This is a genomic window from Bacillus sp. SKDU12 (genome assembly GCF_010093085.1).
Classification (GTDB): Bacteria; Bacillota; Bacilli; order Bacillales; family Bacillaceae; genus Bacillus; species Bacillus mexicanus.
Genome location: NZ_MSRC01000007.1, coordinates 514,373 through 616,325 on the forward strand (window position 1 = coordinate 514,373; position 101,953 = coordinate 616,325).

General features: G+C 40.1%; 106 protein-coding genes, 1 other RNA gene and 14 pseudogenes (1 of these 121 only partly in view). 82 read left to right on the forward strand and 39 right to left on the reverse strand.

Translation table 11 applies throughout. The features are described 5' to 3' along the window. The 3 genes from BTW01_RS09290 to BTW01_RS09300 all read right to left on the reverse strand — a co-directional run. Positions 1–475 carry the 5' portion of an SDR family NAD(P)-dependent oxidoreductase gene (locus tag BTW01_RS09290; RefSeq protein ID WP_162102705.1) on the reverse strand. The gene continues 551 nt to the left of window position 1, outside the view, so 475 of the gene's 1,026 nt are visible here — the first part of the coding sequence; it begins with the start codon at positions 473–475; its stop codon lies off the left edge, out of view. Positions 476–959: 484 nt separating this feature from the next. Next, entirely contained in the window at positions 960–1,913 is a 954-nt protein-coding gene (locus BTW01_RS09295) for a CgeB family protein (protein ID WP_162102706.1), read from the reverse strand. A gap of 6 nt (positions 1,914–1,919) precedes the next feature. Then, positions 1,920–2,321, reverse strand: coding sequence for a protein CgeA (locus tag BTW01_RS09300; RefSeq protein WP_162102707.1), 402 nt, complete (start codon positions 2,319–2,321; stop codon positions 1,920–1,922). Positions 2,322–2,526: 205 nt separating this feature from the next. On the opposite strand from BTW01_RS09300, the pseudogene BTW01_RS09305 reads away from it, so the two are divergent. From BTW01_RS09305 to BTW01_RS09340, 8 genes and pseudogenes are all read left to right on the forward strand, one after another. Then, positions 2,527–2,791: pseudogene (locus tag BTW01_RS09305) on the forward strand (protein CgeC). Positions 2,792–2,854: 63 nt separating this feature from the next. Further along, positions 2,855–4,135, forward strand: coding sequence for a glycosyltransferase family 2 protein (locus BTW01_RS09310; RefSeq protein ID WP_162102708.1), 1,281 nt, complete (start codon positions 2,855–2,857; stop codon positions 4,133–4,135). A gap of 28 nt (positions 4,136–4,163) precedes the next feature. Continuing rightward, a complete protein-coding gene (locus BTW01_RS09315; RefSeq protein ID WP_162102709.1) occupies positions 4,164–4,943 on the forward strand; it encodes a GNAT family N-acetyltransferase in 780 nt (259 codons plus the stop codon). A gap of 68 nt (positions 4,944–5,011) precedes the next feature. Further along, positions 5,012–5,137 carry a YhzE/YjcZ family sporulation protein YoyG gene (gene yoyG, locus BTW01_RS09320; protein ID WP_419724063.1) on the forward strand — a complete coding sequence of 42 codons (126 nt, stop codon included), beginning with the start codon at positions 5,012–5,014 and terminating at the stop codon, positions 5,135–5,137. A gap of 113 nt (positions 5,138–5,250) precedes the next feature. Next, positions 5,251–5,589: pseudogene (locus BTW01_RS18425) on the forward strand (aminotransferase class III-fold pyridoxal phosphate-dependent enzyme); the annotation flags it as partial. Between the two features lie 350 nt (positions 5,590–5,939). Then, a pseudogene (locus BTW01_RS09330) lies at positions 5,940–6,020 on the forward strand (YokU family protein); the annotation flags it as partial. An 85-nt stretch (positions 6,021–6,105) separates the two neighbouring features. After that, on the forward strand, positions 6,106–6,330 hold the full coding sequence (locus BTW01_RS09335; RefSeq protein WP_162102710.1) for a YozE family protein: 225 nt from the start codon (positions 6,106–6,108) through the stop codon (positions 6,328–6,330). A 155-nt stretch (positions 6,331–6,485) separates the two neighbouring features. Then, positions 6,486–7,166 carry a hypothetical protein gene (locus tag BTW01_RS09340; RefSeq protein ID WP_162102711.1) on the forward strand — a complete coding sequence of 227 codons (681 nt, stop codon included), beginning with the start codon at positions 6,486–6,488 and terminating at the stop codon, positions 7,164–7,166. On the opposite strand, the gene BTW01_RS09345 is transcribed toward BTW01_RS09340, so the two are convergent. Continuing rightward, complete coding sequence (locus tag BTW01_RS09345) at positions 7,163–7,306, reverse strand: hypothetical protein (protein ID WP_162102712.1); 144 nt, start codon at positions 7,304–7,306, stop codon at positions 7,163–7,165. The two genes, BTW01_RS09340 and BTW01_RS09345, sit on opposite strands and share 4 nt — an antisense overlap. Positions 7,307–7,425: 119 nt before the next feature. Here BTW01_RS09345 and BTW01_RS09350 point away from each other — a divergent pair, with 119 nt between their 5' ends. The 3 genes from BTW01_RS09350 (at position 7,426) to yodL (ending at position 8,668) form a co-directional block, all read left to right on the forward strand. Beyond that, positions 7,426–7,602 (forward strand): YozD family protein, encoded by a 177-nt coding sequence (locus tag BTW01_RS09350; protein ID WP_162102713.1) that lies wholly within the window; start codon positions 7,426–7,428, stop codon positions 7,600–7,602. Between the two features lie 79 nt (positions 7,603–7,681). Then, positions 7,682–8,293: a phosphatase PAP2 family protein gene (locus BTW01_RS09355; RefSeq protein ID WP_162102714.1), complete on the forward strand. Its 612-nt coding sequence runs from the start codon at positions 7,682–7,684 to the stop codon at positions 8,291–8,293. 60 nt (positions 8,294–8,353) lie between these two features. Next, positions 8,354–8,668, forward strand: coding sequence for a shape determination protein YodL (gene yodL / locus BTW01_RS09360; protein WP_162102715.1), 315 nt, complete (start codon positions 8,354–8,356; stop codon positions 8,666–8,668). A 38-nt stretch (positions 8,669–8,706) separates the two neighbouring features. On the opposite strand, the gene BTW01_RS09365 is transcribed toward yodL, so the two are convergent. Further along, positions 8,707–8,832, reverse strand: a complete 126-nt coding sequence (locus tag BTW01_RS09365; RefSeq protein ID WP_162102716.1) for a hypothetical protein — start codon at positions 8,830–8,832, stop codon at positions 8,707–8,709. Between the two features lie 196 nt (positions 8,833–9,028). Here BTW01_RS09365 and deoD point away from each other — a divergent pair, with 196 nt between their 5' ends. Both deoD and ldcB read left to right on the forward strand, forming a co-directional pair. Further along, entirely contained in the window at positions 9,029–9,730 is a 702-nt protein-coding gene (gene deoD, locus BTW01_RS09370) for a purine-nucleoside phosphorylase (protein WP_162102717.1), read from the forward strand. A gap of 82 nt (positions 9,731–9,812) precedes the next feature. After that, the gene (ldcB, locus tag BTW01_RS09375) at positions 9,813–10,634 is read left to right on the forward strand and encodes an LD-carboxypeptidase LdcB (protein ID WP_162102718.1); all 822 of its coding nucleotides are present in this window, start codon (positions 9,813–9,815) and stop codon (positions 10,632–10,634) included. A gap of 58 nt (positions 10,635–10,692) precedes the next feature. Here the strand turns inward: ldcB and BTW01_RS09380 are convergent, their stop codons facing one another. Both BTW01_RS09380 and BTW01_RS09385 read right to left on the reverse strand, forming a co-directional pair. After that, complete coding sequence (locus BTW01_RS09380) at positions 10,693–10,944, reverse strand: hypothetical protein (RefSeq protein WP_162102719.1); 252 nt, start codon at positions 10,942–10,944, stop codon at positions 10,693–10,695. A gap of 87 nt (positions 10,945–11,031) precedes the next feature. Further along, entirely contained in the window at positions 11,032–11,733 is a 702-nt protein-coding gene (locus BTW01_RS09385; RefSeq protein ID WP_162102720.1) for a class I SAM-dependent methyltransferase, read from the reverse strand. Between the two features lie 152 nt (positions 11,734–11,885). Between BTW01_RS09385 and ctpA the strand changes: the two genes are divergently transcribed. Beyond that, positions 11,886–13,286 carry a carboxy-terminal processing protease CtpA gene (gene ctpA, locus BTW01_RS09390; protein WP_162102721.1) on the forward strand — a complete coding sequence of 467 codons (1,401 nt, stop codon included), beginning with the start codon at positions 11,886–11,888 and terminating at the stop codon, positions 13,284–13,286. Positions 13,287–13,322: 36 nt separating this feature from the next. On the opposite strand, the gene BTW01_RS09395 is transcribed toward ctpA, so the two are convergent. Both BTW01_RS09395 and BTW01_RS09400 read right to left on the reverse strand, forming a co-directional pair. Then, positions 13,323–14,813, reverse strand: coding sequence for a sodium:solute symporter family protein (locus BTW01_RS09395; protein ID WP_162102722.1), 1,491 nt, complete (start codon positions 14,811–14,813; stop codon positions 13,323–13,325). Next, entirely contained in the window at positions 14,813–15,013 is a 201-nt protein-coding gene (locus BTW01_RS09400; RefSeq protein WP_162102723.1) for a DUF3311 domain-containing protein, read from the reverse strand. The genes BTW01_RS09395 and BTW01_RS09400 overlap by 1 nt, the downstream gene beginning before the upstream one ends. A 183-nt stretch (positions 15,014–15,196) precedes the next feature. Between BTW01_RS09400 and BTW01_RS09405 the strand changes: the two genes are divergently transcribed. Both BTW01_RS09405 and BTW01_RS09410 read left to right on the forward strand, forming a co-directional pair. Further along, entirely contained in the window at positions 15,197–16,108 is a 912-nt protein-coding gene (locus tag BTW01_RS09405) for a ring-cleaving dioxygenase (RefSeq protein WP_162102724.1), read from the forward strand. A 14-nt stretch (positions 16,109–16,122) separates the two neighbouring features. Then, positions 16,123–16,725, forward strand: coding sequence for an alpha/beta hydrolase (locus tag BTW01_RS09410; RefSeq protein ID WP_162102725.1), 603 nt, complete (start codon positions 16,123–16,125; stop codon positions 16,723–16,725). Positions 16,726–16,770: 45 nt separating this feature from the next. On the opposite strand, the gene BTW01_RS09415 is transcribed toward BTW01_RS09410, so the two are convergent. Continuing rightward, positions 16,771–17,379 carry a nitroreductase family protein gene (locus tag BTW01_RS09415; protein ID WP_162102726.1) on the reverse strand — a complete coding sequence of 203 codons (609 nt, stop codon included), beginning with the start codon at positions 17,377–17,379 and terminating at the stop codon, positions 16,771–16,773. Between the two features lie 128 nt (positions 17,380–17,507). Here BTW01_RS09415 and yodB point away from each other — a divergent pair, with 128 nt between their 5' ends. Both yodB and BTW01_RS09425 read left to right on the forward strand, forming a co-directional pair. After that, entirely contained in the window at positions 17,508–17,846 is a 339-nt protein-coding gene (gene yodB, locus BTW01_RS09420; RefSeq protein WP_162102727.1) for a transcriptional regulator YodB, read from the forward strand. 274 nt (positions 17,847–18,120) lie between these two features. After that, a complete protein-coding gene (locus BTW01_RS09425; RefSeq protein ID WP_162102728.1) occupies positions 18,121–18,357 on the forward strand; it encodes a hypothetical protein in 237 nt (78 codons plus the stop codon). Positions 18,358–18,388: 31 nt separating this feature from the next. On the opposite strand, the gene BTW01_RS09430 is transcribed toward BTW01_RS09425, so the two are convergent. Beyond that, positions 18,389–18,856 carry a spore gernimation protein GerT gene (locus BTW01_RS09430; RefSeq protein WP_162102729.1) on the reverse strand — a complete coding sequence of 156 codons (468 nt, stop codon included), beginning with the start codon at positions 18,854–18,856 and terminating at the stop codon, positions 18,389–18,391. Positions 18,857–18,954: 98 nt separating this feature from the next. Here BTW01_RS09430 and rarD point away from each other — a divergent pair, with 98 nt between their 5' ends. The 4 genes from rarD to bshB2 all read left to right on the forward strand — a co-directional run bounded on the left by rarD (position 18,955) and on the right by bshB2 (position 21,236). After that, the gene (gene rarD / locus BTW01_RS09435) at positions 18,955–19,851 is read left to right on the forward strand and encodes an EamA family transporter RarD (RefSeq protein ID WP_162102730.1); all 897 of its coding nucleotides are present in this window, start codon (positions 18,955–18,957) and stop codon (positions 19,849–19,851) included. A gap of 75 nt (positions 19,852–19,926) precedes the next feature. Beyond that, a complete protein-coding gene (locus BTW01_RS09440; RefSeq protein WP_162102731.1) occupies positions 19,927–20,205 on the forward strand; it encodes a hypothetical protein in 279 nt (92 codons plus the stop codon). Continuing rightward, positions 20,202–20,552, forward strand: a complete 351-nt coding sequence (locus tag BTW01_RS09445; protein WP_014114096.1) for a YojF family protein — start codon at positions 20,202–20,204, stop codon at positions 20,550–20,552. Before BTW01_RS09440 ends, BTW01_RS09445 begins: the two co-directional genes overlap by 4 nt. Before the next feature lie 18 nt (positions 20,553–20,570). Next, positions 20,571–21,236, forward strand: coding sequence for a bacillithiol biosynthesis deacetylase BshB2 (gene bshB2 / locus BTW01_RS09450; RefSeq protein ID WP_162102732.1), 666 nt, complete (start codon positions 20,571–20,573; stop codon positions 21,234–21,236). A 25-nt stretch (positions 21,237–21,261) separates the two neighbouring features. Here bshB2 and BTW01_RS09455 read toward each other — a convergent pair whose 3' ends face one another. Continuing rightward, positions 21,262–22,110 (reverse strand): STAS domain-containing protein, encoded by an 849-nt coding sequence (locus BTW01_RS09455; RefSeq protein WP_162102733.1) that lies wholly within the window; start codon positions 22,108–22,110, stop codon positions 21,262–21,264. A gap of 15 nt (positions 22,111–22,125) precedes the next feature. Then, positions 22,126–23,484, reverse strand: coding sequence for an MATE family efflux transporter (locus BTW01_RS09460; protein WP_162102734.1), 1,359 nt, complete (start codon positions 23,482–23,484; stop codon positions 22,126–22,128). A 275-nt stretch (positions 23,485–23,759) separates the two neighbouring features. Here BTW01_RS09460 and cdaS point away from each other — a divergent pair, with 275 nt between their 5' ends. The 8 genes and pseudogenes from cdaS (at position 23,760) to odhB (ending at position 35,348) form a co-directional block, all read left to right on the forward strand. After that, positions 23,760–24,374 carry a sporulation-specific diadenylate cyclase CdaS gene (gene cdaS / locus BTW01_RS09465; protein WP_162102735.1) on the forward strand — a complete coding sequence of 205 codons (615 nt, stop codon included), beginning with the start codon at positions 23,760–23,762 and terminating at the stop codon, positions 24,372–24,374. Between the two features lie 235 nt (positions 24,375–24,609). Continuing rightward, positions 24,610–25,827, forward strand: coding sequence for a macrolide family glycosyltransferase (locus tag BTW01_RS09470; protein WP_162102736.1), 1,218 nt, complete (start codon positions 24,610–24,612; stop codon positions 25,825–25,827). 357 nt (positions 25,828–26,184) lie between these two features. Further along, positions 26,185–27,441, forward strand: a complete 1,257-nt coding sequence (locus tag BTW01_RS09475; protein ID WP_162102737.1) for a LysM peptidoglycan-binding domain-containing protein — start codon at positions 26,185–26,187, stop codon at positions 27,439–27,441. Positions 27,442–27,535: 94 nt separating this feature from the next. Then, positions 27,536–28,123: a superoxide dismutase family protein gene (locus BTW01_RS09480; protein ID WP_162102738.1), complete on the forward strand. Its 588-nt coding sequence runs from the start codon at positions 27,536–27,538 to the stop codon at positions 28,121–28,123. A gap of 64 nt (positions 28,124–28,187) precedes the next feature. Further along, a pseudogene (locus tag BTW01_RS09485) lies at positions 28,188–29,101 on the forward strand (AAA family ATPase); the annotation flags it as partial. A 10-nt stretch (positions 29,102–29,111) separates the two neighbouring features. Further along, positions 29,112–31,028, forward strand: coding sequence for a vWA domain-containing protein (locus BTW01_RS09490; protein WP_162102740.1), 1,917 nt, complete (start codon positions 29,112–29,114; stop codon positions 31,026–31,028). A 228-nt stretch (positions 31,029–31,256) separates the two neighbouring features. Beyond that, on the forward strand, positions 31,257–34,091 hold the full coding sequence (gene sucA, locus BTW01_RS09495; RefSeq protein WP_162102741.1) for a 2-oxoglutarate dehydrogenase E1 component: 2,835 nt from the start codon (positions 31,257–31,259) through the stop codon (positions 34,089–34,091). Between the two features lie 15 nt (positions 34,092–34,106). Further along, positions 34,107–35,348 carry a 2-oxoglutarate dehydrogenase complex dihydrolipoyllysine-residue succinyltransferase gene (gene odhB / locus BTW01_RS09500; protein WP_162102742.1) on the forward strand — a complete coding sequence of 414 codons (1,242 nt, stop codon included), beginning with the start codon at positions 34,107–34,109 and terminating at the stop codon, positions 35,346–35,348. Between the two features lie 50 nt (positions 35,349–35,398). Here odhB and BTW01_RS09505 read toward each other — a convergent pair whose 3' ends face one another. Then, on the reverse strand, positions 35,399–36,364 hold the full coding sequence (locus tag BTW01_RS09505) for a bile acid:sodium symporter family transporter (protein WP_162102743.1): 966 nt from the start codon (positions 36,362–36,364) through the stop codon (positions 35,399–35,401). Positions 36,365–36,592: 228 nt separating this feature from the next. On the opposite strand from BTW01_RS09505, the gene BTW01_RS09510 reads away from it, so the two are divergent. After that, positions 36,593–37,930: a sodium-dependent transporter gene (locus tag BTW01_RS09510; protein WP_162102744.1), complete on the forward strand. Its 1,338-nt coding sequence runs from the start codon at positions 36,593–36,595 to the stop codon at positions 37,928–37,930. Positions 37,931–37,961: 31 nt separating this feature from the next. Here BTW01_RS09510 and BTW01_RS09515 read toward each other — a convergent pair whose 3' ends face one another. The 3 genes from BTW01_RS09515 to dhaS form a co-directional block, all read right to left on the reverse strand. Continuing rightward, positions 37,962–38,807, reverse strand: a complete 846-nt coding sequence (locus BTW01_RS09515) for a superoxide dismutase (RefSeq protein ID WP_162102745.1) — start codon at positions 38,805–38,807, stop codon at positions 37,962–37,964. After that, entirely contained in the window at positions 38,797–40,695 is a 1,899-nt protein-coding gene (locus BTW01_RS09520; protein ID WP_162102746.1) for a prenyltransferase/squalene oxidase repeat-containing protein, read from the reverse strand. The genes BTW01_RS09515 and BTW01_RS09520 overlap by 11 nt, the downstream gene beginning before the upstream one ends. Before the next feature lie 99 nt (positions 40,696–40,794). Then, complete coding sequence (gene dhaS / locus BTW01_RS09525; RefSeq protein ID WP_162102747.1) at positions 40,795–42,282, reverse strand: aldehyde dehydrogenase DhaS; 1,488 nt, start codon at positions 42,280–42,282, stop codon at positions 40,795–40,797. Positions 42,283–42,512: 230 nt separating this feature from the next. Between dhaS and BTW01_RS09530 the strand changes: the two genes are divergently transcribed. Together BTW01_RS09530 and BTW01_RS09535 are read left to right on the forward strand one after the other, a co-directional pair. Continuing rightward, on the forward strand, positions 42,513–42,716 hold the full coding sequence (locus BTW01_RS09530) for a DUF6501 family protein (protein WP_162102748.1): 204 nt from the start codon (positions 42,513–42,515) through the stop codon (positions 42,714–42,716). Positions 42,717–43,033: 317 nt separating this feature from the next. Then, a complete protein-coding gene (locus BTW01_RS09535) occupies positions 43,034–43,378 on the forward strand; it encodes a PH domain-containing protein (protein ID WP_162102749.1) in 345 nt (114 codons plus the stop codon). A gap of 79 nt (positions 43,379–43,457) precedes the next feature. Here the strand turns inward: BTW01_RS09535 and BTW01_RS09540 are convergent, their stop codons facing one another. Together BTW01_RS09540 and BTW01_RS09545 are read right to left on the reverse strand one after the other, a co-directional pair. Next, positions 43,458–43,691, reverse strand: coding sequence for a hypothetical protein (locus BTW01_RS09540; protein ID WP_162102750.1), 234 nt, complete (start codon positions 43,689–43,691; stop codon positions 43,458–43,460). Positions 43,692–43,695: 4 nt separating this feature from the next. Further along, positions 43,696–43,956, reverse strand: a complete 261-nt coding sequence (locus BTW01_RS09545; RefSeq protein ID WP_024715385.1) for a hypothetical protein — start codon at positions 43,954–43,956, stop codon at positions 43,696–43,698. Positions 43,957–44,022: 66 nt separating this feature from the next. Between BTW01_RS09545 and yocM the strand changes: the two genes are divergently transcribed. Next, on the forward strand, positions 44,023–44,499 hold the full coding sequence (yocM, locus tag BTW01_RS09550) for a salt stress-responsive protein YocM (protein ID WP_162102751.1): 477 nt from the start codon (positions 44,023–44,025) through the stop codon (positions 44,497–44,499). Here yocM and BTW01_RS09555 read toward each other — a convergent pair. Continuing rightward, positions 44,486–44,713 carry a hypothetical protein gene (locus BTW01_RS09555; protein ID WP_162102752.1) on the reverse strand — a complete coding sequence of 76 codons (228 nt, stop codon included), beginning with the start codon at positions 44,711–44,713 and terminating at the stop codon, positions 44,486–44,488. The genes yocM and BTW01_RS09555 overlap by 14 nt on opposite strands. A 78-nt stretch (positions 44,714–44,791) precedes the next feature. Between BTW01_RS09555 and BTW01_RS09560 the strand changes: the two genes are divergently transcribed. The 7 genes from BTW01_RS09560 (at position 44,792) to BTW01_RS09590 (ending at position 51,639) form a co-directional block, all read left to right on the forward strand. Next, positions 44,792–45,124, forward strand: a complete 333-nt coding sequence (locus BTW01_RS09560) for a hypothetical protein (RefSeq protein WP_162102753.1) — start codon at positions 44,792–44,794, stop codon at positions 45,122–45,124. A gap of 74 nt (positions 45,125–45,198) precedes the next feature. Beyond that, positions 45,199–45,690, forward strand: coding sequence for a TraR/DksA family transcriptional regulator (locus BTW01_RS09565; protein WP_162102754.1), 492 nt, complete (start codon positions 45,199–45,201; stop codon positions 45,688–45,690). A 154-nt stretch (positions 45,691–45,844) separates the two neighbouring features. After that, positions 45,845–46,471, forward strand: coding sequence for an FMN-dependent NADH-azoreductase AzoJ (gene azoJ, locus BTW01_RS09570; protein WP_162102755.1), 627 nt, complete (start codon positions 45,845–45,847; stop codon positions 46,469–46,471). A gap of 232 nt (positions 46,472–46,703) precedes the next feature. Then, positions 46,704–46,890: non-coding RNA, 6S RNA (gene ssrS / locus BTW01_RS09575), on the forward strand. Between the two features lie 141 nt (positions 46,891–47,031). Continuing rightward, complete coding sequence (recQ, locus tag BTW01_RS09580; RefSeq protein ID WP_162102821.1) at positions 47,032–48,807, forward strand: DNA helicase RecQ; 1,776 nt, start codon at positions 47,032–47,034, stop codon at positions 48,805–48,807. A 247-nt stretch (positions 48,808–49,054) separates the two neighbouring features. Further along, positions 49,055–49,909 (forward strand): LysM peptidoglycan-binding and 3D domain-containing protein, encoded by an 855-nt coding sequence (locus BTW01_RS09585; RefSeq protein WP_162102756.1) that lies wholly within the window; start codon positions 49,055–49,057, stop codon positions 49,907–49,909. A gap of 140 nt (positions 49,910–50,049) precedes the next feature. After that, positions 50,050–51,639 (forward strand): solute:sodium symporter family transporter, encoded by a 1,590-nt coding sequence (locus BTW01_RS09590; protein ID WP_162102757.1) that lies wholly within the window; start codon positions 50,050–50,052, stop codon positions 51,637–51,639. A gap of 32 nt (positions 51,640–51,671) precedes the next feature. Here BTW01_RS09590 and BTW01_RS09595 read toward each other — a convergent pair whose 3' ends face one another. From BTW01_RS09595 to BTW01_RS09615, 5 genes are all read right to left on the reverse strand, one after another. Next, entirely contained in the window at positions 51,672–52,271 is a 600-nt protein-coding gene (locus BTW01_RS09595; RefSeq protein ID WP_162102758.1) for a response regulator transcription factor, read from the reverse strand. Between the two features lie 19 nt (positions 52,272–52,290). After that, a complete protein-coding gene (locus BTW01_RS09600; RefSeq protein ID WP_162102759.1) occupies positions 52,291–53,403 on the reverse strand; it encodes a sensor histidine kinase in 1,113 nt (370 codons plus the stop codon). A gap of 117 nt (positions 53,404–53,520) precedes the next feature. Continuing rightward, the gene (desE, locus tag BTW01_RS09605; RefSeq protein ID WP_162102760.1) at positions 53,521–54,579 is read right to left on the reverse strand and encodes a fatty acid desaturase DesE; all 1,059 of its coding nucleotides are present in this window, start codon (positions 54,577–54,579) and stop codon (positions 53,521–53,523) included. 166 nt (positions 54,580–54,745) lie between these two features. Continuing rightward, on the reverse strand, positions 54,746–55,723 hold the full coding sequence (locus tag BTW01_RS09610) for a S66 family peptidase (protein ID WP_162102761.1): 978 nt from the start codon (positions 55,721–55,723) through the stop codon (positions 54,746–54,748). 63 nt (positions 55,724–55,786) lie between these two features. After that, a complete protein-coding gene (locus BTW01_RS09615; protein ID WP_162102762.1) occupies positions 55,787–56,284 on the reverse strand; it encodes a hypothetical protein in 498 nt (165 codons plus the stop codon). A 169-nt stretch (positions 56,285–56,453) separates the two neighbouring features. On the opposite strand from BTW01_RS09615, the gene BTW01_RS09620 reads away from it, so the two are divergent. Together BTW01_RS09620 and BTW01_RS09625 are read left to right on the forward strand one after the other, a co-directional pair. After that, positions 56,454–57,236 (forward strand): VLRF1 family aeRF1-type release factor, encoded by a 783-nt coding sequence (locus BTW01_RS09620; protein ID WP_162102763.1) that lies wholly within the window; start codon positions 56,454–56,456, stop codon positions 57,234–57,236. 135 nt (positions 57,237–57,371) lie between these two features. After that, complete coding sequence (locus BTW01_RS09625; RefSeq protein WP_019714625.1) at positions 57,372–57,908, forward strand: DUF420 domain-containing protein; 537 nt, start codon at positions 57,372–57,374, stop codon at positions 57,906–57,908. A gap of 90 nt (positions 57,909–57,998) precedes the next feature. Here the strand turns inward: BTW01_RS09625 and BTW01_RS09630 are convergent, their stop codons facing one another. Next, on the reverse strand, positions 57,999–58,676 hold the full coding sequence (locus BTW01_RS09630) for a lysozyme family protein (RefSeq protein WP_162102764.1): 678 nt from the start codon (positions 58,674–58,676) through the stop codon (positions 57,999–58,001). A gap of 192 nt (positions 58,677–58,868) precedes the next feature. On the opposite strand from BTW01_RS09630, the gene czrA reads away from it, so the two are divergent. Continuing rightward, on the forward strand, positions 58,869–59,192 hold the full coding sequence (gene czrA / locus BTW01_RS09635) for a Zn(II)-responsive metalloregulatory transcriptional repressor CzrA (protein WP_162102765.1): 324 nt from the start codon (positions 58,869–58,871) through the stop codon (positions 59,190–59,192). A 25-nt stretch (positions 59,193–59,217) separates the two neighbouring features. On the opposite strand, the gene csk22 is transcribed toward czrA, so the two are convergent. After that, the gene (csk22, locus tag BTW01_RS09640; protein WP_162102766.1) at positions 59,218–59,763 is read right to left on the reverse strand and encodes a mother cell-specific sporulation protein Csk22; all 546 of its coding nucleotides are present in this window, start codon (positions 59,761–59,763) and stop codon (positions 59,218–59,220) included. 196 nt (positions 59,764–59,959) lie between these two features. On the opposite strand from csk22, the gene BTW01_RS09645 reads away from it, so the two are divergent. From BTW01_RS09645 to csaA, 7 genes and pseudogenes are all read left to right on the forward strand, one after another. After that, positions 59,960–60,898 carry a helix-turn-helix transcriptional regulator gene (locus BTW01_RS09645; RefSeq protein ID WP_162102767.1) on the forward strand — a complete coding sequence of 313 codons (939 nt, stop codon included), beginning with the start codon at positions 59,960–59,962 and terminating at the stop codon, positions 60,896–60,898. A 53-nt stretch (positions 60,899–60,951) separates the two neighbouring features. Then, positions 60,952–61,434 carry a GyrI-like domain-containing protein gene (locus BTW01_RS09650; protein ID WP_162102768.1) on the forward strand — a complete coding sequence of 161 codons (483 nt, stop codon included), beginning with the start codon at positions 60,952–60,954 and terminating at the stop codon, positions 61,432–61,434. 74 nt (positions 61,435–61,508) lie between these two features. After that, entirely contained in the window at positions 61,509–62,210 is a 702-nt protein-coding gene (locus BTW01_RS09655) for an MBL fold metallo-hydrolase (protein ID WP_162102769.1), read from the forward strand. 5 nt (positions 62,211–62,215) lie between these two features. Continuing rightward, positions 62,216–62,791 (forward strand): TetR/AcrR family transcriptional regulator, encoded by a 576-nt coding sequence (locus tag BTW01_RS09660; RefSeq protein WP_162102770.1) that lies wholly within the window; start codon positions 62,216–62,218, stop codon positions 62,789–62,791. A 77-nt stretch (positions 62,792–62,868) separates the two neighbouring features. Further along, positions 62,869–63,525 (forward strand): annotated as a pseudogene (locus tag BTW01_RS09665) (GNAT family N-acetyltransferase). A 14-nt stretch (positions 63,526–63,539) separates the two neighbouring features. After that, positions 63,540–64,265 carry an AraC family transcriptional regulator gene (locus BTW01_RS09670; protein ID WP_162102822.1) on the forward strand — a complete coding sequence of 242 codons (726 nt, stop codon included), beginning with the start codon at positions 63,540–63,542 and terminating at the stop codon, positions 64,263–64,265. A 65-nt stretch (positions 64,266–64,330) separates the two neighbouring features. Further along, the gene (gene csaA, locus BTW01_RS09675; protein WP_162102771.1) at positions 64,331–64,663 is read left to right on the forward strand and encodes a chaperone CsaA; all 333 of its coding nucleotides are present in this window, start codon (positions 64,331–64,333) and stop codon (positions 64,661–64,663) included. Positions 64,664–65,544: 881 nt separating this feature from the next. Here the strand turns inward: csaA and BTW01_RS09680 are convergent. Further along, a complete protein-coding gene (locus BTW01_RS09680; protein ID WP_162102772.1) occupies positions 65,545–66,030 on the reverse strand; it encodes a hypothetical protein in 486 nt (161 codons plus the stop codon). Between the two features lie 207 nt (positions 66,031–66,237). Here BTW01_RS09680 and BTW01_RS09685 point away from each other — a divergent pair, with 207 nt between their 5' ends. Further along, positions 66,238–66,498 carry an Arm DNA-binding domain-containing protein gene (locus tag BTW01_RS09685; RefSeq protein ID WP_162102773.1) on the forward strand — a complete coding sequence of 87 codons (261 nt, stop codon included), beginning with the start codon at positions 66,238–66,240 and terminating at the stop codon, positions 66,496–66,498. Between the two features lie 88 nt (positions 66,499–66,586). Beyond that, complete coding sequence (locus BTW01_RS09690; protein WP_162102774.1) at positions 66,587–66,916, forward strand: tyrosine-type recombinase/integrase; 330 nt, start codon at positions 66,587–66,589, stop codon at positions 66,914–66,916. Positions 66,917–67,430: 514 nt separating this feature from the next. Here the strand turns inward: BTW01_RS09690 and BTW01_RS09695 are convergent. Beyond that, positions 67,431–68,321, reverse strand: coding sequence for a thermonuclease family protein (locus BTW01_RS09695; protein ID WP_162102775.1), 891 nt, complete (start codon positions 68,319–68,321; stop codon positions 67,431–67,433). Between the two features lie 304 nt (positions 68,322–68,625). Between BTW01_RS09695 and BTW01_RS09700 the strand changes: the two are divergent. The 5 genes and pseudogenes from BTW01_RS09700 to BTW01_RS09720 all read left to right on the forward strand — a co-directional run bounded on the left by BTW01_RS09700 (position 68,626) and on the right by BTW01_RS09720 (position 72,717). Beyond that, positions 68,626–69,178, forward strand: a pseudogene (locus BTW01_RS09700) (SMI1/KNR4 family protein). 100 nt (positions 69,179–69,278) lie between these two features. Beyond that, a pseudogene (locus tag BTW01_RS18620) lies at positions 69,279–70,998 on the forward strand (T7SS effector LXG polymorphic toxin). 8 nt (positions 70,999–71,006) lie between these two features. Then, positions 71,007–71,504 (forward strand): SMI1/KNR4 family protein, encoded by a 498-nt coding sequence (locus BTW01_RS09710; protein WP_162102776.1) that lies wholly within the window; start codon positions 71,007–71,009, stop codon positions 71,502–71,504. Positions 71,505–71,566: 62 nt separating this feature from the next. Beyond that, positions 71,567–72,145: pseudogene (locus BTW01_RS09715) on the forward strand (SMI1/KNR4 family protein). Between the two features lie 35 nt (positions 72,146–72,180). Then, on the forward strand, positions 72,181–72,717 hold the full coding sequence (locus tag BTW01_RS09720) for a GNAT family N-acetyltransferase (RefSeq protein WP_162102777.1): 537 nt from the start codon (positions 72,181–72,183) through the stop codon (positions 72,715–72,717). Positions 72,718–72,986: 269 nt separating this feature from the next. Here BTW01_RS09720 and BTW01_RS09725 read toward each other — a convergent pair whose 3' ends face one another. After that, on the reverse strand, positions 72,987–73,070 hold the full coding sequence (locus BTW01_RS09725) for a putative holin-like toxin (RefSeq protein WP_162102823.1): 84 nt from the start codon (positions 73,068–73,070) through the stop codon (positions 72,987–72,989). 231 nt (positions 73,071–73,301) lie between these two features. Here BTW01_RS09725 and BTW01_RS09730 point away from each other — a divergent pair, with 231 nt between their 5' ends. Continuing rightward, the gene (locus BTW01_RS09730; protein WP_162102778.1) at positions 73,302–73,769 is read left to right on the forward strand and encodes a DUF4879 domain-containing protein; all 468 of its coding nucleotides are present in this window, start codon (positions 73,302–73,304) and stop codon (positions 73,767–73,769) included. A 5-nt stretch (positions 73,770–73,774) separates the two neighbouring features. Next, complete coding sequence (locus tag BTW01_RS09735; RefSeq protein WP_162102779.1) at positions 73,775–74,131, forward strand: hypothetical protein; 357 nt, start codon at positions 73,775–73,777, stop codon at positions 74,129–74,131. A gap of 42 nt (positions 74,132–74,173) precedes the next feature. Here the strand turns inward: BTW01_RS09735 and BTW01_RS09740 are convergent. Beyond that, a pseudogene (locus BTW01_RS09740) lies at positions 74,174–74,419 on the reverse strand (hypothetical protein); the annotation flags it as partial. A gap of 386 nt (positions 74,420–74,805) precedes the next feature. Between BTW01_RS09740 and BTW01_RS09745 the strand changes: the two are divergent. Next, positions 74,806–76,254, forward strand: coding sequence for a glycoside hydrolase family 32 protein (locus BTW01_RS09745; protein WP_162102780.1), 1,449 nt, complete (start codon positions 74,806–74,808; stop codon positions 76,252–76,254). A 218-nt stretch (positions 76,255–76,472) separates the two neighbouring features. Beyond that, complete coding sequence (locus BTW01_RS09750; RefSeq protein ID WP_162102781.1) at positions 76,473–76,856, forward strand: UPF0715 family protein; 384 nt, start codon at positions 76,473–76,475, stop codon at positions 76,854–76,856. Between the two features lie 374 nt (positions 76,857–77,230). Here BTW01_RS09750 and BTW01_RS09755 read toward each other — a convergent pair whose 3' ends face one another. Beyond that, on the reverse strand, positions 77,231–77,407 hold the full coding sequence (locus tag BTW01_RS09755) for an aspartate phosphatase (RefSeq protein ID WP_162102782.1): 177 nt from the start codon (positions 77,405–77,407) through the stop codon (positions 77,231–77,233). Next, a complete protein-coding gene (locus BTW01_RS09760) occupies positions 77,397–78,533 on the reverse strand; it encodes a Rap family tetratricopeptide repeat protein (RefSeq protein ID WP_162102783.1) in 1,137 nt (378 codons plus the stop codon). The genes BTW01_RS09755 and BTW01_RS09760 overlap by 11 nt, the downstream gene beginning before the upstream one ends. 492 nt (positions 78,534–79,025) lie before the next feature. Between BTW01_RS09760 and BTW01_RS09765 the strand changes: the two genes are divergently transcribed. From BTW01_RS09765 to BTW01_RS09795, 7 genes and pseudogenes are all read left to right on the forward strand, one after another. Then, the gene (locus tag BTW01_RS09765) at positions 79,026–79,667 is read left to right on the forward strand and encodes a glycoside hydrolase family 11 protein (protein ID WP_162102784.1); all 642 of its coding nucleotides are present in this window, start codon (positions 79,026–79,028) and stop codon (positions 79,665–79,667) included. Positions 79,668–80,535: 868 nt separating this feature from the next. Continuing rightward, positions 80,536–81,363, forward strand: coding sequence for a poly-gamma-glutamate hydrolase family protein (locus BTW01_RS09770; RefSeq protein WP_162102785.1), 828 nt, complete (start codon positions 80,536–80,538; stop codon positions 81,361–81,363). A gap of 715 nt (positions 81,364–82,078) precedes the next feature. After that, complete coding sequence (locus BTW01_RS09775) at positions 82,079–82,975, forward strand: CPBP family intramembrane glutamic endopeptidase (protein ID WP_162102786.1); 897 nt, start codon at positions 82,079–82,081, stop codon at positions 82,973–82,975. A gap of 605 nt (positions 82,976–83,580) precedes the next feature. After that, positions 83,581–83,757 carry a permease gene (locus BTW01_RS18445; protein ID WP_238391404.1) on the forward strand — a complete coding sequence of 59 codons (177 nt, stop codon included), beginning with the start codon at positions 83,581–83,583 and terminating at the stop codon, positions 83,755–83,757. Between the two features lie 196 nt (positions 83,758–83,953). Beyond that, on the forward strand, positions 83,954–84,868 hold the full coding sequence (locus BTW01_RS09785; RefSeq protein ID WP_162102787.1) for a VanW family protein: 915 nt from the start codon (positions 83,954–83,956) through the stop codon (positions 84,866–84,868). 50 nt (positions 84,869–84,918) lie between these two features. Continuing rightward, entirely contained in the window at positions 84,919–85,413 is a 495-nt protein-coding gene (locus tag BTW01_RS09790) for a hypothetical protein (protein WP_162102788.1), read from the forward strand. Positions 85,414–85,485: 72 nt separating this feature from the next. After that, positions 85,486–85,681 (forward strand): annotated as a pseudogene (locus BTW01_RS09795) (hypothetical protein); the annotation flags it as partial. Between the two features lie 71 nt (positions 85,682–85,752). Here the strand turns inward: BTW01_RS09795 and BTW01_RS18690 are convergent. Further along, positions 85,753–85,988 (reverse strand): annotated as a pseudogene (locus BTW01_RS18690) (hypothetical protein); the annotation flags it as partial. Between the two features lie 279 nt (positions 85,989–86,267). On the opposite strand from BTW01_RS18690, the gene BTW01_RS09800 reads away from it, so the two are divergent. The 4 genes and pseudogenes from BTW01_RS09800 to BTW01_RS09810 all read left to right on the forward strand — a co-directional run bounded on the left by BTW01_RS09800 (position 86,268) and on the right by BTW01_RS09810 (position 89,832). After that, positions 86,268–86,756 carry a DUF4944 domain-containing protein gene (locus BTW01_RS09800; RefSeq protein ID WP_162102825.1) on the forward strand — a complete coding sequence of 163 codons (489 nt, stop codon included), beginning with the start codon at positions 86,268–86,270 and terminating at the stop codon, positions 86,754–86,756. Between the two features lie 120 nt (positions 86,757–86,876). Then, complete coding sequence (locus BTW01_RS09805; RefSeq protein ID WP_162102789.1) at positions 86,877–88,055, forward strand: oxalate decarboxylase family bicupin; 1,179 nt, start codon at positions 86,877–86,879, stop codon at positions 88,053–88,055. A 314-nt stretch (positions 88,056–88,369) separates the two neighbouring features. After that, positions 88,370–88,595, forward strand: a pseudogene (locus tag BTW01_RS18450) (hypothetical protein). Between the two features lie 463 nt (positions 88,596–89,058). Beyond that, entirely contained in the window at positions 89,059–89,832 is a 774-nt protein-coding gene (locus tag BTW01_RS09810) for an acetoin reductase (protein ID WP_162102790.1), read from the forward strand. 132 nt (positions 89,833–89,964) lie between these two features. Here BTW01_RS09810 and BTW01_RS09815 read toward each other — a convergent pair whose 3' ends face one another. Next, complete coding sequence (locus BTW01_RS09815) at positions 89,965–91,002, reverse strand: polysaccharide lyase family 1 protein (protein WP_162102791.1); 1,038 nt, start codon at positions 91,000–91,002, stop codon at positions 89,965–89,967. A gap of 157 nt (positions 91,003–91,159) precedes the next feature. Between BTW01_RS09815 and BTW01_RS09820 the strand changes: the two genes are divergently transcribed. Both BTW01_RS09820 and BTW01_RS09825 read left to right on the forward strand, forming a co-directional pair. Further along, positions 91,160–91,837 carry a YoaK family protein gene (locus tag BTW01_RS09820; protein WP_162102792.1) on the forward strand — a complete coding sequence of 226 codons (678 nt, stop codon included), beginning with the start codon at positions 91,160–91,162 and terminating at the stop codon, positions 91,835–91,837. 239 nt (positions 91,838–92,076) lie between these two features. Further along, entirely contained in the window at positions 92,077–92,775 is a 699-nt protein-coding gene (locus BTW01_RS09825; protein ID WP_162102793.1) for an expansin EXLX1 family cellulose-binding protein, read from the forward strand. 49 nt (positions 92,776–92,824) lie between these two features. Here BTW01_RS09825 and hpaB read toward each other — a convergent pair whose 3' ends face one another. Further along, positions 92,825–94,276, reverse strand: a complete 1,452-nt coding sequence (gene hpaB, locus BTW01_RS09830) for a 4-hydroxyphenylacetate 3-monooxygenase, oxygenase component (RefSeq protein ID WP_162102794.1) — start codon at positions 94,274–94,276, stop codon at positions 92,825–92,827. A gap of 190 nt (positions 94,277–94,466) precedes the next feature. After that, positions 94,467–94,718 (reverse strand): YozQ family protein, encoded by a 252-nt coding sequence (locus tag BTW01_RS09835; protein ID WP_162102795.1) that lies wholly within the window; start codon positions 94,716–94,718, stop codon positions 94,467–94,469. 342 nt (positions 94,719–95,060) lie between these two features. Here BTW01_RS09835 and BTW01_RS09840 point away from each other — a divergent pair. The 6 genes and pseudogenes from BTW01_RS09840 (at position 95,061) to BTW01_RS09865 (ending at position 100,095) form a co-directional block, all read left to right on the forward strand. Next, a pseudogene (locus BTW01_RS09840) lies at positions 95,061–95,475 on the forward strand (UPF0715 family protein). A 582-nt stretch (positions 95,476–96,057) separates the two neighbouring features. After that, a complete protein-coding gene (locus BTW01_RS09845) occupies positions 96,058–96,609 on the forward strand; it encodes a MarR family winged helix-turn-helix transcriptional regulator (RefSeq protein WP_162102796.1) in 552 nt (183 codons plus the stop codon). A gap of 13 nt (positions 96,610–96,622) precedes the next feature. Continuing rightward, the gene (locus BTW01_RS09850) at positions 96,623–97,561 is read left to right on the forward strand and encodes an ABC transporter ATP-binding protein (RefSeq protein WP_162102797.1); all 939 of its coding nucleotides are present in this window, start codon (positions 96,623–96,625) and stop codon (positions 97,559–97,561) included. 9 nt (positions 97,562–97,570) lie between these two features. Further along, positions 97,571–98,317, forward strand: a complete 747-nt coding sequence (locus BTW01_RS09855) for an ABC transporter permease (RefSeq protein WP_162102798.1) — start codon at positions 97,571–97,573, stop codon at positions 98,315–98,317. After that, the gene (locus BTW01_RS09860) at positions 98,311–99,303 is read left to right on the forward strand and encodes an ABC transporter permease (RefSeq protein ID WP_162102799.1); all 993 of its coding nucleotides are present in this window, start codon (positions 98,311–98,313) and stop codon (positions 99,301–99,303) included. Before BTW01_RS09855 ends, BTW01_RS09860 begins: the two co-directional genes overlap by 7 nt. A gap of 432 nt (positions 99,304–99,735) precedes the next feature. Continuing rightward, positions 99,736–100,095 (forward strand): hypothetical protein, encoded by a 360-nt coding sequence (locus tag BTW01_RS09865; protein ID WP_162102800.1) that lies wholly within the window; start codon positions 99,736–99,738, stop codon positions 100,093–100,095. 254 nt (positions 100,096–100,349) lie between these two features. Here BTW01_RS09865 and BTW01_RS18455 read toward each other — a convergent pair. Beyond that, positions 100,350–100,488: pseudogene (locus BTW01_RS18455) on the reverse strand (hypothetical protein); the annotation flags it as partial. Between the two features lie 72 nt (positions 100,489–100,560). Further along, positions 100,561–100,866, reverse strand: a complete 306-nt coding sequence (locus tag BTW01_RS09870; RefSeq protein WP_162102801.1) for a DUF948 domain-containing protein — start codon at positions 100,864–100,866, stop codon at positions 100,561–100,563. A 151-nt stretch (positions 100,867–101,017) separates the two neighbouring features. Between BTW01_RS09870 and BTW01_RS09875 the strand changes: the two genes are divergently transcribed. Next, the gene (locus BTW01_RS09875; protein WP_162102802.1) at positions 101,018–101,734 is read left to right on the forward strand and encodes a 3-ketoacyl-ACP reductase; all 717 of its coding nucleotides are present in this window, start codon (positions 101,018–101,020) and stop codon (positions 101,732–101,734) included. Positions 101,735–101,953: the final 219 nt, after the last annotated feature.

Below are 101,953 nucleotides of genomic sequence, written 5' to 3' on the forward strand. Positions count from 1 at the left end.
GATGAAACAGCTTTTCAGATAACAGCTTCGTAGCACCCATTGTACTCACAGGAGATACAGCTTTATCTGTACTTATGTTGATAACATGCTGCACTTGATGTAAAAGGGCAGCCTCCACTACATTTTGTCCGCCGATGAGATTGGTCTGGATGGCTTCAAATGGATGGTTTTCACAGGTGGGAACCTGTTTCAGTGCAGCTGCGTGAAAGACGATATCGACTCCTTTCATCACCTGATTCACTCTTCTATGATCACGCACATCTCCGAGTACAAATGAAAGCCGCTTATCTTCCGCATATTTTTGACTCATGACATACTGCTTACTGTCGTCTTTGCTGAATACAATCACCTGTTTTGGAGTAAGCAACAAAAGGCGTTTGACAATGTGACTTCCAATTGAACCCGTTCCGCCAGTGACTAAAACGATTTTGTTATGGAAAAATGGTTTTAGTTCTGCTGTTTGCTGTTTAGACATGGCTTATCCTCCAACTCTCGTTTCTCTACCATGCATCATATGTTCATTTTTGTTTCTGAGTTAATGATAGCAACCAATAAAACAAAATTTAGGGGAATGATTATGTCATAGAGTGTTCTTTTGAATAACAAAGACACAGGCAGAATCAATTAAACTAAATAAACTGTATGCTAAATGTTCAATATAATAATATGACGCGCCTCAAAAACAAATCGACAAAGTCATCCTACGCACCCGGCAAAAGTGAATGATATTAGAAACACTAAATAGGGTAGGTCTCTCTGTCAAACAATGTATATATTTTAAAATGGAAATAACAGTAATAAAGGAACGGGGACCAAGTGACAATGTTGGTAAACGCCGCGGGATTATTGCCTAGCTTGACACCATTTTCTTACAGCTCATCATGTGAATGGGGAGTCTCCTTTTAAAGGCATAGTGTAAACAGAGACAGATAAAAAATCGTCCATAAAATGAACGATTTTCAAGAAAGTTCCAGGTGAATTGCCTTTATCTTTGCAGGAAGCGCATCAAATGTATTTGCGGGTACGGTTTCTTTGTAATTGACTGCCGCTGCTTTATGCCGTTCTTCAGGATGGTTGATATAGAACTCGGCTTTTTCCTTAAAGTCGTTCAGGCTGTGATAAGAAATAAAGGATGAATAAGGATAAGCCGCGGGTAAATCTGTTAATTGAAATGCTTCACATGCAGCGATATCAAACGCTCGGTTATTTAAACTAGCATTTTTGATGCGAATGTGATTTTTGTTGAGAGGGAAATGATAAGGTCGATGTGCATTGATTACGATATCTGCCCCGTTATAATAATGAACAGTCTGTTCGGGTGGAATCCATGTGCTGATGACATCGATATGCGGCTGTTTGAGCACTTTTTTAGGCAGGTATTTTCTCCATTCCGTGCCGATTACTCGCACCGTGTAAGGCAGATGTGCCGTTTCTTTTATAAGCTGAACCCGATTAGAGTAAGGATAGCCGATGATAAGCAGATTTGAATGGAAAGAGTGTTCTGTGTCCATTTTTTTAAATAGCCGATGATGAACTGGAATCGGAATATAATAGACATGCTGGTAGCCACGCTCCCGATAATAGAGAGCGGCATTTTGATCAATCGTTAATATGGCGTCAGCATGCTTTATCACCTGAAGACTGATATCTATATAAAATGGATCTTCGGTCAGCCAAACATACACGGGCACATCCTTACTCTTTAACCAGGTTAGCCAGTCGTAAGGAACGCGGTCTCCAACCATCATGAGTGCGAGGTCTGGCTGAAATGCTTCGATCTTCATTAGAGATTCTGCTTCCGGTGTATCTGCGGACATATACTCTGTATCAGTGGTCCGAAAACTTTCTGCAGCCCAGCGATCAAAATAATTGTAAATCCCTCCGTATCCCGACTGGATATATAAAATTTTCATCAGATGTTAGGAAAAGAATGTAACGCTTTCTACTTTGTCTACATCAATTAATGTTGTAGCTTGACCTGCCGGAGTGACGGAGCTTTCCTGTGTGACGTATACGATACCGTGAACTTGATCGAAATATACGAAGACTACCGGTCCGATCATGTCACCGGAATCAGTTACAAGACTGATTGTAGTGCCTGGCGTGGTTCTGGCAAAAATCCATCTGGGCGGAAGGGAAGGGTCTAAAAGAGATTCTGCCGCAGCAGTTTCTTTTTCATCTATTTTTTGGTCAATGGCAGCTTCAAGCATATCTTTAAGATGATTATCCACGTTTACTCCTCCTTCTGTTGCAGTTGGAAATAAAGGGTTTAAAAGAGTTTTAATCAAATCCTTTTTCAACTGTGCGTTTTCAGAGCTCATTACATACACCTCCTATTCAATAGTGAACTCACGTTAATCATATTCCTCAGCCAGCCATTTCGTATGAGCCGAACGCCGTACCTGATCTATTTTTATATATTTAAGAAAAATGCTGATATTTTAAAAGAGTAGACATAGCCCGTGCCATAAATCGAAGTCAGTTCATATTATGAAATAGAGTATAAGGATAAGGGAGAGGGCATGTTTGGATTTAGAGCAACACGTGAATTAAGAGGAAAACCAAGATAAACTACATTTTTTTTGCTTTTGCTGATTTTGCTCATGCGTCAGTCATCTTCTGAAGGAAATCCATCTGATCTCAGACGCCAGCTCGTACTTACAAAAAAACTTGGCGTACCGGTTTCAGCAGTTCATTTGCCGAATGGAATAGGCTTTAAAACGTCATCGTAAAAGAGATTCTGACAGATGTGGTTGTTTTTCAAAACCCGTTAAATTGGGGTGCTTTTTAAATGATGTCAGGGGCTCTGCTTGCTGCGGAGCCGTTTTTATGTTTGACGATGGGGGCTGTTTAGGTGGGAGAGAAAGTGTCTATTATTTTAACTAGTTACAACAAACCTGATTATTTGCAAAAAGCGATTGAAAGCGTCATAAAGCAAACCTATGCTTTGTGGGAGCTTTTGATCATGGATGATCATTCTAATGAAGAAACAACCGCGGTGATTCACAGGTATCTTCATGACAAACGCATTCGTTATCAAAACAGTTTTATACATCCTGCAGAACGATTAAAAACAACCCGTTATGCCACATTAATTAATGATGCACTCCCATTTACTGATGGCGATTACATTTCCTATCTCACCGATGACACTGTTTATCATCCTGAAAGGCTGAGCCGGATGGTGCAGACGTTTTCAGATAAGCCTGAGGCACAGGCGGTCTACTCAAAACAGAAAGTTGTACATGTAAACGAACGGGGAGAAGAAATCTCACATTTCTATAGAAATGCCGATGCAATACTTGATCAGGCTGCATTTCAAGTCGATCACTGCTCAGTTATGCACCGCCGTTCGTTACTTGATCGTATTCAACATAAATATGGAAGCTATTGGGATGATGATATGAAGCATTGGAATCACGGGGACTCAATTTTTTGGTCCAGAATCAACAACTTTGCCCCATTTCTGCCGATAAATGAAGTATTAGATACAACCTATAAAACCCCTGATTCATTTCAAAATGCCTCTCGGTTTCTGCCCGCCGATTTGATTGACGGCTCTTTTGTAAAAGGTTCAGATCGACAGGTGTATTTTCTTGAGCAGGGTGTAAGGCATCCTGTCGGGGAAAGATGGTGTCCGTTGTATCTAAATCGTACTGTGGCGGTTCCGGACCCATATTTATTCCAATATAGAACCGGGGAAATTTTAAACATTCCGAATTACATTTTAGTAAAGGAAGCTGACCGGCCCGAAATATTTTATATCGAATCCGGAAAAAAAAGGCGGATTGTCGGTCAGTATGCTTTTCAGTTTTATCAATTTAAAAGAAAAGACATACTGACAATTGAAAAAGAAGAACTAGAGATGATGCCGGAAGGGCTGCCGATTATGCGGGAACGCTCTGAATTGATTGAAAACCCGCCTGGGCGAAGGTTGTTTTTCATAGAACGTGAGCCATTTTTGTTTTTAAACGGCGTTTATCATCCGATTAGTAAACAAGTAGCAAGGAAGTTCTTTTTACATCAGAAGCCAATACCCTCTTCTTCCCTAAATATTAGGGAATTTATAATTGGAAAGCCGTACTATCCGGTGTACGATGAGATTATAAAGAAATTGAATATTGCAATTGAATAAAGGCATAGGTCATAAAAAGGAGACGTTCATGACAGGTCATTATGCAAAAACGGAACATCAATATATATTGTTAACGTCTGAATCGGCTTTGTTTGAGCATTACAGCATTTATAGAGATCCGAAGCTTCCGCATATTTTTTCTCATAACTTTGTGCAGCTTCATGATACATTTCCATTGGAGCGGCTACTGAACTTTTTGCCCTCCGTACCAAAGCTGCTTGATGCGAATTATCTTCATTTAAAAGCGTCGCCGCAGCATGTTTTTCCGCTCGGTTTAAAGCAATCGCTTGTCAAAAGCGGGTTTGTCGTCGAGGATGAGCTGTTATATGATATGAAGCTTCGTGACTGGAAAGGGCAGGTTGGGCATCCGTTAACGGCATGGGGAACGGCAAAAAGTCTTAGCGACGGATCATCTATTATGAAAATTTATGATTCCATTTATATAGGAGAAGCGCTCGCTGAACAAAAAATAAAAAGAAAATATCCTTTTTATGAATCAGGGACGATCATCCTTGTTGTTTGTTACAGCGATGAGTCGCAGAAGCTTCCTATCGGGTGCGGTGAGCTGTTCATTCATCCGAAAGAAAAAACGGCTAAAATGGAAGAAGTGGCTATTTTGGACCAGTTTCAAAGGAAGGGCTACGGCGGTATTTTAGTGAAAGAAATGCTGTCAATTGCCAAATCGCTAGGAATGGAAGCTGCCTATTTAGTGACTACAAGCACTGATGGCGCAACCCATTTTTACGAAAAGCTGCTGTTTAAAAAATATGAGCGGATGCATACTGTTTTTCATTATTTTCTTGTATGAAATAGGCGTTTGCACAAACCATTTGGGACTTGGCCCGCATAACATGCCATATATCGTGATAAGAAAGGATGGAAAACAGCATGTATGGATATCCTGGGTACGGTTACGGATTTGGCTGCGGGACAAATACGTTTGTATTGATTGTTGTCTTGTTCATTTTATTAATTATTGTAGGAGCCGCTTTCATTTGCTAAAAGTGTGCAAAAGGGCCTTTCCTCCAGAAGGGCTCTTTTTCGATGGAGAAGTTTTGGCATGGGGCGTCATGACGCCATTTGGACACTCATACAATAGATCAAAAGGTGGGAGTATGAGCAGTTATCTGATAAACCTTCGGCTATCGGCGGTTAATTATCAAAAGATTCATATGTATCAGGCCGGAAAAAGATATTTTGAGGGTTCATCAGGTGCGGTGACATACAATATTGGCCACGGGGGCCGGGATATGACTGAGAAGCTGAAGAGCAGCTTGATCAAGTAACTTTTGTCTGCTGCTCTCAGTTTGCGAGCAAGCCTGCCGAGCAATTGGCTGCTCTCTTGGCGCAGGAGTTGCGGGGAGATGTCAACTGGTCTTTTTGTCAACAGCGAATTAGAAGTGCTAGAAAACGCTATGAAGATCTCCATTCAATATTGGCAGGTAAAAAGAAAATGAAAAATCTATCTTTTGTTTAGCGGAAAAAGTTCAGTGTATTGAGTTAGATTAACCTTATAAATGTGACGCTAATCATAAATGGGGTTTGTCTAATTTTCATTATTGATTTTATTTCTTCGCTAAACTCAATTTTAAAAGGAGCACCTTGATGAGGGATTAACCTATAAATAAGATGCACAAAAAACACCTTCAAGTTTGAAGATGGATGATTGTTATCCGACATTAGAGTAGGGGTGTTTTAGTTATCCGCTTAAAGTGAAACAAAAGGGTGTGGACACTTGGCGGGTGCCTATGAAAGAACAGAAATGAATATGAAGAATAAGACGCAGATGCAGACATGGGCTGGAAAACTGCCTGAAAGCCTGACATATCAGCAGCTCATGGGGATAGAAAGGATTCTGAAACGCAATTATTTTGATTTCTTCTAAAAGGTGTTCGGTATTCTTTTGTTGTAATTTTACACTTGAACTGTATAATAGAACAGCAAAAGACAGACATCAGGAGGGGAAACCCATGAAATCCTTTTACCACTATTTATTAAAATACAGACACCCGAAACCTCAGGACAGCATCAGTGAATTTGCCAATCAGGCGTATGAGGATCACAGCTTTCCGAAAACCTCAACCGATTATCATGAAATCAGTTCATATTTAGAGCTGAATGCTGATTATCTTCATACAATGATGACGTTTGATGAAGCTTGGGATCGATACGAGGCAGAAGTGCACGGCAAATAATTGATTCATCCGCAGATCACTGGATCACTGCGGATTTTTTTATGTCTTTACCCACTCTATAATTGGATATTCCCTTTGGTTTTCATGCCCATGCGAATTTGCGTCACTCGGCATACGATAGCGTATGAGAAATGTTGCGGCGAGGGGGAGACACCATGAAGCAAAATAAACCGAAATTTCAAGTAGGGGATATCGTAGTCGTCATTATGTATGGAACAGTCGGCACTGTCACAAAAGTACACCAAATTGATAAACACTATCTTTATGAAGTCAATCATAATGAAGTCTTATACTTTGAATCGTCTATTCAGCTTTATAAAGATTATGAAGGTGTCATTGTCGACATGGAAAAACTTGATATTGAGTATGAATTCCTTATTGGGGATGTCGTTTATGTAAAAGATTATGGAAAAGAACTCTTTCGCATTATTGGCCATAGAACAGAAATTTGGAGATATTTAGAAGATGGGTGGGAAGATATCATTTATGAGCTGACTCGTTTAAAGGATGGAGAGTGGCTTGAAACGGAGGAAGAGGATCTCACGCTGGTGCTGAGAAAATATGAAATGGACCAGTTTGTCCATCAGCTTTTGTTTGTCCACTATGTCGGAGAAACTGGCCATGAGATCGGCGAAGATATTGCATCGTCTGCTCTTCTTCAGTTTGAAGGCGATGGTGATGATCAAGATACCCTTCATATCCTTGCTGTATCAATTGTAGATGAGCTTCTGGATATTTATAATGACTACAAAATTTTGTACGACATGTTTCAAGATGAAGAATATAAAGATATGATGATTTTTGTTTTGGAAAGTTTAAAAGAGCATTTTAGTTAGTTTGCGAATAAACGGATCAAAACATATAAAAAATAAGGCAGACAGCCCCAAATCATTACATGTGTCATTTTTTTGAGCGTTTTTTCCATGAGAATATCAAATCTGTCTCCGTCCAGTGCTTCCATCATTTTAGCAATCATTTTCGTTAGCCTCCCATGGCTTGTTTTTATTCAATGTATATGACTGAAAGAATTGTTTAGAACCCGGGTATAATTCAGCCTGTTTTTTCATAAAACATAAAAAAGGAGGCGGTACGGAGATGAAAGAAATAGATCTTGTAATTGATACGGAAGAAATCGCTGAATTTTTTTACAGAGAGCTTGCAAGACGGGGCTACATACCGGGTGAGAATGAGCTGTTTGAAATCGCCGATATTACCTTTGATTATTTGATAGAAAAATGTATGATAGATGAAGAGCTGGATGAAGATGATTGAGGCTTAGAACCGGAGCGGTTAGCTCCGGTTTTGTTATTCGTGTTCTATGACTTCTGTGAAAAACGAGGTGATCTAATTGTTGTACAAGCCCGTTAGTCTGTTTCTTTTCTTTCTTTTTCTAGCTGCGGTCATTCATACAAATGCTGTTCAATCTGCAGATGAAGCGATAAGTAAGGCAGCTATTTTGATCCGTCAGCCATGGATTAATGATGTCATGAAAGGGATCTCACATCTTGGTACTTCTTCTTTCCTGCTCCCTCTTATCGTAATCATTGGAGCCGGTCTGTTTTTTTACAGAAAAACATGGCATGGTCTTTTGATTCTCTTGGGATTCGGGGCCGATCGACTGTTAAACACAGTCTTCAAAGAATGGATTGAACGAATGAGGCCTGACTTTGCGCCATTGGTTCATGAATCATCCTTCAGCTTTCCGAGCGGCCACTCTATGAACGCTGCCTATGTCTACCCAGTCGCTGCTTACTTTTTCATAAAACATTTCCCGTTTTTGACCAAACATAAAAAAATAGTATATACCATTGCTGGTGTCATTACAGTTTTGGTCGGCATAAGCAGGGTCTATCTGGGGGTTCATTTTGTGACAGACGTGTTAGGAGGCTTTAGCTTCGGCTTATTTCTGTTTTTCCTAGTAAAAGGTTTTGGCGAAAAGATGAAGTTGTTTCGACAAAAATAGAGAGAGGAGAACGTGGCAAAAACGCTAATATGTTAAAGAAATAAAAGGGAGGGGATCTTGATGATGTTATCCGTGTTTAAAAAGAAGTCTTGTTTCTATGACGTGACAATATTCCAAACACCCCGATTTGGCGAAAAAAAGGGCTATAGAGCCGTCTATCGAACTGAACTCAACGGGAGCGATCATCAAGACGTACTGAAAAGAGCATTTTCTTTGTTTAATGTATTTGACACCGTTCCAAGTGATTATGTTGCGAGATTTATGGCCACAGGGGACGTGATTCTGATTGATGAAGGCAGAAAAGGAAAAACATATTATAAACTGCTTCCCGCTGGATGGAGAAAAATCAATCGTCTGATTGTACAAACGACATAACAAAAAGAAAACTGCGGATTTCCGCAGTTTTCTGCAGTTTAAGGCTTGCGTTTGGCAGGGGAATGCTCTTTCTCGTGTGCCTCTTCAGCTGCAATCACGTCTTTTGCAGGTATATGATTGTTCTTTTTTTGGCCGGTGATCCGGTTGCGCTGTTTTTTACCCATGTCTCATCCCTCCTTCCTGCGGTTAGGTTTTCAAATAACCGGCTCAATTATCCTGTTTTTCTCAGGAAGTGTCCAAACCATTCCGTAACATTTCTTTTTTTATAATATTCCTTTATAATCAATGCTGAAGTTTGTCTCATCATGACATTCGTTGTAAAATGAACGGACTGGATGATAATTTAGAGGAGGATATGAGATGAGTGTACATATAGGTGCTGAAAAAGGCCAAATTGCGGATACAGTGCTTTTGCCGGGAGATCCTCTCAGAGCAAAATTTATCGCTGAAACATATCTAGAAAATGTAGAATGCTATAATAAAGTCAGAGGCATGTATGGATTTACGGGTACATATAAAGGCAAAAAAATCTCCGTACAAGGTACGGGAATGGGCATTCCGTCTATTTCAATTTATGTGAATGAATTAATTCAAAGCTATGATGTGCAAAATTTAATAAGAGTAGGCTCTTGCGGTGCTATCCGTAAAGATGTCAAAGTGCGGGACGTCATTTTGGCTATGACTTCCTCAACTGATTCACAAATGAACAGAGTCGCTTTCGGGAGCATTGATTTCGCGCCTTGCGCAGATTTTGAGCTTCTGAACAATGCCTATGCTGCTGCCAAGGCTAAAGACGTACCGGTGACTGTAGGAAGCGTATTTACAGCTGATCAGTTCTACAACGACGATTCGCAAATTGAAAAGCTTGCAAAATACGGAGTGCTTGGCGTTGAGATGGAAACGACTGCACTATATACATTAGCGGCGAAACACGGAAGAAAAGCGCTGTCAATTCTCACCGTGAGCGATCACGTATTAACAGGAGAAGAAACGACAGCGGAAGAGCGTCAAACGACATTTCATGATATGATAGAAGTGGCTTTACATTCCGTATCACAATAAAATAAATCAAGAGGCGTGCTGGATGCCGGCAGCCTCTTCTTTATGAATGCGGAAACGATTGATAAAAGGAAGGTAATGGAGTATGAAAAAGACCGGTAAGTGGTTCTCGCTGGCAGCCGCTCTGAGTGTGACGGCATTAGTCGGAGCCGGATGCAGCATGTCAAACGGAGATGCTCAAAAGGATACGAAAACCACAGCAGAAACAAAGCAAACAGAACAAAAAACAGCTGACAGCAAAAAAGCAAACACTCAGGACAGTGCGTTTTCATTGGAAAGCAAATATTTCAATGATGTTAAAAAGGTGGACGGTCTGGAAACCATTCAAAATCCAGAAAACATCCTTGCGCTCGTCAATAAACAATACGCATTGCCAGGAAACTATGAGCCTAGTGATCTAGTCATTCCTGATGTAGAGTTTTCTTTTGCGGAAAAGATTCAAAAACGTTATATCAGAAAGGAAGCGGCCGACGCATTAAAAACGTTGTTCGATGCTGCGAAAAAGGAAGGCTATGAACTGGCAGCTGTCTCAGGCTACCGTGCATATGACAGACAGAAAGTCATTTTTGATAACGAAGTCAGCTTAAAAGGGGAAAAGAAGGCAAGGGAAGCGGTCGCTTATCCAGGAGAAAGCGAGCACCAAACAGGACTTGCGATGGATATCTCAAGCCGAAGCAATGGTTTCGAGTTAAATGAAGCATTTGGCGGTACGGCCGATGGAAAATGGGTTCAGGACAATGCTTATAAATATGGCTTTATCATTCGCTATCCGAAAGATAAAGAAGATATTACGAAATATGAGTATGAGCCATGGCATCTGCGCTATGTAGGCAAAAAGGCAGCAAAGGTCATTCATGATCATGATTTAACGCTGGAAGAGTACTTTGAAAAAGTGAAGAAAATTTAAAAGGAAAAGCCCGCTTACGATGAATAAGCGGGCTTCATTGTGTCTGGTTGTTTCATGATTACCAGAAGAATAAACCAGCCAGAGCGACCCCTGTAATTAAACCGAGGGAAATACCGTAAGCCGCTCCATAACCCCAATAACCGCCCCAATACCCGTAACCGAAACCTCTTGGCCCTCCGCCGGTCGGAGCTATAAAAACTCTGTCTCTTGTGACACGGGTAATTTTGCCGACGTGAACTCTTCCGCCTCTCTCTGTAATCCTGACAACTCTACCTTGATGGTTTCTGCAAAGATGATAATATCTTTCCAATATTGTTTCCCTCCTATCCTGACTTTCTATCAGCATATGATAGATGGGAGAAAAAGGTTGGACGAAAACAGGGGGGGATTCGCCGTTTTACTTGTGCGCGATAAAGATACAATGCCCTAAATACTCACTATATATCTGCATGAGTTCATAATGTGTTTGCAGCGTATCATAATAAATAGGAGCAATCGATTGCGATAAATCCATTTCTGTCGTTGGTTCAAATTCCATGTCATCCGGAAGAAGTGTTATCGCCTCAGTCCTTTGAAAGCCACAAGACTTCAAGGTTTTATGCCACTCAGCTTCTTCATGTAAGCAAGTAAAACCGTAGAAATCCATCATTTGCTTTTTTTCTGCTGGGGGCATTGGTTTTTTTAAGGCTGCTTCTATACCAATCAGCATCCCGCCGGGGGTTAATACTCTTGCAATTTCTTGAAGAGAGGATGTCAGATCGGAAAAACTGAGGACCGATTCTGACAGGATGCAGGAAAAGGACTCAGAAGAAAATGGGAGGTGTTCCAGCTCTGCCTGATATGCAGGGATGGCAAGCCCTTCATTTGTAAATCTATTTTTCGCTTTCTGAAGCATAATAGGGTCTTTATCAACGACTGTTACAGGATACAGTAAATGTCCTAAGTAAGCCGCGGTTTGGCCTGTTCCGCATCCGGCATCAAGAATCGGCTGATTCGGGGAAAGTGCAGCCTTTTGCAAGATTGCTTTTGAAAAAGCCAGCCCGCCCGGATGTGCTCCAGCGACACCGAATAAGGACAGCATTTCTAAATATCGGCTCAATATTGAATCCTCCTTTTTCCTTATCATATGTCGTATAAAGGTATAGGTTTATGAAAAGCGAAAGAAGGGCGTTTCTCTTTCATTTCTGCTCCGAGTTGACGAATAAGGATTCGTCCATGATAATATTGTAAGAAGAAAAAGGTGGTGTTTAATTGAAACGGCAATTAAAACTGTTTTTTATTGTGCTGATCACTGCGGTTGTCGCTTCAGCGCTTACTTTGTTTATTACGGGCAATTCAAGCATCCTAGGCCAAAAATCAGCAGGCACAGGAGACAGCAAGTTCGGCAAATTAAATAAAGCGTATGAGCAAATCAAAAGTGATTATTACCAAAAAACAGACGATGACAAATTAGTAGACGGAGCAATTAAAGGAATGATTCAATCTCTGGATGATCCGTATTCCACGTATATGGATCAAGAGGCAGCAAAATCATTCGACGAGACGATTTCTGCATCCTTTGAAGGAATCGGGGCCCAAGTAGAGGAGAAAGACGGAAACATCCTTATTGTGTCGCCCATTAAAGGTTCTCCTGCTGAAAAAGCCGGAATCAAACCAAGGGACCAAATCCTAAAGGTTGACGGCAAAAGCGTCAAAGGTATGAATGTAAATGAAGCTGTTGCTTTAATCCGCGGCAAGAAGGGCTCAAAAGTGAAGCTTGAGCTGAACAGAGCCGGAGTCGGAAATATCGATCTTTCCATTAAGCGCGATACCATTCCTGTAGAAACCGTCTATTCAGAGATGAAAGACAATAACATCGGCGAAATCCAAATCACTTCTTTCTCTGAGACAACTGCTAAAGAGCTGACGGATGCGATTGACGGTTTAGAGAAAAAAGGCGCCAAAGGCTATATTTTAGACTTAAGGGGCAACCCGGGCGGCTTAATGGAGCAGGCGATTGCAATGAGCAACCTGTTTATTGACAAGGGTAAAAACATCATGCAGGTTGAATATAAAAACGGCTCAAAAGAAGTCATGAAGGCTGAAAAAGAACGAAAAGTCACTAAGCCGACCGTCGTTTTAGTTAATGACGGCACAGCAAGCGCTGCGGAAATTATGGCAGCTGCCCTTCATGAATCGTCAGGCATACCGTTAATCGGTGAAACGACGTTTGGCAAAGGCACAGTGCAAACAGCAAAAGAATATGATGATGGCTCCAACGTCAAGCTGACAGTTGCTAAATGGCTGACTGCCGACGGCGAATGGATTCACAAAAAAGGAATTAAACCTCAAGTGAAAGCAGAACTGCCTGATTACGCGAAGCTGCCGTATTTGGACGCGGATAAAACGTATAAATCAGGTGATTCAGGCACAAACGTCAAAGTTGCACAGCAAATGCTCAAAGCACTTGGCTACAAGGTAAAGGTTAACAGTTCGTTTGACCAGGACTTTGTATCTGCCGTTAAACAGTTCCAGAAAAAAGAGAAGCTGAAAGAAACAGGCATACTGACTGGCGATACAACAACAAAGTTAATGACAGAACTTCAAAAAAAGCTGTCTAATAATGATACGCAAATGGAAACAGCAATTAAAAAACTGAAAAAAGAAATGTAAAAAAACCATACGCGGCAGCCGCCGCGTATGGTTTTTTTATGCACCCTTTTGATTCGGATTAGCATCTTGTTTTTTACCAAATAACCCTTCAATAACAGGATTGGATCCTGCCTTTTGAACGAAAAGCGGATTCAAAATAACGACAGCGATCATGTTGGCGGCCAATCCCCAGAATCCTTCATAAATCCCATGTGCGGATTGAGTGGTATACACAATAAACGTAACTGCAAGGCCGACTAATAATCCGATAACCGTCGCTTCTTTCGATTGATGCTTCCAGAATAGGCTGACAACAATTGCCGGGAAGATTTGAACCATTCCGGATACACCTAATAGCTGGAGTGTCACTAAGGCAGTCGGGAAAAGCATTCCGAACAGAAGCGCAAGACCGATGACTACAAACACCATTGAACGTGTGACTAAGGTCAGCCTGCTTTGAGACACATTCGGATGAATTAAATCACGGTACAAGTTATTGGCGAATAAATTGGATGCTCCGATCGCCATGATCGAACAAGGAATCAAAGAAGCGAGAGCAATTGTAGCATATGCAAAACCTTGTGCCACGCCGCCGTAAGATGTTTGAATCAAATGAAGCAGCGCCAGTCTTGGATTTGTATCTTCCGGCAGAACAAGAAAGGCGATAAACCCAAGAAAAATGACCAAAATTAACACAATATTATAAAGCGGTAAAAACATGCTGTTTTTTCTAACTGTCTCGGCGCTTTTTGCTGTGAAAACGCCTGTAGCGGCATGTGCCCACATAAAAAGTGCTAGAGCGGAAACGATAGATGCTGTGATAAACCAAGGAATGCCTTTTGGCCCTTCTGCAGGTATCGTCAGCATTTGCGGCGCTTCCTTTACTAACGTGTCAATCATCGGTGTCCAGCCGTTAAAATGAATGAGGGGGAGGGACACCACCATAAACAGCATAATCACCCACACTAAAATGTCTTTAATAATCGCTGTAAATGTAGGCCCTTTAATCCCGCTGAAAAATGTGTAAAGAGCAACAAGAATAAATGAAATGATGACAACGAATTGTACATTAATATATCCGGTGCCGGCAACTTGAAGCGTATCTTGAATGCCGCTCAGCTGAAGGCAGATATACGGAATAAGCATGAGCACACCGACGATCGCAACAAGGCTTGCTAAAAGCTTACTGTCAAAACGTTCCCGGGCGTAATCCGCCAGTGTTGTTAATTTATGAACTTTCGCAACTTTCCAAAGTTTTGGCAGAAAGAAGTAGGCGATAAAGTAAGCCAACACAGAATAAGGGATGGCGAAAAATGCTACACTTCCGCCTGTATAAGCAGTACTGGTCAGCCCTAAAAAAGTATAGGCGGTATAGAGGTCAGCACCTACTAAAAACCAGACGAGAAGGCCGCCGAAGCGTCTGCCGCCGACAGACCATTCTTCCACCGAAGTGCGTGAGGATTTGTCTCTTCCGGCAAGAAATCCGATACAGACCACGGTTAAAACGATAATAGCTGTAATGAGAAGTGCAGTGAGATTCCCTTGCATTATTTAAGTCCTCCATCTTTTTTTTGCATTTGATAAATGCCAAACGAGCATAACGGCGTAATGATAATCCACAGCAGCAGCCAAAAGTGGAAAAAAGGAAGGCCGAATAGAATCGGTTCAATTCGATTCACAAGCGGTAATAATGCAAGTTGTGCGAATGGCAAAAGAATGAGAATAACAATAAGTGCTTTTTTAACCATTTACTTTCCTCCTGAAACATGATAATGCTCACTATAATAGCAGTTGTAAGAAAAGATCACAAGATAATTATTAGAAAAAAATGATTTTTTCAATTATTTAAACAAAACACATCGTTTGCATCCTTTCTTTTAAGGGTTTAAAATAATGGATATCTTGAAATCGAGATAAATAGGAGTGAGAAAATGAAAACAGAAGGATTACACCATGTCACAGCATTTGCCAGAGATCCGCAAGAAAACTTGCGATTTTATACAGAAGTGCTTGGACTCAGGCTTGTTAAAAAAACGGTAAATTTTGATGATCCGGGAACATATCATTTTTACTTCGGGAATCACAAGGGTGATCCCGGTACAATTATGACCTTTTTTCCGTTCCAAGGAAGCGGACAGGGAACGGTAGGCAAAGGCCAAGCGGGTCGGGTATACTTTTCAGTTCCCAAAGGCTCCCTGGCTTTTTGGAAGGAACGTCTTGAGAGCAATGGGCTGAATCTTGAGGAGAAAACATTATTCGGTGAAAAGAGTCTTATTTTTAATGATACGGAAGACCTTCCGCTAGCCATCATGGAGGATGTGAATAGCGGCAGCAGCGAGTGGACGCCTGACGGTATTTCAACACATGAAGCCATTACAGGAATGAAAGGTGTACTGCTGTATTCCTATGACCCGCAGGCGACGATTCAATTGTTAACTGAAAGCCTTGGATACATCAAAGCGGCGCAAGAAGGCCAGATTGTCAGACTGACATCTTCAGCAGCCATTGGCGGCGTGATTGATGTACATTTACATCCTGAAAAAAGAGGGGTGGGAGGTTATGGCACGGTCCATCATATAGCGTTTCGGACACCGAAAGAGGAACAGCCAAAATGGCTGCCTGTCATTGCAGAAAACCATCTTCCTTCCTCAGAAATTCTTGATAGAGAATATTTTACATCCGTTTATTTTAGGGAAAAAGGCGGTATCTTATTTGAAATCGCCACAGATGAACCGGGCTTTATGACAGATGAAACGTTTGATGAGCTGGGGACTTCATTGAAACTGCCTGAATGGCTGGAGAAACATAGACAACAAATTACAGACGTTTTGCCTAAACTTTAAAAGGAGAATTTATGATGAAGCATATTTATGAAAAAGGAACATCAGATAACGTACTTTTGCTATTGCATGGCACTGGCGGAAATGAACACGATTTGCTTTCATTAGGACGGTTTATAGATCCTCATGCCCATTTGCTGGGTGTCAGGGGATCAGTGCTTGAAAATGGAATGCCGCGGTTTTTCAGACGTCTGAGTGAAGGTGTCTTTGATGAAAAGGATCTTGTGGAACGGACAAGAGAATTGAAAGATTTTATCGACGAGGCTGCAGAAACGCATCAATTTGACCGCGGCCGAGTGATTGCGGTTGGTTATTCAAACGGCGCAAATATTGCGGCAAGCCTTCTTTTCCATTATAAAGATGTGGTAAAAGGGGCTATTCTGCATCATCCGATGGTGCCGATTCGCGGTCACGAGCTGCCTGATATGACGGGGCTCCCTGTTTTTATCGGTGCCGGAAAATACGACCCTCTCTGCACGAAGGAAGAATCAGAAGAGCTCCTTCGCTATTTACATGACAGCGGGGCATCAGCCTCTGTTTTCTGGCAGGATGGGGGCCATCAGCTGACGCAGCATGAAGCTGAACAAGCTCGCGAGTGGTACAAAGATACGATTATATAATGAAAAAACCTTAGCCCGGATGCCGGACTAAGGTTTTTCATATCTTTACAGCCAAGTTGACACTTTTGAAAGCGGCAAGCGGTTGCTTTGGTGAGCGGGTTTTACTGCTTTTCCGATCGAGATAAGCATAACCGGAACAAAGCGCTCGCTGATATCAAATTGTTTTTGGAATTGCTCTTTGTTAAATCCGCCGATTGCGCAAGTGTCATAACCTTTGGCTTTTGCGGCAATCATAAGCTGCATAGCGGCTAAAGAAGCATTTAAGAATGCGGCGTCACGCGCGAATTCTTCGCTTTGGTAAGCACCATTAATTTGGCCGAGCAATGTTTGTTTAATGTCATCTGTAATATAACCTTGGCTTGCTAATTCAGCGTAAACTTCTTCACCATTTTCATTTGCTTTTAAATCACCTAAAATAGCAACAACAGCAGAAGACTCAATAATTTGTTTTTGATTATACGCTACAGGAAGAAGCGCCGCTTTTGATTCATCACTGTGGAATACTGTAAAATGCCAATGTTGAAGGTTCCAAGCTGAAGGCGCTTTAGCAGCAAGATCCAATAGTTCAGTCAGCTCTTCTTTAGAGATCGAGGCGTTTGTATCATATTCCTTCACAGATGCACGTGCCTGTAAAACATCCAGAGTATTCGTCATAATGTTTCCTCCTTCGGATAAACGTGGTATGATAATAGAAAAGTTAGAAGCTTACTAAATGTAACTTGAAGATTATTGTAAAGGTTCATTGAATACATGTCAATCGATAGATGAAGGGATGAAGACTTGTGGGATATACAATGTGTCCTAAAATGGAATCAGCTTTCTCGCTGCTGGGAAAACGATGGAACGGTCTGATCATCCATGTGCTTATGGATGGGCCGAAACGGTTTAAAGAGATAACAGAAACAATACCGATGATCAGCCAAAAAATGCTGGCAGAGCGCCTTAAGGAGCTTGAACAAAACGAGATTGTCGAACGTCAGGTTCTCCCTGAAACGCCGGTCAAAGTGATCTACACGCTGACGAATAAAGGAACAGCGCTTCAAGCTGTATTCCAAGAGATGCAGGTGTGGGCTGATCAATTTTGTGAGCCTGGTGATTCAGTGTGCGAAGAAGAGAAATAAGGAAAGAGGCGTCAGGTACTGAGCCTTGTTTCAATAATAAAGCCATGTAAGGGATTGATGCCTTACATGGCTTTTTATATTTCTGAAATGATTTTTACGATTTATAAGTAGGTATAGGGCAATCTGTAAAAAAAGATCGTAACGTTTCACTTGGCATGAGCATGTATCTCGCCATGCAATGTACAGTCAGATCCCCGTTTACCTTACATTAGCCCAATCGTTTTTCTCCATTGTTGAATACGTTACGAATAGGCAGACAAAAGGAGGAAAAATCATGTACCCTCATCATTTATATTATCGTGAGCACCCAGATCCAGTCGGATATCCGGCGCGCAATCCTTTCTTGTTTGGGGCTCCTTTAGTCGGCGGCTTATTAGGCGGTTTTCTCGGGAGTGCTCTGTTTAATGCTCCTCGTCCCTATGCCTACCCGCCTGGCCCTTATGGATACGGAGGCGGAGCGTACGGTTTTGGTGCCGGCGTGCCATACGGCGGATATCCCGGCTTCTATTAATAAAAACGGCCTGCATAGCGCAGGCCGTTTTTTATCGGATGATTTCTACCTCGGACATATTGTAATCTTGCTGCTTTTGAAACATAACTTCCAGAAGGTCATCCTTATAGACAGCTTTTGTTCCTTTGCGTTTGACTAAACATGGGAGGGGAATTTTTTTTTGCTGACCTGTATGCGGAAAATCGTCTAACCATAATTCGTGAGATGTATGTTTGATTCTCATCTGTTCCAGCTGATCTTCATTGATCGGCACCTTTATAAACACATGGTCTGCTGTTTCGAATATATCAATATCGGGTTTAGGTTCAGGTTCAGGTTTATCGTGCTGTTCTTTTTTGGGGAGTGGATCACGGAAAGGAAATTGAGCTGCATAGTCACTGCCGAATACACTTTCCATCACACGATTTACATAGGTCTCCACTTCTTTTGGATCCGCTTTTTTTAAAGCATCTTTAGAAAATTGGTTTTGGAAAGGAAAGTATTTGTTCCACTCAAACATCGTCGTCACACCCTTTCTTCATGGACAAAATAGTATATGCCCGCCTGATCTTTCACGTGATATAATATAAGATGCTCTAAAGAAAGGCGGGAATTTACATGCAAAATTCAGAAACAAAAAAAGGCGTTGTTTACACAGCTGTTTCCTTTATTATGTGGGGGTTGTTTCCGCTCTATTGGAGGCTTCTCGAACAGCTGCCGGCTCTTGATATTTTGGCTCACCGTATGGTATGGTCTTTTGTTTTTATGTGTATCGTGCTTTTTTTCTTGCGGCAAGGAAAGAGAGGGTGGCAGGAACTGCGCTCTTTGAAAAAGAACGGGGGCATCCTTTCTTTATTTCTTGCGTCTATCCTGATTTCGATTAACTGGTTTGTATACATATGGGCTGTCAATCATGGCTTTTTGCTTGAGGCTAGCCTTGGCTATTATATAAATCCGCTTGTATCAGTGCTCCTTGGCATTTTATTTTTAAGGGAAAAACTGACTCGCCTGCAACTGGTGGCAGTTTCGATTGCGGCGGCGGGCGTCATCATCTCTGCGTTCCAATATGGATCTATTCCTTATGTCGCGCTTCTGCTCGCATTCAGCTTTGGTCTTTATGGGTTAAGTAAAAAAAGAACAAATCTGCCGAGCGCCATCGGTTTAACACTGGAAACGCTTTTGATTATGCCATTTGCTTTGGGATATTTGCTGATAAGCGGCCATGTTCAGCAAACGGCTGCAGAAAGCGGAGGGATGTGGCTGCTTCTCTTTTTTGCTGGTGTATTTACGGCTTTGCCGCTATTATTGTTTGCAGAAGGAGCAAAACGGCTGCCGCTGTATCAAGTCGGTATTTTACAATACATTGCACCGACCATTACCTTGCTGATTGGGCTGTTTGTTTACCATGAACCATTTTCAAGCTCAAAGGCTTTTACATTCAGTTGTATATGGGCTGCGCTCATCTTGTTTACGTTTGCACAGGTAAAGTGGAAACGGGCGTCAAAAAGCCATTGAGGCCTTTGGCTTTTCAGCTGATGCGTATATTATGTATAATCATTTCATGTATGTAAGACATAAAGGAGCACGACGATGGACAATGATAAAGAGATAGTGAAAGCCTACGCTTCACTTTGGAATAACCGATCTCTCGCAAGTGATGACGCCGAAGCGCTAGCAGAGGCGATTGATCTTGAGCTCTTGGATAAACGAACACATCCGAGACTCCGAAAACCGCTGCTGGAAAAATACGTTGCCGCGATCCAGCGCATTGTGAATTCACAGCTCGAACCAGCTGCAAAATATCAACTGGTCAAATTACATACAGAACGTGCAGAGCATGTAAAAGAAGAAAGAGGGGAGCAATTATGAAAGCAATCATAAAAGAAGATGTGCAAGCATCTTTAGAGCGATATGCGGACCGTCCTGTGTATATCCATTTAGAAACCACAACCGGTTCTTATTCAGCGCACTTAAACGAGAAAAACATGACAGTTGTTGCTTATATCCGCAATGCAAAAGTTACCTACCATCAGGCAAAAATCAAAGGCAGCGGACCTTACCGTGTCGGCTTAAAAACAGAAGAAGGCTGGATTTATGCTGAAGGCTTAACTGAATATACAATTGATGAAGATAACCGTTTATTAATGGCGGGACACCTGCCGGGCGGTAAACTGGCTATTTCTCTGCAAATCAGTGAAAAACCGTTCACAGTTTAAAGAAAAGGGTGAAAAATAATGAACGAACACGTACTTGTAATCCTGCCTCACCCTGATGATGAATCATACGGAGTGGCAGGCCTCATTGCCTTAAACAGAAAAAAAGACATTCCGGTTACGTATGCCTGCGCCACTTTAGGTGAAATGGGCAGAAATATGGGCGATCCATTTTTTGCGAATCGGGAAACATTGCCGCTTCTAAGAAAACAAGAGCTCATCAATGCATGCAAAGAGATGGATATCAATGACCTTCGTATGCTTGGACTCCGTGACAAAACGCTTGAATTTGAAGACGATGAATATTTAGCTGATATCATGGAAGAGATCATAGATGATGTAAAACCAAGTTTAATTGTCACATTTTATCCTGAACACGGTGTACATCCTGATCATGATGCATGCGGGGAAGCGGTTATCCGTGCATTGTACCGCAAAAAGAAAGAAGACCGTCCGCGTACAATCTGTATGGCCATTACTCGCAATAGAGAAGAAGTTCTTGGCGAAGCTGATGTCGTACTTGATATCAAAGAAGTAGCTGATATTAAAATGAATGCGTTGAAAGCTCACCGTACACAAACAGAAGGCATGCTCAGAGAGCTTGAAGAAAAGTTGAAAAACAATGAACCTGTTATGGCAACATGGTTTGAAGAAGAAATATATTGGACGTATCAATGGAATGATTAATCAAAAAGGTATAAGGCCTTAAGCCTTATACCTTTTTTAATTTTAAGTCAGAAGCAATCGCTGAAGCGAGGGTAGATCGCAAGGGAATTTCTTCAAAAGACAAACCTAGCTGAACAGCGGTTTGCGCGATTTCCGGGCGGATTCCCGACAACGTGGATGAAACACCGATTAAACGCAATGCTTCAATCAGGCTGAACAGCTGGTGGGCAACCATTGTATCAATAATAGCTACTCCTGATAAATCAATATACAGCTGTGTCACCTTTTTTTTCGCACATTGATTCAAGGTGTTTTCCATAATTAGTTTGGCGCGCACTGTATCAATATCTCCGATTAAAGGCAGCAGTCCGACGCTGTGAAACAGCACAATCACTGGTGCGCTTAATTCAGTAATCATATCTTTTTGCGCTTTAAGCTGAAGGCTCGTGTTTTTATACACTTCTTCTATAAAGATATGAATCACTAGATCGAATGCTTTAATGAGAGAGTGATACAGCTCCTCGGCTTCTTCGCCTTTTACAGTATCCTGATTGAGATGGACAAATTCCTTTACATAGGAAACGTATAAATCTCTTACCCTGACAAACTCCCGGATAATATAGTGGATCGGAGTTTTTAAATGCTCTTGATCCTGTGTCACTTCAATGGCCCAATTTTGCAGGATAGGCAGGTATACCTCCTCATCATCTATAAAAATGCGATTTATTTTATAATTGAAGGCAAGATTTTGGCTCTTTAAATTTTGAATGATAGTAGGATCTGTTGATGCATAAATGGAATTTGGGTCAGTCTCTTCGATTGTTTCGTACCATGTTGAGCTGATCGTTTCTGCATGCTGAGATAGATATTCGAATAATTTCTTGTTTTTTGCCATGATTGTTCACCTCTTTTAGATGTATAGTTTTTGCGAATAACGTTTTTGCAGTTTAGCCAGCCTGAAAAACAGCCCGACTGCCCCGGCGGCGAGACCTGCAATTAACCCGATCCAATAGCCGAAGGCGCCAAGATTCGTGAACGTACCGACCGCATAACCGACGGGAAGGCCAATGATCCAATAAGAGACAAATGCGGCTGCAAGCGTATAATTCACATCTTTGTACCCTCTGAGCGTTCCTTGGATCGGCGCGGCGACAGCATCAGAAAGCTGAAAAAACAGCGCATAAATTAAAAAGTGCTGTGTCAGACGGAGCACATCGGGATCAGAAGTGTACATGCCGGCAATTTGCTCTCTAAATAAAAGGATACAGGCTGCAGTTAACAAAGAAAAGCCAATCGCCATTACGATGCCGATCACGCTATATGAGCGTGCATCCTTAAAACGGGCTGCACCTGCTTCAAAACCGACTACAATTGTTAAAGCCATGGACACGCTGAGCGGCAGCATATATAAAAGTGAAGCAAAGTTCATGGCTGCCTGGTGAGAGGCGATAGTTATTGTATTAAAATGGCTCATCAGAAGCGTGACAGCTGCGAAAATGCTCGTTTCAAAAAATACGGCGAATCCAATAGGAAGCCCGATTTTCAGCATGTTTTTACACGCGCTCCAAGAGAACTTATACATTGTAAGAAAAATCCCGTATTCGGCAAACGGAGCGGATTTATGAATGATGAAACAACTGAAGATGCAGATACACCAATATGTGAGCGCGGACGCTATACCGGCGCCGACACCTCCAAGAGCCGGCATCCCGAATTTCCCGAAGATGAATACGTAATTCAATACAAAATTGATCGGAAGAGAACTAAGTGTAATCATCATGGTAACTTTCGTTTTCCCTAATGAGTCAATGAATGATCTCAAGACGGTGTAGACAAATAAAGGGAAAATACCTAGTGATAAAAAGCCTAAAAAGTGTTTGGCAATCTGATGTACGTGTGTCTCAAGGTGCAATCGTCCAAGAATAAGGTCTACTGTAGCATATCCAATCGCTAAAACGGCGATGCTAAGAAGCGCGGCCACGTATACAGACTGCAAGACAGTAAAGGGTATTTGCCGTTTATTTTCAGCGCCTAATAACTGAGCGACAATGGGTGTGACTGCCATTAAAATACCTGCAAGTCCTGTATAAACGGGAGTCCAAAGGCTTGAGCCTATGGCCACACCGGCTAAATCAGCGGGACTGACTTTCCCTGACATCACCGTATCTAAAAATGTCATAAGAGAAAGCCCCGCCTGAGTAATGAATATCGGAATGAAAATATGCAAAAGCTGTGTAATCTTTTGCCGGGCATTTCGAGTTTCTTTCATACATTGATCTCCGTTTCTTTTTCATAACGAGAGAAATTATAACATTTTATGTATAAAAAGCAATGAGCGCCAGGTCTATTCTTTTTTTGTGGGCTTCGTTTTTCTAAACATTTGGGCATAAATAAAAGCAAGTGATATCACGCCTAAAAAGGTGCAAACATACTGGATGATTCTTTCGATTTCCATTCTTTACATTCCTCCTTTACCTATAGAATGTGCATCAATAAGATTAGCATGCGTGAAAAGTTGGACATTTGAAAAGGAGTTGAAGATCTATGCGATACGTACAGATAACAGAACATGCATTTAAGGAAAAAATCCAACTGTGTTTAGAACAAATACTAGATGATTCATCGCTGATTTTGAAAACACTTCATGAAAAAGACCAGTGCCTTCTTTGTGAATTAGATGAATTGGGGCGCCTTTTTCAGGACATGCAGGGCATCGCATCCTCCTTTTATTTGCAATCATACATTGAGCAATTTACGCCCGCATTTATCGAGCTGGCCAAGGCGATTAAAGCTCTATCAGAACATAAGCATGGCGCTTTAATTGTGATTGAAAGATCGGAACCGGTTGAACATTTTATTCAAAAAGGGACATTTCTCCATGCGGAGATCAGCGCTTCATTAATTGAGAGTATCTTTTTTCCCGGAAATCCTCTTCATGACGGCGCGTTATTGGTGAAGGAAAATAAACTCGTCTCGGCAGCGAATGTCCTCCCGCTGACTACAAAGGAAGTGGATGTCCATTTGGGAACCCGGCATCGCGCAGCTCTCGGTATGTCGGGATATACAGATGCACTTGTGCTCGTTGTGTCGGAGGAGACAGGAAAGATGTCATTTGCAAAAGACGGCGTATTATATCCGGTGATTTCGCCGAGAACGTAAAAATAAATAAAAGGACATAATGAATAAACCTATCATGAGACAGATTGACTAAATGTAGCGTTTTTTTAAGCCTTCACGTTCAGTTGAATGTTTTTGTCTTCCAAGAAAAGAAAATATAAACTAGTAAAAAAGTTATATTGAATAAATATTAATAAGGTGAAACTCTTTACCTTATTTTGTATTTGTAGTACCTTTTAAAATATTACGTACATTTTAAAAGAAAGGGTGCTGCCGCATGGCTAATGTATTAATGATCGGTTTCCCTGGTGAAGGGCATATTAATCCGTCTATCGGTGTAATGAAGGAGCTAAAATCACGCGGGGAACAGATTACTTACTACGCAGTGAAGGAATACAAAGAAAAAATTGCCGCTCTTGGTGTCGAGTTTCGCGAGTATGATGATTTCCGGGGAGATTACTTCGGAAAAAACGCAACCGGAGATGAAGAAAGAGATTTCACTGAAATGATCTGCGTCTTTTTGAAAGGCTGTCAAGATATCGCGGCTCATATTTATGATGAAGTCAAACATGAATCGTATGATTATGTCATATATGATCACCATCTTCTGGCTGGAAAAATGATTGCCAATCTGCTGAAGCTCCCGCGGTTCTCATTGTGTACAACCTTTGCCATGAATGAGAAATTCCTCAAGGAAATGATGGGCGATTACGTGAAAGGATCGATTGAAGATTCGCCTCATTATAAATCTTACCAGCAGCTTACAAAAACGTTACATGCTGATTTTCAAACAGAGATCAAGAAGCCTTTTGACGTCTTTTCTTCAGATGGGGACTTGACGATCGTCTTCACCTCAAGAGAATTTCAGCCAATGGCTGAGCAATTTGGCGATCGGTATGTTTTTGTCGGCCCTTCCATTGCAGAAAGAGTCGAAAACAATGACTTTCCATTTGATCAAATAGACAATGAAAATGTGCTGTTTATTTCGATGGGAACTATTTTTAACAATCAAAAGCGGTTTTTTAATCAATGTCTCGAGGTGTGTAAAGATTTTGACGGTAAGGTTGTGCTTTCCATTGGAAAACATATTAAAACAGATGAGCTGAATGATATTCCAGAGAATTTCATTGTACGCCCATATGTTCCTCAGCTTGAGATCCTGAAAAGAGCCCGTTTATTTGTGACCCATGGAGGAATGAACAGCACAAGTGAAGGCTTGTATTTTGAAACCCCGCTCGTTGTCATTCCGATGGGAGCTGACCAATTTGTCGTAGGACGCCAAGTGGAAAAAATCGGCGCAGGAAAAGTGCTGAAAAAAGAACAATTATCTGAGAGTCTTCTAAAGGAAACAATTCAAGAAGTGTTGAACAATCCTGTGTATACTGAAAAGGCGGAAGACATCGGACAATCCCTGAAAGCAGCGGGCGGCTCTAAAAAAGCTGCTGACAGCATTCTTGAAGTTGTGAAACACAAAACACAATCAGCAGATGCATAATATAGATGCCTGTTCTTATCAAAAGAACAGGTTTTTTGGCTGTTACATCTGAAAACCGAGGAAGGGATTTAACGTACTGATAGAGAATTGATTAGAAAAACAAACAAGAAAGGAGGAATTTTTGCTTCGTTTATCATTAAAAATTATTTTGCTCCCGTTTAAATAGTTCCTTAGACTTTCGAAAAATAGATGCAGTTTATATACAATGTTAAGTATTTGAAAGGTAAAAGTCGAACAATGCTGAAATTGCTGTTACATGTTTGGAAAGTGTGTAACTTGGTGAAAAAGTGACGATAAAATGGAAGTATGTTATTTTTGGGAACTTTAATTTTATAAATAGTTTAGGAGGTTAAATGAATGAAAAAGAAAATTGTGGCCGGCTTGGCTATGTCCGCAGTAGTTGGATCATCGATGGCCGCGGCACCCGCGGAAGCAAAAACGATAAAAATAAAAAGCGGTGACTCTCTTTGGAAACTTTCCCGGCAATATGATACGACAATATCAGCGCTGAAATCTGAAAACAAATTGGAATCAACGGTGCTTTATGTCGGGCAAAGTCTTAAGGTTCCTGAGAGCAGCAAAAAAAACACGCCATCCTCATCAAGCTCAAGCTCAAGTGAAACCTCAACATACACAGTTGCATATGGTGATTCACTTTGGATGATTGCGAAAAATCATAAAATGAGTGTTTCGGAACTTAAAAGCTTAAACAGCTTATCCAGTGACCTCATTCGCGCAGGGCAAAAGCTTAAGATAAAAGGGACAACCAATTCAAGCGGCTCAAGCGAATCGAAGAAAAACAGCGATTCCAATTCTTCAGGCTCTCCGAAAAGTACATACACGGTTAAGCTTGGTGATTCGCTATGGAAAATTGCAAACAGTTTACATATGACTGTAGCTGAATTGAAGACCTTAAATGGCTTAACATCAGATACGCTTTACCCTAAACAGGTACTGAAAATAAAAGGGAACAATCCACCTAAGGGCGGAAACAGTGAAAACAGCGATTCAAAAAAGTCGTCAAACATCAATTCTTCAAAAACAACTACATACAAAGTAAAAGCAGGCGATTCGCTGTGGAAAATCGCGAATCAGCTTGGAATCACTGTGCAAAGCATCCGCGATATAAACAAGCTATCGTCTGATGTCTTGCATATCGGACAAGTTCTAACCATTTCAGGTTCAGGAACAACAAAACCTAACCATTCAAATCTGACAAAGCCAAAAGATAACTCAGGATCAAATGTCCAAATAGGCTCGAAGATTGACAGAATGATAGCGGAAGCAAAAAAATATGTCGGGGTGCCATATCGCTGGGGAGGAAACACGCCAGCAGGTTTTGATTGCAGCGGCTTTATTTATTACCTCATTAATCATGTATCATCGGCATCGAGACTGAGTACGGCGGGCTATTGGAATATCATGCAAGAAGTCAGCCAGCCTTCAGTCGGAGACTTTGTCTTCTTTACCACATATAAATCCGGCCCGTCGCACATGGGGATTTATCTAGGCGGCGGGAACTTTATTCATGCAAGCTCATCGGGCGTCGATATTTCTAATCTCAGCAATTCGTATTGGAAAGAGCGTTACTTGGGTGCAAAAAGTTACTTTTAAATATGAGTGTGACAAAAAGCCTTTTTATAGGCTTTTTTTGTTTATTTCCAAAAATGATTGACCACACTGTAAGAAAAAACAAGGAGGAGACAGTATGTACCGTCTCTTGCTGTTGATGATAGCGGCTGCACTGAGCGTTGCGGGATGCGGGCAAAACCCTTCGGATCCTCCTAAGCGGATACCGAAAAAAAAGGCTGTTGAAACATCAGCGTTTGACCATCACGTTCAGCTGTTCAATCGTGAAGGCAAAGCAGTCGGTTTTATAGAGATTAAAGAATCGGATGATGAAGGCCTCGATATTCACATTTCTGCAAACAGCCTGCGCCCCGGCGCTTCTCTCGGCTTTCATATTTATGAGAAAGGATCATGTGTCAGGCCGGATTTTGAATCAGCGGGAGGCCCCTTTAATCCGCTGAATAAAGAACACGGTTTCAATAATCCGATGGGTCATCATGCCGGAGATCTGCCCAACCTTGAAGTCGGTGCTGATGGAAAGGTGGATGTCATTATGAATGCGCCGGATACCTCAATGGAAAAAGGAAGTAAACGAAATATCCTTGATGAGGATGGGAGTGCGTTTATTATTCATGAACATGAAGACGATTATTTGACAAACCCAAGCGGCAATTCAGGGGCGCGAATCGTCTGCGGAGCTCTTTCCGGCAATAGTGAGAAGCAGTAATGGTCATCCAAGCCCTTTTGTATTGAGCATACAGGGGCTTTTTTAGTATACTCGTTAATGGAATACGAATAGGAAAGGGACCTGTCTATGACAACTCGATTACAGCACTTAACATTGCCGGAAAAGATACAACAAAAGCTTTTATCATATAAAGACCAGCCGATTTCTCCAGAGTTTCAGTCGCTCATCGGGGCGTCAGGCTATGAGGCGGATGATGAGGCGATTTTATTCGACGCCATTATCGCACTAGCCATGGGAAAAAACGTTCTGCTGAAAGGGCCTACGGGCTCAGGAAAAACGAAGCTTGCAGAAACATTGTCCAACTATTTTCATAAACCGATGCACAGTGTCAACTGTTCGGTTGACTTGGACGCTGAAGCACTGGTCGGCTATAAAACGATTGAAAATCAATCAGGCCAGGCAACAATTGAATTTGTGCCAGGACCAGTCACTAAAGCCATGAAAGAAGGCCATTTTCTTTATATAGATGAAATCAATATGGCAAAACCAGAAACACTGCCCATTTTAAATGGTGTATTAGATTACAGAAAAATGATGACGAATCCGTTTACAGGAGAGGTCATTCGAGCTAAAGGCGGATTTGGAGTTATTGCGGCCATCAATGAAGGCTATGTGGGAACCGTTCCGCTGAATGAAGCATTGAAAAACCGTTTTGTCATCATTGATGTGCCATATATCAAAGGTGAACTGCTGAAACAAGTGCTTATGTCTCAGTCCTCCCTGCAAGACGAGACAATGATTGACCGGTTTATCATGCTTTCCTCTGACTTGATCGTTCAAGCCAATAACGGCCAGGTGTCTGAAGAAGCGGCATCCATCAGAGCGTTAATTGATACATGTGATTTAGCCGCTTATATTCCGCCGCGTCGTGCCATTGAGCGGGGGATTGTAGAGAAGCTTGATGATGATCGAGAAAAGGCAGCAGTCCGAAATATCGCAGAAACTCTGTTTGAATGAGGGAGCTGCGATGAAATTTATTAAATTTAACGACAGCACAATTGATTCGTTTCTATTTATGATGCTGACTGATTTAGCCAAAACACTTACCAAGAGTGAAGCGGTAGAAGTGGAGTATGGCGTTCAGTCCTATTACAACCCGTTTGAAAAAAAAATCTATATGAGCCACTTTTGGAAAGACAGGGCAGCTGAGGATATGGAAGCGGGCCTGAAAAGCGACGTCTACCTGCGTTCGGTAGGAACGAGATACAGTTCACTGCATGAGTTTGCGAACTTTTTGGATGATATTCATCGAAGTCTTAAGTTCAAAAGCTTTGCCAAGCAGCTGTTTATGCTGCTAGAGGACATCAGAATTGAAGAATGCATCAAACGCGAACGCCCTGGTACGAAACAAGTCTTTGCCAAAAGAAAAAACATGTACAGAAAGCACTTCTCCACCCAGCTGACTTTAAATTTGGAACGAAGCATTTTTACGGATGCACTCTTTTGCGCGATCTATATGAAGCTTACGACCGAGTCACCGCTTGAATCTCTTCCGTCTATGCGTGAGGACATCAATCTGATGCGCCCATTTATAGAGCAGCAGCTCCTGCGCGTGTATGAAGCAAATTCGACTTCCCAGGTTCTGAGTTTGGTTGAAGATCTCATGGACGGACTTGAAGAGATACTCGATAAAGATATGCTGAACACGTACTTCTTTTTGCCTGAGCTTGATTACGCAAAAGCAGCAGAAAATCCGTTATTTGAAGAAGAGAAAAAAGCGCCGAAACTGAGTGATGATATCACACTTCCGAAAAAGTCAGATGGTAATGAAGATATTCATGAGGAAGAAATGCCGACGTGGCACAGGGAAACAGAAGCACCAGCTAAAAGCTTCCTTCAATTTGATATCGAACACGGCGCGAAATCAGACATAGGAAAAGACGCTTCAAGAGAAGGAGACGATGGTGATCAAGCCCTTGGCTCTGTCCAAGGATCAGCCAGGCAAACAAAACGGAAAGATTATTCCAAGCTGGAAACGCTGGAGTCCCAGAAAGATCAGCCAAACGGGGCGGGTATGGCGGACGGAAAAGAAAATAAATACGCCTTTCCGATTTACAAAGAACCGCAGCCGGCAGCAAGTGAAGAAGAACTTACGTATAAAAAGCAGGCAAAAACGATTGAATCATATCAAAAGCGTTTAAAACAAATGATTCAAAAAACGCTGGAGCATAAAAAAACATCGCCAAGAACAGATTTGCATGCCGGGCGGCTGAACAATAAACTGCTCCGTTATTTCACTGAGCGGAATCCGCGGCTGTTCTACAAAAAGCAGGAGCCGTCTTCCGAAATTGACGCGGTTTTCACTTTGCTGGTCGACTGTTCAGCCAGCATGTTTGACAAAATGGACGAAACAAAGCGGGGAATCGTACTTTTTCACGAAGCGCTGAAATCGGTAGCGGTCCCGCATCAGATTGTCGGCTTTTGGGAAGATACAAACGATGCGACGGAAACAAGCCAGCCTAACTATTTTAATACAGTTATTCCTTTCCAATCATCATTAAGACAGGAATCGGGACCGGCGATTTTGCAGCTTGAGCCTGAGGAAGATAATCGTGATGGCTATGCAATCCGGCAGATGACGAAAAAAATGCTGCAGCGCAGCGAATCACAAAAGTTTTTAATCGTCTTCTCGGATGGCGAGCCGGCGGCGTTTGGCTATGAACAAAACGGAATAATCGATACAAGTGAAGCGGTTATTGAAGCTCGTAAGAGAGGAATAGAAGTAATAAATGTTTTTCTCTCCAACTCAGAAATAGAAGAATCGCAAATGAAGACCATTCAGGACATGTACGGGAAATTCAGTATATTTGTTCCGGATGTTGATCAGCTCCCGGATGTTCTGTATCCGCTGCTCAAAAAACTGCTCCATAAAAGCATAGGGTAACCCTTTATCCTGTGCTTTTTGCTGTTCCTTTTTTCAAATGATTAAATTTTTTGTTTTTTATAAAGATTTTTTACTGTTTTGTGAACAATCAAGGTAGAATCAAATTGTAAACAGTGGTAAAATACCATTGGAAGCGTTTTTATTACATAATTTTGGGCACAGCGTTCGAAAGTTATTTTAAGATAGTGAATCATTCACTTGATTATCTAAGTTGGGGGTAATATTCAAATGTTTCAAAATAGTATGAAACAACGAATGAATTGGGAAAATTTTTACGGTCCGAACCTCGGCTATGCGCTGGAGCTTTACGATCAGTATACCCAGGATCCGACCAGCATTGATCCGGATCTGAAGGAAATATTCGATGAGCTAGGTGCTCCGCCAAGCGATATAAAAGAGGTCTCGGGAACAAAAGAAAAGGGACATGTTACAGCCGATCTGATTCAAAAGATCGCATCCGCAGTCAAACTTGCAGAGGATATCCGAACCTATGGCCATTTAAACGCTTCCGTCAATCCGCTCAGAAAGGACGGGAAAAAGAGCGAACTCTTTCCATTATCCGATTACGGGCTAACAGAAGAAGAAATAAAAGCAATACCTGCGTCAGTGATTTGCAAAGACGCTCCTAAAAACATTACGAACGGTTTAGAAGCCATTCAGTATTTACGGAATACGTATAAAAGAACGATCTCGTTTGAATTTGATCATGTGCATGATTTCAAAGAGCGTGAGTGGCTGACAAAGATGATTGAATCCGGCGAGCTGTTCCAGAAGAACACTGCCGAAAAGCTGTCGGCTGTTTTAGAAAGACTGACAGAAGTAGAGGGGTTCGAGCAGTTTTTGCACCGCACATTCGTCGGACAGAAGCGCTTTTCCATTGAAGGATTGGACGCTCTTGTCCCAGTGCTCGATGATATTATTGCACAATCTGTCAAATCAGGCACAACAAGTGTCAACATCGGAATGGCGCATAGGGGGCGCCTGAATGTTTTGGCACACGTGCTCGGCAAACCGTATGAAATCATTTTTTCTGAATTTCAGCATGCACCGAACAAAGATCTTGTCCCATCTGAAGGTTCAATCGGAATCAGCTACGGATGGACAGGGGATGTTAAATATCATCTAGGGGCGAATCGGGAGCTTCAAGACGCTGAGACAAAATCAGCGCGCATTACGTTGGCAAACAATCCGAGCCACTTGGAATTTATCAATCCGATTGTTGAAGGCAGCACGAGAGCAGCACAGGAAACAAGAACACAAAGCGGATACCCGGTGCAGGATGAAACGAAATCACTTGCCATTTTAATTCATGGAGACGCTGCATTCCCCGGGGAAGGAATTGTTGCTGAAACATTGAATTTAAGCTCTTTAATAGGGTATCAAGTAGGCGGTGCGATTCACATTATCGCCAATAACATGATCGGGTTCACAACAGAAAGCGCTGAATCAAGATCGACAAAATATGCCAGTGATCTGGCAAAAGGCTATGAAATTCCGATTGTTCACGTGAATGCGGATGATCCTGAAGCATGTCTCTCAGCTGTTAAGTTTGCAGTTGAATACCGAAAAACATTCAACAAAGACTTTTTGATTGACTTGATCGGGTACAGACGTTACGGACATAACGAAATGGATGAGCCGTCCACCACTCAGCCGATGCTGTATGATGCTGTCAGAAAGCATCCGACTGCCAAACAAATTTTTGCCGAAAAGCTCGTAAATGATGGCATCATTACCGAGGAAGTTGTCCAAAACATCGAAACAACGGTAACGAAGCGCATTGAAAGTGCTTATCAAAAAGTGCCTGCTAAAAAGGAACATATCGCCAGTGAAATAGAACTTCCGGAGCCTGTTTCAAACGGTTTCCCAGATGTAGACACATCCATTGATTTTGATGTGCTTCGCAAATTGAACGGCGAATTGATTAATTGGCCCGAGTCATTTCATGTTTTCGGAAAACTAAAGCGCATTTTAGAAAGACGCGCCAAGGCGTTTGATGATGACAGAAAAGTGGAATGGTCTTTGGCAGAATCCCTTGCGTTCGCTTCTATTTTGAAAGACGGAACACCGATTCGTTTAACAGGGCAGGATTCTGAACGCGGAACGTTCGCTCACAGAAACCTTGTGCTTCATGACAGTGAGACAGGCGAAGAATTTGTGGCGCTTCATCACTTATCTGAGTGTGACACATCTTTTGCGGTTCATAACAGCCCGCTGTCTGAAGGATCGGTTCTCGGGTTTGAGTACGGCTATAACGTGCATTCACCGGAAACACTTGTCTTGTGGGAAGCGCAGTTCGGAGATTTTGCTAACGCCGCCCAAGTGTACTTTGACCAATTCATTTCAGCCGGACGCGCCAAATGGGGGCAAAAATCCGGATTAGTGATGCTGCTTCCGCACGGATATGAGGGGCAGGGGCCTGAGCACTCAAGCGCAAGAATCGAGCGTTTTCTGCAGCTTGCCGCTGAGAACAACTGGACAGTTGCCAACGTGACAAGCGCCGCGCAATATTTCCATATTTTAAGAAGACAGGCTAAAATGCTGCTTCGTGAAGAAATCAGGCCGCTCATCATTATGACGCCGAAGAGCCTTCTTCGTAATCCGAATACGGTCTCCGAAGTGCAGGAGCTCAGCGAAAGCCGCTTCCAGCCTGTGTACGACCAGTCGGGTCTTTCTCATGACTATGAAAAAGTAACCAGACTTGTACTATCCAGCGGTAAAGTGTCTATAGACATCAGCGACTATTTTAATAAATTAGAAGACGGTAAAGAGTGGCTTCACATTGCGAGAATTGAACAGCTGTATCCATTCCCGGCAAAAGGAGTCAAAGAATTATTTGCAAAACTTCCGAACCTGAAAGAAATCGTATGGGTGCAGGAAGAGCCGCAAAACATGGGGGCCTGGAGTTATATCAGCCCGTATTTGACAGAAATTGCACCACAGGGAGTAAGCGTTCAATATATTGGACGAAGAAGACGATCCAGCCCTGCGGAAGGAGATCCAACGGTCCATAAAAAAGAACAGAAACGTATTGTATCTGATAGCTTGACTCGCAAAAACTAAGGGGGAAATGAAAAAATGGCGGAAATTAAGGTACCTGAATTAGCAGAATCAATCTCAGAAGGAACAATAGCCCAATGGTTGAAGCAGCCTGGTGATTATGTAGAACAGGGTGAATATCTGCTTGAACTGGAAACGGATAAAGTAAATGTCGAGTTGACAGCAGAAGAATCGGGTGTACTTCAAGAGGTATTGAAAGATTCGGGTGATACCGTCCAGGTCGGGGAAATAATCGGTACGATTTCTGAAGGCGCAGGAGAAAGTTCTGCCTCTGCTCCTTCAGAGAAAGCTGAAAGCAAGGAAGAACAGCAAACAGAACCAACGGCACAAGAGGTGAGTGAAGAAGCGCAAACCGATGCGAAATCAAGAACGGTCGCTTCTCCTTCAGCCCGTAAGCTGGCGAGAGAAAAAGGAATTGACCTTTCTCAGATTCCAACGGGAGACCCGTTGGGAAGAGTGCGCAAGCAGGATGTCGAAGCGTACGACAAACCTTCGAAGCCGGCTCCTCAGCCAAAACAACAGCAGCCTCAGGCGCAAAAAGCACAGCAAAGCTTTGACAAACCCGTCGAAGTGAAAAAAATGTCACGCCGCAGACAAACGATTGCAAAACGCCTCGTAGAGGTACAGCAAACATCAGCGATGCTGACTACATTTAACGAAGTAGATATGACGGCTGTCATGAATCTCAGAAAACGCCGTAAAGATCAATTCTTAGAACAAAACGAAGTGAAGCTCGGATTTATGTCTTTCTTTACGAAAGCGGTCGTCGCTGCATTGAAGAAATATCCGCTCTTAAATGCGGAAATTCAAGGAGATGAGCTGATCGTTAAGAAATTCTACGATATCGGGATTGCTGTTGCAGCTGAAGAAGGCCTTGTCGTTCCGGTTGTACGGGATGCGGACCGTCTGACATTTGCCGGAATCGAAAAAGAAATCGGCGAGCTTGCGAAAAAAGCGAGAAACAATAAATTAACCCTTAGCGAACTCCAAGGCGGTTCTTTCACGATTACAAACGGGGGGACTTTCGGGTCACTCATGTCTACCCCGATTTTAAACAGCCCTCAAGTCGGCATACTGGGCATGCATAAGATTCAGCTCCGGCCTGTAGCCATTGATGAAGAGCGTTTTGAAAACCGTCCAATGATGTATATTGCTTTATCTTATGATCACCGGATTGTAGATGGTAAAGAAGCTGTAGGTTTCCTCGTGACAATCAAAAATTTACTTGAAGATCCTGAACAGCTTTTATTAGAAGGATAATAAAAAAGGTACATCACTTCATCGTGATGTACCTTTTTTGATATGGGGATTTAAAGAGACAGATTGCGGTTGTTTGATGTTGCTTGTTTCTTTTTCACTTGTTTTGACCAGTATGTTGCAAGCATGGAACCAGAAAGGTTATGCCACACACTGAATATCGCACTGGGAACAGCAGATAGCGGTGAAAAATGCGCTGTAGCCAGTGCGGCCCCCAGCCCTGAGTTTTGCATACCAACTTCGATTGCAATGGCTTTTTGAGATGGATAATCCATTTTAAAAAGCTTTGCGCAAAAAAATCCAAGTAAATATCCGATACCATTATGCAGGATGACAACAGAAAAAATGAGCGCGCCTGATTGAAGCAGATTTTCCCGGTTGCCGCTGACAACAGCAGAGACAATCGCAACGATGCCAATGACAGAAACGAGCGGGAGGGCATGTACTGCTTTTGCCACTTGTTTTCTGAAGCACATTTGGACGATTACGCCTGCAATGATCGGAATTAAAACAGCCTGTAAGATCGAAATAAACAAAGACCCCGGTGAGACAGGCAGCCATTCCTTAGCAAACAGCATAATCAAAAGGGGTGTTAATACAGGAGCCAACAAGGTCGAAATTGTGGTAACAGCAACAGAAAGGGCTGTATTTCCTTTTGCTAAAAATGTCATGACATTAGAGGCTGTTCCCCCAGGGCAGCAGCCGACAAGAATAACACCTACTGCAATTTCAGCTGGAAGTCCCAATCCAAATGCAAGGCCAAAAGCAACGAGCGGCATGATGGTATATTGAAGAATCACTCCGATTATGACATGCCAAGGTTTTCTGACTAGTTCTTTGAAATCATCGGCTTGCAGTGTAAGACCCATTCCAAACATGATAATGCCAAGAAAAATCGTAATATAAGAACTGATCCACGTAAAAAAAGACGGGAAAGAAAATCCCAGCACGGCAAAAACAATCACCCATATGCCAAAGGTTTGTCCTGCGAAATGACTAATTTTTCTAATGATGCCCATCAAAACACTCCTAACCCATGCAAGAACCGCAGCAGAAATTCTTACAGATAATTTGAAACATTCTCTTATTATAATGATTTTTCTGAACAATTCAATATCTATAAACAAATTGCTTTTAGAGTAAAACAATAAATATATTATGTAAACTAATTAAAATGTTCTTGACTATATAAGAAGATATTCTTACAATGAATCTTTATAATGGTTAGACAAATTAGGAGTGATAGGGTGAAGGAAGCGAATCAATGGTCTTCGAAGCTCGGCTTTATTTTAGCCGCGGCAGGATCAGCTATCGGGCTCGGTGCGATATGGAAATTTCCATATGTAGCGGGAACTAGCGGAGGAGGCGCGTTTTTACTAATTTTTATTTTATTTACGCTTTTAATTGGACTGCCTTTACTGTTAGGTGAATTCATCATAGGCAGAAAAACACAGAAAGACGCCGTACAGTCCTATAAAACACTCGCTCCGAAAACGAAATGGCATTGGATCGGTTATTTAGGCATGGTAACATGCTTTATTCTTTTATCTTTTTACAGTGTCGTCGGCGGGTGGATTTTAATTTATATTACAAAAGGCTTTACTGGCGGTTTATCGCAAACATCTGGTTTTGATGAGATATTTGCAAATACGATTTCAAATCCTTATATGGCTGTAGGGGGCCAGCTGCTCTTTATGGTAGTGACCATTCTTGTTGTTGCAAAAGGAGTTAGCAGCGGAATTGAAAAAGCGAGCCAAGTATTAATGCCGGCGCTTTTCATTTTATTTGTTGTTTTAATGGTTCGTTCAGTTACACTGGATGGCGCGATGGAAGGGCTCAAGTTTTTCTTGATGCCTGATTTTTCAGCGATTGACGCCAATACGATTTTATACGCGATGGGCCAATCCTTTTTCTTATTAAGTGTCGGTGTATCTGTCATGGTAACGTATAGCTCTTATTTAGAGAAACAGGAAAATCTGGTGCAGTCGGCTGTATCAGTAACTGTATTGAACATGCTTGTTGCCGTCATGGCGGGTATTGCGATTTTTCCAGCTGTATTTTCATTCGGCCTTAAACCAGACCAAGGGCCGGTTCTGCTATTTAATGTGCTGCCGACTGTGTTTAATCAAATGCCATTCGGAATTATCTTTTTATTAGCATTTTTAATTCTATTTTTATTTGCGGCACTAACATCCGCTTTTTCAATGCTGGAAATTTTAGTCGCAGTCCTTTCAAAAGGTGATGTTAATAAGAGAAAGCGATTCGCTTGGTTAGGCGGAATTGCTATTTTTATTGTCGGAGTGCCGTCTGCATTATCATATGGTATCTTAAGTGATGTCTCTATCTTTCATTTGTCCATTTTTGATGCGGCAGACTATCTCGTGAGCAATATTTTAATGCCATTAGGCGCGTTGTTAATTTCTATTTTTGTTCCGTTAAAAATTCCGAAACAGGATCTATTCGACGAGCTAAAAAGCGGTTCTAATCTCAAGCGGAAGTGGTTTGCGGTTTGGCTGCTGCTTATTCGTTATCTATCTCCTGTTGCCATCATCATCGTATTTTTGCATGTGATCGGCATTTTTTAAACATGAAGCCCCTGGGAAAAGGGGGCTTTTTTTAGTAAAGTTTCCAAACGACTTCTTTTGCTTGCTCGAAACGTTTTTCTGCCTCGCGCCAATCTACAACATTCCACCAATGATCGACATAGCTTGCCCGGTCATTTTTATATTGCAAATAGTAGGCATGTTCCCAGACATCAAGCGGTAAAAGAGGGATCACATCCCATTGGCTGAAGAGCTGGTGCTTTTCTGCTGCTAAAATCTCCAGCCGTCCCGAACGAGGAGCCCAGACCAGAATGGCCCAGCCGACACCTTCCACTTTTTTAGCGGCCTGTGAAAAATGTTCTTTAAAAGCAGAATAGCTTCCAAATGAAAGGTCAATCATTTGAAATAATGTGCCTGTAGGACGCCTTTTTCCGTTTGGATGCATCGAAAACCAAAAAATACTGTGCAAATAATGGCCTGCCCCATGGAAGGCAAGCTCTCTCTCCCAATGAGTGATCAAGTCATAATTCTTGGCTGCTCTCGCTTTTTTCATCTCTGTCTCAGCTTTGTTAAGACCGTCAACATAGCTCTGGTGGTGCTTCGTATGGTGAAGGAACATGATGTCGCGTGAGATATAGGGCTCTAAGGCGGAATATTTGTAAGGAAGCTTCGGCAGCACATGTTTTCCTATTGGAACATAGGCGCGCCGTTCACTTGTACCTTCTGATTCTGTAATATCCCGGTAAAGAGCAGCAGCCTGCTGATACCAATCTTCTTCTGTTGTTTGGTGATCTTCCAGCGCTTCAATCATTTCGTCAATTTGGTTTTCAAACAGATCAAGCTGTCCCCGTTTTTGGATCTGATCCTTCAAAGCTTCACACCAGTTGAACATCTCCGTTTGATAGGCTTCACGTTTCATTTGCTGTCTCCTTTTCAATAGAATTCAAATACCTCCCGACCGCCAGCAAAGAGAAGACATATGGATAACTGTGATAGCGGATATAAAATTGCTTTGGCAATCCGATTCCTGCCGGATAAGCCAAGCTATCGGCGCTATGAGAACTCTTATTAATAAGGTATCGCATACCCTTCACAACAGTTGGGTGTTCGGATTTTTCGTATGTGAGCAAAGCGTCTAAAGCCCAGGCCGTTTGTACAATGGTCCCTTTATGAAGCGGGACGTACGTCTTGGCTTCCGCACTTTTACAGGATTCCCCCCAGCTGCCGTCATCAAGCTGTATGGATTTGAGCCAGCGTAAGGCCTTTTGTATAGCAGGGTGCTTTCGGCTAACCCCGCAGGCATGCATACCTGTAAGAGCAGCCCATGTGCCGTAAATGTAGCAAACACCCCATCTCCCGTACCATGATCCGTTTTGTTCTTGATGTTCGAAAAGCCAGTTCACAGCGTGCTGAATTTGTTGATGTTTCTCTGAGAAACCGCCACTTTCGCCTAAAAAATGCAGCACACGCCCGGTAAGATCGGGAGTTGAAGGATCAACTGCCGCGTCCTCGGCTGATTCAAGGGGGAGAAGGCGGATGAGAGGGTGGTTCACATTTTTTTCAAAAGCAGAAAATCCGCCATCATGATTTTGCATTGATAAAAGCCAAGACACTCCTCGCTCCCAAGCTAAAGGAGAATAACTGCGGGGAATCGCTTTTAAGACGGCAGCCGTATCGTCACAGTCGGGATTATTTGTATTGATATTTGAAAAGCCCCAGCCGCCGGGAACTGCACTTGGATTTTTGACAGACCAATCTGCGATTTTAGTATGCTGATGTTCCAGCAAAAAGGCTGTTGCTTTTGTAATAGAGCCGTCTTTTTCGTCCATGCCGTTTTTTTGAAGGGCATAACTGATCAGGGCTGTATCCCAAACAGTTGAAGTAGAGTTTTCCAGATAAGGAATCCCGCTGCATGTTGTGACAAGGGATTTGATACCATTAATCGCTCTTCTGATAACAGGGGAGTAGCGTGACACACCTAGTGACAGAAGACTGTAAACCATAAATATGGTTGCGCTCGCATAGCTGTATAATGTTCCGTCTTTTTCGATTCGGTCCAGCATATATGTTTTAGCTGTCTGTAAGCCCAGCTGTTGAAAAGCGAAAGGTGCCTGAAAAATGCGCTTCCAATGTGACCAAACAGACGTGAGCTTTCTTTCTTCAAAAGCATCAGAACGAAGCCAAGTGAAAGGGTTTTTCGTCATGTGCGGATCGAGATGGTGAAGAGATGGAATATTGCGGTTTTTAAGAACAAATCGCTGATTGAGTGTGACAGCCATAGGAGCAAAATGAATCCGGGCATATGCGCTGAACTGATAGAAATGAACCGGTAACGTCGGGGGGAGCGCCATGAGTGATAAGGGTAAATGCAAAATAGGCCAAGGATAAAGACCGTTTGCGGCAAGCATCCATTTTGTCATGAAATGAACATGTCTCAAACCGCCATGTGAAATGATAAATTGTTCAGCTTTTCTCATGTGCGGGTCAGACCTGTGAAAACACCCTGATGCCAGCATCCCGATATACCCTTGGACGGTAGCTGTTATATTTCCGCTCCTTTCATCGGGGTAATTGATGAATGTCCCATCGGGCTGCTGTTTTTCGCGAATGCCGGCCGCAAGCGCTGATATCAATTCTTGTTCATTCTCACCTTCATCCAGCGAGGTGAGGAGCAAAATAAAAAAGGAATTTGTCATCATTGGTCCTTCAAAGCAAAATCTCCACGAACCGTCAGCGTTTTGCCTGTCTTTTAACGCTGTAATGGTTTTCTTTTGATAACGCCTCACTTCCTCCTGAAGTGTGCCCATCACGTTCAACTCCTTCAGAAGCATATATATTCAGCATCTTTTACCGCCATTACAGAAAGAAAAAAACTGCTGGCGGTCAGCAGTTTTTTGACATACATGTTAGTCTTCGAGATTTATCCAAACACTTTTAACTTCTGTGTAGTTATCTAAGGCATATGATCCCATTTCTCGTCCGAGTCCGGACTGTTTATAGCCGCCAAAAGGAGATGCCGCATCAAACACATTATAGCAGTTCACCCAGATGGTTCCTGCTTGAAGGCGGTCAGCGATATAATGGGCGTGCTTGACGTTTTCTGTCCATAGTCCGGCCGCGAGTCCATATTCTGATTGGTTTGCTCGTTCAATGACTTCATCGACTGTATCGTACGGAATGGCAGTCAGCACAGGTCCGAAAATTTCTTCTTTTGCGATCGTCATCTCGTCTTCAACATTCGCAAATACAGTCGGTGCGACGAAATATCCTTCTTCAAAAGGACAGCTTCCGCCTGTCACTGCTTTTGCTCCTTCGTCTTTACCTTTTTGAATATAGGAAAGAACACGTTCATGCTGTTCCTTACTCACGAGTGGGCCGATTTGCGTATCCTTATGAAGGCCTGCTCCTTGACGGAGTGATTCAGCATAAGAGACCATCTCATTGACGACTTCATCATACTGTTCTTTATGAATGAAGACACGTGAGCCTGCACAGCAGACTTGCCCTTGATTAAACATCACGCCATGTAAAGCGCCTGGAATCGCTTTTTTTAAGTTGGCATCAGGCAGAAGAATATTAGGAGATTTTCCGCCCAGCTCCAAGGTAACGCGCTTAATGCTTTTCGCAGCCGTGGACATGATTTTCTTTCCGATTTCAGTTGATCCTGTAAAGGCAATTTTATCAACCGCTTCATGGTTTGTTAGCGCGTCTCCGGCATCTTCACCGAATCCCGGAATGATATTGATGACACCGGCAGGGAATCCGGCTTGGTCAATTAACTCTGCTAAATAAAGCGCCGAAAGCGGTGTTTGTTCAGCCGGCTTGAGCACGATTGTACAGCCTGTTGCAAGAGCCGCGCCCATTTTCCACATCGCCATCAGGAGCGGGAAATTCCATGGAATGATCTGGCCGACGACGCCGACAGGCTCATGGCGGGTGTAATTAAAATAAGCGCCGGAAACTGGAATCGTCTGCCCAGTTATTTTTGTACACCAGCCAGCGTAATAGCGCATATGTTCAATAGCCAGTGGTATATCTCCATTTGTCGTTTCATTTATCGGTTTTCCGTTATCAAGCGTTTCAAGCTGAGCAAGCTCAGTTTTATGCTCTTCCATTAAGTCAGCCAGCTTATACATCAGTCTGCTTCTTGAAGCTGGAGACATTGTTCTCCATTCGCCTTGGTCAAAGGCTTTCCGGGCAGCTTTAACCGCTTTGTCCACATCCTCAGCCTCAGCTTTATACAGGGTCATTAATGTCTCGCCGATCGCTGGGTTGGGCGTATCAAAGGTTGCCCCTGAGGCACTCGGAACAAACTTTCCGTCAATATAAAGCTTCTTTGTTCCTTGTAAAAATGTCTCCAGCCTTTTTGTCACTTGCATCGTTAAAGAACTCATCCGTAACAAACCTCCAGTCAATTTTTATGGTCTGTTTTGAGACTCTTGGTGATAGCACATAGATTCGTTGATTGAATAGCAGAAATAAACTGTGATATTTTCTGGGAAAGTAAGCGCATACAAACATTCTATAATAGGAAACAAGGCAAAATCAATGAATAACTGATATTGCAATTTACAAAAGAAAAAAGCTACAATAAGCTTATAGATATGTAAAGGAGATTTCGTTTATGATTCATAACAATTGGCTTGAAAAAGAAACAATCAAAAAGGTGAAATGTGTGCAGACAAACGCTAAAAAATATATTGTGAACCGCGTTTTAACGCCTGGAAAAGAATATGAAGTGAAAAACGAAACTGAGGAATTTCTCTTTGTCATCGACAATACAAATAAAGTTGGCGGCTATTATAAAGAATACTTCCAAGAGGTTTAATGCTTGCATAAGCAGAGAATTTAAAAAATCGCAGCCTGAGCTGCGGTTTTTTCTATGGGTGAAACAGGAAAAATAAAACAAAACCAATGAAAAACTTTAAAAATATTGCTGAATATTGAAACTTTTTCTCTGCGCGTGCGTATTACATATGACAATCGTACAAAAGCTGAAAAACATATCAAAAATTTGAAAAATGTAATCTGTTCGTAATGGTTTAAATGTCTTCTATGTCGTATTCTTATATAGGGATAAAGGACTTATTTTTATGTAGTGAACAATAAAAAACAATAGATACATGCAGAAAGAGGGGTTCTTCATTGGGTATTTTTTCTGTTAGCAGATCAACGGATGCAAAGAAGCTTGAAGCTTTGCTTGTTGAGGGAGAAAGAATAGAATCGATTTATAAGCTCCGGGTAGACCACATTTGCTTTACAAATAAGCGGATTATTTTCTTTGACAATAAAATGTTTTCTAAAAAGAAGGTTCGTGTATTCCTTCCATATAAATCAATTGAGAGCTTTGCGATCCAAGAAGCGGGCATATTTGACCCGGACACTGGACTTTTATTGATGACCAGAAGCAAAACGTTCGAATTGGAATTTGCCAAAGACACCGATTTAAGCGAAGTTCAAGCGGTGCTGACAAGGCACTTGTGCAGCTGAATATTGATGAGCCGGCCGTTTAAAAATGGTGAGGCTTTTTTTATATACAAAAGAACAGGGCATGTCAGCCCTGTTCTTTTTACACGACACTGTTTTTCGCTGAGTTCGAATCGACAACATCTGCATCTAACACATTTGAAATCGGGATGACAAGGGGAGTAAAGTCGCCATTTTCTTCTCCAAAACCTTGGTTGATTTTAGCTGATAAAAAGTAATCGACCTGCTGATATGGTCCGAGTGTTAAAGACGAACCGCGATCCATCGTATTGATTTTAAATCCGCCGACGTTGACGACGGAGGGCGAAAAGAACATTTCGTCACTTCCTTTTGATCGAGTTGACCGCATCACTTTCAAAAGATGCAGGAGAATCAATTTGGTCCCTGTCATCCACATGGCTTTTGGTGCCCATAAAACCGCTTGCATCTCCAAAATTTTGTCCGTAGCCTTGATTTTTTTTATCTGAATTTTGCCAATCTGCCAATAAATTTTGTCCTACATTTACCGCTGAAGCATTTTCAAAGGAATTAATTTTGAGCATGAAAATATTAATATTGATATACGGAGTTGGTTGAACCACAGGAAAACCTCCTTTCTATAGTTGTATGCCGGCGGTTATAAAGTATGTTAAGACAGGGGGCTTCAAATGGACTTCGAAAAGATGAAGCAATGGATGGAATTCGCACAGCAGATGTACGGCGGTGATTTTTGGAAACAGGTATTTGATGAAGATCAGAAAACCCCTTTTATGACAAATGGTCAATCTCCGTTTCCGTTTTCGCAGCAGGATCAGCGAGGGAAAGAAGGTCATTCATTTCCAAGTATGGATATTGTAGATACCGTTACAGAGGTACAGTTTTTAATTTATCTTCCAGGCTACCGGAAGCAGGATGTTCACATATTATCTTATGGAGATTATCTAGTCGTGAAGGGACAGCGTTTTTCCTATTTTAATGAACAGGACTTTCGTCAACAAGAGGGGAAATACGGAAGTTTTGAGAAGAAAATCCCGCTTTCCGACCATCTTCATGGAAAAATGAGTGCCATTTTCAAAGACGGAATCCTATACATCACCATTCAAAAAGACGAGAGTCAAGCGAAAACAGTTGTTATTGATGATTGATTTTCATACTGAGCGCATCTGTCCCATCACGATCATCAATTGATTCAATAGGAATGACGATAACAACAAAATCTGCGTTTTGTTCCCCAAAACCGTTATTTCTTTTAATCGCAGAGCACTTATTTCTTATATCCGCGGAACCGAAAGTAAGAGATGAGCCGGTGCCAATCGTGTTATTTTTGAAATGAGAAATGTTGATGCAAGTCGGAAGCATGAAAACCTCTCCTTTCTGTGGGGTATACCTCATTATATATTGCAGACAAAAGAGGAGTATGCAAAGGGTCGTGATGTCATGAAAAAAATGCTCCGTTCGCTGATCAGGCATTGTATGAAACCAGAGCTTGACAAACTGCATGAATATGAAAAAAGACTTTCACTGCTTGAAAAGCAAAAACAAAGCAGCAACGATGAATCTGACGAAACCTATATACATATTGAAACGCTGCATGTCGAAAAAATTGATTATCATCTTGAATTCGGCGAGCTGACCATAGATGAACTCAGCGGAAAACTAAATATAGGAGCAACATATTATATACCGCCAGAAGAGAAGGACAAAAAGTGCCAGCGAAAACCCGAAACACCACCATCCCCGGCGGTCACGATCCGTTCAAAAAAGCAGTAGCCCATCTTTTTATCAAACCTTCCATGTTTGACAGGCGGTGAAACGGGAAACAGGATAGAAAGGAGAGGATATACATGGCATTGACAAAAGAACAAACACAGCATCTCTATCATAAATTGCTCGATATGCAAAAAGAATTGTCTGGCGAGAAGAAGAAAACAGAATCAATGACAGAAGAAGTGGGCGAGCTTTCCAATGGGGTTGACAACCATATGGCAGACCACGGCACACTCGTCACAGACCGGATGACAGATCAAACGGTGAGAGAGGTTGACCGGGAACTATTGGAAGAGGTCAATCACGCATTACAAAAAATGAAAGACGGAACGTATGGCGTATGTGAAAAAACCGGTCAAGACATTCCTTACGAAAGGCTTGAAGTGGTTCCCTATGCAAGAATGACAGTTGACGCTCAAGCTGATATGGAGGATGATCTGGACACAGATGCTCCATCATACGAAAGAGAGTTTCACGAACAAGTAAAAGATCTGTCCAATAAAGAAACGATTGACCAAAAAAGTTCACAGACATATGAGATTTTGGATCGTGAACAGGATTCGAAGTGAAAATGGCAAGCAAGTACACCGATATAAGTGAGGTGCACTTGCTTTTTTTTATGAAAAAATCTCATATTCGAAATAAAGTGATTGACTTTGCGTAAAAAAGAAAGTAACATACTATTTGTAAGTAAATATAAAAAGTTTACCAGGAGGAATACAAATGTCTACAGTATTATTTGTAAAATCAAGCGACCGTACAGCCGAAGAAGGCGTTTCAACTAAACTTTACGAAGCTTTCTTAGCTTCTTATAAAGAAAACAACCCTGCTGATGAAGTGGTTGAATTAGATCTTCATAAAGAGAACCTACCTTACCTTGGAAGAGATATGATTAACGGAACATTTAAAGCAAGCCAAGGAATGGAAATGACAGAAGAAGAGAAAAAACAAGCGGCAATTGCTGACAAATATTTAAATCAGTTTGTAAAAGCTGACAAAGTTGTTTTCGCATTCCCGCTCTGGAACTTCGCAGTGCCAGCAGTTCTTCATACTTATGTTGATTATCTGTCTCGTGCAGGCGTTACATTCAAATACACACAAGAAGGACCAGTTGGTTTAATGGGCGACAAAAAAGTTGCGCTTCTTAACGCACGGGGCGGCATTTACTCTGAAGGACCAATGGCTTCACTTGAAATGTCATTAAACTTCATGAAAACTGTTCTTGGTTTCTGGGGTGTTCAAGACGTGCACACAGTTGTTATCGAAGGACATAACGCAGCACCTGATCAAGCACAAGCAATCATTGAAAACGGTTTACAAGAAGCAAAAGATCTTGCTGCAAAATTCTAATTACGACAAAACTCCTATCCATGCGATAGGAGTTTTTTTGCGTACATTATAATAGAAGAAAGTGATCATTCGTTTTTACTGTACTGGCTGTTTTTTTCTATTGTGATATATTTTTTTGTTTGTCGAATGATCATATATAATAGCGAAATAACTGTTTTGATGGGTGAAAAAAATTTTTCTAAACAATTGTTCCACCCCCTTGATAAAAATCGACTGATGGTGTACTATATAAAAGAAGCTACTTTGTACGTATTGTTAATTAAGTTTTAACCTTTAAGCTGTAATAGGGAGTTTTATATCGAAACTGGAATGTCATGCCTCCATTGAAGAGGACGACAGGAATGTTTCTGCAAACACCCACTTTGAGGAGTGGTGGTTTAAAACTTTCTTACTTGCATACGGCAAGATGTAGCGAAAGCCATTTCCCTTTGGAAATGGCTTTTTATTTTGTCTGAAAAAAGCAGGCGTACTTAAAAATTCAATTTCTGCACGAAAGAAATGCAGGCTGTTTATTTATGATATGATGGGAGAAATTCAAGGTGAAGCGAGGTTTACACGTTATGTTACAAAGAGCCCAATCCCTGCTGGCTCATTATTTTGGTTATGAAAAACTCCGCAACGGGCAAGAAGAAGTGATCCGCTCGGTGACGGAAGAAAAACAAAACACGGTTTGCATTATGCCGACGGGAGGAGGCAAGTCGATTTGCTATCAAATTCCCGCACTGATGTTTGAAGGGACAACGATTGTCATTTCGCCTTTGATTTCCTTGATGAAAGATCAGGTAGATGCTTTGGAAGAAGCGGGAATTAACGCCGCCTACATTAACAGCACACAATCCAATCAGGAAATATATGAGAGGCTGAATGGACTGAAAGAAGGGGCCTATAAGCTTTTTTACATTACCCCAGAGCGATTAACGTCCCCAGAGTTTATTCGGATTTTGCAGGGCATTGATATTCCTTTAGTCGCAATAGACGAGGCACACTGTATTTCTCAATGGGGCCACGATTTCAGGCCCAGCTACAGAAATATTGAAATTTTGTTCCATGAATTACAGGACAAACCCGTCATTATGGCATTAACAGCAACAGCAACGCCTGAGGTTCATGAGGATATATGCAAACAGCTGCATATTCAAAAAGAAAATACGGTATATACCGGGTTTTCCCGAGACAATTTAACCTTTAAAGTTGCAAAGGGAGAAAATAAAGACCGTTATATTGATGATTATGTGAAAAACAACAAACATGAAGCAGGCATTATCTATACAGCGACGAGAAAAGAAGCTGATCGGATTTATGAGAGATTGAAACGAAATCAGGTCAGTGCAGGACGATATCACGGAGGTTTGGCTGATAATGTGAGAAAAGAGCAGCAGGAAAAATTTCTTAATGATGAGCTGCAAGTGATGGTCGCAACCTCTGCTTTTGGAATGGGTATTGATAAATCTAATATTAGGTTTGTTCTGCATGCTCAAATTCCGAAAGATATGGAAAGCTACTATCAAGAGGCTGGACGAGCTGGGCGAGATGGCCTTCCCGGTGAATGTGTACTCCTGTTTTCACCACAGGATATTATGGTGCAGCGTTTTTTAATTGAACAATCAGAGCATGAAGAGAAACAGAAACAGGATTTAAAAAAGCTGAGACAAATGGTCGACTATTGTCATACGGAAGACTGTCTGCAGCGTTTTATCCTAATGTATTTCGGAGAAAAGGAGCCTGATATGTGCGGACAGTGCGGAAATTGCACTGATACAAGGACGGCTCATGATGTGACACGGGAGGCGCAAATGGTCTTATCGTGTATTATTCGCATGAAAGAACGGTTTGGCAAGACGATGATTGCCCAAGTGCTCGCCGGCTCTAAAAATAAAAAAGTTCTTGAAAACGGCTTTTCCAATCTCTCGACATACGGGATCTTAAAACACCAATCAGTAGGAGAAATCAGTGATTTTATCGAATTTCTCATTTCTGACGATTTTATCAGAATGTCAGATGGAACATTTCCGACTCTTTTTGTCAGCAGCAAAGGAAAAAATGTGCTGAGGGGAGAATGTTCGGTTACGAGGAAAGAAGCGTTAAAAGCTGAAGCGATTACGGAAAATGACGAGTTGTTTGAACGATTGCGGATGGTTCGTAAAGAAATCGCGGCAGAGCAGGGTGTTCCTCCTTTTGTCGTTTTCTCAGATCAAACATTAAAAGAAATGTCAGGGAAACAGCCTGTAAATGATGAAGAACTTTTGTCTATCAAAGGAGTCGGAGAACAAAAAAGAGCAAAATACGGCCGGCTTTTTTTACAAGAAATACAAGCTTATGTACAGGTAACAGACTAGAAAAACAGAAAAACAACCTTTTTTTCTATAAAAAACACATTTTATTTTCTCTTTTTTCCCTCAAAATAAAAAGACTTGCAAAGCCTATTATATCAGGGGATCAGCAAGTCTTTCCAGCAGAGAGAAATCCTTCATGTAAAGGAACTGTAATCTAAATCAAATCTTTTTGTTATTGATTTGACATTTGCATGTGTTACGATATCACCTGTTAGCCGCCAATAAAAAGCTAACAAGGGAGGATTTACTTATGAAGAAGACGATTATGTCCTTTGTAGCAGTTGCTGCACTTTCAACAACTGCGTTCGGAGCTCACGCTTCTGCAAAAGAAATCACGGTGCAAAAGGGTGATACGCTCTGGGGAATCTCTCAGAAAAACGGAGTGAACCTAAAGGACTTAAAAGAATGGAACAAGTTAACTTCTGATAAAATCTTTACAGGAGATAAGCTGTCCATTTCTTCAGAAGAAACAGCCACTACTGGGCAATATACAATTAAAGCGGGAGACACGCTGACAAAGATTGCTCAACAATTCGGAACAACAGTGAATAACTTGAGAGTTTGGAATAACCTAAGCTCTGACATGATCTATGCTGGATCAACACTTTCAGTAAAAGGTCAGGCAACAGCAGCAAACGCAGTTACTGAGAATACGCAAACGAGCGCACCTCAAGCTGAAACAAAACAAGAAGCTGTGCAAAAAGAGCAACCTAAACAAGAAACAGTACAACAACCAAAAACAAAAGCTGCAGCAACAACTTCTGCTCCTGCAGAAGAAAAGGCTGTTCAATCTAATACAAATCATCATGAAGCTTCAAAAGAACTAACAGTTACTGCTACTGCTTACACTGCTAACGACGGCGGCATTTCCGGCGTTACAGCAACAGGCGTTGACTTAAATAAGAACCCGAACGCGAAAGTGATCGCGGTGGATCCTAATGTGATTCCGCTAGGTTCTAAAGTTTATGTCGAAGGTTATGGTGAAGCAACAGCAGCAGACACTGGCGGCGCTATTAATGGAAATAAAATTGACGTCTTTGTACCCAATAAAAGCGATGCATCTAATTGGGGCGTCAAAACTGTAAATGTAAAAATCTTAAACTAATTATATAGACTGTGATGAAAGACGCGAGCTTTGGCTTGTGTCTTTTTTTGTTATGTTTAGAGAGGTTTTTGCTGTGTGAAAAATGGGTAGATGGTAAATGCACCTGTTATCTGACTATTTGCAGAAGGAGTTGCTGGCCGTTGCTTTGGATTGTTGTATCTTTTCTGGCTATTAATATTGGGATATTTCTATTTTCATGGCAGAGAACAAGAAAGGTTAACTTAAAATCGTCCGATGGGTATTTTCTCGGAGGGAGAAGTCTTACTGCGTTATACATTGGAAGCTCGCTGCTGTTAACCAATTTATCAACCGAGCAGATGGTCGGGTTAAATGGACAAAGCTATGCAGGGTCTATGACAGCGATGTCATGGGAAGCGAGTGCACCGCTCGCATTAATCTTCCTTGCACTTGTCTTTCTGCCCCGTTATTTGAAAACAGGAATTACCACGATACCTGATTTTTTGGAACAGCGATTTGACCAAAGAACAAGGCAGATTGTTTCTGTGCTTCTTATTATTGGCTACGCAGTTTCATTCCTGCCGACAGTACTTTATTCAGGGGCTCTCGTGTTAAATCAAGTGTTCCATATTACAGAGACACTCGGCATCAGCACATTTATGGCTGTGCTGCTGATATCTATGATCATTGGCATAACAAGCTGCTGTTATATCTTTTTGGGCGGCTTGAAAGCTGCTGCCTCAGCTGATGCTATATATGGAATCGGATTAATATTAGGCGGTTTTTTTATTGTGATATTAGGTGTCCTTGCAGTCGGACAAGGCAGCTTCGGGGGCGGAGTGGCACAATTGACCTCTTTACATACGGAAAAACTCAATTCCATTGATGTCAGCAATTCGGCAGATGTGCCATGGCCGACGATTTTAACAGGACTATTAGTGAACAACCTCTTTTACTGGGCTGTTAACCAAGCAATCGTTCAGCGGACATTAGGAGCGAAAAATCTAGCTGAAGGACAGAAGGGCGCTCTTTTAGCAGGTTTCTTTAAACTTATCGGTGTGTTTTATTTAGTCGTTCCAGGAGTTATTGCTTTTCATTTATACGGGAGCGGAATAAAAAATGCTGACAGTGTTTATCCTCGTCTGATCGTCGATCTATTGCCGGTATCCCTCACTGGTGTATTTGCGGCTATTTTATTCGGAGCGATTTTGAGCTCGTTCAACGGCTCCCTGAACAGCACCATCACCTTGTTTACGCTGGACATATACAAACCGTTATGTAAGCCTCATGCGGATGAAGCTGACCTCGTCAAAACAGGGCGGATTTTCGTCGCGATTCTTGGAGGTATATCAATTATCATTGCGCCCTTTATTTTATATGCGCCATCAGGACTATACAGCTACCTTCAGGAAATGTTCGGATTTTTGAATGTCCCGATATTGGCAGCGGTTGTCGTTGGTTTCTTTACAAAAAAAGTGCCGGCTTTAGCTGTGAAAATAGCGATACCAGCACACATTGTTTTATACGGCCTGTCAAAAATCTATTTAGGCCACATTCATTTTCTGTACATTCTTGCTGTACTCTTTCCATTTTCAGTTGCTGTTATGCTATTGACAGGGAAGCTGTGTCCCAGAAAAACAGAATATCAGATTGATCACAATCCACAAGTGGATATATCGCCTTGGAAGCATGTAAAGCTGGCGTCCTGTATTCTTATCGTTTTGGTCGCGGCGACGTACCTTTTGTTTTCTCCTTGGGGAATTGCAGATTAAAAAAGGATCTTGGCAGGTGCTAAGATCCTTTTTTATTTAAACCAGCCTTTTTCCTTTGAACGGGTAATGGCTTCTATTCGGTTTTTCACTTCAAGCTTTTCTAAAATCATTGAGATATAATTTCGCACCGTTCCATTTTTGATGCTCAGTTCCTGAGCGATTTCTTTTGTGTTTTTTCCGTCAGCCACAAGTTCAAGCACTTCTTTTTCTCTGTCAGTAAGAGGGTTTGCCTCACTGTATATGTCCTCCATCAGTTCAGGTGCATAAATGCGTTTTCCGTTCATGACGCTTCGGATAGCGCTTGCGAGTTCTTCGCTCGGGCTGTCTTTTAATAAATAGCCCTTGACGCCTGCTTTAATGGCTCTTTGAAAATAACCGGGTCTGGCAAAGGTGGTTAAGATGATTATTTTGCAGGCCGTGCCCTTTAACTCTTCAGCTGCTTCAAGCCCTGATTTCCCTGGCATTTCAATGTCCATCATGCATATATCAGGCTGATGTTTTTTGACAAACTCAACAGCCTCTTGCCCGTTTGTGCCTTTTCCGACGACTTCCATATCGTCTTCTAAGTTTAGAAGCGATCCTAAAGCGCCCAAGAGCATTTGCTGGTCTTCCGCAATAAATATCCGAATCATGTAAGTCATCCTTTTTTGTTTATTTTGAGATATTAGGAATGGACATGGTAAGCTTTGTGCCGTTTTTTGTATCAATATGAAGGCACCCGTTTGCAAACTCAAGCCGCTCTCTCATGCCAAGCAAGCCATGTCCTTTTGAAAAATATTTTTCCTCGCCTTGAAACGTTCCATCATCAGTCACTGTAATGATAACTTCCTTCCAGAGCTGCTGAATGTCGATTCGGCATGTCTTAGCCTGACTGTGTTTGACGACATTAGTAACGGCTTCCTTTAAGCACATGCTCAAAATGTTTTCATTAAGCAAGGAGATATTTTCAGGCCACTTATCTTCTTCGTAGATAAACGTAATGCCGGCTGCTTCAAGAATTTGTTTGATGTTTATGATTTCATCCTCGAGCCGGATACCCTTCATAGAGGATACGATTTTTCTGACCTCATTTAAAGAAGTTCTGGCAGTTTGCTGTACGCTTTTCAGTTCCCGTGTGGCTTGTTCGGGATCTTTGTATATTAATTTTCGCGCCAAGTCGCTTTTCAAACCGATTAAAGAAAGCTTTTGCCCGAGTGTATCGTGGAGATCACGGGCAATTCGCTGCCGCTCTTCTAATTTCACCAGCTCGGCAATCCGTTCATTGGCATCCTCGAGTTTTTCCTCCAGCCGATCGCGCTCCTTGCGGCTTCTTACGCTGAAGGGCAATAAAATTGCGCTGATGAGGGTAATGACCACAAAAGGAATTTGCGTCAGGAAGAATTCTTTTTTTAATACGAGACTGAAATTAGCTGCAACGGCTGCGCTTATTAAATGGACATAATATAAAATATGAAAAGGGACGCGCTCTTTTATATTTCCAATAAAATAAGCGATAAAAAAAGCAAAATAAATATAACTGAACAAGGTAATAGAAGCGGTTGAAATGCCGATTAACAGAAATGCCCACAAATAAACAGCCCAGCCTTTTGAGACAAAAGCAAATCTATATACTGAAAAAAATAAAAGCGTCAAAATGATTCCGACGATAATAATAAGTGTAGATGATGACTGCCATATAAAGTAGAAGGGGAGGATAAAAAATATCGTCCATATATAGGGCGTAATCCCGCTTAGTTTTTGAAATATAAAATGTTTTTTGCTCATGATATTCCCTCATTTTCAACTTCTCATCTTATATGTAACTTTATCACTGCGACCGCCAGATTGCACCCTCGATCAGTAAAAAAGGAAGCCTTCTTGTAAAGAAGACCTCCTTCATCATCAGGCATATTTCCGCTGTTTTTGTTTTTCTGTTGAATCAGGCAGAATGCTGGAAGGTACATGTTTGATATCACGAAACGACACAAATTGTTTTTTGTCTTCATCCCAAAGGTGGAATGCTAGTGACTGCAGGCTTGTTTTTAAGGTGATTGTCGGTACGTTTTTTAATGGTTCGTGATGTTCATGCGCAACTTCAAGCTTATAATTAGGCACTTTAGGACTCAAATGATGAACATGGTGGTACCCAATATTGCCTGTAAGCCATTGAAGCAGTTTCGGCAGTTTATAAAATGAACTGCCTTCCACGGCTGCCTGGACATAGCTCCAGTTTTCATCTGCTTCAAAATAAGAATCTTCAAAGGTATGCTGCACATAAAACAGCCATACACCGATTGAACCTGAGATCAGAAAAATAGGACCTTGCACAAGCAAAAACGATTGCCAGCCAAAAATCAGACAGCAGGCAGCAGCCAAAGCCGCAATGGCCAAATTCGTAAGGTGTGTGTTTATACGCTCCTTGCGTCTTGCACCTTTTTTGTTAAAGCGGTTGGTGATTAGAAAAACATAAATCGGTCCGAGAATAAACATAATAAACGGGTTTCTATAAAGTCTGTATGCAAGCTTTGTTCGTCTGGATGCAGCTTTATATTCGTTTACGGTTAACATCCACATGTCTCCTGTTCCGCGTTTATCCAGATTGCTGCTTGTCGCATGATGAATCGAATGGCTGTGCTGCCATTGAAGATAGGGAAACAAAGTCAGAACACCTGTCAGAAATCCGAGAATATGATTGTAGCGTTTTTGTTTAAAAAAAGATTGATGGCAGCAGTCATGAAAGATGATAAAAATTCTTGTCAAAAAACCTGCGGCAATTACGGTTAATGCTAACGTAAGAAGATAGGAGACGTTAAGGCTGAAATAAGCCAGAAACCATAGTCCAAAGAAAGGGATAAACGTGTTCAAAAGCTGAATCATGCTATTTTTTGTTTCAGGCTGAGCAAAAGCGGCTACTTGCTTTGTCAGCTGTTTTTGTTTATGAGCAGTGGTTTGTTCAGTCATCATAAGTATCCTCTCGTCGTGTGTCTCTATTTAGTATACGCGAATGAGAGGAGTCCTTTGTAGTAGCACACATCATACACTGCATATGACACTTGTCATACCTCGAGGGAAGTTTGTATAAACGATTATGCAAAAAAAGCTTGTAAAAAAGAAATTTACAAGCTGATTAATGTTTATTGATCCATATTCGTGCTGCACCTGAAACAGCTTCAATTCTGCATGTTCCCCCTATAGGAAAGGTGGCAATTGGTGAGGTGTGTCCGGCATTTATATTCGCGATGATCGGCAGGCCGGATAATTCTTTTTTTGTTTCAATCATGGCTTTCACAAGATCGATTGATACGTTTGATGCTTTTTGAAATCTGCCGATCAAAATTGCCTTTACATGAGAAAAAGCGGGGAGGTGGATGAGTGATTGCAGATCACGGTCAAACATGTGGATGTCTGACATATAATCATCTTCTATCAATAAAATAGTATTTTCTGTTTCTGGAAAATACTCCGTTCCCTGCAGCAAATTAAGCGTGCATAAGTTTCCGCCAATCAAGGTGCCTTCCGCATATCCCTCTTGAATCACAACAGGGCCGTTATTAGGATAAAATCGCCTGTTTTCTTGATCCAAATACCAGCGGTCATCGCTCCATTCGCTCGAAGGATGAATCTCAAACGGGTCGTCGGAAGCGCAGCAAGAAAGAAAATAATCTTTTGTATAATCGAGCCCTTTTTTCATTGCAAATGTTGAAAAGTGGGGACCTGAATACGTAACAAGACCTGTTTTTTGATAAAGGGCGTTGCTGAGGGCCGTTATATCGGAATAGCCGCACAGAATTTTTGGATGCTGTTTGATTTTTTCGTAATCAAGATAGCGCAGCAGCTGATTTGAATTAAAACCTCCGAGTGTCGTTAAAATCGCTTTGACACCTGAATCAAAAAAGGCAGCGTGCAGATCATAGACTCTTGATTCGATAGAGGATGAATCAAATTCGTTCCTTTCATTTGCATGTTCAGCGATGGTTACTCGATAACCTAAGCGTTCTAATGTGGTTTTTGCTTGAATTTTTGCTTCATTTGATAATTTAGACATGCTGGTCGCGGGAGACACGATCCGGATTTCGTCTCCCTTTTTCAGTTTTGAGGCGAACATAGCACCCTCCATTAATGGTTTTATACCATTACAGCATATCTTGACTTTTTCTTCTAGACTTTTTTACAAATCAACCCACTTAATGCTCCCTGATTGGGTATCATGATCGATGCATACTTTGAATTGATGTTTTTCATAAAAATGAATTAGCCGGTCTACATGATCCCAATCCCGTTTGGCAATGTCACCGGTGACTTTCGGAATATTACGGTCTCTGGCGATATCTTTTAAGTATTTCATGCAAATGGAACCAAATCCATGATTCGGAGGGCCTTTTATATCACCGATATGAATCGAGTCATTCTTGTAAGATGCTACAAGTGAAAAACAGCCTTTCCCTCTGTAAGCCGTTTTACAATCGGTAAGCATAATTTTGCATGTTTGGCCATCATCAATCGAAGAAACGATCATCCACTCTTCATGTGTCGATTGATCAATACCAAGCACTCTGGCATCTTTAGATAGATCCTTTATATTCTCCTGCATGCGATAAATCTGAAATTGTAAATCTGTTAGTTCTTCCTCAAGTTCTTGACGGTTTTTTTCATTAACAGTAAACAAGATCAATCTCCTTTCAAAAATCAGCTTAGAAACACAATTACCAATTGTATTAGATGAGAGGGGCATTGTAAATAACAAAACCATTATTACTAAAAATTAGCGAAAGTCAGGTTTGAGCATTTATAGGAGAGGAAAAAGAAAACTAACCTGTGAAAAAGGAGGAATCGGAATGGCGATTGATTCATTGATTAAGAAATTACAGTATGTCCAATTAGAGCCGCCGGATAAAATTCTCTCCCTGTACCTCAATACAGACATGAGAGATCCAGATCAGCAGGGGGGAGAATGGAAAATTGCCTTAAAGTCAGGATTCAGCAGATTAAAAGAGTATTTAGCAATAAGTGATCCTGAGGAAGAGAATTGTCTGGAAGGAATCAGAATGAAAATTGATCAATACATTAAGGAAATGGGGAAAGACATACCTCGCAGTCTCATATTTTTTGTATCCGATAGCGGCATATGGGAACCCATTAAGCTTCAAATCCCTGTAGAAACAAGATTTTACTGGGAAGAAACAGCCGTTTTGGATCAGTTAAAGGATTTGCGCCAGACGTATCCGAGCACAGCGTTTATTTTAACCCAGCAGCATGAAGTGAAAATTATTGAAACCGTTTTAGGGGAAATTGAGGCGGTGGAGCATTACGAGTATGATATCATCAATGAGTCTTGGGAAAATTGTCATTCCTCTGTAAACGAAGCGGTACCATTTGAAGAAAACCAAATGAGGGAACATGTAACGGAAAATCAAACAAGACTGTATAAGCGGCTGGCTGCCGACCTTGATCAAAAAGCTGCCGCAAAAAGATGGGAACGAATGGTCATCGCCGGTGATAAAGAAACAGCTGATCTATTGGATCAGCATATGAATAAACCGATTCATTCAAAAATCCAAAAGAACTTATTGAATGAAAATGAACATAAGGCTGTTGAGCATTTAATCAAAGAGGCATAAGTCTGACAGGGCCGGGGCGAAAAGCCGCCGGCCTGAAGTGTGTCTAATTTCTGACGAAGCAATCGAAAACGTTGACATCTTCTTCGAATTTGCATACGATTTGGATAGCCAGTACAAAGTAGGAGAGGTCACCAAATGAATCAAACAGAAAATAAACCGAAAAATTATACAGGGATTGTCCTTACGCTGACAGTTCTGATTAACGGTTTAATCGCAGTGCTGTTTTTTATGCCTAAATTAGATCAGTTCAGCCATGCGAATATTCACATTTTGCCTATGCTGAATGCGATATTCAATAGCTTTACGTTTATCTTCTTATTGGCCGCGCTAATCATGATTAAACAGAAAAACATTAAAGCTCATAAACGCTTTATTTTAGCCGCATTTACAACAACATTGCTATTTTTGATTTGTTATGTGGTTTACCATTCGATTGCGGAGAACACACTCTATGGCGGAGAAGGTATTATGCGCCCGATTTACTTCTTTATTTTAATTACGCATATCTGCCTTTCTGCAATCATTGTGCCGCTTGCGCTGTTTACGCTGATTAGAGGATTCAGCATGCAGGTGGAGCGCCATAAAAAAATTGCCAGATGGACAATGCCTCTATGGCTGTATGTGAGCCTTACAGGTGTTATTGTATATCTGATGATATCACCGTATTATTAAAAGCCATACGCAGTATGGCTTTTTTTGAGCTTGTAAAGATGACAAAAGCCCAAAACGAAATTGGGCTTTTGTCAGTAAATTGATAGACTCTTATTTATGAGCCTTTGATTCCATCGTTTCAAGTGTTGCAACCTGCAAAGATTCTTCAACAGTTTTTGTTTTTTCTTTTACTTTCTCTGCATACGTGTAATCGCCATAGCAATAAGGATAGCGAAAATTGCTCGCATTTCCCCCGCAAGTATACAGATCAGGATTTTTTTTGACTTGCTGCTCGGAGTATTGTTTTGCCAATTCCTCAGTATGCGTTCCTCCATGTTCAGCTACAAAATCAATGTAACCTGCCCCCATGTTGTAGCTTTGAATAATAGTATCCAAATCCACACCCTTTTCCTTACCGGTCTTGTACATAAGGGTAAATTGCTTGATGCCTTGTTTAACACTGAGTTGAGGGTCTGTTATCTCATTGCGTTTTAACCCCATAGATTCAGAGGACTGCATGGGATCATCGCCTTTTCCTTTTGACTCCTGATACATCATGCCAAGAATGAGTGATGTATAATTAGGGAGTCCTTGGTTTTCAAGTTCATCTTCCACCAGCGGTCTATAATCGGTTAAACGTTCCAAAACAATCATTTTCGTATCGATCGGAAGTTTTTTGATGAGGTCCCGGTTGGAAGACAGCAAGACCAATAATAGTGTGGCGATGACAAAGACAAAAATCATCAAAAAGCCCGCAGCAGCGAAACAGCCTTTTCTCTTTTTCTTCACTGTGTTTCACCCTCAATATGTAGAGCAGTCTGACTTTTTCATTATGACATAGAAAGATATATCAGACCAAGTAAAAACTTGATTTGAAACATAAATTTAAACTATGAGATTGAATAGAAACACAAGCGGGCTGGTTTGCACCCGAGCACATTTGGTATAAGATAAAACTATGAATAAAGAAAGGTGAGACAGATGACTGAATTTGAAAAAACAGAACGGACAGCTCCTGATTTGGACGAAGAAACTTTGTTTCTAGTCGCGCAAACATTCAAAGCACTCTCTGACCCTACAAGGATTAGAATCCTCCATTTATTATCCCAGGGGGAACATGCGGTAAACGGAATTGCAGAAAAACTGAATTTATTGCAATCCACAGTGTCCCACCAGCTCAGATTTTTGAAAAATCTGCGGCTTGTCAAATCGCGCAGAGAAGGAACGTCGATTTATTACTCGCCGGAGGATGAACACGTTTTAGATGTCCTTCAGCAAATGATCCATCATACACAGCATGATTGAAAAAGACATCCTTGCTTCATCGCTGTCAGCGTGCAAGGATGTCTTTTTCTTTATTATGCCCGTTCTGATCGAATTCGTTTTTGCTGAGCTTGATGACAAAAGAAGAAAAACCGATATAATAAACGGCGATTAGAAAAAAGACGCCAATTGTCAATGGGTCTGTTCCGATTGACTGACTGTAAGATTCAAGACTGTTCAAATCAGGCGGGGTTCGATAAAGCTCTGTTACTCGATATAGAAATCTTGATAGAAACAAGGTTAAAAGAATCACTTCTACCCAAATATGAGTCCGAAAATAAATTTTTCCTCTGCGTTTTTCAAAGGAGATGTTTTTCTTTGCGAAAAAGACGAGGAGCCATCCGCCGAAAATGCCGAAAATGAGATATCCATATAAAAAAGGGTGAATGATGCTGAAGATTGAAAGAGCAAGAGCTAACAGCGAGAAAAGAATCATACGGGTAAACAGCCAGCGAGGCTTAAGCGGCTGATATCCGATGGATCTTTTCATTTTTTTATACAGAAAAAAGATGATAATCATGGCAGGATAAATGCTTTGAAGTGTAAGATGCATGATGTGAAATCCCCTCCGTTGAGAAGTGTATGCTTATCCGGTATGAAATAGTAGCTAAAATCAATACTGAACAAAAAAAGAAGGGGAAACCCTTGTTTTCATAATATATGCAAGATGTATTTGGGCGGCATAATCGATATGCCCAAGCTTATTTAACATTTTAAAATTGTAAAATAATGAAGGAAAGGAGCACAGCATGAAACTGGAACGTTTGTTAGCGATGGTTGTGTTATTAATCAGCAAAAAACAGGTGCAGGCCGCTGAACTTGCTGAGCTATTTGAAGTATCTGTCAGAACAATTTATCGTGATATTGAGACGATCAATAGAGCTGGTATTCCGATTGTAACCTCACAGGGCTCCGGGGGCGGGATCAGCATGATGAATACATACCGGCTGGAGAGAGAGTGGCTGAAAGAGGAGGAGCTGTTTGCGATCGCTTCCGCTTTGCAGAGTGTCTCATCTATGTATGAACCAGCTTCTCACAGCAAAGCTTATCAAAAAATCAAACATCTCATACCGGAGCAGTCTGCTGAAGCATTTAAGCATCAAACTGAAAAATGGTTTATTGACATGACGGCTTGGGGACAGACTGAAGATCAAAAGGCGCTTCGTGAGACTATCAGCGCCGCCATCGATCGATTGTCAACGGTGTCATTTACATATACAAATGCAAGCGGAGAAACACTTTATCGTGAAACAGAGCCTTACACATTGGTCTGCAAGACAGGGTACTGGTATTTATACGCCTATTGCCTGGTTAGAAATGATTTTCGCTTTTTTAAACTAAACCGAATGAAGGGACTGACTATCTTATACCAATCTTTTATCAGAAGAGACATACAGCTGGAGACGTTGCCGTGGGATAAAAATTGGCATCAAAAGGACCGTTTAACTGAACTTGTCATTCTTGTTCAGCCGGCAGCACGTCAGCGCATACGTGAATGGTTCGGAAATGAGGCTCTTCATTGTGATGAAGATGGAACCTGCCGGGCGGTAATTTCTCTTCCAGAAGATCAATGGCTGACAGGTTTTTTGCTGCAGTTTGGAAAGGATATTGAAGTTCTCCAGCCTTTTCATATACGGGATAAAGTAAAAGAAACCATACAGCAGATGCAAAAAATTTATGAAACCTGACACACTGCTGTCAGGTTTCTTTTTTTATAATCTAGGTAAAAAGGAGGGATCTTATGAGTTTTTCACATATGACATACTTAGAACAGAAACGGTTTGCCGGACTGTCACAACGGACCAGCAACGCATTGGAAATGACGGAAGACCGGCGGATTCCGGCCCTGTGGGACCAATTCTGGGAGCAGGATACCCGTTTCCTTTTCTCACAGGCTGAAAAAGCTCAAAGCATTATTGCCTTATATTCCAATTACGAACAGGAGACGAAAGGATTTTACACGTTTTCGGTTGGAACGTTTCAGGAGGAGAGCGGTACTGTTCCGCAACCTTATGAGAATATTAATTTGCCGGCTTCTGCTTATGCTGTTTTCACTTCTAGAACCGGTCCTATTGAAGAGGTTATACTTGAAACGTGGAAGGAGATTTGGACGTGGGATCAGCGCCATCTGCGCACGTTTACAGGTGATTTTGAAATATATGATCAAAATGCAGCAATACCTCAGCGGGCACAAGTTCGTATTTATGTAGCCATAAGAAAATAAACTCTTGATAAACTAATGGTATTAGTTAATAATAAAAACTAATACCATTAGTTTTTATTAGGGGGAATGAAAAGATGAGAGTTACTCAGTACCAAACGGTTTGGCAGCTGACTTTTTATCCAGCATTGTTTCCAGTCAATTGCTATTTAGTAGAGGAAGAAAACGAAGTCACCCTGATTGATGCCGCACTTCCGGGCAGCTATAAAAGAATCATTCAAGCTGTAAATCAGCTGGGAAAACCGCTTCAGCATATTTTACTGACCCACGCCCATGGTGATCATGTCGGATCACTGGATGTATTGACACAAGCATTTCCTTACGCAAAGGTGATGATCTCAGAACGGGATTCTTTCCTGCTGCAAGGCGATACATCCTTGCGTCATGATGAGCCGCAGACACCTATTAAAGGAGGCATTCCGAAACACGTGCAAACAAAGCCTCACCAGCTGCTGAAGGGAGGCGAAACAATAGGTTCTCTGCTTGCAATTTCTACACCGGGCCATACACCGGGCAGCATGTCATTTCTTGATACAAGAAACGGCACTGTAATAGCGGGAGATGCGTTTCAATTGCGAGGAGGAATCGCTGTATCAGGCCAGATAAAATGGACATTTCCTTTTCCTGCCTTCGCGACATGGAATAAGGAGGAAGCTATTAAAAGTGCACAATTGCTCGCCGACAAGGCGCCTTCGTGTCTCGCGGTTGGACATGGGAATTTCTTGAGATCACCCGAAGAGCGGATGAGACAGGCGATCATAAAAGCAAAGAAAGGATGACGAGAATGTCACCGAGAATAGGATTGAGCCAAAAAATGATTGTAGACGCCGCAGCGGAGATTGCCGATCAGGAAGGTTTGAATAGTGTCACGCTTGCCGCTCTGTCTAAAAAAATGAATGTGCGCCCTCCGTCGCTGTATAATCATATCAACGGGCTCAAAGCGATCAGAACAGAGCTTGCTGTCAGCGGGCTGACAAGACTTTATGAACAAATGGCAGTCTCCGTAACCGAACAAAAGGGAGATGCCGCTCTGCTTGCTTTAGCTCATGCCTATTTTGATTTTGCAGTTGAGAATCCCGGATATTATGAGGCGTCTTTGCTTAAGGTTCAGGACGAAAGGGCGGAAATCGTCTCAGAAGAAATTGTCCGGCTGGTGTCAAAGCTGCTCATTGAAAACGGCTATGCTAGTAATAAGACTGCCATTCACGCGACAAGGGGGCTTAGAAGCTTGTTGCATGGCTTCACAGCTTTAATTGCAAAAGAAGCATTTGAACGTGAAGAGGATGTTTCAGAAAGTCTGTCATATTCAATCCGCACGTTTTTGTCAGGTTTGGTGATAAACAATAAAAATATTATGTAAACCAATAAAAAGATATCCTATATTTCTGAATATTGATATAATATTAGGCAGTATACGTAGGGGAGAGACATTAGTCAATGAATGACATTCGCAAAATTGAGCGGTTAGCGGCAGCTTCATGGCCGCCATATATTCAGAAAAGCATGGGAAAATGGCTTCTCAGAGCGAATTTTGACGTAACCAAAAGGGCGAACTGCGTGTGGACATCAGCGGAAATACCTAAAGGAGACTTCCGAGAAGAAGCCGAGCATTTTTATAAAAGCTTAGGCTTGCCCGTTTGTTTCCATATCAAATGCATCTCCGAAAGGACTAGATGCTGCATTGGCAGACAGCGGTTATGAAAAGGCGGATGAGTGCTTTCAAATGACAGCATTGTGCCGGGATATTATGAACCATACTGAAGAAAACAGGCAATTTACATACAAGTGGAAGCCTGATCCGTCATCTGTTTGAATTTATTCGTTTGGAAGGATTTTCGCTGGAGCGGCATCAAGGCTGTACAAACAATTTCAAGCGCATGCCGCCTTACGATATATGGACCAAGGAAGCCAGACAGCGCTGCTTTGAACGGTTTTTGTCATTGATGGTTATGGCAGACTTAGCAATATCGTTGTAGCCGAGGAGCACAACGCATGTTTCTACAAATGTTGAAAGAAAATCTTGTGGCAGTTTCTTTATATGAAAAAATCGGATTTTCGACTATATCAAAACACCATAACTGGATCAAAAGATGACCACAGGGAGGGGCTTGCTGATGGACTCGCTTCAAGAGATTGTTTGCGAAAAAAGGACATACACACACCTTTATCATTCACATAAGCACGCGTACAGCCAATTTCTTTTTCCGCTTGAAGGGAGTATTGATCTTGAGACGGAGGGGCGCGAGGTGACATTAAAGCCGGATCGCTTTTTATATATTCCGCCTGAGTGTGAGCATCGTTTCCGTTCAATCGGCAGAAATGAATGTCTTGTACTGGATGTTCCGCTTTATGCGCTAAAAATTGATGAGGATCATGCCGGCTCGGGAATGGATGTTGGGCTAGATCCTTTCTGGTCTTCAATCAGGTGCTTATTGACAGAAGAAGAAAAGACCGGCACAGCAAACTCGCTGCATTTGCTTGTTCAATACATAAAAGAAAAGCTGCAATCCCATTCTTGCGCCTCCATTGCCTACATTCACAGCCATTTATTTGAGCGGCTGACGATTAAAAAGCTGGCAGATATCGAGCATTACCACCCAGCCTACTATTCAAGCTGGTTCAAGAAGCAGACGGGAGAGTCGCCGCAGAACTATATTGCTGCCCTTCGCCTTGAGGAAGCGAAACGAATGGTGATGGAGAAAAAGGAAACCCTTACTGTTATAAGCGAGGTGCTGGGCTTTCAAAATCTTTCTTCATTTACAAGATGGTTTACAAAAAATACAGGCACACCGCCCGGGTTATATCGAAACACCTTATATTCGGATAAAAAATGATAGTGCTTTGGATAAACGAATTTTGAATATCTTTTTTATAATAGGAGAAAAAAGGAGTTATTGATATGGCGGTCATTGAGGACTTTGAAAAATTGGATATCAGAACTGGTACTATTGTAAAAGCGGAGGAATTTCCTGAAGCCAGAGTCCCGGCGATTAAGCTTGTGATTGATTTCGGAGCAGAAATCGGCATGAAACAATCAAGCGCGCAAATCACGAAGCGTTATCAGCCGGAAAATCTCATTAACAAGCAAATCATTGCAGTCGTCAACTTTCCGCCGCGCCGGATCGCTGGATTTAAATCGGAAGTGCTGGTCCTCGGCGGCGTTCCCAGCCATGGTGATGTCGTCCTATTGCAGCCGGGTCAGCCCGTTCCAAACGGCACAAAAATCGGATAACGTAAAAAAGACGTTTGCCTAAGGCAAACGTCTTTGCGTATTGAGGCGATGCACCACACGCCACATTCGTGTGCGCCGCAAGGGCATGTACATCGACTTACACAATTCAGCTCATCGCTATATGAATATAGCATGGCGGGTGAAGGAATGCAAGGGTTACTTTTTATATATGAGTGAAATAGATATAAAACTTATCTTATATTATCGAAAATAAGTGAAAACACACAATTTCTATTCCAATATTGTTAATTTGTATGATAATAATAAGGTTGCGTTTTATCATCCAAACTTAGAAAAGTGACTTAACTGTGACCTGAAACACCGTTTTGTGAATGTAAATAAATGCTGTTAAATCAACGAAAACGTACTAAATAACAAGGTGAATACAGGGTCGTGTGCTTATCTATGAAACGATTCGTACTGAAGCACAACAACGCCACAATGTTAATAAAGGTGTTTCATAGACAATGCAATCATATCACATTGTAGGTCAGGTTTTAGACTTTGTACCAACTGGTGGTTATTCTAAATCTGATACTAAATGGAATGAGTAGTGTATCGTTTTTGACGATGCAGGACAAGCCACAAGTATACGAACCCAATTTTGGGTTGGTTGAAACTGTTAGGGACACTTGACACAGTAGGCTTGTTTGGGGAATAACCAACAGCAAATAGGGTGAACACACGGATACCACAAGTTGATGTACAATCAAGTTTCAGTCGCCTGCCTGAGTTTGTTTATTTTTTCACAAGCAAATTCAGGCAGACAACTTATCCAGCCGTTGTCCACAGTCTCAAACCAATCAAGCAAAAGATCACAAGAAAAGTCAAGACAAATAGCAGAAAAATTTGTGAGGTTCGTTAACCTGAGCAAGGTGTAGTTAAGACCACAGCATTTTAAATAAACCTCCAATATTTGCTATAGCACCAGACACCTGACCAATTAGAATGATTACTCGAAAAATAAGTTTCGGTTGTTCAGAAGGATTTTTCTCTTTGAAAAACAAGCGTGTAAAAGAGCTTAAGATAAAAATCAGCGCAAAACCGAAAACAAGTAACACTAAGAGGTTCGGTATATTGTTGAAAAGGTCTTTAAGAATGAAAATAGTTAATGTAATACCAAGGCCAATACACATCTCTAAAGCACCATCATTTTTAGTGAAATTAGATAATTCAACACCTAAACCACATATTCCCATAATTAAAAAAACTATAGCAAATAATTTCATGGGAGTTTCACCACCGAAGGTACTCCAGGAAAAAAATAGTACGCCGCCTATAATTAAGAAGACAGCAGCTAAACCAAAGCCGAAATATTTATTCTCACCTTTTGGTGAGTTATTAGATTGTGCTTTAATCTCAGACATAAGACTCACCTCCTATGTAAAGTATATCAAAATTTGGATGTTGAGTTAATATATCTCTTTTTTTCATAATCTAACTTCTCTTTTGTATGACTTCTTATAACCATGTCATTATAATGGTCTTTAGTACGTTTTCCATGTGTTCACCTATAAACAGGTGAGCAGAATGACAAAAATTAAAAAAGACGAGAAATCAGGAACATACTATTTGTGTATTCAGGCGGTACGCATCCGATAACAAAAAAGAGGATTCAGCGTAAAAGAAAAGGGATCAAGACTTATAAAGAAGCTCAAGAGGTACTTAGACAGGTGATTCTTGATGTTGAAGCAGAGAAGAAATATTTACCTGAGATATCTGAATCATTTGGAACGTATGCTGAATCTTGGTTAGAATCAAAAAGAGTGAAGCTTAGACTAAGTACATTTAACAACTATAGAGAGATACTTCAATACAATGTACTTCCTTTTTGAGCGTAAAGTATTAGCTGATACAGTAAGAAGAGCAGTACAGGTAACCAGGAGTATATTCCAAAAGGCATCACGAAGAAGAAAAATTGATATGTCGGCCATCTTTGATGAATTGAACTTACCAAGAGAAAAGAGAATAGTTGAGACTTCTGCTCCTGAAGAAACAAAACGTTTCCTACATATTTCAAAATTTAAACGTCCCTCAAGACATTACATTGCTTATGAGATTTCCATTAAGACTGGTTTGAGAATGGGTGAAGTACTGGGGTTAGAATGGAAAAGTATTACTTGGGGAAAACGGTACATCACAATACGCCAAACACTATGTAGGATGGATGATAGAGGTAACTATGGATTAGAGCCAAAAGTTAAAACTGTTAATTCATACAGAAATGTTAATATATCTGAGGTCACTATGTAAAAGCTTACGGAAACATAAAAGGTTGATTGAAAGGGACAAGAAAGAAGCAGGTGTAAAATACAATGATCTAGATTTAGTAGTACATACGAAAATGGAGGATTGGCTGCCACCTTGTAATTGGAGAAGGGGGATTTCATTCAATACGAAAGCAGCAGGGATTGCCAAAGGTTAATCCCTGCATTAAGACACACAAATGCTACGTATCTCGTAAGTATTTGTGTGAATCCGAAAATAGTACAAGAAAGGTTAGGTCATTCTGACATTAAACAAACATTGGGGACATACAGTCATGCTCTTCCATCAATGCAATTAGAAGCAGCAGATAAGGATGAAGATCTAGACTGCATCACAATGGATTTGTGGTATTACTACGGTGGCTTTATAGGAAGCAGTTGTGGAACATTATTCGATTTGAATCATAATGACTTAGAGAAAAAATTGAAGAGGTTCTAATATTTTTACTCAATGATAAACAAGCCGAGAAATAAAAAAGAAAGCCGCAAAGGGCTTTCAATTACCGCTCACATGCATAGTTATCATGATCCCTATCCATTTTAGATTGATAAGCAGGGTGGGAGCTAGGCACGCCATGCGGATATTTCTTTCTTAACTCAGTGCAATTTTTAAATGTTTCTACTTCTCTAGCTGATTTTGAAGAAGCTTCGTTTTCATTTGTAGTCGAAGCATCACTTGATGTCTTTGGAGGTGTAGGCTGTGAAGTTGCCGGTTTGGATATTGTTGCTTTTTTAACTGCAGTGTTTTTCTTTTTCACGCATCCATTAAATCCTCTGTCAGTCGCATAGCCATTCTTACTCCAAATCTTCAAGTCCTTGTCTTCCGCAACTTGTTCATCTTTCTTATACGTGTCTAAATACTTCGTATTTGGTTTATAAACATATGCTACTCTGGCCAATCCTTCTTTTAGCAATGTTTCCTGAACAGATTTGCCACCAACATAAACATAAGCCAACAGTCTTCCATACTTATCTCTGCGATCGCCTTTATCAAATTCAAGTTGCAGCTTACCGCTTTTGACTAATTCCTTGTTTCGCTTTGATGCATCTTCACCGTATGGTTGAACACAAGAATTTGGTTTCTTCGTTTCAGGTGTATCAACGAGCAAGTAGCGAACAGTGTTTACTTTTCCGTTATAGCTTACTTTAATCGTATCTCCATCAACTGCTCTATTTAATGTTACATCAACCAATTTTTTTTGATCTTTTTTCTTAGCTTTCTCCGCAGTTTTTTCTTTAGCAGCTTTCTTTTGGCCTGTCTTCCGTTCTGCATCCTTAGACGCTTGTGGCGTTCCTTTTTCTGTATTTGCTTTTTCAGCATCATTTGAACTGCAAGCTGCCAACGATAAGCTTAAAGCAAATGCAGCAAAACCTAATAATACTTTCTTCAACTTCATTTCCCCTTTTACAATGTTTATTCTCTGTTTATATCGGTAAACCATCAATCATTATAATCCTATATCCAATGATTGTGGATTTATTTTTCCCTTACTATCATCGTATTTTTCTTTAAGGTTCCCTAGATATGTTAAAATGTCACTGAATTCATAGTCAAAAGGGGAATGTTTCTATGCTTGGAATCAAAGTTGAAAAACCAAATGAAAATGTAGTGATCAATTGGCAGCTAATCCAAAATTGGAAATTCAATCAAAGGAATTAACGATGTTTTCCTTGTTATCAATGGGGGTGATGGATTTGACTAACTTTATTCATAAGACTGTAAATGGCTTGAAAAATCTTTTAGATGAAAAAGGGCCATTACATTATTTTGTTCTGAAGGATATATTATGGAGTTCCTTGTTACATTTTCACAGGACAAAGCAACCCTGAATGACATTCAAAGCTTTGAGGCTAAACACCAGCTTACCCTTCCAAAGGATTATCAGAAGTTCATGACACTACATAATGGTGCGAAAATTTTTCAAATTCTTTCTGATGGGGAGAATATAGGTGGAGGACTTTATTTATTTAGCCTTGAAGAGATTGAAGAGGAACTAAAATATGAGGATTTATTTGAAGGTATCAATGGTATCCCAATTGGTCATTTATTAGAAGGTTGTCATTTGATGATCGAAAAAGATACATTGGATAAAGGGGATCCCAACTATCTTTTTATATTAGAAATAGGAGAGTATACACCATTACATTTAAATTTTGAGATATTTCTAGATCGGTATATAGAATCCAATGGGGCGACTTTTTGGGAATGGAGCTACTATACCGAAAAAATTATTATAGAACACGATAAGCACGATGTATAAGACAGTCAGTTTTGGCTGTCTTTTTCTGTTATTCAAACAAATAGTTGTGGTGAAATTTACATAGAGTAGGCTTGAAAGGAGAATGAAATGAAGGTATTTGAAGCTGATTCATTGCTCTCTGAAGCAGATAAAAGAACCAAAGAGTACAAGGAACTAAGATCACAAATGGTGAAGCTCAGAAAAGCGTTTAAGGACGTAGCTGACCTAGATGACAGCGAGTTTTCCGGTAAGGGTGCAGATAACATTAAAGCGTTTTATCATGATCATGTCGGTCGGTGTTACAGATCAATGGATTGATTTAATTGACATGAAGATTGCTTTCCTAAGCAGTGTTTCTGCAAAACTTGAAGATGCTAAGATGTCTGATGCTTACATAGAAGAATCCTTTCTAGAACATGAGTTGGCTAACGCCTACACAAAATCAAAATCCATTATGTCTGAACAGAAAAAAGCAATGAAAGACATTCTGAATGACATCAATGACATCCTTCCACTTGAAATATTCTCAACAGAAGACTTTAAAGACAACCTTTCTTCTGCAGATGACAAACGTGAAAAAACAATCGATAAGCTAAATAAACTTGATGAGGATTTAAAAACAGAATACGTTGAAACAGAACCAAACGAACAATTCATTCAGCAAGATTTTAAAAAGCTACAGGAATCAACAGGCAAAGGGAAGAACGCCACTCCGATTCACTATAACGCTAAAGCGTACAGAGAAAGTGACATACATAAGAAAAAAGGCGACATAGAGAAGCATTCTGAAGCTTACTTAAGCGTGAAGAAAGAAGAAGCAAAAGAACGAGAAATTAAGGAATTGAAAAAGAAACTTAATGACGGTGTGTCGGATCCTGATGAATATTTAGAGATTGCTAAGAAAGTAGGGTACGAGAATCTTGAACCGGCTCAGGTACAGCTTGCTGTGCAAATTGAACAAGCAAAGCAGCTTGAAGAGGCAGGGGAGGTCACTTGGGACATCGTAAAAGGTGTAGGAGTTGGTTTATACGATGTGGGAAAAGACACTGTAACCGGCATATGGGACTTCATCACCGATCCAGGAGAAACACTTTCAGCACTGGGGAATGCAGCTATGCATCCAGTCAAAACCTATGATGCTATTTCAGCAGCGATAGAAGAGTCATACCAAAAAGATATGGTAAATGGGGATGCCTATTCTAGGTCAAGGTGGGTAACATATGCAATTGGTTCAGTAGCTATAGCTATTTTTGGAACCAAAGGTGCAGGAGCCATTAATAAAGCAGATGCAGCGGGCAAAGTAATAAACAAAGCAAGTCAAGCAGGGAAGAAAATTAAGGACGTTAAGATACCAGATTTGCTGCCTTATAACCCTAAGTACGATCTTGCTATGGCAGGGGACGTGCCATACAATGTAGTAGATGGAGAAAACCTAAAAAATCAACTAATGAGTTTTGCTAAAGGGTCAGATAAAGAAGTAAAACCTTTCGATGTCGTTGATTATAGACCAAGTAACAGTCCTTTAGAGAATCATCATGGTGTAATGGATGTATGGGCTAAACATAATGTTCCGAATTATGTGAGTAGGGGTAGTAATACGCCAACAGTAGCTTTAACTAAGGAGCAACACAATGCTACCAAGAAAGTTTATAGAGAATGGCTGTACGAAAAAACAGGGAAAAAAGTTGGCGGTAAAGTAAATTGGAAAGAAGTATCACCTAGGGAAATACGAGAACTTACTGAGAAGATGTTCGATGCTGCTAATGTTCCTAAAGAAGCGAGACAGCAATATTATAACGCATTTAATCAATACAACTTTAGAAAGTAGGTGCGGACTTGAACATTGATATGTTAATCAAGAAGATTGCTGCCACATCAGACTGTCGGCTGTTTGAAGCTGATGGTCTCCCAGTAATAGACGAGAAGCATCAACTGCCAAAAGATATTAGTGAATTTTATGAACAATGTGGTGGAGCAGTTTTATATGAAAATGCGGATTATCCAATATACATAGTACGCCCATCTGAGTTTGAATTGGCTAATCCCATTATTGTTGGGGAGCTCTGTGAAGAAGACATTTCATCCGAGTGGTATATTGTTTGCACGGATGGAAAAGGAGAATACCTAACAATTGACTTAAACGAAGAGCGAAAAGGAAAATGCTATGACAGCATTTTTGATCGACATGGAATAGTCGGCGAAACACAGGTGATAGCAAGTTCATTTACAGATTTAATACAGCGATTGCTTGAGAATAAGGGTAAACATTGGTATTGGTTAAGGGATGATTATATATCACTAGGCGATGCATATGATAGCGTAGAAATTGAATAATCTATTAAACAAAAGTATTGCAATTGTTCATTGCTAAAAATGTGCAGTGCGGAGGGATTAATATGAGCTTCATTAAGATCGAACAAAAGTTGAAAGAGTTTACGATAGATGCTGAAACAGATCCTAGCATTAATACCAATGAACAACTCAAAGAGATTGAAATAAATATAGGCAATCAATTACCTTCAGATTATAAGGACTTTTTGAAGTAATATGGAGTATGTTATCTAGAAAGTAAAAAAACAACAGATGAGTTTGAGTATGACGTTTGCTATAAACCTATAGAGAAAGACCCTTGGATGGGTAAGGACAATGATACACAATTGTTAGAGGGTTTTTATGGTTTAGCGAACGATCATAACAGTCTTCAGATAGTAATCGATACATATTCTGATCGCTTTCCTAGAAATATTATTCCTATCGCAAGCTCCGCAGGTGGGAATGAAATATGCATGGATATCGATAATGAAAAGATATTGTTTTGGGATCATGAATTAAGTCATCCAGATAAAGACTTTTTCCTGATTGCCAATTCGTTTGAGGAGTTTATCTTAAGTTTAGTTGATGAACCAATTGAAGCTGATGATGAAGATGATGGAATTCTGTATATTGAATTAGATGATGACTTACTAAGCAGTTAAGAAAACGTATGGAGATAACTGGAGGAAAAGTTAAAATGGCAGTTACTTATTGGACTAGAGAAAATCTTACACTGCGAGCAATTCAACCTGAAGATATCGTTATATTTGATTCGTTAGATGATGAAATCCTACGGAATATGGACTCGCTTCATTTTCCTCGTTCAGCTAATAACATGAGAGAATGGGTAGAAGAACAATTAGAAAAAGATGAATTCCGTTTTATTGCAGTTGATAAAGATAATAATATAGTAGGTATGATTGAAACCTTTGACTGTAATAGGAAAAATGGCACCTTCGATTATTATTTGGCTGTATTGGAGCCATATAGAGGTAAAGGATATGCCAAAGAAATGATCTTGATGGTTCTTCGTTTCTTTTTTTTGGAGCTTGCTTATCAAAAAGTAAATACAACTGTTTATTCTTTTAATACTTCATCCATACGATTACATGAAAAATTAGGTTTCATGAAAGAGGGGCAGCTAAGAAAGATCATTTTTACTAAAGGTGCCTATTATGATGGTATTTGCTTTGGGATGACAAGAGAAGAATTTGAATTGAATCATGGTGTATAGCACTTGTGCACCGATAAAGTATTGGGTTCCAATAAAATAATGGTTTTATCCATAAAGCCATTGTATTGCAAATACCAATTTTATATGGTTATAATTAGGATGAAGATTATACGTTTTTACGTATAAAATGCATTTGTTTAATTAGAGTGCATAAAAATAAACAAGGTGCGCCAACACCCCGGCTCTGTACAAAGCTGCCCATCAAAGGGCTTGCTCGATGTTCAATCTACGTAGACCTATCCTTTAAGGTTCCTAAGCTCAAGGGAGGTCTATTTTTTATTTATATACGTCATCAGGGCAATTATAAACGACCCGAATGCAAGCATTAGCATTAATGCCTGAAATGTTGACATAGCATCACCCCCTTTCATTAGGGGATGAGCAAGACTCCCTTGATTGAGCAAACTAAATGTACAGGAAATATTATACTATACATAAATGTCCTTATCATTTAAAATTCACAATAAATTGATAATATGAAAAGAACTTGCAAAATGCAGGTTCTTTTTCATTTTAAATACTAAATATCTGTATCGAACTGTCGATATTTAACATGTAAACTTGTTCCAAGGAGGATTTAGGAAATGAAAAAGAGAATTACATATGTACTGCTTGCTCTTCTAGCAGTTGTTACTTTTGCTTTCACTGATGTATCAAAAGCAAAAGCAGCAGAAGCATTACCGCTCTACTATCTACAAATCACAGGGATTACATCAGACGGAAATGAATTTGCTTGGGATAACATCTCTTCTCGTCAAACCAAAGCCCCAAAGGTTTTGAAGGGTAATAAACTATATGTGAAAGCTCGGTTTATGGGTTACACAAAGTTTAAAGTTATCACAGGTAAAAATGGAAAAAATCTATTGTATGATGGTACAGCTAGGCTGTACCAATCTGATGCCATTCTTGGACAGAATAGAGTGGTTATAGGTTGGGATAACTATTTTGAGATTCCAATGGACGCACTTCAAGATAATTCTATACAGATTAAAGCATTAAGTTCAGGCGTCACTTTTATCTACAGCCAAAAAATTGATTTTGAAAGAGAGTGAACAGGGTGATTAGTACTTCTAATTATGATGTAACAAAAGATCCAAAGTTCTTATCATTTTGCAGCTTAGCTACAGAAGGGTATGGTCAGAATAATACTCAGCAATCTTCTATAGGTTTTAACGAGTTTTGTGAAAAACTTGAGAAAAATGAGATTGTTAAACCTGAGAACAAAAAAAGCACGCTAGATTTGAATAAGTCTTTAGAAGACTGGAAATTAAGATTTACTGCAGGAGGAAGCCTTTCTGCAATGGATTCACAGGTATTAGATATTATCAAAAAAGCTTATAACTTAGGCATGGTTAATAAAGACAATATGCTGTTGCGAAATGAAGCAATTAGTACTTATAAAAATTCTATTTAAATAATGAAAACAATGCCCAGCTTAAATAAAGAGCTGGGTGTTTTATTTATTGAGGTTGTTTTCTCGTAAATACTTTTGATGTTCTTTCTCCAACTTATCAACAATATCATCTTTGAATATATAAATTTTATATTTTTCCTTTGCTTCTCTAGGCAGATTATCTTTTAAATATTCACGTCGCTTTGCTTCACTTTTTGTTTGGTCCATGCCAATTATAATTGCCGGATCTGTTTGTCCAATTTGCACACTAAATAAACCAAATTCGTCCCAAGCACTTTTCAAAACTTTAGTTATATGTTCATATATTTAGAAAGAAAGCGTACCGGCAACTAAAGTTAGGACGCTATTTTTTGTTATGGCATCTAAATAAAATAACAATTTCAAACTAAAGAAATTAAGATATGTGAAAACGTTTGATAGGGCAATATTTACGAGCTATGCAAAATCGAAAACACAGTACGATGAATGAATATGAGTTTGCAGGACAGTATTTATGTCGCATTAAGAAATTTCAGTGGGCTTCTTCGATGGATGAAAAGAAGGGTTTCTGGGTAAAAGTTAAGAACTTAGTTAATAGATGAAAATGACCATTGAACCGTTCGATAAAATAGCAGTTTTAACATGTAGGAGGCAGTAAAAGACACAAGTAATTTTATATAAAGGAAGTGGATAGTTTGAGTAACTTTAGACCTAATTTTCATATTACGCCTGCCAGTGGTTGGATGAACGACATTCAACGACCGTTATATATTGACGGAACACATCATTTGTTTTATTTGTACAATAATGATTTTGATTGGGGAGGTAACGGCACAGAGTGGGCGCATGTTGAGTCTGTGGATTTAAAACATTGGAAAAGACTTCCCACAGCTATACCGAAGTACACAGATGATGCTGGAGACCCTTGGTCAGGGAGTACTGTTGTAGACAAAAATAACACCGCTGGATTTGGAGAAGGAGCTATAATCGCACTATTGACTATGCCAAAGCCTGATTATCAATGCACCCACCTTTGGTATAGCGTAGATGGCGGCAACAGTTTTAAACATTACAATCCTGATTCAAGTTCCACGAAGCCACAACCTGTAATGAAAAACCCAACAGGAGGATCAGACTTCAGAGATCCAAAAGTAATTTGGCACGAAGACACCCAAAGCTGGACAATGCTGCTTGCAGAGGGAGATAAGATAGGTTTCTATAAATCCGAAAATCTGAAGAACTGGGAATATATGAGCGGATTTGTAAGGACTGATATAGGGGTTGTTGAGTGTCCTGACATCTTTCAGATCAACTTAGATGACGATCCAAACAATAAGAAGTGGGTTCTTATGATCGCGGCTAACGGGTTTAATTATGGGTTGACAACAGGATCATGCTACTTTGTAGGCGAATTTGACGGTGTGGCGTTTAAACCGGAAACTGATATTGAATGGTTGGAGAAAGGCGCTGACTCTTATGGGGGTGCTACTTGGGATGCACCGTATACAAATGGTAACTATAGATATTATATGTCATGGATGAATAATTGGGCTTATGCATTAGACCTTCCTTGGAAAGTATACAATGGGAATGGAAGTATAGTAAGAGAGCTTCGTCTAAAAACTATTAATGGTATACCTCAAATTGTTCAACAACCTATCTGGGACTTATCAGAAGGCTTTGATGAGGTGCTGTCATTAAATAATGTTGAACTTTTTAAAGACAATGTTATTCAACAGCATGACTTAAAATCGTATATTGTTGATTTAGTCATAGCATTAGATGGTGTTACCAAAGGCAAGTTTGGTATAGCTATTCGAGACGGTGTAAATCACACTGACTTGGTTTATGATGTCTCAAGCAATGAGTTTGTTTTCAATCGTCAGCAGAGTGGAGAAGTAATTGACAAACCAGAATTCTATAATCTGCAACGAACAACAATTACACCTAAAGACGGACGCATTAAATTAAATATAGTTATAGACAACAGCACTGTAGAGTTGTTTATAAATGACGGTGAACAAGTTTTTTCAAATATGATATTTCCCGAAGAGGATTCAACAGGGTTTCGTATATGGACTGATGATTTTATGTTAATTGAGAAATTGTCTATAAAGAAGACAAACGAGAATTTTATAGACTGATGTTAAGAAAGAATGTTGAGGGACTTTATTTGCAAAAAAATGCGAATCAAAAGAGTTCACACGAGGATGGCGATGGTGGTTATGGGTTGTACAAAAAATCTGAATAAAACAGCAGTTTTCATTGGGTAAGATCCCGCTGTATAATAAAGGACAAAAGGGATTGCCATCTTCGATACGCAAAACAATCAGACACGGGGAATTAGAAAGGAGCTATAAACATGCAAGTTTTAAGGATCATATTTGTTCATGTCTTGTCTGCGTTATCAGCTGCTGTTGTTTATGTTTTTGGCATTGATTATGATGGCTACATTCCATACTTCTTAATAAGTGCTATTCTCTTTATCTTTTATTTGATATTTGCATCACCCGTTCAATATTTCATAAATCGCAGTCCAAAAAGGTTTAACCTGAAATATTTACTCATATACATACTCTTTTCAATCTTAGTATGGTTATTCTTCGGTGCAATAACTGATCCAAAGAGTACTATAGACTTTTTAATGGGATACGAAATTTACTTATTTGGCATTTCATTCGCTGTAATCTTTTGGCTCTGGGACTCAATTTTTCTGCAAAGCAAGGCAAAGATAGCGACTAAGTAAGATTAAATATCTTAGAATTTCCCATTTAATTAAAACAACTTATCAAAAAAATTGATTTTTCATAAATATATGGGCATTTATAGCTTTGCTGCTTGATATCCTTTAATAAGTTTTACTCGGGTAAAAACAGTAAGAAGTATCAGTTACGTTATCTAATATTAAAGACGATATTAATCAGCAATTGAGTTTGAAGTGGGTTATGAAAAGAGAAGAAAGCCTAGAGCCGTTATGGGAGAAAAGCAAATACAAATAAGGCTCTCAAGTGATCCTGAGATCAGTTTTTGTACGGCGCTTCACAGAACTGGTTTAACAGGACATAAATCATAAAAATCCCCCTCCCTCAAAATCGAGAGAGGGGGGGGAATAATACATCGTCAAGAAGTATGACCTCTGCTTGCAACTTCAAATGAATGGTCAGCAGTATAACCAATACTGGCTGTATGTCCTCTGCGTGCTTCTTGTACATCTTTTTGAGTGTTGACTGAATAAATGCTTATAAACCCAAATAAAACAACGGCTAAAATAAAGACAGATGCATGCTTACGTTTCATAAAGACAATCCCCTCTCTGAATTTGTTTGCGAGCGTAAAGCACTTTCTCATAAAAAGCAACAGCTGCTTTACGTTCTTCTTTCTCATTGTAATACTTCGCCGCATCTAATGCTAAATCCTCCACGTCTGAAAGCATTGACTTTAATTCTAAGTAATTTAGAATGGAATTTAATTTTTCTTTGTCGTTATCTACATATAAGGCATGAATGAATTCAAACATTTTTGTCATAACCTCATTGTTAAAATTAGTGGACAAAGACAGACCATGTGCACACCAAGAAATACCCTCGAAGTGGTTTCTCATTTTAAATGTGGTTTTTGTCAACATGAGTAAGATGTCTAATAAACGATTTGAGTGCTCATATCCATTATCTTGGTATACTCTAATACCCTCCTTAAAGTACTTAGTAGCCTTTTGATAAGCTCCCTTAGCAAATGAACATAGGCCAAGATTATAAAGTGATGATCCGATTAATCGTGACATATCGATTTCTCTTGCTTTGTCTAGAGCATCTTTAAAATGAGGGATCGCTTTTTCAGGATAGTCCATATCCAAATAGTTCAGACCGATAACAAATAAGCACTGAATAACTCTTACAGTGTAGTTTTCATGTGCTCTATAACTATCGATCGCTTGAACAATGTGATACATCGACATATGTGTTTGCTTCATATGATAATAAACTTCTGCAACTTTATAGTGGAACTCTGCTCGTTCAATCTCATCTGCAACAAGTGATAATTTTCTCTCGGCTTGCTTATAGAAGCTTATGGCATAAAGATATTCGTATTGTTCAAATTCATTCATCCCCCGGAAAAAGTTAAAATAATATTCAAGAATCCCTTTTAAATCAGTTTGACTGCTTTCGATCTTTTCTAATAAGTCTGAAATGTTAGGGCGTTCTTCATTCATTGGTTTTGGTTCAAGGTAATCAAGCATCAATTGATGGCGAAAGCACATGAGAGAATAATACAGCAATAAATCTTGATCTTCTTTCATATATCTTATTTCTTCCTCAACTTCAGATTTCAATATTTCCGAATCTGGGACACTAAATAATCTTATGTATTTATACCACTCATTTATTTTTACACCGACTTTAGAAGAAGAGATCATTTGCTCCAACACAGGCCCTCCCTGAATGTATCTTATATACTAAATATGTAATATTTTATCATGTTTAAAGAAATAAGAAATATTAATATTATCTTAAAAAAAAACGAAACAAATACTCTCCTCAATTAAAAAAGGACAGGAGGTTGAATCATAATCCATTACAAAGACATTAGGATGAGTGAGTTGAGAACTTTCTTATGTTTACTGAGCGGATTAGCTGCAATGACTTTACAATCTATATCTATATTGTATGTCTTCTTTATATGAAATGGTTCGAATGTACAAATATTACTCCGTGAGATTTAGGAATAAGACCCCTCACCATATAATTTTTAGGTAATTGTAATTAAATTACAATTATTCTTGATTTTTACTTGTGAATTCATGATATTATGTTGAAGGGGACGATCAAAAGTTTGGCGTTAGTAATGAAGGATGTTTTAAAAATATGCGATTGCTACCTCATTTTAATCTCAGAAAAAATATTAGAGGAGGTAACATATGTTTAAATTTAAAAAGAAGTTCTTAGTTGGCTTAACGACAGTTTTGATGGGTATTAGCTTGTTTTCGTCAACCGCGTCTGCTGCCGGCACAGACTACTGGCAAAATTGGACTGATGGAGGCGGAATCGTAAACGCTGTCAATGGGTCTGGCGGGAATTATAGTGTGAATTGGTCCAATACCGGAAATTTCGTTGTTGGTAAAGGCTGGACTACAGGTTCCCCATTCAGGACCATAAACTATAATGCCGGAGTTTGGGCGCCGAATGGCAATGGATATTTGACTTTATATGGCTGGACGAGATCACCTCTCATCGAATATTATGTAGTGGATTCATGGGGTACTTACAGACCTACAGGAACGTATAAAGGTACTGTAAAGAGTGATGGAGGTACATATGACATATATACAACGATACGTTATAACGCACCTTCCATTGATGGCGATAACACTACTTTTACGCAGTACTGGAGTGTCCGTCAGACAAAGAGACCAACTGGAAGCAACGCTACAATTACTTTCAGCAATCATGTTAACGCATGGAAGAGTCATGGAATGAATTTGGGGAGCAATTGGTCTTATCAAGTCTTAGCGACAGAAGGATATAAAAGCAGTGGAAGTTCTAACGTAACAGTGTGGTAACAGATCAACTTTAATCAGAGGTAGCTAACGGGCTGCTGATCGTTCCTTGAGACATTTTTCCACCAACTGTATTTGTGAGTTACTAAGAGAGGCAACAGCCTTTTGTCTCGAATCTAGTGAATGATTATTAAAATCGTTAGTAATGGTTTAAGGCCTTTTTCTACTAGGAGAACAGCTGAAGGTGAGGTATTCTCCATCAGGCTTTATAACTTTCTCTATAAGTTCAGCAGACATTAATATATTGATTGAGTTTTGGCCTTAATATGTATCATCAGATATAAAATGGGTTAACCATGATGTAGGTGATTGTCTATTGTCGTAAAAAGAGGCAACAGACTTATTTAAGTGACTGTTCATCTCTTGTCTGCGTTATCAGCTGCTGTTGTTTATGTTTTTGGCATTGATTATGATAGCCGCATTCCATACTGCTTAATAGTATTATTCTCTTTATCGTTTAATTTATTATTTGCGTCGTCTGTTCACTATTTCTTAAATCGCAGTCCAAAAAGGTTTAACCTGAATATTCACTCCTTAGTCTGGTTGGACCAAGTGCTTGTTATTACTCAGCGAGTAGCAGAGGGGATACATAAGAAAACTGCATAAATAAGGCAAAGAGTTATAACTCTTTGCCTTTTGGTGTGTTCCTTAACCGATTCGCAATAGTCCCATTACATTTACGGCAGTAGACAGCAATACAATGATGAAAGCGATCTCAAGTAAGAGGATCATGCCGATATTCCCAAATGGTATTTCTCCAGATTAGATTAATTAGTTAAAAGTGATTTTTTATTTAGAAAAGAGGATGATACTGATGAGGGTAAAACGAAAATAAGGATAAGCAACATTACATAAGGAGAGTTATTAATCGTTGAAGTTTAAAAACAGAATAGCGGGAAAAGAGGTTAATGCGGCAGAGAAGGCTTGCTTTGGTGAGTCTAGCTTTCTTTACCTAATACTTCGCAAGGTTACGAAGCTATATAAGTATATCATAGACAAGAAGTTTTTTACAATCATAATCACATTATTGTTGGTATTGTTTAATATCAATTCAGTTCTAGCTGCAGATAAGTATGGCAATTTTAAAGAGTTAAAAGCAAATGAGTCACTTTTGAGCTATAACATTTTTACTGCCAATGTTGATAGGCGTGTACTTATTTTGGCTCCTCATGGAGGAGGCATTGAAGGAGGAACTAGTGAGCTTGCAAGAGAATTAAGCAAGTCTTACTCTACCTATCTATTTGAAGCTTTAAGGATACCAGGAGCTTCTGAATTTCATATTACAAGTGCGAATTTTGATGAGCCGCAAGCTTTAGATTTATTATCAAAGCATGATTTGACACTCTCGCTTCATGGTTATGCATCAAGGAAAAAACACACATTAGTCGGTGGGACAGACAGAGTAAAAGCAGCAAAGCTTACATCATTACTTAATAGTGCAGGTTTTTCTGCAGAATTGCTGTCTGAAGACTCTCGTTTAGCCGGTACAAATGCACAGAATATCGCTAATAAAAATAGAACTGGTATGAGTATTCAACTTGAAATAAGCAATGGACAACGAAGAGAAATGTTTAACAAGTTTACACTGGCTGGACGGGATGGAACGAAGAATCAAGTTTTTTATGACTATATTGCTGTTCTAACTAAATTCATTGATGAAAATGTGTATGATAAGGATAGTATAGCACGGCAACTATGATGAGTAAATTCATGCGGGACTATGTTTGTGACTTTTTGATCACTGGAGAATTGATGTATTTAACAAAAATCAAATTGAAACTAATGGCCAGGAAAAATTTTTAATGAGAAGTAAGCTAGGACCAGTCTAACAGCATAATATGATCCAAGTTCACATTAATTTGTGATCTTTTTCAAATTAAAATGATAAACGGTCAGCCGCATATAACTGAACAACATAGGAGCACACCTGCAGCAAAAAGCAGAACACTTTTTTGATCTTTTTTGGTTTTTTACATTTTATTTTGTTATCTTTAAAATTTTCGACTGTTTATTTACCTTGCGTTTTGCTCTTTTCTTTCATTGCAAATTTTGTGGTGTTTTATTTTAGTCTCATCTTTTTATCCACCAATAATAACAAGACCCGAACTTGTATACGGGGGTTTCGGTTGCCTCATAGATATGAGAGAGGGTTAAATGACTCAACCTTAACAAAGAATATGAATACTTCTTGAGTTAATGAACAAAGTAAATTGATAGACTCATTATCAAATGCCCCTGAACTGATGGGGCGTTTTTTTATTATATGTCCATTTATTAAGAAAAAGAAAAGTAAGATACAGAAATTTGAAACAATAACAGGAGCAGAACGTATATGATAGTAAAGTTTCCATTTTAATGGCGTAATTTGCTTTTTTGTTTAGTGCTTACATGGATGATATGAAAGGAGTATTCAAATGCAGCTTCACCAAACCCAAAGCGGAAAACAAAACCATCATCTTAAATGGTGGGCAATTGCCTTGCTCGGCTGGGGAGCGTTCGTATTTGCTTTGTTTTTTGCCACTTTTATCGGTTCGATGGTCCGCCAAGCAGGAGCTTCCAAGCTTTTGCAGCAAGGTATCCAAGCAGGTTTAGTGTCATTTATTACTGTTCCGTTACTCTACATTCTTCTTAAACGGTTTTCTTGTAAACCATTCTTCTCAATCGGACTGTTTGGATGGCGGCAAGCCGTTCCAAAAGCCATAATGGGAATCATGTATGTCATTTTACTCTCCGGATCTGGATTCGCTATCGCCCATTTAATGGGCTGGATCAAAGTTACACAATTTCACTTTTCTGCTCATTTAGTGACAGCGCTGCTTTTAAACATGATTATCGCTTTCTTTTATGAAGCTTTTCCAGAGGAATTAACTTTCCGCGGGATTGTGTACAATGCTTTACACAGGCGATTTCATTGTTTCATAGCATTACTCCTGCAGCCGATCCTATTTGTGCTTGCCCCTTTAACTGTAAGTGGTTTGCAATATATAGCAGGGATTGAGTCACCTGCTATCACATTAGGTTACATCGTTTTATTGTTGTCTTTTGGATTCATTCTTCAGCTCCTGCGTATCGTAACAGGAAGCTTGTGGACATCTATAGCCTTTCATCTAGCCTTTCTCGAAAATTCACGTTTCTTCGTCCTGCAAGGAAATGAACGTTTTATTACCTATACAGAAATGGTTCCAGGGACAGGAGCACTGTTTGTGATCTTTTTTATGTTGCTGTTTGTCGGTACCCTGCTTTTAGTACCTGCAGGAATAGCTCGCTGGCGTAAGGATAAGAGAAACCGCAAAGCAGTCATATCTGATTGAAACAACAGTTTTATACATAAAAGGTGAATGGGGTTAATACGAAAATATTGAATTTTATTACTGATAATATTGTCTGTGAAACTGGTGCTTTTTGTTTGGATAGTGGATGTCGAGGTAATTGATATGGAGGTAAAAATGTCTTTTTTAACAATTGTTGAATTCATTTCAATGTTAACTGTATGCGGTTTAACCGTATGGACTTTCAAAAGACAAAAAAATGTGGATGCAGATGTATTTTTTTATGCTAGTTTCATGATTTATTTGCTTGTAGCTGAAGTTGCTGTCTATGTCATATTTCAGTTTGTTTAAGAGTTTTCAGTCGTAAAAAGCATGTATATCAAGTGACAGCTGACATATAGAAGTGAATAAAGAACTGCGTGAGTTGCTGATACCTAAAGAAGTTTATAACCGCAGGGAGATTTTAATTTTGAAACGGGTTAAATAATAAAGTGTAAAAAAAGAGGGGATAAGTCATTAAAAAGCTAGTTGTACTTTCTGGATTATTGGGAATATTATTATCAATTGTTGGGCAATTATTTGGAATTTTATCCGATTTCTTTATTTCGGGTAATGCTCGGTATATAGGGATATTAGCGGGAATTCTTATGTTATTTAATTTGAAGGTAAGCAAAATCGAAACGCAATCATTTATCATTAACTCAAGTACCGCAATCGGAATTATAGGTGCAGGTATTTTCTATTTTCCAGCTGCAATTGTCAATATCTTAATTGGATTTAAGCTGAACAAAAAGTTAAAAGAAGAAAAGATGAAGGAGTTATAACATCATTATTTTTAAAACAGTTATTAAAGCTAATGTCTCACATGCAGACTTTAGCTTTTTTATTGGGAATATTTAGTTGTCTGCGATGCTGTCTTCCCTCAGCTGAGGGAAGGCATTTAAAAGTGTAAACAATAAATGGGAAGAAATACATTAAAGGGAGGGCTCATGTTCATACTAATGCTCGGGAGGTACACTGATGATACAAATTTGGATTGCTGGTCTTTTATTATTAGCTCAACCGATCGAGCCGCCTGACAGCTTAACGATCACACAGCAAGGGCGGACGATTTCTGTTGTCACTCGTGAAAACTTTACAATGCCTCTTCCAGGTACCCCAATGATTGATCGAGAAAAGTACGATAAATTCATCCAGCAGTTGGATCAGCAAGTGTACCGGGAGCCAATAAATGCTGTACTCAACGATCATGGCAGCATTACCCCGGGCAGGGTTGGTTACAGGCTGTATCAACAGGCGTTCCTGGAAAAGTTTTATGCTTATTTCTATGGACAAGGCTCTTCTCAAGTAGAAGTGCCGGAATTAAATATTTATCCAAAAGTTGATAGCGAATTGCTTGCTCACATCAGCACGCAGCAGCTTGGTCAGTATGTAACTTATTTTAATTCAAATAATAAAAGCCGATCGCACAATATTTCCCTTTCTGCAAAAGCGATTGATAATCATGTTATTTTTCCTAATGAGACATTTTCATTTAATCAAGTTGTAGGGATGAGAACTCGGGACAAAGGATACAAGAGCGCGCCCATTATCGTTAAAGGTGAGCTGTCGGAAGGGATCGGCGGAGGGATTTGTCAAGTATCATCAACACTATTTAATGCAGTCGACCGTGCAGGGCTGCGAATCGTTCAGCGCTATTCTCATACAAGAAGCGTGCCATATGTTCCGCCAGGACGTGATGCAACAGTAAGCTGGGGAGGTCCTGACTTTCTCTTTCAAAATCAATATAACCAGCCAATACTCATTCGGGCCAAACGATATGGAGGAAGTATGATTGTTACGCTGTACTCTTCAGATGTGATCAATAATAAACTGAGAAAGGTTCCTAAAGCACCATCTCAAATCCCAAAAGAAATTCATGCTGAACGGCAATAAAATACTTTTCTTGGACAATCTAATGAAAAAAGAAAGAAGGGATAAATGAAGTGAAGAAGGTATTATTTTCCTTGTGTGTTCTGTTATTTGCTTTGAATGTTGTTCAATTAAAAGCGCACGCCCTTACTTTTACGGTGCTGCCTATCACACAAAAAACAGAACAATGGTCAGTAGAAGTGAGTGAGGCAAAAAAAGTGAAAGGTTTTGCGAAACGTGACGAAGGGAGAAATCATGTATATTCCTTGGAAGTCAAAAACATAGGCGCAGAAGCAGCTGCGGTGGAGGTGGAATTGTATAGAAACGACCCTCATTCAATTACAAGGTTTTCACTTTTTAGATGTCCTGGTGAAAATTGTGTCCAGCAAAAAATGGATGAGAAAACCTTAGCTGCAAGTTTAAATAATCGCTCGCCATTGAGATTTAACCATTTTATGCTGGCAGATAAGTCATCTGAATTAGAAGTTGTGATTATGTGGACGCAAAAGGGAGAAGAGGGACGGCGCTTAAAACAAACCTTTACATTCACCGAAGATGGCGTTAATTGAGCTGTGAACAATCACCTCAGGAGAAAGGACAGGGGCGGAGAGAGTCAAAATAACGAGAACAGGATGGTTTGAATGATTAAATCGATTACTTTGCCAGAGGAAAAAACGAAAATAATAGTGGGAAAACCAATCAAAAATGAGTCAAGCGTCAAAGTGACTGCAATTTATGACTATAGAGAGGAACCAGAGGAAGCTTTTTGGGTACATTTATCCGATGGAAGTGAAATGTTTGTTGATGACACCAAAGTCTTTATTGAATATGAATAGAAAAAACAACATTTTAGTTTGTTTTGCATAGCTACAGACTGTTGCATAATTAAAAAACATCTCAGTTAACCGTTAAAGACCTTTTATTTCGAAGTTTGCTAAGTCAAGATTTAGGTGTTTTAATTGTTTCACTAAAATCAAAAAAGTTAGGCATTCGCCTTTTTTAAACCTTTTGGAATATCTTCAGGATGAGCAATTTTCTATTGTTTACAAGTGAAATGCAGCCTCACTTAAATGATCCGGAGTTACAATAATGTCAATTTGATATCATGATCCTCCCTATAGCCAAACTCCATATTGCAACACGGAAAGTGCCCATACCTCATTATATCCGCAAACTTAACTTGTATATATGCTTCTGCCAAGACTCATCTCTCTCTTTGATACTGTTCACAATTGTAATCATCTTATTTTTCACATTCATGTGAGCCTAAACATATGGTTTTTATCGTTTTTGTTTAGTGGAAAAGCAACTACTTGTTGAGCGCAGTCGCAATCACACCGATTACGTTCAATAAGAATTGGCTTTTTCAGTAACATTTTGACCTCATTTTCCTACTAAAAGGATGAGGGAAGTGAGAACAAACATGAAAAAAAAGAAAAACATGAAAAGGTGGCTGCTGATAGCTGCTGTATTTTTGATAGTCTGTATTGTATCAATCCTTGTCATGATATCAGGAAACAAAGTGAAATATGAAGGCAGCGGCAAAAGCGGATTATGGGTTTCTAATCTTGAAAAATCAGGAAAGACATCAATTGGACCGAATTATTTTTTTAACCTGTATTGGCAGGGGAGTAAGAAGGATGAAAAACAGACGGTAGTTGAAAGAATTACTCTGTATGTGGATGGCAGAAAGTATCAAGATGATAACGTAGGGGAGTATAACTTGTCAGAATACACTGGTGAAGAACTGCCAGATGGAGGGCAAATGGAAGACCACATTGCTACCTTTGATTATATGCCTGAGGAGGAAGTGGTCGGGCATGAAATCTTGGCGAAAGTTGAGTGGAGGACAGGCGAGAAAAGACAAACAGAAGAACTCAAATTACATCAGAAGCCATGGTATAAAAAATAGTTTATTTGATGAGCAGGTGATCACATAAGTGGTCACTTTTTTTTCCAGGTTTCTAGGCACAGCAATATGAGAACTTGCATAGGCTGGAATAAAAACCTGTAAATTTTTAAAATGAGGTGCTTGCTGTTGGGAAAACAACCAAACAATCATGAAGGCAGAAACGTGCCGCAGCCTATTCGAAGTGATGGAGCCGGAGCTATTGACGCGGGTCCACGAAATGTGATGCGGGATATTCAGAATCCGAATATACTTGTTCCGCCTGTTACAGATGACGGTATGATTCCAAACTTGAGATTTTCATTTTCAGATGCTCCCATGAAATTAGATCATGGCGGCTGGTCACGTGAAATCACCGTCAGGCAGCTGCCGATTTCGACCGCACTTGCAGGAGTAAATATGAGCTTGACTGCGGGAGGCGTACGTGAACTTCATTGGCATAAACAAGCCGAATGGGCTTATATGCTTTTAGGACGTGCCCGCATTACCGCAGTTGATCAAGAGGGACGAAATTTCATTGCTGATATCGGTCCAGGCGATCTTTGGTACTTTCCCGCAGGAGTTCCGCATTCGATTCAAGGCCTGGAACATTGCGAGTTTCTGCTCGTCTTCGATGATGGAAACTTTTCAGAGTTTTCAACGTTAAGCATTTCAGATTGGTTTGCACACACGCCCAAAGATGTTCTGGCTGCAAATTTTGGTGTCCCAGAGGATGCGTTTCGCTCTATTCCTTCAGAACAAGTGTATATCTATCAAGGGAAGGTACCGGAATCGGTCGCCAGTGAAGGTATTCAGTCACCTTACGGAAATGTCCCCTTGACCTTCAAATATGAGTTGCTGAATCAAACTCCCATTCAAACGCCTGGCGGGAGCGTGCGAATTGTGGATTCTTCCAACTTCCCGATTTCTAAAAACATAGCGGCAGCACTTGTTCAGATAGAGCCCGGCGCGATGAGAGAGCTTCATTGGCATCCGAACAGTGATGAGTGGCAGTATTATCTGACAGGACAAGGACGCATGACAGTGTTTACCGGCAACGGGACTGCCCGTACATTTGATTATAGAGCAGGTGACGTTGGATACGTGCCTTCTAATGCAGGACACTATATACAAAACACGGGCACAGAAACGTTATGGTTTTTAGAAATGTTCAAAAGTGACCGCTATGCAGACATGTCGCTCAATCAGTGGATGGCATTGACGCCCAAAGAATTAGTGCAAAGCAATTTGAACGCAGGATCAGCCATGCTCGATTCCCTGCATAAGGAAAAAGTGCCTGTTGTGAAATATCCTGACATGTAAAGAAGGTAACTGTCCTACAATCGTTTTCAATTTTTATTAAGTGAAGCGCCGGGATGATCATTAGAATACGATAACTCGTGTTAAATCCCTATGTAAGAAATGTTATATAGGGTTTTTCTGCTTGAATAGGAATGTTGCGGCCTTTAAAATGAATACGTGAAAATGATAACCATTATCTGATCGCAATTTTTAACACAACGAAAACTGTAGTCTTTATTATTGATTACGCAAAATGAAAATGGCCTTTAAGAAGGTCGAGAATGAAATCACTCACTTTTCTATCCAGTTTCTTGTGTCATTGCCATCCGGGGACAATGGCTAATGGACTGATAATACATCTCAATTTGATTGACAGTCAAGCGGCGACAAAACATTACATAATAAGTGTAAGTACAATTTTAGGCATCATAGGTGTAGGATTTAGGAGGAAAAATAGATGGATTACTTCAATAGACCTATATCATTTTTACAAGCATAGGTGCTACAGGTTTTATAAGTTTAATGTGGTTCAGTTATTTTTCTGACAGAACTGAAAAGTGAAGCGAATTTCATTCTAGCTGTTGAAGAATAGCAAAGTATCAATAAGGGATGTAAACCTTTAAATAACTAAATGATCTATGTACTAAATTTTCAATACAAAAGAATAAAACTGCACTAAGCAAAAAAATACGTAATACTAATAAAAAACACAATGCTACTCATCAGCGGCTCAGGTGTAAATTCACTAATAATGAAGCCTGACATGCATCATTATCATAAGAAAACAAAAATATACTGCCGCGATCGGCATTTTGTTTTGATATCAAGTCATGTCCATCCATAAAAACGCTCGGTTGGAATGGGCAGTGTTTGCAACAGGCGGTTTTCAAAAGGATGGTTTATCGGTTATTGTTTCAAATGAGCCAAGCTTTTTTTGTCTCTACAGTTCAAATGATGCAAAGACAACATGATTTGTTACAATAAAAGTGTAGTCACGATAACTCATTGCGAAAGGGGAATAATTATGACCAAGACAGCAATCGTTACGGGTTCTGCAGGAGGATTAGGAAGAAGCATCGCAGAGAGACTATGCCAAGATGGTTTTCAGGTAGTGCTGCATGATATTAATGAAACACTGCTGAATGAAACGGTTTCAGATTTTAAAGAGAAACACTTTCAAGTGATTGGAGTAACGGGTGATGTATCAAAACGTGATGACCAATTCAATTTGGTTAAAGAAGCGGTAGATCACTTTGGCGGTTTAGATGTTTTTATTAACAATGCGGGGATTGAAGCTGTTTCCCCATTTTTGGAGATAACAGAAGAACAGCTGAATAAATTATTTCAGGTTAACGTCAATGGAGTTGTTTTTGGCACTCAAGCTGCCGCTGACCAGTTTATGAAACAAAACACAAAGGGTAAAATCATTAATGCATGCAGTATAGCGGGACAAGAGTCATTTGAAATGCTGGGCGCCTATTCAGCGACAAAACATGCAGTGAAATCTTTTACACATTCAGCTGCTAAAGAGCTGGCAAAGCATAAAATAACAGTGAACGCATATTGTCCCGGAGTTGCAAAAACAAAAATGTGGGATAGAATAGATGAAGAAATGGTGAAGCATAGTGATGATCTACAGCCGGGAGAAGCTTTTGAAAAATTTTCTTCTGAAATCGCTCTAAAGAGATACCAAACACCTGAGGATGTTGCCAATCTGGTATCATTTTTAGCTTCAGACGCTTCAGATTATATCACTGGTCAGGCGATAGTAACTGATGGCGGACTGGTATATAGATGATATCTTTATATTTGCGAGAGCCTGATATAATAAAGCAGTTCTTGTGAAAAAAGGTGCTTTGTTTGAAGGGGATTTCTTGAAAAAAGTAAGCATACAAAAGAGGCCGAGCGTTTTACGCAGGCCTCTTTTGTATCAGTAGCCAAATACCAGTGTTGTACTTTGTGATCCGGCATATTTCGTAACGAATTCTTTTGTATAATCCGGTGTTTGCACACGGTAGCTGTAATGAGACCAAGGATTCCAAAAAGTCAGTGGAGAGGTTTGCTTGTTGAGAGATGGATAGCTGCCTGTATCCTTAAAATAACCTGTGCCTTTGTCATCGAGGATACCGCCTTTTTCACTGCCTTTTCCAAAATAATTATATTCGGAATATATTTTTGCTTTTGTGGCAATCGTGATCGCCTGGTTAAAGTTGTTGCTGTAATTGTTTTTAACATGAAAATAACCGTATCTCATGAGACCTGGGCCTCTTACATATAAGTTTTCAAAGTAATTGTTGGCGATTGTCATGTGGGGATAGCCGTCATATTGATGCTGCGAATCATCTGGATATCCTAAAATCAAGCCATATTTATGATTCGCAAATTTTGAGTTGCTGATGGTGATATAATCTGCCGATTTTCCGATATACAGAAGTTTGTCCAAATCATTGCCGCTTGCACTATAGCTGTGACCTGAGAATGTGACGTGATCAATCCAATAGTTGATACCGGAATCTAAATAAAGCTGGATATCGTTATTTCCGTTAATCTGCGGACTGTGTTCAAAAGTCAGGTTTTGAAAAATAACGTTTTCGGAGGAAGGTGAAGTTGTGAGAAAAATGTTTTTCAACGTTTTTTTCGCGTAAGAGCCTACGAGTGTTTTATTTGAGCCAATGGTGACTGTTGTTTTTGAAGATGTGGTAAGATTATTTTGAAGGACTAAAATTTTCGGAGCGGCTCCTCCTAGATGTGTCTTTAAATCATTTACACTTTGAATGTAAACAATCTGACCATTTTTTCCGCCCGTTGTGCTCGCTTTAGACATTCCTTTTTCATTTTTAGCATTTCCAGCAAATCCTAAGAGGCCATTCGTAGAGGTATTTGGAAAATCAACGGCTCCAAACGTTTTTTCAGGCAAGAGAACCAATAACAAACTGAACACTGCGAACCATAAACAAAATCGTTTCATCATACGCTTCCTTTCTAATGTAATCATTTCCTTGTGAAGATTATCATTTCATAAAATGGTAGTATTTGGTAGTTTCTATTTTCCTAATTTATAAATATACAAACTGCGCTAAAAGACATACTAACAATTGAAAACAGAAGAAAGGGTTGATGCGCCATTGACTGCAGCAACTTACCGAAACAGCCTGCTTATTCTTTTATGTTTAACAGCTGGAATCGTGGATGTAATCGGCTATCTTAGCCTTGGACATGTGTTTACGGCGAATATGACTGGGAATATTGTATTGCTGGGGTTAGGAATCGGCAAATCCCTTGAGGCTACAGTTTTTCATTCATTGATCGCGCTAATCGGATTTATAAGCGGTGTGATGATTTCGACACTGATTGTCGGAAAGGCAGAAAACACCCTTTGGCCTCCTGCTGTTACTAAAGCGTTGGCAGTTGAAGCATTTATTTTATTTGTCTTTTCTTGTCTTTCTTTTTATTCGGCTTTTGTTCCTGTATACATTCTTATTATTCTCTTAAGCATTTCCATGGGAATGCAAACAATGGCAGCCAAAAAGTTGGGAGTCGCAGGTATTACTTCAATTGTGTTAACGGGAACACTGGCTTCTCTATTAGAAGATTTGTCCAATCGATTATTTTTTAAGAAAAAGAAGAAAACATTTTTAAGAGATACTGTGTTAAGAGCGCTGGCGGTTGTCTTTTATTGCCTTGGGGCTTTTATTGTAGCTTTGGCTAATCCTGATTTTCATAACGTCATTATTTGGGTTCCGATCGTGCTGATATTTGGCATCATGATGACAGCTAAGTTAAAACTGAGCGGGGAAAAATAAGAGCTGCAAACAGCTCATTTATTTTGTTTATGGTTATGCGGATGCTATTCAGAAATGCAAAATAAGAATTTCGTCTGGTAGGTATGTGCGTTCATTCGTTGTATCTTTTTGAAAAAACTGCCTATGTGTGATGAATCTGCCTTACATAATCTATGAATCTATGTCCTCTTTCAATGAAGGTGATTGAGACTTATGATGAAAATGATTCTCATTTAAAGTCTGAATTGAGGAGGACATGTATGAAAAAGAATCTCAGTGCAATTGTGGGTATGGTTTTGTTGATGATCCTTTGTTTTTCTCCGCAAGCTTTGGCCGCATATGATGACCTGCATGAAGGCTATGCAACGTATACGGGGTCAGGTTATTCAGGAGGAGCATTCTTGCTGGATCCAATTCCTTCCGATATGGAGATTACCGCAATTAATCCGGCAGATCTCAATTACGGGGGAGTGAAAGCGGCACTTGCAGGCTCTTATTTGGAAGTTGAAGGTCCAAAAGGAAAAACAATTGTTTACGCAACCGATCTGTATCCTGAAGGCGCTCGCGGAGCTCTTGATCTGTCACCGAATGCTTTTCGGAAAATTGGTGATATGAAAGACGGAAAAATCAACATTAAATGGCGTGTTGTCAAAGCTCCAATCACCGGTGATTTCACGTACCGGGTCAAAGAGGGCAGCAGCAGATGGTGGGCTGCAATTCAAGTCAGAAATCACAAGTATCCTGTTATGAAAATGGAATATGAAAAGAATGGCAAGTGGATCAACATGGAAAAAATGGACTATAACCATTTTTCCGGCACTCATTTAGGGGCTGGTTCTCTCAAAATCAGAATGACCGATATCAGGGGGAAAGTGGTGAAAGACACCATTCCGAAACTGCCTGAAAGCGGAACGTCAAAAGCATATACAGTGCCGGGGCATGTGCAATTTCCAGAATGAAAATACGAAACAGCGGACTTTTCCCGCTGTTTTTTCATATAAACAGATATCAATTATCAGCGTCTCCTTGCAGAAATGTTTTAATCATGTTCACATGCTGCTGCTTGGGATAGCTGGTATACAGTCTGCTTGAAATCCGAATAGGATCCCCGAAAAAGTATCTTTCATAGTGAGTTTGCCTTGTGCCGAAGGAACTCATCGTTATATCCCACGCTAACCGGAATATTTTCACACGCTCAAAAGCATTTGTATTGACTGCTTGAAGGTATTGGTCAAGATCTTCCGAAATCTCTGAGTCAAACGCGTTTTCTGTCGGCAGCGTTACCATTCCGCTGGCACCAATTAACTGAATAATTTCAGTGAAACGAGGATATAGAGTTGGAATGATTGTACTGATGACTTGAAGAGGAATTAAACTGGGACGCATATAGCCGGCTTCATCTAATTGTGCGTCATTTTCTGATTTGTCAATGAGTGCTTTGATTGTCTCCAATCCGACAATGATTTCGGAGAGCTTTTCTTGTATATGCTGATATTCAGACACATTAATGGTGTCGACCAGAAGCTGTGCAACTCCTAATAGAAATTCAATTTTGACCATTTGCCTAATGACGACCTGATGAAAGGTAAAGGCATGAAAAGAGCTTTTCGCCATAAAATCATTAGCTGCTTCAACATTATCGTAAAAAAACACACGATTCCAGGGTACCAACACGTGATCAAAAACGACGATTGAATCCATTTCTTCATATCTTGAGCTTAAGGGATGATTAAAGGTCGACTCGCTTAATACAAATGATTCTCTTGTGATGAATTTGACACCCTTTGTATTAGAGGGAATCGAAAAAGCAAAGGCTTCATCCTTTTCAAAATAAAATTTTGGTGCCGAAAAAACCAAGATTTCATCAGTTAATCCACCTTGAGTTGCAAGCAGACGTGCGCCTTGAATGATCAATCCTTTTTCCGTTCTATCAATGACTTTAGCTGATATCGGCTTTTCACTGATTCCAAAATAGGACTGTGACCGGTTCACTTGGGGGGTAATGAATGTATGGGTAAAGGAAAGGTCGTTTTTAGCGGCTTTCTGATACAAGTTTAGTATGTGTTCCGGAAAGCAATTCTCTTTTTCTCGTAAAAGCTCTGCTGATGATGCAAAGCTCATCATCACCGTATTCATATAATCCGGACTTCTCCCCATCATTCCGTGAGTATGTCTAGCCCACTGTTCAATCATCTTCCTTCTTTTACTCAAATCGCTCTTGGTTTTAGGCTGGAGATAGGAAAGACCAATTCGCTCATAATCTCCAGAAAGACGATAAGTCATTTCGTTTATGAACTCATCTTTCGTTTGCAAATCATAAAGAGAGCTTTTTGTTTTGATAATTCCTTTAAACGCAGGATGTTCAGAAATGTTACCCTCTATTTTTTTGCCATCATACCAAATTTCGTTTTCTAGTTTGTTCAATCGGTCAATGAATTCTTTTCCATTGATAATCCCCATTTGACGTTTCGCTCCTTCAAATATGCTGCGTATGATCATTATATTTTCGAAAGAACTGCCTGTTCAGCCAATTTGAGATAGGAAAAGCCTTTTTTAATCTGTTTTACTATTTGATAGCTCCCATAGATTTTACTGAGGTGAATTTAAAACGGAACTAACTGCCTTCTGTCAAGTCAGCTCCGCTTGAATACTAGTCTAGATTTTGATCGATCGTTCCTTCAAAATAATCATCACTGACTTGTTCATGAGTTTCAGCCAACCCTTTTTCTAATTGCGTGGTTCCTTTATAATCCGAGGGATCAAAATATCGTCCGGCCACATCCGTGGTGTCGCTTCTGTTATGACTTTCAGTTTTTGCATTTTGTTGAACATCATCTTCCTTGCCTATTGAAGAAAATCTTTTATAATCATCAGGTCTGTCGGCTTCATTTTTTTGAGTCACTTTACTTCCTCCAGGTTATTGAATTTTTAGTGCGGGTATAAAACGTATTTCATTGTTTTAGATCGCCTTTACCTAATTTTCCTGTTTGTTTCACTCCTTTACGAAAAGTGTTGAATATCACCTCTTTTATTCTGTCTGTTAGGCAGGTATTCATTCACTTTTTTCATTCGCGGTTTTGTCGATCAAAAGAGGCATCTTCATACCAGTCATATTATTTAATAAAAAGAACGTCATGTTTGAAACCTTCTAGTAGCGCATGGCGTATGGCATGTTGGGGTAGACAACTTGATGAAAGAAATACAAAGGTTTAGAAATGAATTAATCAAACAGGAAGGTGAAAAAATGAAAAGCACTGCAGCATATTATGTAATGACATTAGGGCTGTCCAGCCTTACGTTTGGTTTAATTTTTGGAGGATGTTCTTTTTTTATTATGTTTGGCGATTTGATCATTGCATTGATTACGTCAGCCATTGCTTTCTTATACGGCGTTGTGATGTATGGCCTTTTTGCTTTTCCGCTGCAAATGATATTGCAGAAAAAAGCGAAAACATTCAATGTCATGCATCTATTGATTTACATTGTCCATTGTCATTGCTTTTATCGCAGCTTTCCTGCTTTTTGTTATCGGTTATCCTGAGTCAATAGCATGGGCATTGCAATCGTACTTTTATTATATGGTAAGTATTATAGCTGCACTGATCTACTGGTTTTGGGATTCGCTAATTCTTTATAAGCGTATAGCATCCGGCGTATAAAGCAAATCAGGGAAACTGAATTTGGAGGAATATGGTGAAATTCATTTAGGACATTGCAAGAATATTGGTGGTGAATTTAAAAGCGATTTCCAGTGGGATTGATGGCCGACAGTGTCAGAAAAGGCAAAGGATCAGCCGTGTTTGTAGTGAACTTATCTGCAGATTTATCAGCGTTTATCGATCCTGCGCACTCGCTGGGCTGTTATCGGTTTCCTCGAGGCGCAAGGTATTTGGTTTTTTGCAGTCCTTTATCTTTTTTGAGTGCTGTCATGAGGAAAAGCAGTACAGGAGGATTCGTTTACTCAATATGCATCTTAGTCAGAAAGCGTCCTGTTCCAGGGCGCTTTTCGTCTTTGGTGTTTAGACTGAAACTGTCGCGATTTTTTCTTCTTCAATCAGATCTTCAATGAGGAGCGGAAAGATTCTTTTACAGAACCTCTTTTCATATTGATCAGTACGTAATTATTGTTTGAATTGCCGAGGAATAGGAATACCCCCAGGAAAATAGACAGCATGTTGACAATTATATTAGAAGTGTTATGATTATATAGACAATATATTGTCTATACAGGAGGGAACATCGTGGATTGCTCTAAAGAACTGAAAGATTTATTTTTAATGCAACAGTCTTACGCTACACTTTTTTCTGTTTTAAACAAAATCCAATCACGCGGGGATGATTATTATGAAAGTTTAACGTCAAGACAATTTATGACGATGGTTGCCATACTGCATTTACCGGAAGAGGAAACGACATTTAATAACATAGCAAAAAAATTAGGCACTTCAAAACAAAACATTAATAGACTTGTCAGCGGCATTGAAAAAAGAGGTTATGTTATGACTGTACCGAGTAAACGCGACAAACGAGCGGTTAATGTGAAGATTACAGATTTGGGTAAGCTCGTCCTGGAGGCATGCGGGGAAAAAGCAGTTTACTTTATGGCAGATCTATTTAAAGGGTTTTCTACAGAAGAACTGGAAACGTTGTGGGTTTTATTGAAGAAACTATACAGTTTCGACGGAGAAGAACAGGATGGTTTTGAAGATGACGCTGCTAATTTTGACATTGAACAAAATCAAGATCACTTGAAAACAAATTTATTGCAGGAATTCTCAAAACGAAGAATGTAAAAAGGAGAAATGTATGAATATCGTGGCGTCGGTAGAAGATTTGAAAATGCAGTACGGAAACAAAACAGCAGTAAATGGGATTTCGTTTGAAGTGAGAGAGGGAGAAGTGCTTGGCTTACTAGGCCCAAATGGTGCAGGGAAAAGCACAACCATTCATATATTATCCGGGGTATTGTCAGCCAGTTCCGGTAATGTGACAATATTAGGCCACAACGTGAAAAAAAGGTCAAAGGAAATGAAGAAAGGCATTGGGATTGTGCCTCAAGATATCGCGATTTACGAGGAAATTTCAGCTGAGAAAAATGTTCGTTTTTTTGCGAGTCTTTATTCTCTTAAAGGAGAGGAACTGAAAACCCGAGTCAAAGAGGCTTTGGAACTTGTACAGCTATATGACCGGAAAGATGACAAACCTAAGACGTTTTCAGGCGGAATGAAAAGAAGATTAAACATTGCGTGCGCCATTGCCCATCAGCCGAAATTAATTATCATGGACGAGCCCACAGTAGGAATCGATCCGCAATCCCGGCATCACATTTTGGAATCGATAAAAAATCTGAGATCAAAAGGTGCGAGCATTATTTACTCGACACACTATATGGAAGAAGTCGAAGCTATTGCAGATCGTATTATGATCATGAATGAAGGGAAAATCATTGCTAATGGTACAAAAGAAGAACTGTATAGAAAAGTGAATAAAGAAATAACATACGCTTTTCAGTTATCACATGTTCAACAATTAAATAAAAACTCAATTAGAGGAGTCAAAGGAGTGACAGGAATTGATTTCTCTGACCATCAACTAAAAGTAACCGTTCAGCAGAACCAAGATCATTTGAGTGAAATCATAGCAGAATTGGGTGCTCAAGGATGCAACATTCTAAACATGAACAAACAAGAGGCATCGTTAGAAATAGTATTTTTAGAGCTTACAGGCAGAAATTTAAGAGATTAGGTGAGCAAAGTGAGTTTATTTAAATTGATAACCTTTGATTTTATGAATATTATAAGGAATCGGGTTCTTGTAATAGCCAATACGGCCTTTCCTTTCGTTCTCATTTTAGTTATGGGCTTTGTGACAAAAAACAGCTTTGGAGCAGGCGTGGTCAGTTCGTATGATTATTACGGAGTGAATATGATGATTTTTGCAGCAACACTGATCGCTATGACGGCCTCTAATACGTTTATGGAGGAAAAGGTGAAGAAAGCGAACCTCCGTATTGTATATGCGCCCGTTTCGACAACCGATATCTATCTTTCTAAATTATTATCAACCTGGATATTCAGTGTCATCATGTACAGTTTGAATGTGTTGATCGCCCAGACAATGTTTCATTTGAACTTTGGCGGACAACATCTTCCCTATCTCATGCTCTTATTGTATATGTTTTTATTTTTCGGCTGCAGTTTTGGCACAATGTTTTGCTGTTTGTTTAAAAATGAAGAACAGGCGAACGGCATTATGCAAATTCCAATAGCATTTTTCGTTTTCTTTGGTGGTGTATTTTTCGGTGTTCACAGATTTGGAGATATCGTTGATAACATATCTCTTATTTCTCCGATTAAATGGGTAACAGAATGTTCATTTCGTATTATTTATGATCATGATTTCAGTATGCTGCTGCCTGTTATGTCAGGACTATTGTTGGCTTCTATCATTTGTATTTCCTTTTCGCATGTTGTAAATAAGCCGGAGGGATATGTATGCTGAATTTATTTCAAAACAGGTGGGAGAGAACCTTGAGAAAAAAAGCGATTATCATCATTGCCGTGATCATTATCCCTCTGATGATTGGTGTTGCGATTATGTTTTCCGGAAAGCCGATTTTCAAAGAAACGATTGCTTTTGTACCAGAGAAGGACGACGTGAAGCATACACCGAGTAATTATGCATTTAGGGTAGTGGCGGTACATCAAAAGCCGAAATTTTCAGATTTAATATTAGGTAAATATGCGGCTATCGTCGAAAAAAATGACCGTGATTACAACGTGACGACTTTAAAAAGTAAAGCGGATCAAAAAATGATTCAGCAATTTTTCGAGACTGGAAAGATGCCAGACAACTACATGGGAGAGGACGAATTAAGGACTGAAAGAGGAATAGGAACGAATATATTAGGCTTTATCGTAATGCTTGTATTGATGCAAGGGGTGGCATTAGCTTCGTTATATCCAGAAGACCGGATGCTCAAAACCTTTAGTAGGATTTTAGTCTCTCCCATACATGTGGGGAAATATTTGCTTGCGCAGTTTATCTTTACGTTTTTATGCTTATACATACCCACTTACTTAGCTATCGTGATTACAAAAGTATTCTTCCATGCTGAAATTGGTTTCCGTTTGGACATTCTTGCTGGGCTACTGGGTGTTCTAATCATGCTTGCAACAGGATTTGCTATCTTTATGGCTTCTGTTCTTGGCCGAAACATCAGTTTGGTGTCAAGCGGTATCAGTGTGGTCACATGTGTATTATCAGGCTGTTTTCTTTCTTTTGCTCCGCATCATCCATTGTTGAATACGCTTTGTGCGATACTGCCGCAACAAGCGTATATGACTTTTATTCACGGGGTAGAAATGGGACATACAATGTGGGAATACAAAACTCAAGTTGTTTATATTTTGATGTGCTCGGCTGTGTTTTGTTTCCTTGGAGGTTTTATCACAAGAAGAAGGACTATTAAAGGGATTTATGAATAGTGAAGATGAACATGAGATGTACAGGTTTCTGTGCATCTTTTTCACTTGTTGTTTATGTTTCTTTTTGTTAGCTATAGTGGGTATGATTATGTTGTATCAATCATTATGTTATAAAAGTTTAGAGGTGAAATCTGATCAAGAATCGGGTGCAGCTTCACTGATCTTGTTTGCTGTTGCATGCAACTGGCCATAGCCACTATCGTCGCTGGCAAAAATCACTTCATCTTGTTGAGTTGTCAATTGGCATTGTGATCACGATTACAAATTTGTTATGTGTTAGACCTGTTTCTGCTTGTACTGAACAGTATATTGTTGTTTTGCAGTGACTTCTTGCTGTAGTGATGAAGGCTCTTGTAATGTTCCATTGGATGGGGGCAGGAACCGTATCTTTCGGAATATAGGAGTGCCGGTAATAGTGAAAAAGATCCTTCGTTGAATTTGTTATATGATATGCAGTTTCCGGATCAAAATCCTTCTTATAGGGCGTTTAAGAATAAATGGGTAGGCTTGTCGCTTTATCCGCCCAGCATTGCTGTAAATCCATTGCGTGAAGATGCAGCCATTGTTTATGCATCATGGAACGGTTCAACTGAAACTGCAGCCTGGCAAGTGTTAGCTGGTCGAAAACCTAACAAATTGTCTGAGGTGGTAACGGACGCTCCTCGAACCGGATTCGAGACAGTTATTCTTGTTCATTCGATTGGGCCATATATTCAGGTGAAAGCATTGAATTCTTCAGGCCAAACCATTGGTACATCGCAGATTATTCATGCGGAGCAAGAAAAAGAATAAGCCTCATGACCATATGTTGTGATGTGTTCTATCAGGCTGGTTAGCATTCACTGTCCTGTACTGGAGTAGGTGTTAGAGGCTGGCTGTTGCCTCAAGAACTCGCTGACCTAAGGTTAGGCCAGCGAGTTTCAGGTCTTGTACGTGTTTATTTTGCTAGTATACATGTGTGCATACAGGCGCAGTCACCAAGATGACTGTGTGTGAAAAGGACGGGGGAGTGCATGCAGATAAAGAAAGGATTTGTTCATTCATTTGATATATTCATTATGAGGTGAATAATAGATTCGTTTTCCTGATGGAGACGAAATGAATCAGTAAGTAAGATTTTGTAAGAGAAAAAGGGAGAGAAGGCAGTTTCTCTGCGAACTTGTCTAAACAGCTGCGGTTTATCATCGTGTTGTAAGCCTCCTCAAAAAATAATATCCCATTGTTCATTCTGGTCGTAACAACGGGATATCATTCTCTTTATCTGTGATGTAAATGTCCTGCCTGCCACGCTTCTTTGACTGCTTGAGGAACTTCTTTCACTTCAACTGCTGTTTGTTTGATGACGTTTTTTTTCATTTGCACATCCTGCTGAATCCTCTTTTGTTTTTGCGTTAGCAGATCTGCTTCCATTTTTAATGCATCAACTTGTTTTTGCATTGCCTGTGTAACAGAGGTGATTTCCTTTAGTGCGGGATCAAATTTTTTCTTATTTTGAAGTACATTAATCCCTAAGAAAATAACTGAAACAGCCAATACTGCGATGCTGATATACACAATAACCATATGTTATTCACTCCTTTTCTTATGTCATTACCCTGTTTCCGCTTTTTTAACCAGAAGAATGATGTTCTTTCAGTTCGTTTGATTTGCGTATTGGACTTATTCTACTTATAATGTGATATCGTACATATGAAACAAAGAAAGGGTGCTTCAATTGCAAAATTTACAAAAGAAAACCGCTCTTATCACAGGCGGAGGCAGAGGGATCGGCCGTGCTACCGCTCTTGCGCTTGCGAAAGAAGGCGTGAATATCGGATTAATTGGCCGGACTGCGGCAAATGTTGAAAAAGTGGCTGAAGAAGTCAAAGCTCTTGGTGTAAAAGCAGCATTTGCCACTGCAGATGTAAAAAATGCCGAGGAGGTTAACCAAGCTGTAGCTCAAGTGAAGGAACAGCTTGGAGATATCGATATCCTCATTAATAACGCAGGCATCAGCAAATTTGGCGGTTTCTTAGATCTGTCTGCTGATGAATGGGAAAATATTATGCAAGTCAACCTAATGGGTGTGTACCATGTCACTCGCGCGGTGCTTCCAGAAATGATCGAACGCAAAGCCGGAGACATTATTAATATTTCATCTACAGCAGGCCAAAGAGGAGCAGCTGCGACAAGTGCTTACAGTGCATCTAAGTTTGCTGTTCTCGGATTAACTGAGTCTCTTATGCAAGAAGTGAGAAAACATAATATCAGAGTCAGCGCGTTAACACCAAGTACTGTCGCTAGTGATATGTCTATTGAATTGAACCTAACAGACGGTAATCCTGAAAAGGTCATGCAGCCAGAGGATCTTGCTGAATACATGGTGGCACAATTGAAATTAGATCCGCGAATTTTCATTAAAACAGCTGGATTATGGTCAACAAATCCGTAAAAATGAGAAGCTTGTCATGCGACAAGCTTTTTTTATTATCCATTTAAATTGAAGATAACGATAATAAAGGTTATAATAGAACTAAAAAAACTATATACTAAATGTTCATTTGATATTTTATTTTTCTGCTTTTCCTCTTATATGTAATGAATACAAGATAACTGGATATAACATTCTTTACTTTCAGAAGGAAGACAATAATATAAAATTGAAAATTTA

Coding starts and splice junctions, on each gene's coding strand:
- BTW01_RS09335 (WP_162102710.1), top strand. CDS start 6,106: ATGAAATCCTTTTACCACTATTTATTAAAATACAGACACCCGAAACCT.
- BTW01_RS09680 (WP_162102772.1), bottom strand. CDS start 66,030: ATGTCTGAGATTAAAGCACAATCTAATAACTCACCAAAAGGTGAGAAT.
- BTW01_RS09490 (WP_162102740.1), top strand. CDS start 29,112: ATGAAATTTATTAAATTTAACGACAGCACAATTGATTCGTTTCTATTT.
- BTW01_RS09650 (WP_162102768.1), top strand. CDS start 60,952: ATGAGTTTTTCACATATGACATACTTAGAACAGAAACGGTTTGCCGGA.
- BTW01_RS09755 (WP_162102782.1), bottom strand. CDS start 77,407: ATGAAACGTAAGCATGCATCTGTCTTTATTTTAGCCGTTGTTTTATTT.
- BTW01_RS09400 (WP_162102723.1), bottom strand. CDS start 15,013: ATGGTTAAAAAAGCACTTATTGTTATTCTCATTCTTTTGCCATTCGCA.
- csk22 (WP_162102766.1), bottom strand. CDS start 59,763: ATGCATCTTACACTTCAAAGCATTTATCCTGCCATGATTATCATCTTT.
- BTW01_RS09430 (WP_162102729.1), bottom strand. CDS start 18,856: ATGTTTGAGTGGAACAAATACTTTCCTTTCCAAAACCAATTTTCTAAA.
- BTW01_RS09475 (WP_162102737.1), top strand. CDS start 26,185: ATGAAAAAGAAAATTGTGGCCGGCTTGGCTATGTCCGCAGTAGTTGGA.
- cdaS (WP_162102735.1), top strand. CDS start 23,760: ATGCGATACGTACAGATAACAGAACATGCATTTAAGGAAAAAATCCAA.
- sucA (WP_162102741.1), top strand. CDS start 31,257: ATGTTTCAAAATAGTATGAAACAACGAATGAATTGGGAAAATTTTTAC.
- BTW01_RS09585 (WP_162102756.1), top strand. CDS start 49,055: ATGAAGAAGACGATTATGTCCTTTGTAGCAGTTGCTGCACTTTCAACA.
- BTW01_RS09725 (WP_162102823.1), bottom strand. CDS start 73,070: ATGTCAACATTTCAGGCATTAATGCTAATGCTTGCATTCGGGTCGTTT.
- BTW01_RS09515 (WP_162102745.1), bottom strand. CDS start 38,807: ATGAAACGTGAAGCCTATCAAACGGAGATGTTCAACTGGTGTGAAGCT.
- BTW01_RS09530 (WP_162102748.1), top strand. CDS start 42,513: ATGATTCATAACAATTGGCTTGAAAAAGAAACAATCAAAAAGGTGAAA.
- BTW01_RS09300 (WP_162102707.1), bottom strand. CDS start 2,321: ATGAGCTCTGAAAACGCACAGTTGAAAAAGGATTTGATTAAAACTCTT.
- BTW01_RS09750 (WP_162102781.1), top strand. CDS start 76,473: ATGCAAGTTTTAAGGATCATATTTGTTCATGTCTTGTCTGCGTTATCA.
- BTW01_RS09595 (WP_162102758.1), bottom strand. CDS start 52,271: ATGATTCGGATATTTATTGCGGAAGACCAGCAAATGCTCTTGGGCGCT.
- BTW01_RS09425 (WP_162102728.1), top strand. CDS start 18,121: ATGTACCCTCATCATTTATATTATCGTGAGCACCCAGATCCAGTCGGA.
- BTW01_RS09690 (WP_162102774.1), top strand. CDS start 66,587: ATGTCGGCCATCTTTGATGAATTGAACTTACCAAGAGAAAAGAGAATA.
- BTW01_RS09720 (WP_162102777.1), top strand. CDS start 72,181: ATGGCAGTTACTTATTGGACTAGAGAAAATCTTACACTGCGAGCAATT.
- BTW01_RS09455 (WP_162102733.1), bottom strand. CDS start 22,110: ATGGCAAAAAACAAGAAATTATTCGAATATCTATCTCAGCATGCAGAA.
- BTW01_RS09730 (WP_162102778.1), top strand. CDS start 73,302: ATGAAAAAGAGAATTACATATGTACTGCTTGCTCTTCTAGCAGTTGTT.
- yoyG (WP_419724063.1), top strand. CDS start 5,012: ATGGAAAACAGCATGTATGGATATCCTGGGTACGGTTACGGATTTGGC.
- BTW01_RS09445 (WP_014114096.1), top strand. CDS start 20,202: ATGAAAGCAATCATAAAAGAAGATGTGCAAGCATCTTTAGAGCGATAT.
- BTW01_RS09410 (WP_162102725.1), top strand. CDS start 16,123: ATGAAGCATATTTATGAAAAAGGAACATCAGATAACGTACTTTTGCTA.
- BTW01_RS09645 (WP_162102767.1), top strand. CDS start 59,960: ATGAAACTGGAACGTTTGTTAGCGATGGTTGTGTTATTAATCAGCAAA.
- odhB (WP_162102742.1), top strand. CDS start 34,107: ATGGCGGAAATTAAGGTACCTGAATTAGCAGAATCAATCTCAGAAGGA.
- BTW01_RS09345 (WP_162102712.1), bottom strand. CDS start 7,306: ATGATTGCTAAAATGATGGAAGCACTGGACGGAGACAGATTTGATATT.
- recQ (WP_162102821.1), top strand. CDS start 47,032: ATGTTACAAAGAGCCCAATCCCTGCTGGCTCATTATTTTGGTTATGAA.
- BTW01_RS09470 (WP_162102736.1), top strand. CDS start 24,610: ATGGCTAATGTATTAATGATCGGTTTCCCTGGTGAAGGGCATATTAAT.
- deoD (WP_162102717.1), top strand. CDS start 9,029: ATGAGTGTACATATAGGTGCTGAAAAAGGCCAAATTGCGGATACAGTG.
- BTW01_RS09405 (WP_162102724.1), top strand. CDS start 15,197: ATGAAAACAGAAGGATTACACCATGTCACAGCATTTGCCAGAGATCCG.
- BTW01_RS09610 (WP_162102761.1), bottom strand. CDS start 55,723: ATGTTCGCCTCAAAACTGAAAAAGGGAGACGAAATCCGGATCGTGTCT.
- BTW01_RS09540 (WP_162102750.1), bottom strand. CDS start 43,691: ATGTTCTTTTCGCCCTCCGTCGTCAACGTCGGCGGATTTAAAATCAAT.
- BTW01_RS09825 (WP_162102793.1), top strand. CDS start 92,077: ATGAAAAAGAATCTCAGTGCAATTGTGGGTATGGTTTTGTTGATGATC.
- azoJ (WP_162102755.1), top strand. CDS start 45,845: ATGTCTACAGTATTATTTGTAAAATCAAGCGACCGTACAGCCGAAGAA.
- BTW01_RS09480 (WP_162102738.1), top strand. CDS start 27,536: ATGTACCGTCTCTTGCTGTTGATGATAGCGGCTGCACTGAGCGTTGCG.
- BTW01_RS09810 (WP_162102790.1), top strand. CDS start 89,059: ATGACCAAGACAGCAATCGTTACGGGTTCTGCAGGAGGATTAGGAAGA.
- BTW01_RS09440 (WP_162102731.1), top strand. CDS start 19,927: ATGGACAATGATAAAGAGATAGTGAAAGCCTACGCTTCACTTTGGAAT.
- BTW01_RS09415 (WP_162102726.1), bottom strand. CDS start 17,379: ATGACGAATACTCTGGATGTTTTACAGGCACGTGCATCTGTGAAGGAA.
- bshB2 (WP_162102732.1), top strand. CDS start 20,571: ATGAACGAACACGTACTTGTAATCCTGCCTCACCCTGATGATGAATCA.
- BTW01_RS09775 (WP_162102786.1), top strand. CDS start 82,079: ATGCAGCTTCACCAAACCCAAAGCGGAAAACAAAACCATCATCTTAAA.
- BTW01_RS09620 (WP_162102763.1), top strand. CDS start 56,454: ATGGCGATTGATTCATTGATTAAGAAATTACAGTATGTCCAATTAGAG.
- BTW01_RS09295 (WP_162102706.1), bottom strand. CDS start 1,913: ATGAAAATTTTATATATCCAGTCGGGATACGGAGGGATTTACAATTAT.
- BTW01_RS09395 (WP_162102722.1), bottom strand. CDS start 14,813: ATGCAAGGGAATCTCACTGCACTTCTCATTACAGCTATTATCGTTTTA.
- ldcB (WP_162102718.1), top strand. CDS start 9,813: ATGAAAAAGACCGGTAAGTGGTTCTCGCTGGCAGCCGCTCTGAGTGTG.
- BTW01_RS09800 (WP_162102825.1), top strand. CDS start 86,268: ATGAAAAAAAAGAAAAACATGAAAAGGTGGCTGCTGATAGCTGCTGTA.
- rarD (WP_162102730.1), top strand. CDS start 18,955: ATGCAAAATTCAGAAACAAAAAAAGGCGTTGTTTACACAGCTGTTTCC.
- BTW01_RS09850 (WP_162102797.1), top strand. CDS start 96,623: ATGAATATCGTGGCGTCGGTAGAAGATTTGAAAATGCAGTACGGAAAC.
- BTW01_RS09660 (WP_162102770.1), top strand. CDS start 62,216: ATGTCACCGAGAATAGGATTGAGCCAAAAAATGATTGTAGACGCCGCA.
- BTW01_RS09860 (WP_162102799.1), top strand. CDS start 98,311: ATGCTGAATTTATTTCAAAACAGGTGGGAGAGAACCTTGAGAAAAAAA.
- BTW01_RS09460 (WP_162102734.1), bottom strand. CDS start 23,484: ATGAAAGAAACTCGAAATGCCCGGCAAAAGATTACACAGCTTTTGCAT.
- dhaS (WP_162102747.1), bottom strand. CDS start 42,282: ATGAGTTCTTTAACGATGCAAGTGACAAAAAGGCTGGAGACATTTTTA.
- BTW01_RS09785 (WP_162102787.1), top strand. CDS start 83,954: ATGATACAAATTTGGATTGCTGGTCTTTTATTATTAGCTCAACCGATC.
- csaA (WP_162102771.1), top strand. CDS start 64,331: ATGGCGGTCATTGAGGACTTTGAAAAATTGGATATCAGAACTGGTACT.
- BTW01_RS09600 (WP_162102759.1), bottom strand. CDS start 53,403: ATGAGCAAAAAACATTTTATATTTCAAAAACTAAGCGGGATTACGCCC.
- yocM (WP_162102751.1), top strand. CDS start 44,023: ATGGACTTCGAAAAGATGAAGCAATGGATGGAATTCGCACAGCAGATG.
- BTW01_RS09560 (WP_162102753.1), top strand. CDS start 44,792: ATGAAAAAAATGCTCCGTTCGCTGATCAGGCATTGTATGAAACCAGAG.
- BTW01_RS09625 (WP_019714625.1), top strand. CDS start 57,372: ATGAATCAAACAGAAAATAAACCGAAAAATTATACAGGGATTGTCCTT.
- BTW01_RS09870 (WP_162102801.1), bottom strand. CDS start 100,866: ATGGTTATTGTGTATATCAGCATCGCAGTATTGGCTGTTTCAGTTATT.
- BTW01_RS09765 (WP_162102784.1), top strand. CDS start 79,026: ATGTTTAAATTTAAAAAGAAGTTCTTAGTTGGCTTAACGACAGTTTTG.
- BTW01_RS09815 (WP_162102791.1), bottom strand. CDS start 91,002: ATGAAACGATTTTGTTTATGGTTCGCAGTGTTCAGTTTGTTATTGGTT.
- BTW01_RS09350 (WP_162102713.1), top strand. CDS start 7,426: ATGAAAGAAATAGATCTTGTAATTGATACGGAAGAAATCGCTGAATTT.
- BTW01_RS09340 (WP_162102711.1), top strand. CDS start 6,486: ATGAAGCAAAATAAACCGAAATTTCAAGTAGGGGATATCGTAGTCGTC.
- yodL (WP_162102715.1), top strand. CDS start 8,354: ATGATGTTATCCGTGTTTAAAAAGAAGTCTTGTTTCTATGACGTGACA.
- hpaB (WP_162102794.1), bottom strand. CDS start 94,276: ATGGGGATTATCAATGGAAAAGAATTCATTGACCGATTGAACAAACTA.
- czrA (WP_162102765.1), top strand. CDS start 58,869: ATGACTGAATTTGAAAAAACAGAACGGACAGCTCCTGATTTGGACGAA.
- BTW01_RS18445 (WP_238391404.1), top strand. CDS start 83,581: ATGTTATTTAATTTGAAGGTAAGCAAAATCGAAACGCAATCATTTATC.
- BTW01_RS09505 (WP_162102743.1), bottom strand. CDS start 36,364: ATGGGCATCATTAGAAAAATTAGTCATTTCGCAGGACAAACCTTTGGC.
- BTW01_RS09520 (WP_162102746.1), bottom strand. CDS start 40,695: ATGGGCACACTTCAGGAGGAAGTGAGGCGTTATCAAAAGAAAACCATT.
- BTW01_RS09655 (WP_162102769.1), top strand. CDS start 61,509: ATGAGAGTTACTCAGTACCAAACGGTTTGGCAGCTGACTTTTTATCCA.
- BTW01_RS09365 (WP_162102716.1), bottom strand. CDS start 8,832: ATGGGTAAAAAACAGCGCAACCGGATCACCGGCCAAAAAAAGAACAAT.
- desE (WP_162102760.1), bottom strand. CDS start 54,579: ATGACTGAACAAACCACTGCTCATAAACAAAAACAGCTGACAAAGCAA.
- BTW01_RS09315 (WP_162102709.1), top strand. CDS start 4,164: ATGACAGGTCATTATGCAAAAACGGAACATCAATATATATTGTTAACG.
- BTW01_RS09555 (WP_162102752.1), bottom strand. CDS start 44,713: ATGCTTCCGACTTGCATCAACATTTCTCATTTCAAAAATAACACGATT.
- BTW01_RS09565 (WP_162102754.1), top strand. CDS start 45,199: ATGGCATTGACAAAAGAACAAACACAGCATCTCTATCATAAATTGCTC.